The 115343-nt window shown below is 59.8% G+C and carries 91 protein-coding genes, 16 pseudogenes and 1 riboswitch (2 of these 108 running past the window's edge); of the genes and pseudogenes, 76 read left to right on the top strand and 31 right to left on the bottom strand.

Annotated elements, in window-relative coordinates:
* The 14 genes and pseudogenes from HGP13_RS34025 to HGP13_RS33965 form a co-directional block, all read left to right on the top strand.
* On the top strand, positions 1 to 1083 hold the 3' portion of the coding sequence (locus HGP13_RS34025) for a Xaa-Pro peptidase family protein (RefSeq protein WP_281411312.1). Its footprint begins 99 nt before the window's first position; 1083 of the gene's 1182 nt are visible here — the last part of the coding sequence; the start codon falls outside the window, past its left edge; it ends in the stop codon at positions 1081 to 1083.
* A gap of 102 nt (positions 1084 to 1185) precedes the next feature.
* Positions 1186 to 1284 (top strand): annotated as a pseudogene (locus tag HGP13_RS38270) (IS5/IS1182 family transposase); the annotation flags it as partial.
* A gap of 369 nt (positions 1285 to 1653) precedes the next feature.
* A complete protein-coding gene (locus HGP13_RS34020) occupies positions 1654 to 2904 on the top strand; it encodes a methylaspartate ammonia-lyase (protein ID WP_172234175.1) in 1251 nt (416 codons plus the stop codon).
* A 14-nt stretch (positions 2905 to 2918) separates the two neighbouring features.
* Positions 2919 to 4070 (top strand): CaiB/BaiF CoA-transferase family protein, encoded by a 1152-nt coding sequence (locus HGP13_RS34015; protein ID WP_172234173.1) that lies wholly within the window; start codon positions 2919 to 2921, stop codon positions 4068 to 4070.
* Between the two features lie 121 nt (positions 4071 to 4191).
* Positions 4192 to 5106, top strand: coding sequence for a CoA ester lyase (locus tag HGP13_RS34010; protein WP_172234171.1), 915 nt, complete (start codon positions 4192 to 4194; stop codon positions 5104 to 5106).
* A 174-nt stretch (positions 5107 to 5280) separates the two neighbouring features.
* A complete protein-coding gene (locus HGP13_RS34005; RefSeq protein ID WP_172234169.1) occupies positions 5281 to 6207 on the top strand; it encodes a LysR family transcriptional regulator in 927 nt (308 codons plus the stop codon).
* 197 nt (positions 6208 to 6404) lie between these two features.
* Positions 6405 to 7838 carry an NAD-dependent succinate-semialdehyde dehydrogenase gene (locus tag HGP13_RS34000; protein WP_172234167.1) on the top strand — a complete coding sequence of 478 codons (1434 nt, stop codon included), beginning with the start codon at positions 6405 to 6407 and terminating at the stop codon, positions 7836 to 7838.
* A gap of 6 nt (positions 7839 to 7844) precedes the next feature.
* A complete protein-coding gene (locus HGP13_RS33995) occupies positions 7845 to 9389 on the top strand; it encodes a fumarate hydratase (protein ID WP_172234165.1) in 1545 nt (514 codons plus the stop codon).
* 67 nt (positions 9390 to 9456) lie between these two features.
* Complete coding sequence (locus HGP13_RS33990; protein WP_172234163.1) at positions 9457 to 9954, top strand: Lrp/AsnC family transcriptional regulator; 498 nt, start codon at positions 9457 to 9459, stop codon at positions 9952 to 9954.
* A gap of 162 nt (positions 9955 to 10116) precedes the next feature.
* Positions 10117 to 11523, top strand: a complete 1407-nt coding sequence (locus HGP13_RS33985; RefSeq protein WP_172234161.1) for an aminotransferase — start codon at positions 10117 to 10119, stop codon at positions 11521 to 11523.
* A gap of 683 nt (positions 11524 to 12206) precedes the next feature.
* Positions 12207 to 12932 (top strand): LuxR family transcriptional regulator, encoded by a 726-nt coding sequence (locus HGP13_RS33980; RefSeq protein WP_172234159.1) that lies wholly within the window; start codon positions 12207 to 12209, stop codon positions 12930 to 12932.
* Positions 12933 to 13032: 100 nt separating this feature from the next.
* Positions 13033 to 13656, top strand: a pseudogene (locus HGP13_RS38685) (acyl-homoserine-lactone synthase).
* A gap of 1 nt (position 13657) precedes the next feature.
* The gene (locus HGP13_RS33970) at positions 13658 to 13909 is read left to right on the top strand and encodes a DUF6499 domain-containing protein (RefSeq protein WP_064987292.1); all 252 of its coding nucleotides are present in this window, start codon (positions 13658 to 13660) and stop codon (positions 13907 to 13909) included.
* 121 nt (positions 13910 to 14030) lie between these two features.
* Positions 14031 to 14459 carry a DUF2285 domain-containing protein gene (locus HGP13_RS33965; protein ID WP_172234157.1) on the top strand — a complete coding sequence of 143 codons (429 nt, stop codon included), beginning with the start codon at positions 14031 to 14033 and terminating at the stop codon, positions 14457 to 14459.
* On the opposite strand, the gene HGP13_RS33960 is transcribed toward HGP13_RS33965, so the two are convergent.
* A complete protein-coding gene (locus tag HGP13_RS33960; RefSeq protein WP_172234973.1) occupies positions 14456 to 14740 on the bottom strand; it encodes a DUF2285 domain-containing protein in 285 nt (94 codons plus the stop codon). The genes HGP13_RS33965 and HGP13_RS33960 overlap by 4 nt on opposite strands.
* A gap of 125 nt (positions 14741 to 14865) precedes the next feature.
* Between HGP13_RS33960 and HGP13_RS33955 the strand changes: the two genes are divergently transcribed.
* The 3 genes and pseudogenes from HGP13_RS33955 to HGP13_RS33945 all read left to right on the top strand — a co-directional run bounded on the left by HGP13_RS33955 (position 14866) and on the right by HGP13_RS33945 (position 15870).
* The gene (locus HGP13_RS33955; protein WP_027033328.1) at positions 14866 to 15078 is read left to right on the top strand and encodes a helix-turn-helix transcriptional regulator; all 213 of its coding nucleotides are present in this window, start codon (positions 14866 to 14868) and stop codon (positions 15076 to 15078) included.
* A 215-nt stretch (positions 15079 to 15293) separates the two neighbouring features.
* Complete coding sequence (locus tag HGP13_RS33950) at positions 15294 to 15539, top strand: helix-turn-helix transcriptional regulator (RefSeq protein ID WP_080680407.1); 246 nt, start codon at positions 15294 to 15296, stop codon at positions 15537 to 15539.
* A gap of 162 nt (positions 15540 to 15701) precedes the next feature.
* Positions 15702 to 15870: pseudogene (locus HGP13_RS33945) on the top strand (helix-turn-helix transcriptional regulator).
* A gap of 44 nt (positions 15871 to 15914) precedes the next feature.
* On the opposite strand, the pseudogene HGP13_RS38260 reads toward HGP13_RS33945, so the two are convergent.
* Positions 15915 to 16160, bottom strand: a pseudogene (locus HGP13_RS38260) (transposase); the annotation flags it as partial.
* Between the two features lie 698 nt (positions 16161 to 16858).
* Between HGP13_RS38260 and glyA the strand changes: the two are divergent.
* The 5 genes from glyA (at position 16859) to HGP13_RS33920 (ending at position 21504) form a co-directional block, all read left to right on the top strand.
* Positions 16859 to 18196 carry a serine hydroxymethyltransferase gene (glyA, locus tag HGP13_RS33940; RefSeq protein WP_172234155.1) on the top strand — a complete coding sequence of 446 codons (1338 nt, stop codon included), beginning with the start codon at positions 16859 to 16861 and terminating at the stop codon, positions 18194 to 18196.
* 58 nt (positions 18197 to 18254) lie between these two features.
* Positions 18255 to 19430: a methionine adenosyltransferase gene (gene metK / locus HGP13_RS33935; protein ID WP_172234153.1), complete on the top strand. Its 1176-nt coding sequence runs from the start codon at positions 18255 to 18257 to the stop codon at positions 19428 to 19430.
* 100 nt (positions 19431 to 19530) lie between these two features.
* A complete protein-coding gene (locus HGP13_RS33930) occupies positions 19531 to 20523 on the top strand; it encodes an adenosine kinase (RefSeq protein ID WP_172234151.1) in 993 nt (330 codons plus the stop codon).
* A gap of 380 nt (positions 20524 to 20903) precedes the next feature.
* On the top strand, positions 20904 to 21362 hold the full coding sequence (locus HGP13_RS33925) for a cold shock domain-containing protein (RefSeq protein WP_172234149.1): 459 nt from the start codon (positions 20904 to 20906) through the stop codon (positions 21360 to 21362).
* The gene (locus HGP13_RS33920) at positions 21298 to 21504 is read left to right on the top strand and encodes a cold-shock protein (protein ID WP_172234148.1); all 207 of its coding nucleotides are present in this window, start codon (positions 21298 to 21300) and stop codon (positions 21502 to 21504) included. Before HGP13_RS33925 ends, HGP13_RS33920 begins: the two co-directional genes overlap by 65 nt.
* Positions 21505 to 21761: 257 nt before the next feature.
* Here HGP13_RS33920 and HGP13_RS33915 read toward each other — a convergent pair whose 3' ends face one another.
* Entirely contained in the window at positions 21762 to 22226 is a 465-nt protein-coding gene (locus tag HGP13_RS33915; RefSeq protein ID WP_172234146.1) for a MucR family transcriptional regulator, read from the bottom strand.
* A 245-nt stretch (positions 22227 to 22471) separates the two neighbouring features.
* Between HGP13_RS33915 and HGP13_RS33910 the strand changes: the two genes are divergently transcribed.
* Together HGP13_RS33910 and HGP13_RS33905 are read left to right on the top strand one after the other, a co-directional pair.
* Entirely contained in the window at positions 22472 to 22774 is a 303-nt protein-coding gene (locus tag HGP13_RS33910; RefSeq protein ID WP_044549105.1) for a DUF982 domain-containing protein, read from the top strand.
* 271 nt (positions 22775 to 23045) lie between these two features.
* On the top strand, positions 23046 to 23294 hold the full coding sequence (locus HGP13_RS33905) for a DUF982 domain-containing protein (protein ID WP_020629161.1): 249 nt from the start codon (positions 23046 to 23048) through the stop codon (positions 23292 to 23294).
* A gap of 704 nt (positions 23295 to 23998) precedes the next feature.
* Here the strand turns inward: HGP13_RS33905 and metE are convergent.
* The 5 genes and pseudogenes from metE to HGP13_RS33880 all read right to left on the bottom strand — a co-directional run bounded on the left by metE (position 23999) and on the right by HGP13_RS33880 (position 29744).
* Entirely contained in the window at positions 23999 to 26329 is a 2331-nt protein-coding gene (metE, locus tag HGP13_RS33900; protein WP_172234972.1) for a 5-methyltetrahydropteroyltriglutamate--homocysteine S-methyltransferase, read from the bottom strand.
* Between the two features lie 115 nt (positions 26330 to 26444).
* A riboswitch (cobalamin riboswitch) is annotated at positions 26445 to 26645 on the bottom strand.
* A gap of 275 nt (positions 26646 to 26920) precedes the next feature.
* Positions 26921 to 27167 (bottom strand): annotated as a pseudogene (locus tag HGP13_RS33895) (cytochrome); the annotation flags it as partial.
* A 14-nt stretch (positions 27168 to 27181) separates the two neighbouring features.
* Complete coding sequence (locus tag HGP13_RS33890; RefSeq protein WP_172234144.1) at positions 27182 to 28414, bottom strand: cytochrome P450; 1233 nt, start codon at positions 28412 to 28414, stop codon at positions 27182 to 27184.
* A gap of 89 nt (positions 28415 to 28503) precedes the next feature.
* Positions 28504 to 29196, bottom strand: a complete 693-nt coding sequence (locus tag HGP13_RS33885; RefSeq protein WP_027033341.1) for an OmpW family protein — start codon at positions 29194 to 29196, stop codon at positions 28504 to 28506.
* Between the two features lie 230 nt (positions 29197 to 29426).
* Positions 29427 to 29744, bottom strand: coding sequence for a transposase (locus HGP13_RS33880; protein WP_069091149.1), 318 nt, complete (start codon positions 29742 to 29744; stop codon positions 29427 to 29429).
* A 231-nt stretch (positions 29745 to 29975) separates the two neighbouring features.
* Here HGP13_RS33880 and HGP13_RS33875 point away from each other — a divergent pair, with 231 nt between their 5' ends.
* From HGP13_RS33875 to HGP13_RS33840, 9 genes are all read left to right on the top strand, one after another.
* Entirely contained in the window at positions 29976 to 30851 is an 876-nt protein-coding gene (locus tag HGP13_RS33875) for an AraC family transcriptional regulator (RefSeq protein WP_172234142.1), read from the top strand.
* A gap of 70 nt (positions 30852 to 30921) precedes the next feature.
* The gene (locus HGP13_RS33870) at positions 30922 to 32013 is read left to right on the top strand and encodes a low specificity L-threonine aldolase (RefSeq protein WP_172234140.1); all 1092 of its coding nucleotides are present in this window, start codon (positions 30922 to 30924) and stop codon (positions 32011 to 32013) included.
* 390 nt (positions 32014 to 32403) lie between these two features.
* Positions 32404 to 32859 carry a GNAT family N-acetyltransferase gene (locus HGP13_RS33865; protein WP_107652995.1) on the top strand — a complete coding sequence of 152 codons (456 nt, stop codon included), beginning with the start codon at positions 32404 to 32406 and terminating at the stop codon, positions 32857 to 32859.
* Between the two features lie 340 nt (positions 32860 to 33199).
* Positions 33200 to 34168: an omptin family outer membrane protease gene (locus tag HGP13_RS33860; protein ID WP_027056402.1), complete on the top strand. Its 969-nt coding sequence runs from the start codon at positions 33200 to 33202 to the stop codon at positions 34166 to 34168.
* Between the two features lie 455 nt (positions 34169 to 34623).
* Entirely contained in the window at positions 34624 to 35193 is a 570-nt protein-coding gene (locus HGP13_RS33855; protein ID WP_027056401.1) for a hypothetical protein, read from the top strand.
* 23 nt (positions 35194 to 35216) lie between these two features.
* Positions 35217 to 35654, top strand: coding sequence for a hypothetical protein (locus HGP13_RS38845; RefSeq protein WP_348648957.1), 438 nt, complete (start codon positions 35217 to 35219; stop codon positions 35652 to 35654).
* Positions 35651 to 35881 carry a hypothetical protein gene (locus HGP13_RS38840; protein WP_348648956.1) on the top strand — a complete coding sequence of 77 codons (231 nt, stop codon included), beginning with the start codon at positions 35651 to 35653 and terminating at the stop codon, positions 35879 to 35881. Before HGP13_RS38845 ends, HGP13_RS38840 begins: the two co-directional genes overlap by 4 nt.
* Positions 35882 to 35916: 35 nt before the next feature.
* Positions 35917 to 37227, top strand: coding sequence for a Shedu immune nuclease family protein (locus HGP13_RS33845; RefSeq protein ID WP_172234138.1), 1311 nt, complete (start codon positions 35917 to 35919; stop codon positions 37225 to 37227).
* Positions 37228 to 37347: 120 nt separating this feature from the next.
* Positions 37348 to 38100, top strand: a complete 753-nt coding sequence (locus HGP13_RS33840) for a helix-turn-helix transcriptional regulator (RefSeq protein WP_172234136.1) — start codon at positions 37348 to 37350, stop codon at positions 38098 to 38100.
* Here the strand turns inward: HGP13_RS33840 and HGP13_RS33835 are convergent.
* Positions 38097 to 38681: pseudogene (locus HGP13_RS33835) on the bottom strand (TIR domain-containing protein); the annotation flags it as partial. The gene HGP13_RS33840 and the pseudogene HGP13_RS33835 overlap by 4 nt on opposite strands.
* A 177-nt stretch (positions 38682 to 38858) precedes the next feature.
* Positions 38859 to 40943 (bottom strand): DNA/RNA non-specific endonuclease, encoded by a 2085-nt coding sequence (locus HGP13_RS33830; RefSeq protein WP_172234134.1) that lies wholly within the window; start codon positions 40941 to 40943, stop codon positions 38859 to 38861.
* Between the two features lie 435 nt (positions 40944 to 41378).
* On the opposite strand from HGP13_RS33830, the gene HGP13_RS33825 reads away from it, so the two are divergent.
* On the top strand, positions 41379 to 43046 hold the full coding sequence (locus HGP13_RS33825) for a DUF4403 family protein (RefSeq protein ID WP_172234132.1): 1668 nt from the start codon (positions 41379 to 41381) through the stop codon (positions 43044 to 43046).
* Between the two features lie 50 nt (positions 43047 to 43096).
* A complete protein-coding gene (locus tag HGP13_RS33820; protein ID WP_172234130.1) occupies positions 43097 to 43747 on the top strand; it encodes a hypothetical protein in 651 nt (216 codons plus the stop codon).
* A 20-nt stretch (positions 43748 to 43767) separates the two neighbouring features.
* Here HGP13_RS33820 and HGP13_RS33815 read toward each other — a convergent pair whose 3' ends face one another.
* The gene (locus tag HGP13_RS33815; RefSeq protein WP_172234128.1) at positions 43768 to 44076 is read right to left on the bottom strand and encodes a hypothetical protein; all 309 of its coding nucleotides are present in this window, start codon (positions 44074 to 44076) and stop codon (positions 43768 to 43770) included.
* A 60-nt stretch (positions 44077 to 44136) separates the two neighbouring features.
* Positions 44137 to 44964: an excalibur calcium-binding domain-containing protein gene (locus HGP13_RS33810; protein ID WP_246707220.1), complete on the bottom strand. Its 828-nt coding sequence runs from the start codon at positions 44962 to 44964 to the stop codon at positions 44137 to 44139.
* Positions 44965 to 45376: 412 nt separating this feature from the next.
* On the opposite strand from HGP13_RS33810, the gene HGP13_RS33805 reads away from it, so the two are divergent.
* The 5 genes from HGP13_RS33805 to HGP13_RS33785 all read left to right on the top strand — a co-directional run bounded on the left by HGP13_RS33805 (position 45377) and on the right by HGP13_RS33785 (position 53426).
* The gene (locus HGP13_RS33805) at positions 45377 to 46822 is read left to right on the top strand and encodes a hypothetical protein (protein ID WP_246707219.1); all 1446 of its coding nucleotides are present in this window, start codon (positions 45377 to 45379) and stop codon (positions 46820 to 46822) included.
* Positions 46823 to 46907: 85 nt separating this feature from the next.
* Positions 46908 to 47642, top strand: a complete 735-nt coding sequence (locus HGP13_RS33800) for a hypothetical protein (RefSeq protein ID WP_051355517.1) — start codon at positions 46908 to 46910, stop codon at positions 47640 to 47642.
* Positions 47643 to 47645: 3 nt separating this feature from the next.
* Positions 47646 to 48908 carry a hypothetical protein gene (locus tag HGP13_RS33795; protein ID WP_172234126.1) on the top strand — a complete coding sequence of 421 codons (1263 nt, stop codon included), beginning with the start codon at positions 47646 to 47648 and terminating at the stop codon, positions 48906 to 48908.
* The gene (locus HGP13_RS33790) at positions 48896 to 49921 is read left to right on the top strand and encodes an OmpA family protein (protein ID WP_027056392.1); all 1026 of its coding nucleotides are present in this window, start codon (positions 48896 to 48898) and stop codon (positions 49919 to 49921) included. The genes HGP13_RS33795 and HGP13_RS33790 overlap by 13 nt, the downstream gene beginning before the upstream one ends.
* A 358-nt stretch (positions 49922 to 50279) precedes the next feature.
* Positions 50280 to 53426, top strand: a complete 3147-nt coding sequence (locus HGP13_RS33785; protein WP_210267828.1) for a class I SAM-dependent DNA methyltransferase — start codon at positions 50280 to 50282, stop codon at positions 53424 to 53426.
* A 197-nt stretch (positions 53427 to 53623) separates the two neighbouring features.
* On the opposite strand, the pseudogene HGP13_RS33780 reads toward HGP13_RS33785, so the two are convergent.
* Positions 53624 to 54238 (bottom strand): annotated as a pseudogene (locus HGP13_RS33780) (aldehyde dehydrogenase family protein); the annotation flags it as partial.
* 268 nt (positions 54239 to 54506) lie between these two features.
* On the opposite strand from HGP13_RS33780, the pseudogene HGP13_RS38255 reads away from it, so the two are divergent.
* The 3 genes and pseudogenes from HGP13_RS38255 to HGP13_RS33765 all read left to right on the top strand — a co-directional run.
* Positions 54507 to 54623, top strand: a pseudogene (locus HGP13_RS38255) (transposase); the annotation flags it as partial.
* 194 nt (positions 54624 to 54817) lie between these two features.
* Positions 54818 to 56014, top strand: a complete 1197-nt coding sequence (locus HGP13_RS33770) for an acyltransferase (protein WP_172234124.1) — start codon at positions 54818 to 54820, stop codon at positions 56012 to 56014.
* 80 nt (positions 56015 to 56094) lie between these two features.
* Positions 56095 to 56466: a hypothetical protein gene (locus HGP13_RS33765; RefSeq protein ID WP_172234122.1), complete on the top strand. Its 372-nt coding sequence runs from the start codon at positions 56095 to 56097 to the stop codon at positions 56464 to 56466.
* Positions 56467 to 56584: 118 nt separating this feature from the next.
* Here the strand turns inward: HGP13_RS33765 and HGP13_RS33760 are convergent.
* The 4 genes and pseudogenes from HGP13_RS33760 to HGP13_RS33745 form a co-directional block, all read right to left on the bottom strand.
* Positions 56585 to 57484 (bottom strand): annotated as a pseudogene (locus tag HGP13_RS33760) (IS630 family transposase).
* 161 nt (positions 57485 to 57645) lie between these two features.
* Positions 57646 to 58602 (bottom strand): glycosyltransferase family 10, encoded by a 957-nt coding sequence (locus HGP13_RS33755; protein ID WP_172234120.1) that lies wholly within the window; start codon positions 58600 to 58602, stop codon positions 57646 to 57648.
* 330 nt (positions 58603 to 58932) lie between these two features.
* Positions 58933 to 59326 (bottom strand): annotated as a pseudogene (locus tag HGP13_RS33750) (transposase); the annotation flags it as partial.
* A 223-nt stretch (positions 59327 to 59549) separates the two neighbouring features.
* Positions 59550 to 60055: pseudogene (locus HGP13_RS33745) on the bottom strand (aldehyde dehydrogenase family protein); the annotation flags it as partial.
* Between the two features lie 733 nt (positions 60056 to 60788).
* Between HGP13_RS33745 and HGP13_RS33740 the strand changes: the two are divergent.
* From HGP13_RS33740 to nodS, 7 genes are all read left to right on the top strand, one after another.
* Positions 60789 to 61751: an ArdC family protein gene (locus tag HGP13_RS33740; RefSeq protein ID WP_172234118.1), complete on the top strand. Its 963-nt coding sequence runs from the start codon at positions 60789 to 60791 to the stop codon at positions 61749 to 61751.
* Entirely contained in the window at positions 61748 to 61909 is a 162-nt protein-coding gene (locus HGP13_RS33735) for a hypothetical protein (protein ID WP_172234116.1), read from the top strand. Before HGP13_RS33740 ends, HGP13_RS33735 begins: the two co-directional genes overlap by 4 nt.
* A gap of 13 nt (positions 61910 to 61922) precedes the next feature.
* Positions 61923 to 62342: a DUF2958 domain-containing protein gene (locus HGP13_RS33730; RefSeq protein ID WP_172234114.1), complete on the top strand. Its 420-nt coding sequence runs from the start codon at positions 61923 to 61925 to the stop codon at positions 62340 to 62342.
* Between the two features lie 79 nt (positions 62343 to 62421).
* On the top strand, positions 62422 to 64152 hold the full coding sequence (locus HGP13_RS33725) for a ParB/RepB/Spo0J family partition protein (protein WP_172234112.1): 1731 nt from the start codon (positions 62422 to 62424) through the stop codon (positions 64150 to 64152).
* Positions 64153 to 64395: 243 nt separating this feature from the next.
* Positions 64396 to 65370: a hypothetical protein gene (locus HGP13_RS33720; protein ID WP_172234110.1), complete on the top strand. Its 975-nt coding sequence runs from the start codon at positions 64396 to 64398 to the stop codon at positions 65368 to 65370.
* Between the two features lie 403 nt (positions 65371 to 65773).
* The gene (gene ubiM / locus HGP13_RS33715) at positions 65774 to 66955 is read left to right on the top strand and encodes a 5-demethoxyubiquinol-8 5-hydroxylase UbiM (RefSeq protein WP_172234108.1); all 1182 of its coding nucleotides are present in this window, start codon (positions 65774 to 65776) and stop codon (positions 66953 to 66955) included.
* Positions 66956 to 67340: 385 nt separating this feature from the next.
* Positions 67341 to 67910 carry a nodulation methyltransferase NodS gene (gene nodS, locus HGP13_RS33710; RefSeq protein ID WP_081709737.1) on the top strand — a complete coding sequence of 190 codons (570 nt, stop codon included), beginning with the start codon at positions 67341 to 67343 and terminating at the stop codon, positions 67908 to 67910.
* On the opposite strand, the gene HGP13_RS38250 is transcribed toward nodS, so the two are convergent.
* Positions 67858 to 68235 carry a Fic family protein gene (locus HGP13_RS38250; RefSeq protein ID WP_246707218.1) on the bottom strand — a complete coding sequence of 126 codons (378 nt, stop codon included), beginning with the start codon at positions 68233 to 68235 and terminating at the stop codon, positions 67858 to 67860. The genes nodS and HGP13_RS38250 overlap by 53 nt on opposite strands.
* A 36-nt stretch (positions 68236 to 68271) precedes the next feature.
* Positions 68272 to 68493, bottom strand: coding sequence for a hypothetical protein (locus HGP13_RS38245; protein ID WP_245951960.1), 222 nt, complete (start codon positions 68491 to 68493; stop codon positions 68272 to 68274).
* A 997-nt stretch (positions 68494 to 69490) separates the two neighbouring features.
* Here HGP13_RS38245 and HGP13_RS33700 point away from each other — a divergent pair.
* The 7 genes and pseudogenes from HGP13_RS33700 to HGP13_RS33670 all read left to right on the top strand — a co-directional run bounded on the left by HGP13_RS33700 (position 69491) and on the right by HGP13_RS33670 (position 77993).
* Entirely contained in the window at positions 69491 to 70087 is a 597-nt protein-coding gene (locus tag HGP13_RS33700) for a NodA family N-acyltransferase (protein ID WP_097574712.1), read from the top strand.
* Between the two features lie 56 nt (positions 70088 to 70143).
* The gene (nodC, locus tag HGP13_RS33695; protein WP_172234106.1) at positions 70144 to 71418 is read left to right on the top strand and encodes a chitooligosaccharide synthase NodC; all 1275 of its coding nucleotides are present in this window, start codon (positions 70144 to 70146) and stop codon (positions 71416 to 71418) included.
* A gap of 49 nt (positions 71419 to 71467) precedes the next feature.
* On the top strand, positions 71468 to 72490 hold the full coding sequence (gene nodI, locus HGP13_RS33690) for a nodulation factor ABC transporter ATP-binding protein NodI (RefSeq protein WP_172234970.1): 1023 nt from the start codon (positions 71468 to 71470) through the stop codon (positions 72488 to 72490).
* Positions 72491 to 72493: 3 nt separating this feature from the next.
* Entirely contained in the window at positions 72494 to 73282 is a 789-nt protein-coding gene (locus HGP13_RS33685) for an ABC transporter permease (protein WP_172234104.1), read from the top strand.
* A 304-nt stretch (positions 73283 to 73586) separates the two neighbouring features.
* Complete coding sequence (locus HGP13_RS33680) at positions 73587 to 75608, top strand: carbamoyltransferase (RefSeq protein WP_172234102.1); 2022 nt, start codon at positions 73587 to 73589, stop codon at positions 75606 to 75608.
* A 167-nt stretch (positions 75609 to 75775) separates the two neighbouring features.
* Positions 75776 to 75883: pseudogene (locus HGP13_RS33675) on the top strand (nodulation protein NodZ); the annotation flags it as partial.
* Positions 75884 to 76523: 640 nt separating this feature from the next.
* Entirely contained in the window at positions 76524 to 77993 is a 1470-nt protein-coding gene (locus tag HGP13_RS33670; protein ID WP_172234969.1) for a PLP-dependent aminotransferase family protein, read from the top strand.
* Positions 77994 to 78015: 22 nt separating this feature from the next.
* Here the strand turns inward: HGP13_RS33670 and HGP13_RS33665 are convergent.
* Positions 78016 to 78141: pseudogene (locus tag HGP13_RS33665) on the bottom strand (LysR family transcriptional regulator); the annotation flags it as partial.
* A gap of 364 nt (positions 78142 to 78505) precedes the next feature.
* Between HGP13_RS33665 and nodB the strand changes: the two are divergent.
* The 4 genes from nodB to HGP13_RS33645 all read left to right on the top strand — a co-directional run bounded on the left by nodB (position 78506) and on the right by HGP13_RS33645 (position 82065).
* On the top strand, positions 78506 to 79165 hold the full coding sequence (nodB, locus tag HGP13_RS33660; protein WP_097574726.1) for a chitooligosaccharide deacetylase NodB: 660 nt from the start codon (positions 78506 to 78508) through the stop codon (positions 79163 to 79165).
* Between the two features lie 496 nt (positions 79166 to 79661).
* Positions 79662 to 80285 (top strand): FMN-binding negative transcriptional regulator, encoded by a 624-nt coding sequence (locus HGP13_RS33655; protein ID WP_006328898.1) that lies wholly within the window; start codon positions 79662 to 79664, stop codon positions 80283 to 80285.
* 21 nt (positions 80286 to 80306) lie between these two features.
* The gene (locus HGP13_RS33650; protein ID WP_097574718.1) at positions 80307 to 80957 is read left to right on the top strand and encodes a LysE family translocator; all 651 of its coding nucleotides are present in this window, start codon (positions 80307 to 80309) and stop codon (positions 80955 to 80957) included.
* A 262-nt stretch (positions 80958 to 81219) separates the two neighbouring features.
* Entirely contained in the window at positions 81220 to 82065 is an 846-nt protein-coding gene (locus tag HGP13_RS33645; RefSeq protein WP_027056371.1) for a TIM barrel protein, read from the top strand.
* Positions 82066 to 82079: 14 nt separating this feature from the next.
* On the opposite strand, the gene HGP13_RS33640 is transcribed toward HGP13_RS33645, so the two are convergent.
* Entirely contained in the window at positions 82080 to 83024 is a 945-nt protein-coding gene (locus HGP13_RS33640) for a LysR family transcriptional regulator (protein WP_097574720.1), read from the bottom strand.
* 206 nt (positions 83025 to 83230) lie between these two features.
* Here HGP13_RS33640 and HGP13_RS33635 point away from each other — a divergent pair.
* A pseudogene (locus HGP13_RS33635) lies at positions 83231 to 83659 on the top strand (acyltransferase); the annotation flags it as partial.
* Between the two features lie 75 nt (positions 83660 to 83734).
* Positions 83735 to 84856, top strand: coding sequence for a nodulation factor fucose acetyltransferase NolL (gene nolL / locus HGP13_RS33630; RefSeq protein WP_172234100.1), 1122 nt, complete (start codon positions 83735 to 83737; stop codon positions 84854 to 84856).
* Between the two features lie 35 nt (positions 84857 to 84891).
* On the opposite strand, the gene HGP13_RS38240 is transcribed toward nolL, so the two are convergent.
* Positions 84892 to 85047, bottom strand: a complete 156-nt coding sequence (locus HGP13_RS38240) for a hypothetical protein (protein WP_272481108.1) — start codon at positions 85045 to 85047, stop codon at positions 84892 to 84894.
* Positions 85048 to 85090: 43 nt separating this feature from the next.
* Between HGP13_RS38240 and HGP13_RS33620 the strand changes: the two genes are divergently transcribed.
* Positions 85091 to 85996 (top strand): LysR family transcriptional regulator, encoded by a 906-nt coding sequence (locus HGP13_RS33620; protein WP_172234098.1) that lies wholly within the window; start codon positions 85091 to 85093, stop codon positions 85994 to 85996.
* 111 nt (positions 85997 to 86107) lie between these two features.
* Positions 86108 to 86304 (top strand): annotated as a pseudogene (locus HGP13_RS33615) (nitrogen fixation protein NifQ); the annotation flags it as partial.
* Positions 86305 to 86742: 438 nt separating this feature from the next.
* Here the strand turns inward: HGP13_RS33615 and HGP13_RS33610 are convergent.
* Together HGP13_RS33610 and HGP13_RS33605 are read right to left on the bottom strand one after the other, a co-directional pair.
* Positions 86743 to 87969: an MFS transporter gene (locus HGP13_RS33610; protein WP_172234968.1), complete on the bottom strand. Its 1227-nt coding sequence runs from the start codon at positions 87967 to 87969 to the stop codon at positions 86743 to 86745.
* A 56-nt stretch (positions 87970 to 88025) separates the two neighbouring features.
* Positions 88026 to 88459 (bottom strand): annotated as a pseudogene (locus tag HGP13_RS33605) (RNA polymerase sigma-54 factor); the annotation flags it as partial.
* A gap of 1583 nt (positions 88460 to 90042) precedes the next feature.
* Between HGP13_RS33605 and HGP13_RS33600 the strand changes: the two are divergent.
* From HGP13_RS33600 to HGP13_RS33570, 7 genes are all read left to right on the top strand, one after another.
* Positions 90043 to 90366, top strand: coding sequence for a DUF736 domain-containing protein (locus HGP13_RS33600; RefSeq protein WP_006328923.1), 324 nt, complete (start codon positions 90043 to 90045; stop codon positions 90364 to 90366).
* Between the two features lie 163 nt (positions 90367 to 90529).
* Positions 90530 to 90799 carry a helix-turn-helix domain-containing protein gene (locus HGP13_RS33595; RefSeq protein ID WP_172234096.1) on the top strand — a complete coding sequence of 90 codons (270 nt, stop codon included), beginning with the start codon at positions 90530 to 90532 and terminating at the stop codon, positions 90797 to 90799.
* Entirely contained in the window at positions 90796 to 91344 is a 549-nt protein-coding gene (locus HGP13_RS33590; RefSeq protein ID WP_172234094.1) for a S26 family signal peptidase, read from the top strand. Before HGP13_RS33595 ends, HGP13_RS33590 begins: the two co-directional genes overlap by 4 nt.
* Positions 91332 to 92015: a lytic transglycosylase domain-containing protein gene (locus HGP13_RS33585; protein ID WP_109671992.1), complete on the top strand. Its 684-nt coding sequence runs from the start codon at positions 91332 to 91334 to the stop codon at positions 92013 to 92015. The genes HGP13_RS33590 and HGP13_RS33585 overlap by 13 nt, the downstream gene beginning before the upstream one ends.
* A 190-nt stretch (positions 92016 to 92205) precedes the next feature.
* Positions 92206 to 94176, top strand: coding sequence for a relaxase/mobilization nuclease RlxS (rlxS, locus tag HGP13_RS33580; protein ID WP_172234092.1), 1971 nt, complete (start codon positions 92206 to 92208; stop codon positions 94174 to 94176).
* Between the two features lie 278 nt (positions 94177 to 94454).
* The gene (locus HGP13_RS33575; protein ID WP_246707217.1) at positions 94455 to 95405 is read left to right on the top strand and encodes a DUF1403 family protein; all 951 of its coding nucleotides are present in this window, start codon (positions 94455 to 94457) and stop codon (positions 95403 to 95405) included.
* A gap of 114 nt (positions 95406 to 95519) precedes the next feature.
* Positions 95520 to 96110: an SMC-Scp complex subunit ScpB gene (locus HGP13_RS33570; RefSeq protein WP_172234090.1), complete on the top strand. Its 591-nt coding sequence runs from the start codon at positions 95520 to 95522 to the stop codon at positions 96108 to 96110.
* A 146-nt stretch (positions 96111 to 96256) separates the two neighbouring features.
* On the opposite strand, the gene HGP13_RS33565 is transcribed toward HGP13_RS33570, so the two are convergent.
* The 5 genes from HGP13_RS33565 to HGP13_RS33545 form a co-directional block, all read right to left on the bottom strand.
* Positions 96257 to 99361, bottom strand: a complete 3105-nt coding sequence (locus HGP13_RS33565) for a helicase-related protein (protein ID WP_172234088.1) — start codon at positions 99359 to 99361, stop codon at positions 96257 to 96259.
* Positions 99358 to 101220: a phospholipase D family protein gene (locus tag HGP13_RS33560; protein WP_172234086.1), complete on the bottom strand. Its 1863-nt coding sequence runs from the start codon at positions 101218 to 101220 to the stop codon at positions 99358 to 99360. The genes HGP13_RS33565 and HGP13_RS33560 overlap by 4 nt, the downstream gene beginning before the upstream one ends.
* Positions 101210 to 102421, bottom strand: a complete 1212-nt coding sequence (locus HGP13_RS33555) for a DUF6361 family protein (RefSeq protein ID WP_246707216.1) — start codon at positions 102419 to 102421, stop codon at positions 101210 to 101212. The genes HGP13_RS33560 and HGP13_RS33555 overlap by 11 nt, the downstream gene beginning before the upstream one ends.
* A 175-nt stretch (positions 102422 to 102596) precedes the next feature.
* Positions 102597 to 102989 carry a hypothetical protein gene (locus HGP13_RS33550; RefSeq protein ID WP_172234084.1) on the bottom strand — a complete coding sequence of 131 codons (393 nt, stop codon included), beginning with the start codon at positions 102987 to 102989 and terminating at the stop codon, positions 102597 to 102599.
* Positions 102986 to 103531 (bottom strand): hypothetical protein, encoded by a 546-nt coding sequence (locus HGP13_RS33545; protein ID WP_172234082.1) that lies wholly within the window; start codon positions 103529 to 103531, stop codon positions 102986 to 102988. Before HGP13_RS33545 ends, HGP13_RS33550 begins: the two co-directional genes overlap by 4 nt.
* Before the next feature lie 473 nt (positions 103532 to 104004).
* Here HGP13_RS33545 and HGP13_RS33540 point away from each other — a divergent pair, with 473 nt between their 5' ends.
* The 3 genes from HGP13_RS33540 to HGP13_RS33530 all read left to right on the top strand — a co-directional run bounded on the left by HGP13_RS33540 (position 104005) and on the right by HGP13_RS33530 (position 105623).
* Entirely contained in the window at positions 104005 to 104289 is a 285-nt protein-coding gene (locus HGP13_RS33540; RefSeq protein ID WP_210267823.1) for a hypothetical protein, read from the top strand.
* A gap of 51 nt (positions 104290 to 104340) precedes the next feature.
* Positions 104341 to 105198, top strand: a complete 858-nt coding sequence (locus HGP13_RS33535) for a thermonuclease family protein (protein WP_172234080.1) — start codon at positions 104341 to 104343, stop codon at positions 105196 to 105198.
* Positions 105199 to 105269: 71 nt separating this feature from the next.
* Positions 105270 to 105623, top strand: coding sequence for a hypothetical protein (locus tag HGP13_RS33530; protein ID WP_246707488.1), 354 nt, complete (start codon positions 105270 to 105272; stop codon positions 105621 to 105623).
* 87 nt (positions 105624 to 105710) lie between these two features.
* On the opposite strand, the gene HGP13_RS33525 is transcribed toward HGP13_RS33530, so the two are convergent.
* Both HGP13_RS33525 and HGP13_RS33520 read right to left on the bottom strand, forming a co-directional pair.
* Positions 105711 to 108353 (bottom strand): AAA family ATPase, encoded by a 2643-nt coding sequence (locus HGP13_RS33525; RefSeq protein ID WP_246707215.1) that lies wholly within the window; start codon positions 108351 to 108353, stop codon positions 105711 to 105713.
* 46 nt (positions 108354 to 108399) lie between these two features.
* On the bottom strand, positions 108400 to 114387 hold the full coding sequence (locus tag HGP13_RS33520) for a DUF3320 domain-containing protein (protein ID WP_172234078.1): 5988 nt from the start codon (positions 114385 to 114387) through the stop codon (positions 108400 to 108402).
* Between the two features lie 325 nt (positions 114388 to 114712).
* Here HGP13_RS33520 and HGP13_RS33515 point away from each other — a divergent pair, with 325 nt between their 5' ends.
* Positions 114713 to 115343, top strand: partial view of a DNA repair exonuclease gene (locus tag HGP13_RS33515; protein ID WP_172234076.1) — the 5' portion only. 623 nt of this gene lie beyond the right edge of the window; 631 of the gene's 1254 nt are visible here — the first part of the coding sequence; it begins with the start codon at positions 114713 to 114715; its stop codon lies beyond the right edge, outside the window.

Below are 115343 nucleotides of genomic sequence, written 5' to 3'. Positions count from 1 at the left end.
ATGGATGCGCTGCTTGTCATGGACGAGAATAATATGAATTACCTCACCGGCTATGACGGATACTCGGAGTACGTTCCGCAGCTCGCTCTCGTGTGTCAAGAAGATGAAGATCCGTGGCTGGTTTTGCGCGAAATCGACACTTTGTGTGCAACACCCACCTCATACCTACCGCAGTCGCGCATTCTCAGTTATCCAGAGAAGTACATTGGCTCGAGCCAGCGAACGGCATGGGAGCCGATTGGCGATCTAATCCGCGAGCGCACTAAGTCGAGCCGAATCGGGGTCGAACTGACGGCCAAGACGTTTGGAGTGAAAGACCATGCCGCCCTCGGTAACAGCTTGGACGCATCGAAGTTTATCGATGCCGATGGAATGATTGCTAAGCTGAAAAAGGTAAAATCACCAGCCGAGCTTGCATACATGGAGCAAGCCGGCAAGATTGTTGATAGGGCCATGCAGGTGGGCCGGCTCGAGATTGCTTCTGGAGCGCGCGAATGTGACGTGGGCGCCGCTATAGTGAATGCTTTGGTCAAAGGCACTCCGGAAATCCCGGGGGGAGTTTGCCAGTTTCCAACTATGCCGGTTGGCTCTCCCGCCAACGCACCGCACCTTTCGTGGTCCGACGCAAGCTATAAGATGGGCTGTCAGACTAATTTCGAAATTGGCGCTTTCCGACACCGCTATGCCTGCGCCTTGTCACGGACAGTTTTTTTGGGTGAGCCGACCGCTCGGGCCCGGCACTTACATCAAGCCGCTTTGGACGGTTTCCTCGCAGAGGTCGAAACGATACGGCCGGGAGTTACGTGCTCTGAAGTTTCGCAAGCGTTCCAGCGCGCCTTTAAACCATACGGCGTGCGTAAGGAATCCAGGAGCGGCTACTCCATCGGCCACGGTTGGGTCGACAGCGGAATCAGCTTCCAGGAGGACGATGACACCGTGATTGAACCCAATATGACCTTCCACGTCCTCATCGGCATTTTTGAGAAGGATGACGGCTACGTCTTCAGTGAGACTGTCCGAGTGACCGAGAACGGCGCGAAGTCGCTAAGCAGCATGTCCCGTGACCTGCTGGTAAATTGCTGACTTTTCAGGATTGCAATGCCAGCGTAGCGCCAATACGTTGCGCCGGCAAAGGGTTTCGCTCAGGGGAGAGATTGATTCACGGCTTCCGAAAGGAGGCCGTTGATGAGTCGGGATTATTTCTGGCTTAGCGAGCAACAATTTGCGCGGCTTGAGCCATTGCTGCCGACCGATACACGGGGCAGGCCGCCCGTTGTTGACCGCAGTTGTGGCCCCTGGGTCGATGTGCAAACCGTCTTCGGGTCGAGGAAGGCCTCTACAACCGCTGACCTGATGTGGTGGACGGCCTCCGGTCCCGGCATCGCAATGTGCCAAAGTGTGGCCGTCGAAATCCAGTCGCAGACGATGTGCGGACCGGCTGCACCGGCATGCCGTCGTCATCAAAGCTACCTGCCTCAGGGAGCATGACCGTCTCGTCCCCGAGCACATCTCAGCCATCACCATCTTGAAACGCGATGGCACCATCCGGGAGATTATATTGGCGATCTGAAGGCCATATCACGCATACTTGGAGAGCAGCAGTTCGTACTGCATCCGCCCGTCAACATGTCCGGCAGAAATCGAGCAAAGCAAGTGCAGATCAAAGACGTCCTCCTTGCGCCCGGCAATGGTGCATTTTTCTATGACGACCACGTTGCGATCAGGGCCGGCGTCCCGCAGGACGGTTTCATCTATGTGGGCGAACCCGTCACGCCCGGCTTCAAAGCTATTCGCGTTCCAGCATCTTCGCTTAGCGTCGGGCTGATTCTTACCGACGACACAGCTGTCTGGGGCGATATGATGAGCGTCCAATACTCTGGTGCTGGCGGACGCGATCCTTTGTTCGACGCCGACCGAATCTCGGATCTGAGTTCGCAGATCGTGACACGGCTTCTTGATGTTGACGCGCTTCACTACCTTGGTGCGTGCGCGAAGGTCTTCGAGCCTCTAGAGCATAAGCGACTACCTTTGGCTGTTGAGTATGGCGTCAGCCAGGCCCTCCTTCGCGCGGCGGCCCATCTTCACCGCAAGACGATGGCGGAGATAGTATGCAGTGAATTTGGCCTGCCGCTGCCCACGCGCAGGGTTCCAATTTACTGCCAGAGCGGCGATGCCCGTGAAGTCAATGTGGACAAAATGATTTTGAAGGCTGTGGATGTGCTTCCCCACGGCCTGATCAACGCAGGGCAGAAATTCGGCGTCGACGGCCAAACGTTCATGGAGTTCGTGAAGTGGGTTGCAACGCGTACGCGCCAAATCGGTCGCCCGGGGTATCGTCCGGTGCTTCACTTCGATGTGTACGGCTGGATCGGCCAGGAAATCGGCCTGGAGCCGCAACGGATCGCCGACTTTATTTGCAGGGTAGCCGATACCGTTCCGGGTTTTGCGATCAACATCGAGTCCCCGGCGGACTTTGGTTCTACACGAGCTCAGATTGAGAATTATGCCCGGATCGTATCGATCCTGGATGACCGGGGTTCCAGCGCTCGCATTGTCGTGGACGAGAGGTGCAACACACTTGAGGATATCCGCCTCTTTGCCGAAGCGAGGGCCGCGCATCTCATTCAAATCAAGACGCCCGATGTCGGCTCATTAGTTGACACGGCACGTGCCGTGCTCCTCTGCAAAGAGAACAAGGTAGGGGCGTATGTCGGAGGAAGTTGTACCGAAACGGATCTCTCAGCACAGGCTTCAGTCCACGTCTCTGTAGCGACTCAGGCCGACATGATGCTTGCAAAGCCGGGAATGGGTGTTGACGAGGCATTCTCAATAGTTGGGAACGAACAAAATCGGCTGCTGGCGATGCTAAACCATCGTCGGATTCGAAGCGAAGACGTTAGATGAAAATAGGGTGTCGCATGCAGAAGTCTCTTGAGGGTATCACCGTCGTTGCTGTGGAGCAGGCGGTTGCTGCGCCTTACGCTTCGTCTCGCCTTGCTGACGCTGGCGCCCGGGTGATCAAGATCGAGAGGCCCGAAGGGGATTTTGCCCGAAATTACGACAAGTTGGTGCGGGGTCAGAGCGCTTACTTCGTCTGGCTAAACCGGGGTAAGGAGTCGGTCTGTCTGGACTTGAGAACTGAGGGGGACCGCGCCGTCCTGGACACGCTCATTGCCGGTGCCGACGTCTTTATCCAAAATCTGAAGCCGGGCAGTATCGAAAAACTGGGGTTCGGGTCTAAGGATCTCCGTCGGCGATTTCCGCGTCTGATCACCTGCGATATCTCCGGTTTCGGCGTCACAGGGCCGTACTCCCATTTGAAGGCCTATGATCTCATCGTCCAGGCCGAAACTGGTCTGTGTGCGATCACCGGGACGCAACAGGGGCCCGCCCGTGTGGGTGTGTCGGTTTGCGACATCTCGGCAGGCATGAACGCGCATAGCGCCATTCTTCAGGCGCTATATCACCGCGAGGTCACTGGCGAAGGGACAAGCATCCAGGTGTCACTGTTCGATGCCGTCGCCGACTGGATGAACGTGCCGGTTCTTCAAAACGACTACAGCGGCTATCACACGGTGCGCGCAGGCGTGAAACACCCGTCGCTCGCGCCATATGGTGCCTATCGCTGTGCCGACGGCAAAGAGGTCATCTTTTCGGTTCAGAATGACCGTGAATGGGTGAATTTTTGCGAGAAGTTCCTGAAGCTGCCGAAGCTTATACGCGCACCTGGTTTCGCCGATAATATGGAGCGCCTCGTTCACCGTGCGCAACTTGATGAGATCATCGAACGGCGCTTTTCCAAACTGCAATGCCACGAAGCGATGCAGGAGCTTGAGGCAGCCGGGTTGGCATATGGCCGACTGAACGAAGTCGCGGATGTTTCAAAGCACCCACACATTCGCAAGGTGCAGGTCGGAACACCCGAAGGGACCATCGAGACGATCGCTCCCGCGGCGATCTTCAACGCTGAGCACCCCTTGCTGCGCCCTGTCCCGGCTCTTGGCGCTCATACCGAGGCTGTCCGCGAGGAGGTTCTGGTACGTTTGCGCGAAAGAGCCGCATCGGCGTGAGCGTGCGTCTTGTCGGTAAGGCCGGTGTGCTCACGATCTATAGGAGAGCGTGTGTACCTCGGATCATCCAGCGAATCGGCGGCCCTGCGAGCTCGCTAAAATCGACCGCAGAGGCGACTCCATGATCAAGGACACCTTTCCGGCCATTGAAAGCGCTATGTCTGTACCCCGCTGGAGATCCCTGCTCTTCGTTCCCGCTCACGTTCCGCGCTTCGTTAAGACGGCCCATGAGCGGGGTGCAGATGGCGTCATTCTCGACCTGGAGGACTCTGTTCCCCAGAATCAGAAGGGCGAGGCACGGCGGCAGCTCCAAGAATCCGTGACAAAAGTGGGTCGCAACGGCGCGTCGGTTTTGGTCCGGGTGAACCGTGGCCTGCGCGCGCTGGCTGCCGACCTTGAAGCAGCGATCTTCGCAGGCGTTAATGCGCTTGTCCTTCCCAAGGTGGAGTCGGCCGAGTGGGTGATGGAAGTCGCTGATGCCGTGACGGAACTTGAGCACGAAAGGAATCTTGACGCGGGAAGCGTTCGGTTCGTCGCCCTGATCGAAACTCCGGGGGCATTGACGAGACTCACGGCAATAGCTTCGGCCCATCCACGGATGGCCGCGATGGCGCTTGGCCCGGAAGATTTCAGCGCGGCCGTTGGCGGGACACCAGGTCCGGAGCTTCTTTTAGGACCGAACCTTTCGGTCTTGTTCGCCGCCCGCGCGAGAGGTCTGCTGCCTCTGGGATTCGTTGGAAGTATCGGGGAGTTCTCGGACACGCAGAAGTTCCGCGATGTCGTCATACAGGCAAGGCGGCTCGGTTTCGTCGGAGCGTTGGCAATTCATCCGACACAAGTTGCCATCCTGAATGAAGCCTTCTCCCCTAGCGCAGAGGAGTTCGAGTGGGCCAACCGTGTGCTCGCGGCCGAAAGGGATGCTGCGGCAGAGGGTAGAGGTGCTTTTGCCTTGGACGGAAAGATGGTCGATGCCCCGGTTGTCAGGAGGGCCCGTGAAATCATCGCCATGGACCCGAAAGCCGAGTTGGGCGTTTGAACGGCTGATTTAGTCCAGACTCGGACGACACGACACGAAGGTGCTCCTTTTGCCTCGGCCGCGGATTGCCACGGCGATTGCTGCAGTGCGGCACAATTATTGCTTTCTCGCCATCACTTTTCGAGATAGATAGGGGGAAATTGGGGAAAGTGCCTCAGTTGGGCTCTTCAAGTTATGGAAATTAGGCAGTTAAAATACTTCGTCGGCGTAGTCGAAGCAGGCAGCTTCACGAAGGCCGCTGCGTTCCTCAATATTGCTCAGAGCGCTCTGAGCCTGCATGTGCGTCAGTTGGAGGAAGGTTTCGGCACTCAGCTGCTGATACGCGACAGGACCGGCGTGAGCGTGACGGCGTCAGGAGCCAAACTGCTCGAACGAGCGCGGGCAATTCTCAAGGAAATTCGACTCACCGAGGCGGAATTGACCAACACAGCCGCTTCCCCTGCCGGGGAGGTGACCATTGGCATTCCGTCCGGAGCCGCTCGCGTGCTGAGCGGCCCCCTGCTCGAATCAGTGAGAGCCGAACTGCCGAGGGTCTCACTAAAGATGATCGAGGGTATGACGGGACCGCTGGAGGAGTGGATGGCTGCTGGCCGCTTCAATCTGGCAGTTCTCTACCGCACTGCGGATAGTGTGGCACGAATGACAGTCTTGGCGCGCGAAGAGCTCTGTCTCGTGGTGCCGTCAGGTGAACCGCCTTTCGAGGATTCGATATCTCTGGCGGATCTACATGCGTTCCCGCTCGCGGTTCCTATGCGCAATAATAATGTCAGACGTTCGGTGGCTGACGTCGTCGCACAACACGGTTGCGCGCTGGACGTCAAGTTTGAAGTGGACTCGCTCTCAACGATCATCAACATGGTTATAGAAGGAAAAGCCCATTCTATTCTCGCCCCCTCGGCCGTTCAAAAAGAAGCCTCTCAAGGGCTGGTTAGGACGGTCAAAATCGTCGATCCGGTGATCACCCGTTCCGTCGTGCTTGCCGTGAATCCCAAAGATGAGCGTTCTGCAGCCGTCTCCGCGGTCCGCAAGCTCATCCCCAAGGTCGCTAGAGAATTGATTGAGAGTCGGGCCTGGGCAGCCGCGGCACCTGACGCGGCCTGAACTCTTCACCCTATTTGGCAAGGCTATGTCTTCTTGTGGCCATCAGGATCAGATCGATCTGGATTCCAGATGGATTTCGGCAATATTCGATATTTGACCTGCCCCGACAATCGCGATGAAATTGGGTTCAAGCGAGTTCAGCGGTTCGGTGTCGAATGGCGCTCGTATGGCAAAAATTCACACAAGTGGAGCACGCGATGTCAGACGCCAGGAGCCACGAGCTCTTCATCAACGGCAAATGGCGGGCCGGTGGTAGCAGAGCCACATTGCCGGTGATTAATCCGGCAACGGAGAAGGTATTTGCCTCGGTGGCCTCGGCGACGGTGTCGGATCTGGATGAGACCCTCGCTTCGGCAGAACGCAGCCGCAACGCTTGGTCTTCACGGCCTGCAAAAGAGCGTGCCGAAATCCTGGTAGCAGCCGCAAGAGTCTTGGCAACGAAGATTGAAGCAGCAGCCAGGGACCTGTCGGCCGAACAGGGAAAGACGATTGCCGAAGCGACAGGTGAGTACACGCGCGCCGTTGAAACGCTGGAGTGGAACGGCAGGCATGCCGAAGAGCTGTCGGCCTCGATTCCGATGGCCCCGAACCGGATGATCGTCCCGGAGCCGCTCGGTGTCGTTGCTGCGTTTACGCCCTGGAACTATCCGGCCGTTCTCATCGCCCGCAAGCTTGCCCCCGCGCTGGCGGCAGGCTGCCCGGTGATCCTCAAAGGGGCTGAAGAGACACCGAGCGTGGCTGTCCATATCGTTGAATCATTGCGCCAAGCAGGCGTTCCGGACGGCGTGGTCAATCTGGTCTTCGGCGTGCCGGTGCATATATCGCGGCATTTGCTCAGTTCGCCGATCGTGAAGGTCTTGACTTTCACCGGTTCAACCGCTGTTGGAAAACAGCTGGCCATGCTCGCGGCGAATAATTTGCAGCGCTGCATTCTTGAACTCGGTGGGCACTCTCCGGTTATAGTGTGCGAGGATGCAGACCTGGCAAAGACCATACCGGCGATCTCGGAATACAAGTTCGAGTGCGCGGGCCAGAGCTGCAATGCGCCCAGCAGGATTTTTGTCGCTCGGTCCCGCTATGAGGAATTTCTGTCCCGGATGACGGAGGCGGTCCGCAAGATCAGGATCGGCCTACCAGACGACGCTGCAACGGACATGGGTCCGATGGCGAACGCCCGGCGAATCGAAGCCATGCAGCGTCTGACCAAGGATGCGGTCGAACGAGGCGCCCGCATCGAGACCGGTGGCGCCCGCCTCGACCGACCGGGCTTTTACTGGCCGCCAACCATCCTTACGGGTGTACCGAAGGAAGCGAGAGTGCTTCATGAAGAGCCGTTCGGACCGATCCTCACTGTGGCGCCGTTCGACGCGCTCGAGGAGGCGATCGAGGAAGCCAACGCCACCGAGTATGGTTTGGCCGCTTACTTCTTCACGGACGCTGCCGATACGCAACGAAAGCTGACCAACAGTCTTTCTGCGGGAGCTGTCAGTGTGAATTACCTTAAAGGGGTTTCAGCGGATGCGCCTTATGGAGGCGTCAAACAGAGCGGCTATGGATATGAAGGAGGCGAGCAAGGGGTGCGGAGCTTCCAGATCTTGAAAATGGTCAACGGCCTCAGCTCATTTGGATGAAATCCGGTGGGAAATAGCACACGGACCATTGCTGGCAAGGACATCACAAGGAGCGTCGCCGACGCTCTTCAGTATATCTCATACTATCACCCTCCAGATTATATCCGGTCTCTTTCTCACGCATACACGCGCGAACAGAGTCCAGCGGCGAAGAATGCCATCGGGCAGATTCTGCTGAACTCCCGCATGGCGGCATTTGGGCGGCGGCCGATCTGCCAGGACACCGGCCTTGTGGTGGTCTTCGCGAAGGTTGGTATGGACGCCCGCATCAAATCAACGGTCAGTTTCGCAGACCTCGTGAATCAGGGCGTCCGTCAGGCATATCTCGACCCTGACAATCCCCTTCGGGCATCGATCGTTGCCGATCCGCTCGCCGGACGGGTCAACACCCGTGATAACACGCCGGCGGTCGTCCACGTTGACCTTGTGCAAGGTAACCAGATTGAGATCAGCATTGCCGCAAAAGGCGGCGGCTCAGAGAACAAAGCACGTTTTACCACCTTGAACCCCAGCGCCTCCGTTTCCGACTGGGTGATTGACACAGTCTCGACGCTTGGAAGTGGGTGGTGTCCGCCCGGACTGATCTCCGTTGGCATCGGTGGTAGCGCTGAAAAGGCGATGCTGCTGGCCAAGGAGGCGATGAATCAGCCCATCGATATGGCGGAATTGATTGCCAGGGGGCCTTCAGGCGCGGAAGAGGCACTGCGGATTGAACTTTATGAGCGGATTAACGCGCTGGGCATCGGCGCCCAAGGCCTCGGTGGCCTGACGACAGTCGTCGACGTTAAGGTTGCGACCTATCCTACCCATGCGGCGTCCAAGCCCGTGGCGCTCATTCCGCAATGCGCCGCCAACCGGCACCTGAACTTTACCTTGGATGGCTCTGGACCAATCAGGCTGGAGCCGCCCGATTTGCGCGCATGGCCCGACATTGGAACCGACGAATTGAGTCCAGCCGGCGTGCGAAGAGTCAACCTCGATGCGTTGACCAAGGAAGAGACGGCATCGTGGCGCTGTGGTGAAACGCTCCTTCTGTCCGGCAAGATGCTGACAGGCCGTGACGCCGCCCACAAGCGAATGGTCGAGTTGATCGACGCCGGCAGGCCGCTTCCGTTCGATCTGAAGGGACGCGTTATCTACTACGTTGGACCCGTCCGCGCCGTGAGGGATGAGGTCGTCGGACCGGCTGGCCCAACAACCTCCAGCCGCTTGGACGATTTTACAGAGAAGGTGCTCGCCGAAACTGGGCTTTTCGCGATGGTGGGTAAAGCGGAGAGAGGACGGGATGCCATCGAGTCGATTGTAAGACACAAAACGCCGTATCTCATCGCAGTGGGCGGGGCTGCCTACCTGATATCAAAATCAATCAAGTCAGCGCGGCTCATTGCCTTCGAAGACCTGGGCATGGAAGCAGTCTATGAATTCGAGGTGCAGGATATGCCCGTGATCATGGCTGTCGATGTTGAGGGAAACTCCATTCACAATTCCGGGCCTCTTGAGTGGCGCAAGCGCATGGCGGCAGACGGCATCGCACGCAACATCGGCGTTTGAGCCTTCCGACCAAGCTCGGTTGGTTGGCGTCAATTCCATTGTTGACAACGGCTAAGAGCAGAAGGTCATGAAGTCGAAACCCAATCCTGCGCGCCTGGACGCTTGGGACTTCCGGATTCTCTCAGAAATTCAGTCAGACGGCCGGATTTCAAAAAGCGAGCTTGCAAAACGAGTTCATCTTTCGGCGTCGGCCTGTTCGGAGCGGCTCCGTGCACTCGAGGTCGCAGGGATTATTGAGGGGTTTTACGCGCGGCTGAGTCCGGCCCTCATCGGCGGCATGGTCTTTGTCATGGTGGAGGTCGTGCTGGAACGTCATCGCCTCGAGGACCAAAGACACTTCGAGACTGCGATCGGAGAATTTCCGGAAATCCTGGATTGCTGGGCTATCGGCGGGCGGATCGATTATCTGATGCGCGTCGCATCTCCTTCTATGGCTGCGTATCAGGGTTTCATGGAGGGACTGCTGCAGGCAGGCTTGGGGATCGATCAATATTACAGTCTTGTCGTGACCAAGCCAATCAAGTCCAATTCACCAATCCCCTTGTCCGCACTAAGGCGACGGTAAACGCCGACGCCTTCGTTTCCACGGCTTTTGGTCCCGATTCCGCGAATTCGTCGGCGAAGGACGTGCATTCCCGCGAAACTGGAGAGGCGTTTGCGGTATGCTAATTGCTAAGGAGGCGGCCGGCCGAGTGCCCTCCGCCAATCCATCGCGAGGAGAGGGACTATGCGGTTGAGTAATCTGGGAACCGAGCAACTCAGAGAGAAGGATCGAAGCTTCGTCTTTCATCCGTCTACGCATCTGGCCAAGCACAGCCGAGGCGAGACCCCAAATCGGATCATGGCCGGTGCGGAAGGCGTGTACATCTGGGATACCGAAGGCCGAAAGAGCCTCGACGGTTTCGGTGGGCTCTACTGCGTCAATATGGGATATGGCTGCACGGAAATTGCCGAGGCCATTGCCCGGCAAGCACACGAATTGCCGTTCGCCCATGTCTATGCAAGTCAAGGAACAGAGCCAGTCGCCCTCTTGGCAGAGGCCGTGGTCGAGTATTTTGGTCAGAACATGCGAAGGGTCTTTTTCGGCCTTTCCGGCTCCGACGCCAACGAAACCAACATCAAACTGGTCTGGTACTACAACAACATTCTAGGCCGTCCTGAAAAGAAGAAGATCATCTCGCGACATCGCGGTTATCATGGGTCTGGGCTGGTCACCGGGAGCCTGACAGGCCTTGCCTTCTTCCATAATTTCTTCGACCTGCCGCTAGACTTGGTACGCCATACCACGACGCCGCACCACTATCGCCAGGCGCATGACGGCGAAAGTGAGCAAGCGTTCTCGAAACGCTGCGCGGATGAACTTGAAGCCCTTATCCTGGCTGAAGGCCCGGAGACCGTTGCAGCTTTTATTGGAGAGCCGGTGCTTGGGACAGGCGGTATCGTTCCACCCCCAAAAGGATACTGGACCGCTATTCAAAGCGTGCTCGACAAGTACGATATCCTGCTGATCGCTGACGAGGTGGTTTGCGGGTTTGGACGAACCGGTGAGAAATTCGGTTCCCACCTCTATGGCATGCGGCCGGACTTCGTGACCATCGCCAAGGGTTTGAGTTCCGCCTACCTGCCCATCTCCGGGTCAGTCATTGGCGACCGCGTCTGGTCGGTCCTGGAACAAGGAACAGAGAAGCACGGCGCCCTCGGCCATGGCTGGACATATTCGGGTCACACGCTTTGCGCTGCGGCCGCGCTCGCCAATATTCGACTGCTAAAGGAAAGAAATATCCTGGAGCATGTCGGCGATGTCGGCCCGTATTGGCATGCCCGCATGAACGCCGAACTGGCGGGACACCCCATCGTTGGCGAGGTTCGTGGTGTCGGAATCCTCTCCGCCGTAGAGCTGATGCGAGATCCAAAGCAGAGAATACCGTTTGAATCCGATCTTCAGGTCGGGGTTCGAGCCGCCGCTGCTCTGTTCGAGAATGGTGTCATCGGCCGTGCCATGCCACACGGCGATATCCTCGGCTTTGCCCCGCCTTTGATCATCACTCGGAAGGAGATCGACATAATCGTCGACGCAACCGCGAAATCAGTCGAGACGACCTATCGCGCGCTGAAGGCCGAGGGTGCGATATGAACATGCGAGTGCCGACGGAAGCGAGCCCCGGGTTCGACGCCGTCCCGGGTAAAGTGGTCCCTGGGAGGAACTTTCCCACGGACCAAGCGCTTTGACGTCAGCCTGTCGTTAGGGCTGGTCGCCCACGGTGTCCCATTGGTGAAGGCGGGTTGACAGCGCATTACGCGCCGAGCCGACCGAAACTGCTAAACTTGAGCCGTCAGATTCTAAGCATGCTTCGGATACCTTCGATCGCAAGCGATAACCAAATCAGTTCTGCCGCCGCTGTCCTGTTGCCCAACGACCAGGGTGTTTGTGCGGCGCGCCCTGCCGGTGTACCTCCCCGCCGGCAGGGCGCCTTTTTTGACCCGCCGGATCTGGGTGCCCCCCTAGATCTGCGTGATTGTAGCGCGTCCGCAATCGAAAGTTCGAGAAGGAGGTCATCTGCATACCCGGATGGCACATCAAGCTTCAATATTTCTACTACACTATGGCAACCGCCCACAATCGCAGCTTCGGACCAGCGGCTTACGGCAGCCGGCGTCGAGGTCGCATGCACCTCCTTTCCTATGATCGAAGGTCCGGGGAATAGTCACCGCGGTGAATATTCTTCAGCGTCGAATATCTCGGGGGCGAGTCTCCTCGCCGTAGCTGCCAAGAAGCCAGAAAGTCCCTGGTTTAATTGAAAACAGCCGCAGGAGAAAATGCAGCTCGTCTTCGAAACTTTGCTGGAACAGTTGTCTTTGAGCGTTGATGAAGTCGACTTCCATAACGCGCTGGCGAGCGCAGCCGGCGCTTTCGACATTCCCGCATTCGCCTATCTGTCTCTGGTGTCTGATCGCGTCACAAAACCCACGCTGATATCGAACTATCATTCCGGCTGGACGTCGCACTACTTGCGCCACCAATATGAAAGGATCGACCCGGTCATAGAATGGGCAAGGTGCAGCGAATGTCCCTTTCAATGGGGACCGGGATTCGGCCATGCCGGCACTTCAAAGCGACAGCAACAGCTTTTCGATGAGGCTACCGAATTCGGCATCTGCTGCGGACTGACGATTCCACTTGTTGATCGCCGCGGCGGTGTCGCTGCGATGACCTTCGCGGCAGACAGGCTCGATCCAACCTTCCTGCGCGTCGCCGAGCAATATGAGCAGGCGCTCGAGATTATGGCGATGTGTTTTCACATTGGCGTTCGCCGCAAGCTTTCGGGTGGTCTGGCGGTGGATGGTGTTTCGTTGACGCCCCGTGAGTACGAATGCCTGGAGTGGACGGCGAAGGGCAAGTCCGCCTGGGAGATCGGCTGTATCTTGGGGATCAAGGAGCGCACGGCCGCTTTCCATTTGGACAATGCCAAGAAGAAGCTCGGCGTGCGCACCAAAAATCAGGCAGTGACACTACTGGCCTCCTCACGATCATCAATTCTCTGAGGGACAGAATCCCTCTTTGATCTACCTGTGCAAATGCACAGGCAGTCGCGGCATGAAGGTTCGCCTCCAATGGCAGGGTCATACCTGCGAGGAGACCATCATGATTGAGCTTATTGCGCCCGGCTGGTACGGCGCCTTTGCCGACGAACTTCACGAAATGCACCGCCTGCGCTACCGCATCTTCAAGGAGCGACTCGACTGGAACGTGCGCACGACGGGCGGCTTCGAGATCGGTTCATTCGATTCCCTGAAACCGCACTATCTTGTGTTGCGCGATTCCGCCGGTCGCGTCGGGGGCTGCGTACGCCTCCTGCCCTCGACAGGGCCGACGATGTTGCGAGATGTCTTTTCGAGGCTGTTGGAGGGAAGAACGGCACCCGAGCAACCAAGTGTCTGGGAAAGCAGCCGATTCGCCCTTGATCTTCCACCGTCTGCACCGAAGGGCAGTGGGTGTATTGCTGTCGCGAGTCCTCGCTGGCATGATCGAGTTCGTTCTGTCGCGGCAGCTCACCCATATCGTCACGGTTACCGATTTGCGCATGGAGCGAACTCTGCGCCGCGCCGGATGGCCGCTGGCCCGGATCGGTCCGCCACGACAATCGGCACCACGCGCGCCGTTGCCGGCTGTTTGGATGTCTCAGAGGCGAGCCTTGCTGCGGTCCGCCACAGTGGCAGTCTTGGCGGTCCCGTACTGTGGGCGCCGGTGCTCTGCACGGGCGCCTGACATGGCTATGATAGGTAATGACGCCGACTGGCCGGACTGGCAGGATGAGAAATCTTATCGCTATACGCGGCACCTGACGCGACGCGGCTGGGCCTGGGAATTCCTGCGGCGCAATCCGGCATTCCAGCGTGACTGCAGGCACGCGCTTGAGCACGCAGAATTTGCAGAAAGGTGGTTCGAGGTAGAAGTGGTGAGATCGTCGCTCGATCTCACGCAGTGGGGGCTCCTGTTTCGCAAGCTCGTTGAGGCCTGATGCGGCTGTGTTCTGGTGCTCCCGCCAATGCCCGCATGTCCTGCCGGTCATTGCGAAAAAGGCACTGTCGCCCGAAACGCTTTCGTTTGATCTCGCTACATTGCCATGCCGGGCGGCACTCATGATCACGGCGGACGGTCGACAGCACGTCATGCTGCGAAATGCTCACCGGGACCTCCAACTTGTCGTGGAGGGCGCGGAGGTTTTGCGCCCCGTTCAGCTTTCCGTCGACGCGATCTTGCCCGCCGATCGGATGAGGCAGCACCTGAATGCGCTCGAATGCCTCAATGCTTTTCACGCGACTGGACAATTTCCCGACAGGCTGTTTCCCCCCGAAGCGCGCGCTAGCCGTCTGCGCTTTGTTCTTCAGGCGCTCGACGGCTCGCTAGGCGGGGCATCGCATCGCCAAATCGCAATGGCCCTGTTGGCTCGACAACGCGTCCAGGCCGACTGGACGGATCCGCGCAACCACCTTCGCGATCGAATCCGCCGTGCCGTCCGGCGCGGTCACATGCTCATGGATCGTGGCTATCGGGATTTCCTCGTCTAAGATGATTGGAATAGCTCACCTGGAGTCGGTCGGCGCGCGAACAGTTCTTTGTATCCAGTCGTAACCATCCAGTTTGCCCGATCGAGATGGCTGCGAACCGCCATTCGGGCGCGCTCAGGTTCTCGCATCGGATCGATGCCGAGGACGAGCTGCGCCATCTCGTCTTCGCTGGCATCGTCGGCAGACGCGTCCAGGAGCCTCATATAGATGGTGAAGTGCTCATTGTCGTAAGCGGTCAGGCTGTCCGACCAGGGGACTTCGTCTTGGACTTTGCGTTTCATCGCGACCCTCTTGCCGGTTTGGGGTTTGTTGTGATCGGGCACGGCTTCTCCTCGGTTGGCTCACCATAGCGAATAGGAACGATCGTTCCTAGAACGATAGTTCCGGTTCTGGTCCCTATCTCGCCATGGACCTCACGGAAGTCATGGCGATCAACATGCGTCGTTTGCGCCATGATCAGGACCTGACGCAGGAAGAATTGGCTGCCCGCGCAGAGCTGAGCATGCGCTATGTGGGCTCGATCGAGCGTGCTCGGGTTTCCGCAAGTGTCAGTGTGCTTGGCCGGCTCGCAAAAGCGTTTGACGTTGATCCTTGTGAGTTGATTAGGCCGCCGCAGTAACAAAGGCGATCAGTCCATCCCGGATTGCCGAAATCGATCTGGATGACGCGCAACCGCCGCCCATGAACTGAGCCGGCTTTTCTTCGACATGGTCTCGACCATACAGTTTGCTCCATGGCGCGGCTTGCCTTGTGGATTGCAAATATATCCTAAAATGGGATAATCCGAAACTGGGATTAGTCGATGAGCCGGTTCCCTTCTGGCCGGTTCATCTGATGCCGAAATCCCTTCGATCGCCCCGCCAACGCCGGCTGCTGGAACAGCTGATAGCGGCGCGCAAGAACAAGGGCTTAACCCAGGCCAAGGTTGCCGAAGCGCTTCGCCGCCCGCAGTCTTTCGTGGCCAAGTATGAGGGCGGTGAACGTCGCATGGACGTCATTGAGTTCCTCGATGTAGCGGAAGCGCTCGAAATCGACCCTTGCGAGGTTCTCGCACGTGTGCGTCGCTTGCGTGACCGATAGCTTGTGCTGCTTGGCAAGCGACAAGTCACCAAAATCGTAGCCTTGGATTTGCTGCCCCCCGGCGGCAGATGGTTCGGGCACATCGATGGCATAAACTCAATGGCTTTGACTTGCTGACCTTCGCATGGAGACCGCAAGCTGGTCTGACGAAATGCACGCAGGATCAGGGAGAAGGCCGGCTTGACGCAGGAGCAGCTTGCCGAGATCTCCGGCTTCAGCCAGCAGTACATCAGCGGGCTGGAGAAGGGCAAAGGGAACCACCATCGTCACGCTTTATGAACTGGCACAAGCCCTCCGTGTCAGCCACATCGAAGGGGTGCGACCTAACTGACCAGGATAAGCGCTATTTGGAAATGGCCGACGCTCCACGGACATTTCGACCGCATCCGCCGTGTAGATGATGCTGCGCACACTCGGATAGGCGAAGAGGCACGACGTGCTGCCAGTCGCGCCGCCAGCTCTGAGTGATCGCCGGGTGTCGCCGGCCTCGAAGTCCTGCAGAGCCTTCATGCCGGCTTAGCGTCCGCCCCCGGCAGATGGCGCTGAGCGTCGGCACAACGGCTTCGCGACCTTCCGCGACACGAACAGATGGCGGATCAGGTGCACGATGCAGGTTAGCACTGTCGCCTAGGTAGAGGTGGCGCCGCTCGCCTCCCTGTTGGCCAAGCTGTTTGCCAGCTTGCCGTCTTGCCAGCACCTCGCCAGTCTCGTTGCGTTCTTGTTTAGGCCTTGCAACAGGTCCTTCAAGGAAATTTATGGAATCTTTGCGACCACAAATCGCTGTCAATGGTACGCTCACCACAACTTTCAAGTTCAGTGGTGGCAGAAATCTGATGTGGTTATGTTACGCTGCCGAACAGCATTTGCGAAGAGCCCGACATGAAAAAGCGAGCAGGACGAGGGGTTCGGTTCTTCTATTTGGCGCCGTGCTGACCAATGATGATACTTGTCGATCGCCTAATGACAGCAGCACATCTTGATCGCCTACGGATCCTGGGCCTTTGCGCGCATGCCGACCTGACTGTCCGCGAACTGGCGGAGATTCTCGATCTTCGTCGGGAGCGCGTCGCGCGACACGTCCGGATGCTGGCCAGAGCCGACTTTCTTTGCGGCAACGGACAACGTCCTTGGTCCTCACATCATCTCAATGCAGGGGGCAAGGACGGAGGGTTGGTTCAATTCCTGGTCGATCTCCTGCCCCACGACGATGGGTATCATAAGCGGGACCTGGAGCGGCTCGAGGCGGTACATACGCGTGGTCGAAGGGGACTGCTGCTTAATCGTGAAAAGATCTGCCTAGGCGGGAGTGCGAAACTACCATGAATAACTCCGCTGACGCAGCCATCGCAGAGCCCGGCACATTCGGACGGTCTTCCTTGGTCCATGTCGATTGCCGCGTTCACGAACTGCTTCTACGACAGAGGCGGCAAGAGCGGACGATGCTCAAACTCATCGCATCTGAGAACTTTGCCTCCTCAGCCGTACTGGAAGCGACCGGCTCTATCTTCGCGAACAAATATGCCGAGGGCTACCCGGGTGCGCGCTACTACGCGGGAAACGAGATCGTCGATGAGCTTGAGACCCTCGCGATCGAGCGCCTGAAAGCGCTATTTGGCAGTGAGCACGCCAACGTCCAGCCTTATTCGGGCTCACCAGCCAACCAGGCTGTCTATCGCGCGCTTTTGAGCGCCCGTGACAAAGTCATGGGGCTGCCTTTGCCCGAAGGCGGCCATCTGACTCATGGGTGGTCCGTCAACTTTTCCGGCACTGATTATCAACGCATCCCCTATGGGCTGCACGAAAAGACGCAGCAGATCGACTACGACCGCTTGCGCGAGACAGCCAGACGGGAACGGCCGAAACTGATTTGGGTCGGCGGGACAGCCTATCCGCGTGTTTCTGACTACGCGGCAACGGCCGAAATTGCTTCGGAGGTGAACTCGTATTTGGTGGCTGACATCGCCCACATCAGCGGCCTGATTGTCGCAGGAGTGCATCCGAACCCCGTGCACCATTGCGACGTCGTCACCAGCACGTCTCACAAGTCGATCCGCGGGCCCCGTGGAGGCTTTATTTTGTCGAAGAATGAAGATCGCTATCAGGCGCTCTATCATCCCACGAGTAAATACAATCTCGCCAGACGGATCGACCGCGCGGTCTTTCCTCAACTGCAAGGCGGGCCCCATGTGAATACCATCGCCGCGCTAGCTGTCGCTTTGCAGGAAGCCGCGACCCCCTCTTTCCGCAGCTACGGTCACCAGATTGTCAGGAATGCCAAGGCTCTGGCCGAGGCGCTTCTGGATCGCGGTTATGACCTGGTCACCGGCGGGACTGACAATCACATGCTGATCCTTGATCTGCGGGACCGGCCGCTGTCAGGCAAAGCCTATGCCGAGCGCTTGGCCAAGGCAGGCATCATTACGAACTTCAACATGGTGCCGGGCGACCCGCGCGATCCGGCGGTTACAAGCGGGATCCGGTTAGGGTCGCCGGCAGTGACGTCCATGGGCATGCGTGAGCGGGAAATGGTGCAGATCGCCGCTTTTATTGATTTGGTCTGCCGCCAGCCCGACGACGAGGAAGTTCAAGCAAGCGTACGAAGAGACGTCGCCGACTTCTGCACTGCGTTCGACGTCCCCGGCATCAGCGACCGGTAAGGCCGCCCGAATCCAGAAACTCCCCACCTAACTCCAACACTTGAAGCGAGGACATTCCATGACCAGGCAGTTCGTGTTCTCTTCCGAATCCGTCGGCGCGGGACACCCCGACAAGATGGCAGACAACATCTCCGATGCCATCCTCGATGCGGTCCTCCGCACCGATGCGAAGGCGCGCGTCGCCTGTGAAACGTTGGTGAAGACAGGGATGGTCGTTATCGCTGGCGAGATCACCAGCCACGCAGAGATCGATTACAGCCAAGTTGCCCGCGATACGATTCTCGATATTGGGTACGACGACGATGCCATCGGCTTTGACGGTCGACGTTGCGCCGTCGTTCTGGCCCTCACCGAGCAGTCGCCCGACATAAGCCAGGGCGTTGATGAAGGACGAGGGCAGGATCTCGAGCAGGGGGCGGGGGATCAGGGCCTCATGTTTGGATTCGCATGCAACGAGACGGATACATTGATGCCCTTGCCGATCCAACTCGCTCATCATTTGACGAAAAAACAGGCAGAGGTCCGGAAAACGGGACAGCTTGGCTGGCTTCGGCCAGACGTGAAATCTCAAGTGTCCGTACGCTACGAGGGTCTTCGCCCGGTGGCGCTGGACACCATAGTCCTGTCAACGCAGCATGACGAGGCGGTCTCCCAAGATACAGTCCGCGAAGGCGTCATTGAGGAGATCATAAAACCAGTCTTGCCGACCCACCTGGATACTTCGGGGATCAGATTTCTGGTCAATCCAACAGGGCGGTTCGTGGTCGGTGGGCCTGCCGGCGATTGCGGCCTCACTGGACGCAAGATCATCGTCGATTCCTACGGTGGAACGGGGCGTCACGGCGGCGGCGCCTTTTCGGGCAAGGACCCATCCAAGGTTGACCGCTCAGCAGCCTATGCGGCGCGGTACGTCGCAAAGAATATCGTTGCCAGCGGACTTGCGGAGGTCTGCGAGGTTCAGCTTGCCTACGCGATCGGCGTGGCCAGTCCGGTTTCTGTCATGGTCAATACCTTCGGAACCGCAAGGATTGACGAAAAAAGGATCGAGTGCCTTGTTCTTGAGCTGTTCGATCTCCGGCCGAAAGGCATCATCAAGATGCTTGATCTCTTACGCCCGATATACCGCAAGACGGCGACATACGGACACTTCGGCCGTGAAGAGCCTGAATTCACCTGGGAGAAGACGGACAGAGCCGATGACTTGCTGCGTGAAGCAGGACCGGCAGCTGCGTGAGGGCCGCTGGGTCAAGCGCATGCGGCAACCCATTTCAACTCGCTAGACCCGCGCCCGGGCGGCATAGCAGCAAGCCGGTGGGTAGTTGGCGGAGACATTGATGCCGGATTATGACGTGCTTTGCATCGGCAATGCCATTGTCGACATCATCGCCCAGTGCGACGAGGACTTCCTCGAGACCAACGGCATCATCAAGGGCGCGATGAACCTCATCGACACCCAGCGCGCCGAACTGCTCTACAGCCGCATGGGCCCGGCGATCGAGGCGTCCGGCGGCAGCGCCGGCAACACGGCGGCCGGCGTCGCCAGCTTCGGCGGCCGTGCCGCCTTCTTCGGCAAGGTCTCCAACGATGCGCTGGGCGAAATCTACGCCCATGACATTCATGCGCAGGGTGTCGCCTTCGACACAAAGCCGCTCAAGGGCGAGCCGCCGACGGCGCGCTCGATGATCTTCGTCACCCCCGACGGCGAACGCTCGATGAACACCTATCTCGGCGCCTGCGTCGAACTCGGGCCGGAAGATGTCGAGGCCGACAAGGCTTCCGGCGCCAAGGTCACCTATTTCGAAGGCTATCTCTGGGACCCGCCGCGCGCCAAAGAGGCGATCCGGCAGACGGCGAAGCTGGCGCACGCAGCCGGCCGCGAGGTCTCGATGACCCTCTCGGATTCGTTCTGCGTCGACCGCTACCGCGACGAGTTCCTCGACCTGATGCGCTCGGGCACCGTCGACATCGTCTTCGCCAACAGCCACGAGATCAAGTCGCTCTACCAGACATCGTCGTTCGACGAGGCGCTGGCGCAGATCCGCAAGGATTGCCGGATCGCCGCCGTCACCCGCTCAGAAAAGGGCTCGGTCATCGTGCGCGGCAACGAGACCGTGGTCATCCAAGCGACGGCGATCCGGGAACTGGTCGACACGACCGGCGCCGGCGATCTCTACGCCGCCGGTTTCCTGCATGGCTATACGCAGGGCCGCGACCTCAAGACCTGCGGCGACCTTGGCTCACTGGCGGCCGGATTGGTGATCCAGCAGATCGGCCCCAGGCCACGGCAGAATTTGCGCCGCGAGGCTGAGCAGGCGGGGTTGATCTAGCCGGACGACTCAACGACAAGCTGCCCGTCTCCCTCCTGCAGGCTGTGCGGGTAAATTGCGCGTAAATCGAAATGTCGGATGCGCATCCGCGTGAGGCGGCAGCCCGCGGCATGTCACGATCGAAACGGTTGATGGCGGTGCCGCCCTTCAGCGCGACCCTTTTGCCGTGCGATATAGGGAACGCGTTCGGATCAGCTGGTCGACCTGCGGCATATATTGCTCACCGCCATCATCGACCTCGTGTGGCAACAGGTCGGCCGGGATCGTGATGCGATAGAGCGGGTGAAGCGGCCAACTGGTGAATTGACATCAATGCATCGCCCGATTGAGATTATCCTGCCGGGAGGCGCAATGAGGTGTTCAGCCGAGTCGAGACGATCATGAGCAAATATAAAGATCATCGTGAGCCACGCCGGCATCGTCATGACGATGACCCGGCTTCTTTTGCGGAACGGCCTTCCGAGCCAAGCTACTTTCAGCGTTCGTCGACCCTAGCCGCATCCGCTGTCGACGCCGAAGTGATGTGGTTCAACACCAGCAAGGGTTTTGGCTTTGTCAAACTGCCGGAGGGCACCCAGGCCTATCTGCACATCCGGGTGCTGGAGGCGGCCGGGAGCCGCGGTGTTTCCGAGGGAACGCGTCTCAAGGTCACAACGGAAGAAAGTCCAAGAGGTCATCAGGTCGCGCAAGTGCTGGAGGTAGGCGGTCAGACCGCGAAACCTCAGGTGCAATACGCGTTGCGCTGGAGAGTCCACCGCCGGGACGAGCGCCCAGTTGGAGAGCGAGGCCACGGTCAAATGGTACAATCCCCAAAAGGGCTTCGGCTTCATTGCACCTGAAAACGGTGAGAAGGACATCTTCGTTCATGCCACCGCGCTGACCCGCTCAGGACTGAGCATGCTGATGGAGGGTCAGAAGGTGTTTGTCCAATGCGGGCAGGGCAAGAAAGGCCTGGAAGTTCGGAGCATTCGCCTCGCTTAGAGCCAAATGCGTTGGCCTACCGAAATCGCGCCTCAGACAAAGAAAAAGCCCGCTACCGGGAGGAGGTGGCAGCGGGCTCGATTTAGAACGAGACGCGGGAGGAGGTGCGCCCCATTCAGCGTCGGGGCCACATCTGGGAGGAGTAGATGGCCGACACCATGATCATACCGATCGCCGCGGATATTGCAACGCACAAATTTTATCTCGCGACTGCGAAATGATGCCTGATCCGCTTAGCCCATCCTGAAAAAGTGCGGTCAGGCTGCCACTTTCTTGCGGGCACGCTTGGCAGGTGCCGGCGTTTCCGGTTCCTTCGGCTTGCGGCCCAGACCCATGGTCTTGGCCAATGCCGAGCGCGCCGCAGCGTAGTTCGGCGCCACCATGGGATAGTCCGCCGGCAGCTCCCATTTCGCGCGATATTCGTCGGGTGTAAGGCCATAGTGGGTCGCCAGGTGACGCTTGAGCGACTTGAACTTCTTACCGTCCTCAAGGCTGACAATGTAATCGGGTGTAACCGATTTTCTGATCGGTACGGCAGGCTTGAGAGCTTCCGACTTTTCTGGTGCGGCACCACCAGCAGTGGCTTTCAATGCGATGTGGACCTGGCCGATCAGCCCAGGCAGTTCACCGACGGGAACCGGATTGTTCGAAACATAGGCTGAGACGACGTGGGCGGTGAGTTCGATGAGGTTGTCGGCTTTGCTCTCGGTTTCTTCGGTCATGAAAACGCTCCTGCGGAATTAGAGTAGCCGGGTAAGAATCATCTCGTAGCTTAATAGTGACGACCGCGTTTGATGGCAACCAAAGCCATTGCATGATGTGTTGGCGGATCGCTGCACGCCCGGTCGCCGTCACGGATCTTCCGCTTGAACCGTCATCGCCCTGACAACACATTGTGCCATGGTCGCCGTGTCGATGCGGGCGCATCTTCATGCAAATTGGCTATTTGGAAAGTTGGGAGAAACCAATGAACGCTGAGGCTTTCAGCAGCCCCCTTTTTGTGAAGCGCGCAACGCACATCATCCAAGAGATTGCCGGCCTTGCGGATGCAATCGATTTTCTCAATGAATGGCCGGAAGATCGCAGAGACATGATCCACGAAGCCGCCCTGAGGGCATGCTACGATGCGTACGATGGGCGCAAGCCGGTAAGCACGGCGCGCAATGCCTTTTTCGGCTTTGCGAAGCGGGTCGCCATCTTGGAAGATTCAACCTCCGCGATGCAGTGGATCGCCGCCTGCAGATCGGGCAGTGGAAAAGTGCAGGTGTAGACATCGACGACATGTTTGAGACTGGCGAGGCGCGTCAAACAGTGCACTATGTCCAGGTTTCACAGCTAGACCACGCGAATGAGAAGCAGTTCCTCACCATCGACTGCACAACCGCAGATCGCACGCAAGCTGACCATGGCCGGACGCGCCTCATGGCGATCGCTTGCCCGCCAATGGCCAGGCTCAATGGCGCAGGTGCAGCGGTCGCGTTTGGCTGAGTTAAGAAATGCGACCCGGGCTGTTTGCCGCGTAGTGGCTGTGGAGGAGGGGGATGACCGGGTTGATCAGATTTGAGAGGCCAGTCGTTGTTCAGGTTAGCCGCCGCAGCTCGGAGCGTATCGTGTTCGACGTCAACGACGCGGCCGCTATCTTGCTGCGGGATCTGCATCATGAGACCGATAAACGCAGGATAGCGATGGACACCTGTCTGCAGGTGTTACGCGGTAAGACCCATCCACCAGCCGCTAGACGAGCTTTCGTCGCAGCTGCGCTCGAAGCACGCATTTTGCGCAGCGATTGAGATTTAGGACGCCGCTCATGAATCTCGGCCATCTGCGCGTCGCGATTGGGCGCGGTCCGATCACGCCAGGAGCAAGCCAACCCCGCACTTTCCGCGATGGCTTTCCTGGTCCGGCGCCGGATCTTCACCATCAAAACACAAGGGGTCCGCCAGCCAGCTGCGGCCGCTCGGCTTCGCCGTCGCGGTGATGGTGATTGCAGCCAGAGGCAGACGGAGCCATCGAGCGGGAATTGGCCCGGTGCAGATGGCAGAGCGTCGATGCCGCCTCAATAGTCTCCAGAAGTGCCGTTTGAACCTTCCCCAGCTTAGCCCTGTATCCGGTTTCCCGGAACACGCTCCGCAGACCGGCGCCGCGTGATCGCCGATGCCTCTCCCGATGGTCGGGAACGGGGTTTCGGCGATCAAGGTCGGGGAGACGATAGTGATACTGGATTATCCCAATACGGAATAATCCGAAACTGGCTGGCGGTGAGCCGCCTCGTTTCTGGCCGGCTCATTTGAGGCCAAGCCTCCTTCGATCGCCAGCCAACGGCGGCGTCTGGAAAGCTGACTTCGACGCGCCGTAACAAGGGCCGCGGCCAGGCCAAGCTTGCCGAGGCGCTTCGTCACCGGCAGCGCGATTGCCTTGGGCGCGCCGGATAGACTCCCCCAAGGATGCCCGGTGTGTGGCGTTGCCGCTCACCGCCGGCGAGTGGCACCGAGCCCTACGCCGTCTGCGCTTTTTCCCGAATTGCGCGTGCCGCAGCCACCATGTTCACCAGGGCAGGGCGGACCTCCTCCCACCTGCGCGTTTTGAGACCGCAGTCGGGATTCACCCACAGTTGGCCATCCGACAATCGCTCGCGCGCAAGCATGATGAGGTTGGAAATTTCGCCCACTTCCGGGACCCGCGGCGAGTGAATGTCATAGACGCCGGGACCGATCTCGTTCGGATACTTGAAGGTTCGCAGCGTATCGAGCAGTTCCATCTGCGAGCGCGAGGTTTCAATGGAGATCACATCGGCATCCATTGCAGCAATCGCGTCCACGATGTCGCCGAACTCGGAATAGCACATATGGGTGTGAATCTGGGTCGCATCGCCAACCGCCGTTGAAGCCAGCCGGAAGCATTCGACGGCCCAGTCGAGATAGGTTTCCCAGTCGGCCTCACGAAGCGGCAAGCCCTCGCGCAGTGCGGCTTCGTCGATCTGGATCATCCTGGCGCCGGCCTTTTCGAGGTCGCTCACTTCATCGCGAATGGCGAGCGCGACTTGGCGGCAGACGGCTGAGCGCGGAAGGTCGTCTCGGACGAAGGACCAGTTGAGGATCGTCACCGGGCCGGTAAGCATGCCCTTCACCGGCTTTGGCGTCAGCGACTGGGCGTATCGCCACCAGTGTAGTGTCATCGGATTTTGTCGCGACACATCGCCAATGATGATCGGGGGTCGCACAAAGCGCGAGCCATAGCTCTGCACCCACCCATGCTGCGTGAAGGCAAAGCCGCGGAGCTGCTCGGCGAAATACTGCACCATATCGTTGCGCTCGAATTCGCCGTGCACCAGCACGTCGAGTCCGATCTCTTCTTGCCAGCGAACGGCGGCTTCTATCTCTTTTTTCAGGAAGGCCTCATAGTCGACGTAACTCAGCTCGCCCTTGGCATGGGCTGCCCGCGCCTTGCGAACCTCGGCTGTTTGCGGGAAGGAGCCGATCGTCGTGGTGGGGAAGGATGGCAAGCCAAACGTGTCGCCCTGAAGCTTGGAGCGCACGTCGAATGCGCTCTTCCGGCGCGTCATGGCGACCTTGATGCTGGCGACCCGACCTTCGACGAGCGGATCATGCACCTTAGCGGATGTCGCGCGAGCGGCGGCAGCCTCAGCCGACGCCTCCAGTTCGGCGGCGACCGCGTCCTGGCCTTCAGCCAGGGCACGGGCGAGCACGACCAGCTCGTCGGTTTTTTGCGCCGCGAAGGCGAGCCACGATTTCACGTCCGCATCGAGTGCCGTCTCCATGTCCAGGTCGATCGGCACATGCAGCATCGAGCAGGACGGGGCGATCTCCACGCGGTCCAGCGGCCAGCCGGCGACGATCGGCTTGATGCGGTCAAGTATGGCAGGCAGGTTCGCGCGCCAGACGTTGCGGCCGTCGATCAGCCCGAGCGAGAGCACAAGTTCCTTCTGCGCGAGCCGGCCGACGGTCTCCAACTGCTCTGGAGCGCGCACGAGATCGACGTGCAGTCCCGCCACGGGCAGAGAAATTGCGGTCTCGAGATTGTCTCCCAGCGATCCGAAATAGGTAGCGACCATGATCTTCAACTCCGGTGCTGCTTTTGACAGCCGGCAGTAGGCGAATTGGAGCGCATCCCGTTCGTTGGGAACCAGATCGACCACGAGCGCCGGCTCATCGATCTGCACCCAATCGGCTCCCGCGAGCTTCAGCCTCCGCAGGAGCTCCTCGTAGACGGGCAGCAGCCGTGGCAGGAGCGCGATAGGGTTGAAACCTTCCTCAGGTGACTTCGCCAACTTGAGAAAGGTAACCGGTCCAAGCAGGACCGGGCGCGTGTGGATGCCGAGCGCCTTGGCCTCGAGGAAATGATCGACCGGTTTCGCCGACGAGAGGGCAAAGCTCTGATCGTCGGTAAGTTCCGGCACAATGTAGTGATAGTTGGTGTCGAACCATTTGGTCATTTCCATCGCGGCAAGGCCATGCCCGTTGGCCGCATGCTCGTCACCGGCATGTCCGCAATCAGCGGCCTGATCTTGGTTGCCGCGCGCCATTGCGAAATAGGTATCGAGTGGGACCTCGCCGTCAGTCCAGGTGTATCGTGCCGGCACGGCGCCGACCATGGCGACGGTGTCGAGCACATGGTCATAAAGCGAGAAATCGTTGGACGGGATTTTCGACACGCCGCGATCGTGCTGCTCCCTCCAGCTGGCGGCGCGTAGCGCCTTCGCCGTCGCGAGCAGGTCGGCAGCGGGAGATTTTCCGGACCAGTAGCTTTCAAGCGCGAATTTGAGTTCCCGCCGTCGACCGATACGCGGCACGCCGAGCGTTGCCACTGGAATTTGTTGAGAGACAGTCATGCCATACCCCGATGGTTGGGGCGTGGGGACAAGGAACGCGCGAGCAGGCGGCACGAAGCCAGGCTACCGCGGCCACCGAGACACCCCGCCCGTGGACGTTGTTCGTCGTGGCAGGTCTCCTGGCTCGCGGGTCAAAGCCTGTGCCCGTCTTCCCGAGGCCGTTCGCCTCAGTGACACCAATGGGCTTGGCTCGCCGCTAACAGTTGCGGGGGCAGCGCCGGCATCGCACCGGCTTCCCTCTTAGCTCCGCTACGGCAGTGCCGCACGGAGAACCATGACATACGCACAATCACAGCCGCTTCGCTCCTTGTCAATACATATAACAAGATGTTTATGTGATGATGCGAATAATGCCCTTGCGCTGATCGGTCTCTTTCGCCCAAAGCCGCTTACGATGCCGCCTCTTATCAGTGCAGGCTCGGAGAGATCCTTGTCCCCATCGGCGACGCCGGATCAGATCGAGGTCGCCGGGCTCCAAAGGGCGTAAAGTCGGGCCAGGTCGTCACGGTCCGCCGGGAATCCCGGTATTTGTTCCCGCTCGGCTTCGCTAAGCGTGCTTGCGCACTCGCCCATCAGCACGCTGATAACCATGTCCGGAAGCGGAAAGAAGAGGTGGCGCCTCAGGTCGGCGGACTGGGGCTGGGCCGCCAGCGTCTCGAACAACTGCGCGGCGATCGCCTCGACCTGCTGCGCGAGCAGCTTCACCCTGCGATTGCTGAAGGCCGGCGCCACGATCGTGCGTAACCGGGCATGCTCGCCCCCCCTCGTGCGAGACCAGCCACCCCGGCGAACCGAGAATCACCGAATCCGGGGTGAATGCCGCGCTCTCTAAGCGACGGAAGGGCGGAAGCTGACCGGCAGGCGCTGCGGGCAGCGAATGACGTAAGACGGCATGTAGACGACGTCCTCCGCAGCGATGGTCAGCGCCAGATCCTCCAGCCGCCCGAACAGCGCGGGGAAGGCGCAGCGCAATTCCAGGCGCGCCAGCGCAGCGCCCAGGCAGGAATGCGGCCCCTCGCCGAATGACAAATGCGGGTTGTGCCGCCGGGTGACATCGAACCTGTTGGCGCCGGGACCGAAGGCCTTTTCGTCCCGGTTCGCCGCATGGAACGCCATCAGGACGGCATCGCCGCGGCGGACCATGCATCCGTCGATCTCCACGTCCTGGGTGGCATAGCGGAACGGCAGATTGGCCGCTGAGCTGCCCCAGCGCAGGATCTCCTCGATCGCCTGTGACCACGGAACTTGGCCGCTGCGCACCAGGTGCAGTTGCTGCGGATGCGTCAGCAATGCCAGCACGCCATTGCCGATGACGCCGGCGGTGGTCACGAAGCCCGCAGAGAGCACCATGAACAGCATGTCGATGAGCTCGGTGTCGGAAACGAGCTCGCCTTTGTCACGCGCGACGATCAGGGCCGAAGCCAGATCATCGCCGAGCTGGCCCCGCTTGAGCGCGATCAGGCGACGGAAGAACTCCGGGATGCGCTGCCGCGTCTGTCGCACCTCTTCGGCTGTGGCGGAGGTGTTGGCCAGGCTGTAGGTGAGCGCGACGATCTCTTCGCGCTGTTCGTCCGGCAAACCGAACAGTTCGGCGATCACGTTGGTGGGCAGCGGAGCGGCGAACTCGCTCATCAGATCGGCACTGCCGCCGCGCTGCGCCATCTCGGCCAGGAGTCGATCGACGCATTGTTCGACCCGTGGCGCCAGCAAGGCGATACGACTGGGCGCGAAGCTGCTGGACAGCAGGCCGCGCAAGCGCCGGTGATCGGCGCCGTGCGCCGTGGTCATGTTGTCTACTTTGCATATCCCGATCAGCGGATGATCCTCGGGAATCTCGCAGTCCTGCAGCGCCCGCCACTGTCGCCAGTCCTTGTTGAAACGCTGGTCGGAAAGCATCTGCCTGAGCGTCTGGTGACGGCCTGCCGCCCAGGTCACCACATCGCCTGGCAGCGACACTCGCGCCATCCCCCCCTGCCGCAGAATCGCAGAAGAAAGACGATCAAGTTGCGTGGGAGCGGCCGGCACACCGATCACGTCGCAATGATCGTTTTCTACGCGCATGCCAACAACTCATTCAAGACCATCGCGGGTCCACTTCTCGGCACGGAAGATCCGCGCGCGGACTTCGAAAAGTGCCCCGTGCTTCGTCCTCAGAAGCGGTAGGTGAGACCTGCGCCTATCAACCAGGGATCGAGCTTGGCCTTGCCCGTGAGCTTGGCGCCGGCGACAGTGACGTCGAAGTCGGGCTTGAGGAAAAGCTTCTTCACGTCGAAGTTGACGCCCCAGTGCTCGTCCACCATGTAGTCGAATCCGACCTGCAGCGCGGCGCCGAATGTGTTCTTGACCTTGAGATCATCGGCGCTGCCGGCTTGCTGATGATAGAAGATCGTATAGTTCACGCCGGCGCCGATATAGGGCTCGAAGGCGCCGAAATCGGTAAAATGATACTGCAATGTGAGCGTGGGCGGCAGCAGCCAAACCTTGCCGACCTTGCCAAGCCCGCCGATCGCACCTTGGCCATCGATGTTGGCATAGGTGGTGCCGAGTATGAGTTCGGCGGCGATGTTGTCCGTGAAGAAGTACGAGATATCGAGTTCCGGCGTCACGGTGTTCGAATAGGAAAGACCTGAGCCGGGCACCGCATTGACATAGCCCGAATCCTCGGTGATCACCCCCAACGCACGCAGGCGGATCTGCCAGGGGCTTGGCGCTTCCGCGACGCAGGCTTCTGCCTGCGGGACGCTCGCGGCTTGCCCAACATCTGCCGCGCCGGCTTGTCCTGCAACGATGAGGACGACAGCCGCTGTCATTGCCCGCGCCACGCCAATTCGCGCTCTCGCCATACTTTTCTCTCCTTGATCTTCAGAAGCGACGCACTGCGCCTTGATTGAATCCTGCTCGCATCAATCGAGATTGACGGAGCGCTCATGCGGGAGAGCCCCCGCATATGTCGTGCCAAATGAGAAAATCGTTGCAGAACAATGCGGTCACTCCGATAGCGCTGTGTCTGATGTCCGACTTCGTCGAAGATCCGACAATGAGTGCAGCCGTAGCCGCCCCTGGTAGCCGTTCGTCAACATCGGCCGGCAGTTCGTTGGCATGCTCGTACTCGGCTTCGAGTTTTGGCGTATTCTGCGTTCAGCGCTTTGATCGGCGCCTGCTGCTTCGCCGTCAGGCCGGGGAACGTTCCAGCCAGTTGGCGCAGTTCGTGGGCATGTCCGTAAGGCGTCTCGACCGCGACCGATATGGGCGGGAAATCCTTTGGCAGCATGCGCCAGCCGCCATCTGATCGGGCCATGTAGCGGATCGCGTTCAAGACCTCGCGCAGGTCCGTCACCACGCGCCGCCCGGTCTTGGCCGCGCCCGGCAGGAACGGTTTATCCGCGACCATTCCTCATGCGTCAGATCGGAGGGGATAGCGCTTGGTCTTCTTCTTGATATCGGCCACACGGCCACGCGTCGCTCGGGTCCACATCCCAAGCTTGAAACACGATTAATCCCGCCAATCCGCTGCCCGCCCTGCAGCAGGCCCCTCTTCGGGCGGCAATTAATCCTGCTTCGGTTTGAAATTCGCTACGAGAGCACGATATCGTTGTGACGACCGACCTGGATTGATCATCAAGTGGCCGATACCGCCGTAGAATGCGACGAAAAGGCGCGCGGCCGTTCTGAACCTCCGGGGCGGCCGCCGCGCAATCGTGCGGTGATGAAGCATACCGACGTCCTTGGCGGGCTCGATTACCTGGCGGCGGATTATCACCGGCAGGACTTCTCCAAGCACGTCCACAATGAGTATCTGATCGGCCTGATCGAGCGGGGCGTCCATGATGTCTGGTGCCGGGGCGAGACTTGGCATGCAGGTAGCGGCTCCATCGCGACCTTCGCTCCCGGCGAACCGCATTTCGGGGGTGCTGGTGACGATCTTGGCTGGAGCCAGAAGATCTTCTACATGCCCGAATGCCTTATCCGACAAGTCCTTGACGACAGCGGCCAAATTGGGCCCGGAACGATCGACTTCAAGAGCCCGTTCCAGGAGAATGTCGCAGTTGCGCACGGCCTCACCGCGCTTTGGCGCCTGCTAGAACATGAGCACAGCTCGGCACTGGAGATCGAGGAGCATCTTATTCGCTTCCTGCGCCAGGTTTTCGCGCAAGTCTGCAAGTCGCGGCTTGCTGAGCGAAAATTGGTGCCACCGAGGTTCCGCGCAGTGCGTGACTTCATCCATGCCCACTTTGACGAAGTCCTGCAGCTCGCCGCTCTCGCCGCCCTCGCCGGATGCTCCAAGGCTACATTGATCGATGGCTTCAAGGCGCATTTCGGGTTGCCCCCCACCCGCTACCTGATCCAGGTCCGCATCGACGAGGCGCGACGGCTGCTGAGGCGAGGTCAGCAGGTCGCCGAGGTCGCCGTCGCGGTCGGGTTCGCGGACCAGAGCCACCTGACCCGGCACTTCAAGGCCGTGTTGGGGGTGACGCCGGCGCGTTATCTCTCGGTTTGAATATCGTTCAATAAAGCGCGCGGCGAACCGTCTAGCTTGGACGCTCAATGGATGAAACGAGCGTCAGACCATGAACGAAAGCAAGCAGACCCGCCCCCGCGACTTCACCAGCGACAACATCGCCGGCGTCTCCCCCGAGGTGATCGCAGCCATCACCGCGTGCGCGTCGGGTCAGGCGCTTCCCTACGGCAACGATGAGCTGACGCATACCGTCGAGCACCAGCTCGCCGAGGTGTTCGAGCATGCGGTCGACGTGTTCCTCGTTTCGACGGGGTCGGCGGCAAACGCGCTGGCGCTCGCGGCGATTACGCCGCCATGGGGCAGCATCCTCTCGCACGCCGACGCACACATCAACCGCGACGAGTGCGGCGCACCGGAGTTCTACACCGCCGGTGCGAAGTTGGTGCAGCTTCCAGGCGAGGCTGGCAAAATCGACATCGACGCCTTGGCGGCCAATGCAACGCGCATGGTGGGCGATATCCACTCGGTCCAGCCCTCCAGCGTCAGCATCACGCAGGCGACCGAGATGGGATCGGTCTACGCGCTCGACGAGATCAAGGCGATCGGACATATCTGCCGGTCAGCGAACCTGCCGCTCCACATGGACGGTGCTCGCTTCGCCAACGCCCTCGTCACTCTGCGCTGCTCGCCGGCCGAGATGACGTGGAAGGCCGGCGTCGACCTTGTGTCATTTGGCGCCACCAAGAATGGAACGTTTGGGGTCGATGCAGTCGTCTCGTTCCGCAGAGATCTCGCGAGCACGATCGCCTTTCGCCAAAAGCGGGCCGGCCAGTTGAGTTCGAAGATGCGCTTCATGGCGGCGCAAATGGACGGTTATCTGAGGGACGGTGTCTGGCTTGGCAACGCGACCCATGCCAATGCGATGGCATCGGCGCTCGCGCAGGGGTTGGCCCTGGTGCCAGGCGTGAAAATCCAGCAGCGTCCCGAGGCCAACATCCTGTTCTGCAGACTTCCCATGTCCCTGATCCGGGGGCTGCTCGACATGGGATTCCGCTTCTACCATGACCGCTGGGAGCCCGGAATCGTGAGGTTCGTCACCTCATTCGCGACGACCGGGGCCGACGTGTCCGACTTGATCGGCGCGGCAACCAGCCTCTGCGCACCGGTCGGCTCGGCTCGTGTTCCGGCTGGCGCCGAATGAGTGTGGCGACCGTCGAGCGCTCTCGCCGCCCGTCACGGATGTCCCTCTTTGCTCGAATGCATTGTCCGAGCGTTCTGGCCGCACGAGCATCTCAGGCTGTATCGTTTGTCCCAGGCCCTTTTAGACTTGCAGCTTCATCTTACCTCGGCAAGGCGGCTTCACCGTGCAGTAGCGATGTGACCGGGTTGATTTTCTGTAAGAAGGTACCCTATCTGCGCAATTGACCTCAAGTCATCCCGGAATACTGCATGCTTGTAATATTTATTTTGCATTTTTTTATCATATTTTTGATGAAAAATGCTGTTCACTCGTCCGAGTTACTTAAAAGAGTGAGTCGGATCTGCGCGGATAGCAGCATGAATCGGGATTTGAGCACTAGCAGGAGAAAATATGCCTTCCATATCTACGCGCCGCGCCAACGCAACGGACGCAGGGACGGTCGTCCGTTTTATTCACGCGCTACTCGATGAACTCACTGGCGGGAAAGCGCCCGCGCCCGACGACGTCAGACAAAGCGCGGAGATAATGCTTGCCGACGCTGGCGTGGTCGCAGTGATCGCAAGTGCAGATGACGAGCCGGTCGGCATCATGGTGCTGAATGAATGCACGGCGATCTATGCAGGAGGCAAGTTCGGCTATATTTCGGAGCTGTATGTTCGACCCGAAAAGCGCTCCAAAGGGATTGCCCCTCATCTGCTTGAGGTCGCCTCGCGGGAAGGCCGTGCGCGTGGTTGGAAGCGACTTGAGCTTGCAGCGCCCAGGCAACCAAAATGGAAGCGCACGCTCGATTTCTATCTGCGCAACGGGTTCGAGGAACTCGGCCCTCGGCTCTGTCGGATTATCTAGACTCAGAGTTTGCTATGGGCTGCTCAAAGCAACCTGCACGACCTCAGCGGGTTGAGGTCCGGCGTGGTCGCTGCCTGACGCTGCAATCGTACCAGCATCGTCATCGCAAATGTGTGCCTCAGATAATGCACGGTTCCCGTCACGCCGGCCGCCCGGAACGCATCGGCAAACCGCCGTCAATCGGGTCACGCTAGCGGCGTTTCCTTGAGTGTTGAGGAACAGAGCCGAGGGCGGCAATTTTGCCAACCTACAGGGGCGCTGCATAGACGACCGCACCTGACTTGCACCCGGTTACGCTGCGTATAGCCGAATGGCGGATGATTCCTATGGGGGTAGTCCTATGAAATTGCACGCGAAAGTCTTTGGTGGAGCGGCAGCGTTGCTCGCTGCCTGGCCGGCGATGGCCAGCGACGCGGTGGCGAGCGAACCGGCGCCCTACAATCCCAATTTCTCTTTCGTTGGCGGCGTCGGCGTCATCGACATCCAGGCCAACGAGCTGGTCTATCAGGCTCCCGGCAGCGGCTCGAAGCTGAGCCACCTTATCTGGGAAAACACCTCTGCGGTCATTTCAGCCGAGATGACGGCGCGCAGCGAGGCCGGCTGGACCGCCAAGCTTTCCGGCCAGATCGCCTTCAGCGGCGACAGCTACATGGAAGACTATGACTGGAACCCGTCATTCTCGACCAATGATGGCTGGAACGACTGGAGCAACCGTTCGCGCCATTCCGACACCGATCTTGATTACTTCTATTCGGCAACCGTCGCGCTCGGCCACGATTTCCAGTTCAGCGACCAGCTGCTGATCAACGTCAACGGTGGTTTCAAGTACACCTCGGTCAAGTGGACTGCCTATGGCGGCTCCTATGTCTACAGCGTTGCCGGCTTCCGGGATTCGGTTGGCGACTTCCCAGGAGACGCAAAGGCCATCAGCTACCAGCAGAAATTGCCGGTCGCCTTCGCCGGCATCGATGCGACCTATGTCCAGGATCGCTGGAACTTCGGCTTTGCGCTGAAGGGCGGCACGACCTTCTCGGCCGGCGATACCGATCATCACTGGATGCGTGACCTGCGCTTCGAGGATGATTTCGAATTGGCGCCGGTTCTGATGGTCGGCGGCAGCGTCGGCTACCAGTACAACGAGCGGACCAGCTTCTTCGTCTCCGGTTCCTACGAAAAGGTGTTCACCGCTCGCGGCGACTACAACACCTATGACATTGCGACCGGCGCAGAGACTGGCGGCGAAGACGACTGGATCGGCGGCGATTTTGCCGCGGCGACGGTGATGGTCGGCATCAAGACCTCGTTCTGATTGAACGAGTTCGACCGGAACGCCAAACCGATGTCCGCACCGCGCAGAAATCTGACGCGCCCGCGCGACTGGATTGGACAGATACTTAAGGAAAATCAGCCAGTTACGGGCCTGGTGCAAAGATCGCACACGAAAGTTCTGCTTCTCTCGCTTTTTCGTTCCCACCATGAAGCAACCGAACAGCCCTTTTCGGACGCTCTTCTGCCGACGATATTGACCGCTTCAATGCTGCCGGCGGCGCGCTCGCCAGTCGTACGATGAGGTTTGAATGCTCTTTAGCTAGGGTGAGCGCCCTGAGCCAATCATCATGCTGCCGGCGAACCACCTACCGGCGGCTCAAAACGACGTATTTTGGACTTTCCGCGGCGCCCTCCTGGCGTTCTCATTGACAGGAGAGACATCGAATGATGGAATGTCCTTGGTCCTAGGACAGAGGACAAGCTGCAATGATTGGAATGAAAAGTCAGGATATCGTGGTGCTTCTGAAGCTCGTGAGCTTGCAGGAGCAAGGAGAGTTCGCGGGCCATGGGGAACAGCGTAGGGGCTTTGCGGGCGAGGACCCCTTCTCTGTTCGCGGGCTGGAATCCCTAACAGGTATCAGCAAGACGGAGATCAACGCCTCCTTAAAGCGCAGTCTCTCATCGGGGTTGGCCATTAAAGACCGGGATACGGGACGGGCCAATCCTCACCGCCGCAATCTCTATGAATTTATCGTCCACGGCCTGAAGTTCGTGTTTCCCGCGAAGGCAGGCGCGATGACGCGCGGTATTCCGACGGCGTTCGCCGCGCCGATGCTGAAGGGGCTATTGGTCAGCGGAGGCGAGTACATACACATATGGCCCTATGCCCAAGGGCGGGACATGGGGCAGTCGGTTGAACCTTTGTTCAAGAGTGTGCCTGAAGCAGTCCAGAAAGATGAACGGCTCTACGAATATCTTGCTCTCGTTGATGCCATCCGGCTCGGCAATCAGCGCGAAGCGGGCCTGGCGGGACAGCGGCTTTCGGAGAGGTTCCTGAAAAAATGACGGTCCGAGGCCAATTGCTCCTGATGCTGCAGACGGTGGCGGAAGCTTTGGGGGAAGACTTCCGGGAACGGCTGGTCTTTGTCGGCGGGTGCACAACCGCTCTTTTTATAACAGACGAAGTGACCCTTGAGGATGTGAGGGCGACTGACGACGTCGACCTCATCGTCGATCTTGCCGGTTATGGAGAGTGGGCGCAGTTGCGGGAAGAATTGAGGCAGCGAGGTTTCGCTGAGTCCCCCGAGGACAACGTCATCTGCCGGATGCGGCTGCGGGACCTCAAGGTCGACTTTATGCCGGACGATGCCGGCATACTCGGCTTCACTAACCACTGGTACGCAGCTGGGATCGAAACGGCAGTAACCCATGAATTGACCGATACGCTCAGGATCAAAAAGCTTTCCCCGGAGCTATTTGTCGCGACAAAGCTTATCTCGGGCGCGGCGCAGGTGATCTGTTCATGAGCCGTGACATGGAAGATATCCTCCTCATCGTCGACGGGCGGCCGGAGATCGTGGACGAGATTCTTGCTGCAGAGGCCGAAGTCCACCGGTTCATCGCCGAACAGTTCACAGTCCTGCTTCAGAACGGCGACTTCGAATATTTCCTTGAGGGAAATGTCCGCGGCCCGGCAGGGCGGACCGACATAGTGCGAGACCGGTTTGTCGCCATTAGTCGTGGCGCCGGGTGAAGAGGATGGTGGCAGCCAGTGCAGGAGCACGTGTGATGATTTCGTTTGAGGTCGGCAGCAAGGGCGTGACGCTCGAATACGAACCGCACTTCGGTGGCAATGCCTGGGTGACGCGGGAGCTCAAGGCGGCGGGCAAGGTGACGCTGAGCCGGGTCTTCTTCTTCCGCAGTTCCGACCTCGTGGCGGAGACGGCGCACGGTGCCGCGCACGACGACGAGGCGGACGAGGACGATCGACCGCTCTATCGGTTTCGGTTCGCGACCACAAAAAACGGATATCACCGCATTCCTGGGCGGATCCTGGGGATCGACAACGATGTGCTGATCGTCGCGGAGGGGATCGCGCTGGACCGGAAGGTCTTTGTCGCCGAGCGCAATATCAGCATCTTTCGGCGCATTGCAAAGCTGAAGCCCGGCAGCGAAATCGTCGTTGGCGGCGACCGGGTCGACAGCATCGCCGTCGAGGCCTTCGGCGAGCTGCTCGAGAGGTTCCCGAACAGCATCGAGGTCGACCGCTATGCCGCGGCGCGCGTGGAGACCATCCTCGGCGAATTCTTCGACGGCGCGACCAGCGCGCGCGATCACTACGAAAGCTACCTGAATCGCCGGAACGCCGGTGCGCGCGGCCGGGCCTTGCGACGGGATGAGCTGCTTCGTGCCGAGATCGACAAGTTCGTCTATCTGCGCGAGACCCTCTCCTCCTGGCTCGCCAGGGCGGCAAGCTACTCCGAGAAGGAGTGGCAGAAGATGGTCGTCGGCGTCATCCTACTGCTGTTCCCGAAATATGTGGCGGTGTTGGAGAATGTTCGGATCGCCGACTTCTATTCGAGGCCGGACAAGCGAAAGAACCGATACGTCGACCTTTGCGTGGTCGACGCCAACGGCAACATCGACGTCATCGAGATCAAGAAGCCTTTTGACGACATTCTGCTGAGCAGAGGAATTTATCGTGGCAACAGCGTTCCGACCAAGGAGCTGTCAGACACCATCATGCAGGCCGAGAAATACCTGTTCCACCTCTCCAAATGGGGCGTTGAGGGGGAGCGCGAACTGTCGAAGCGATACGGGTCAGCACTTCCCGCCGGCCTCCAGATCCGGGTGACCAATCCCAAGGCGCTGCTTCTGCTCGGCCGCGATCGCCGAACGGACGGCACTGGCGGGCTCACCGAGAACCAATCGTTCGACCTGGAGGTGATCAAGCGGAAATATGTGAATATGATGGACATCGTCACCTACGACGATCTGCTCCGCCGCCTCGACAGAATCATCGTCTCGCTGACGGAGCGCGCGGGCTCGGCCGGATTGGGGCAACGCGCTGACAAGCGGGGCACAGAACGGCGGGATTGAACCGACAGGTGCGCGGGCGGCGGGGATGCGTCGGGAGCTGATGCGTGCTGAAGGGCGTTTCGACCTCTTTTGCTCGGCGGAGTTGAGGCATGTTCGCGGGCACGAAAGGAGACCTCGTCCATGAATGCCCAGGAACTTCTCGACAAGATTAAGGAATTGCCTAACAAGCCGGTCGATGTGCCCACGCCGCCGGCGATCGAGCTCGTCGCCATGGTGGTGCGCTGGGGTCGCCATCTCAAGCAGTGGAAAGCCACCACGCTCGCCGACTTCGCGCATGTCTCGCTGTCGACGGTCGAGCGCGTCGAACGCGCGGAGAAGGTGAGCGACGAGGCGCTCGACCGCATCGCCCAAGCGCTCGGCCACGCGCCGGGCGCGTTCACCACGCCGCGGCTGCCGATCGGTCCGGACAAGGCGGCCGAACACCTCGTCGAGGCGTATGGCCATCTCGAACCGGTGGCGGTGTCGCCGATGAAGACGCACAAGGCCATCCGCGATGCCGCGAAGTGCGACGCCTATCTCATCCACCGTCCCGGCGTGCCCGACACCCATGACGACCACATCGCTAATCTCGGCGAATGGCTCGACCTCGCCTCGTTCATCCTCTCCGACATCGTCGAGGAGCCATTGTCGTCGGGGCGAGGGCGGCGCCAGCTCTACAATGACATTCTTGCCGCGGTGTCCGAGCTGGAGCGCCGCGGGCTGACGGTCCTGTCCGGTGTCATGGCCGCGCCTCAGCCGGGCATGCCGGACTGGAAGGTCGCCATTGTCTCGGTGACGCCGCGCCTCACCGATCCCGGCGCGCCGAGGCGACGTCACGTCATGGTCGACCGCCGGACGGTCGCCGTGACGCCGGGCTGGCTCACCGACGATTAGGGGATGAGGGCGAGGCGCTCGGTGATGAACTGGGCGATCTCGGCGGGATTGAAGCGTCGCGCGTCGACGTAGCCGTCGGTGCGGAACACGCCATCGACGGCGCCGTCGTCGACGCGCACGTACATGACGCGCTGCTCGTCCCAAGCCATGGTGACTTCGCGGATCGCGCGGAACTCGACGCCGCACCAGTCCTTGCGCTGATAGTCGGCGCCGATGAAGGCTACGATGAGCTTGGAGCGGTTGCGATAGATGTCCTGCAGCAGGGTGTCGAGCGATGGCCGGGCAAGCTGGGAGACGTAGTTGTTGTCGTAGAAATAGGCGTTGGGGCCGAGACTCGCCTCGAGCTCGCGGGCCACCTGCTCGACCAGCCCGCGGGCTTCGCCGGGAAACGAGAGACCAACATCGAAATGGTGCTGGGTGATGTCGACGGCGCGGCTGGCCTGCCGCGTCCACGAGGGCAAGGCAATGCCCCGCGCAGCGTGCAGTTCTTTCGGCAGGTTGACGTCCTTGATCGCCCAGTGCGTGCGATTCATCTCCCATTTGCCGATGTCGAGCTCGAAGGCGAGGGCGTCGAAGTCGGCCGCGCTGAAGGACGATAAACGGGCGATCTTCGCCGCCGCCGCGCACGCGCAACGCGCCGTAGACTATCTGTTGCGCTTCAGCGCCTCCGAAGCAGCCGCCGCGGGCGCGGCGCCCTTCTGGACCGAAGCGTCTACAGCATGCGACGGCTGGCCGTCGCTGCCACGCCGAGTGTCACGTTACGCGCCGGCGTGGGTATCGGCGCGCAAGAGAACATCGTCAAAAATAACGCCGGCCTCATCGCTTATGGCTGACAGGGCGACTTGATAGCGTGCATACTCGCCGGGCGCGAATTCCACTCCGAACCGGTCGACGACATCCTTTTGGGAAAGCCTGAAGCCGTAGGTGCGTAGCGACCGGCGCCCATTGGTATCGCGCGTCGTGACCGCAACCACTTTCCAAAAGACAAGAGGATACTGCACCGGGCCGGTCCCGAAATCTTCGGATGGATCGTTCGGGTTCAAGATCGGACCCGCTATGATGCAGGCGCGCGTGTCACCTGATTGCAAGTCGCGTTGAATGTGGTTTTCGAAACCGCCCCACAAGCCTTGAACTCCCGGCCATTGCTTTCCCGGTTGGGAGCGGTTGAAGGCCGCGTGCTGCGGCGTGCAATTTGAGAAGTGAAACGTGTCGGAATTGGCAAACTCGATTTCCGTCGGCGTATCACCCCAGGCATTGTCTTCCCTACGCACGATATGACCCCGGTCGATCTGTTTGGCGGGCGCGTAGATGTCGGGATCGCCCAACTGGTATTTCTGGGGAATTCGCGGGTCAACCACCCAACGATCTTGACCGAAGAAGGCGCGGCCGCTGGAGGTCCTTTTCGATGCATCGTAATCGACATTCACCGCCGACCACATCTGCATGCGCCGGGAAGCGTTCATCGCCAGGCTGAAGTGATGGTACTTGAGCACGACGATCTGGCCATTCTCCTTATACATCTCCTGGTCCCGCTCCTGCGAAATGCGAGGCAGCGGCACGGTGATATCGTTTTCGAGAAAGTCAGGGTTGTAGCCTTCTCGATCGTCGTAATTGGGGTCGAAGCGCAGTGCTTTCTCGAGCGCCTCGTCTGCCGCGACCGCGGCCGTCGCCTGTGGAAGCTGTGATGCCGGCACACCGCTACCAACGAAAATCGTCACTGGTCCGGAAAAATTCATGGTAACGCCGCCCATCACGTTTCCTTTCGTGTTTGCGAAAATTTTGGAGGGATCAGGTAACACAGGACTAAGGGCTTCTGGCGCGCGAGGCGTCGCTAGCTTCGCGACCTCATCGGTAGGATCGGTCGTATTGGCCAGCAATTCGTCCAAAAGATGCTTCGAGGCGGGCGTGGTCGGTACAAGCCCGCCGAAGGCCTTTACCAACGCACTTATGCGCACACCCTCATTCGCGATCCAGTCTATCCCGTCATCCGGCTGGCCAGGTGACCATGCCGAACCGTCCTTATTGAGAATAGTATTGCCACGCATTTTTGGAATGGAGGCGTGGTGCAAACCGACGACCTCCCACATTTCCGAATAGCAGGCCGAGCCCGACGATCCTTCCTCGGTGTCGGTCTCGTACCGGAGGAAACCGTCCTCCCGCAGCTCGAGCAGCCGGCAATTCTCCATCGCATAGCGTTTTGGCCCGCCATCAGGATATTCGATCATCCGGATAGGCATCCCGGGCAGGATCTTTGACCGCGATCCATTGATCGCCAGGAAGTTGACAGAGGAGAGAAGCTCGCCGGTGATTGCCTTCGGCTTCACCGCGACGAGCGCGAAATCGAGATCCTCCGCCGAGAAGAAAAGGGCGTCCGGATCAAACTCGAAAATGATGCCGCGGGCGACACCTGATGCCGTCTCATCATGAAGAAAATTTGCGCCGGTTCCTCGTACCGAGCCGGGATCCGGAAACACATGCCAGTTTGTCAGAAGAACGTTAGGTGAAACCATGAACCCGGTCGCAAACCCGACCGGGTCGACCTTCGGATCGACGTTGGCCACGATGCGGGCGACCGGCCGGCCAGCGGCTCGGGCAGCATCGTCTGGCGGCAAGGTGTACCAGTCAAGGGTAGGCCCCATCTTCCGCTCGACGAACACCGGAAGACGGCCTTGTGCCTTCAGTTCGCTCGCCTGATCAAAGCTCGAACGGCGAGCGTCGTAGCGCGCCTGTTCCGATGGCGTCACTTGCGTCGTCGCAGGCGTCGGCGGCTGCGCTTTCCATCGTTTTGCAGCCGCAATCATTACCGCGCGGCGGCGCTCGTCGAACAAATTAGTCGCAACCATGGTAGATTCCTCCCTCCAAGGAATAGAGACAGTCTATGAGATTCTATTTGACGATAGGGATTGAGAGATTTGACATTAAACGATTTAATCTCCAGACGAGTGAATAGTTCAAATGCGTCATATTTACGCGGCTAACATATTTGCAAACGCAGGCCATTCTGACCCGCTATTCCTCTATCAATTTCTAAAAAGAATCCAAACAGCCTCTTACGTCACTATGCAACAAAGAGTAATGTTCGGTCAATGTGAAGAATAGAGTTCTCAACGAAGTTCCTAGGGCGGGAGCGCTTGTTCGGTTGTCTTTAGCGGCAGGAGCTTCGGCGCCTGCCTGCGCATAGGGGCACCTGAAGTCATTCGATCACGTAGAGATCACAAAGCGGTGATTTTCAGTGCCGCCGCTTCAACGGGTGCAGAGCATTCTTGGGGGAGACGTCCATGACAGCGCGTACCAGACCGGACACGAAGTTGCGTGTCGCTCACTTTGCTGCCGCCGCTCGTCGGTTCGTTCCGGTCCTTCTCATTTTGGTTGGCGTTTCGGGCTGCGAAAAAAATCTCTTCCAGGCGCCAATCCATGGTGGCACTGCCGATGTGCCGCCGGCACCCGTGTCGGACAGCGTTCTCACGCTGGTGGCGCAAATCCCGTATGAGACGCTAGTGCAAGCAGCCCAATCGAAGATACCGCAATCCGTTCCAGTGCAAGGAGATGGTCAAATCGGATGTGTCGGTATTCCTCATATTAATCCCGGACACGTGGGACATCATACTGAGTGCCGTTGGATCGGTGTCCGTGTTTGCGCTGAGGTGCCGGATATTACCGCTCCGAGCCTTGGCACTACGAACCAATGCGCCGACTTTCATTGGCATGCTGACATCGCAAGAGATGGCCCTCTTGTTGTGGCCCAGGCGGGCAATGGCGTTCACGTCGAACAGCCGCTGTTTGTCAGCGGTCAGGCCGGCGTAGGTGGCGACCTTGCCAAACTGCTTTCGCTTTCCGGAAAGAACTTCGAAGCTCGGCTGGTCCCCGGCGTCGATCTGCAGTTCGACATGAACGATAAGTGGTGCCCCGTGCTCTCGGGAACCCCGACCGGCAGATGGGTGAGCAGTGCTTCGGTGGAAGTCGTGGGCAAAAACTGTCTCGGCTTTGATTTTGGAAACCTGGGGCACCCCCAAGTCTGCGCAGGGCCAATCAATCTGGGACTGGCTGACGTGTTGAACGGCCAGATCAATGACCACCGCGCCAAGATACAGGATGCCATCGCCAAAGCTCTGCCTTGTGATGCGCTTCGGTCAAAAGTTGAGGCCCAATGGCACGCCATTGCGATCAAGATCGACCGCCCGGACAACACGCCTGTCTATCTCAACATCGTCCCCACGGCGGCGAGCTTTTCGGGCATGGTCGGTGAAGCGCAAGGCATGAAGATGACCGTGCGTGTCGCAGCAAAGACCAGTCTTGCCGCAGAGCCAGTTGCCACACAGTCGCTGTCTCTGCCGCCATTGGGCAAAACAGCAGCCGATCGAAGTCAAGCCGATATCACCGTGCAAGCAGCTGCTCCCTACGGATTGCTATTGGACGAGCTGTCAAAGAACCTTAAGGGTCGCGATTTCCAGCAGCAGACACCGGCCGGCGCCATCGATGTGAAGGTCGAGGATGTTGACCTCTATCCGAGCGCTGGCTTCGTCGTGGTGGGCTTGAAGGTACAGGCAAAGCTGCCGGGCGAGTTCCTGAATACGACCGGCTGGGTTTACCTCTCAGGGCTACCCCGCGCCGAGAAAACTGGCACAGCGATCTCGATCAATGAATTGCATTTCGCGACCGTCCTGGACAACGCCTTCTGGAAGGCTGCACAATCCCTGTTCGAAACCCAGATCCTGGCAGATTTAGAGGCTCATTCGAAAGTCGATCTCAACAAGCAGATCAACGACGCGTCCGATGAGATCTTGAAGGCCGTTCACAATACCAACGTTCCGGGGTTGAAGATTTCCGCTGACACTCCGTCGATTGAACTTCTGGATATCACTGTCGGGCCGGAAAATCTGATTGCCAGTGCCCGCCTCAAAATGAATTTCGATATGGCGCTATCAACTGACTTGGTAGGTCAGTAGCCCATCTGCCAAACGAGCCGCGGCCATTCATAACGAACAAGAGGGTGCCAATGACGCAATCCCAGCTTAGCAAGGTTTGGTTTGTGGTCAGTGCGCTCCTTCTCTATTACGCCCTGAATTCTTGGGTGGTCGCGCAAGGCGGGGAAGAGATTTTCGGTGCAAAGCTGGTCATGAAGGCGAGGGTGCCTGCAGTAATGATCGCAATCCCGATATGTTCGATTTTGCTCGCCCTAACCTCACTCATTGGACGGGTCTATGCCCTATGCAGCGGTTCGCACTGGCATGCGCGGATACCGGTTGTCGGCTTCGACGCGATCGAGACGGGCTCGCGAGAAGGCCGCGTCTATCAAGGCGCGATGAGTGTGGTCTTCTCTGTGCTGCCCGCGATCGCGCTGGTCTATTTCTGGTGTACGTTTCTCTCCGCGACGGTAATGCTGAACGACGGCAAGAAGGACCCAGGCGCGAGCCTTTGGGATTGGTCGGAACTCCGGACGCTGAACGATCCCGCTCGTATCTGCACTGAATTTGACAAGGGGCTCGACAAGCCGTGTATCGGCAGCGCGACGGTGCTGCCGGGCCTTGAGCCAACAATCTTTGGCGCGCTAACCCTCGCGGGCTTTATTGCGCTCGCGATGCACTGGCGTGCTGTGGCGATGGGTCAACGGCATCAGGCCTCACCGATCACGACCCACGGCAAGTAGGAGTCAGCGGATTGAAACTGTCAGTCAGTTGCGGGCGACGAAAGAGGCTTGCGGCCAAGCAATTCCTGCAAGGCGACCTGGCCGGTAACGGCAGATCCGGCAACCCACGCCAGCATCACCCACTCGGAAACAGTCATGCCGCCGGCGCGCGCGTAGAGCATTGCGCCTACCACGGCTGAGAACAGGCCTAACCCCACCGCCAACATCACGGCCATCTTAAACAGCGCGTGTGGCGGTTTCTGTCCGACAAACTGTCCGCAGGCGTACATGGCGGCAATGGGGATGCTCACAGCGATGACAAGAAGTCCGATTGTTGCAAAGAACACCATCTCTCTCATCCCTCCGCCTTTACGGCGTTTGCATCTGTGGCCGCTTCTTATCCAGCGCCATCAACAGAGTGTCTCGCAAGCAATTCCGTCGCCATCGCGATCCAGCTTGCCACCCCATGGACAGTTATTGAGATACCATTGGGCTTCGTCGCAAGAGCTGATTTGCGAGCATGTCCGCCGCGGTTGGCATGAAAAGCTTTGCGCTACCTGTGAGCGGCTGATGATGCCAAGCGGCTGGCTCGACGGCCTCGCATCGCCGGCGTGCAAAGCCCGCCATTCCCAGGGTGCCTGAAACGTTCCGACCCAAAGACCGAGTTTCGCGGCCTCCGCCTTCGCCTGCTGCGCTGAATACGCCCCGTGGCTGAAGCGGGGCCAATCCAGAGCCTGGCCGTGCTCGACCATCCAGGAGGCGACGCTGACGCCATCCGCGCGCTGGCAATCACCGACAAACCGGTGATATCGGTCCCAAGTTACGAAGGTGCAGTGCACCGGCCTGGAGGCCGCTAGAAATGCGTCCAGTGCGTCGGCTGAGCGGCGCCCGCAGGGATAGTCGAATCCCTTGGCGTCGCTGCAGTACTGCTTGCTCTCCGGCGCGTCGATGCCGTTAAAGCGGATCCGCTGGCCATGGACTTCGATCGTGTCCCCATCGATAACGGACGCGACGCCAGCGATCGGCTCCGGCTTCGACCCGAACCAGTTCGAAACGCCAATGTCTGGTATTCGGTCGGTGTGCTGCATGGCTGATTGCGTGGCTAGGGCGGCAGCGGCAGCCACTGTCAGAAAGACCAGGCCCAACGGCACGCTTGCGCGACGCCAGGCGCGTGATCGACCCACGCCATTGCCCTTGCGCCCCTGACGCGAGTGATTTTTGTAGCGAGATTTGTCCAAGCCATTCTCCCCATCACTAGAATGCTATCAAATTTGGCGCTGGTCTAGGTTTGGCGGGTGACAAGGGTTGAGAATCTTTCTGTATGGCCGGGAGCTGATCGATCGCGTCAACACAGTGTGTCAATAACTCTTGCGAACTGGAGCAAAAGGTAGCGGCCTCAAAGTACGCGATGCGAAAGACCATGGCCGGCCGCGCTGATTGCAAGGAATCGCTCCGGAGGCCGAACCACTTCTTTAGTTTGCACGCAGCGCGTCGATGTACTATCGAGCACATTCAGAATGGGTTTTTTGCATTCTGCTGGGTGGGGCAAGCCGGATATGACAGACGCCGATTGCGGGACTGCTGCGCGATGAAGCGCGCGGCGTGCTGCAAGCATGTTTTTTCCGGGGTTCGATCGTAGGGGTAAAGACGTTGGCTGCGAGGTTTGAAGCGCTCGAGAAGCTGCGCAATCGGATAATGGAAGCGAACCACGACTATAGGGTGGGGGCAGACATTTTCCCGAGTCTCAATGTCGAAAAGATTGCCCGGGACATGGACCTCGACGGTCAGGGAACGGCGCATGGCGAAAAAGACCAGCCATCGTCCTCGTCGAAGACCTTCGACGAGATCGAGCACTCCATCGTCGAAAGGGTGCAGGATGAGAAAAAGGCGGCCCACCAGATCCTGGAGGATCAGCTTCACCTCTTCTCCGGCCGCGTTGCGAACCTGGGCCTTGAGGAGCAGTTCGGCCTCCTTCAGCAGGCCAATTCTTCAAGCCTGTCCGACTTCAAGGGAGAAATAGCGGTCGGTTTGGATACCCTTCACGCCAAGCGAACCGACCTTCATGAGGCCACCAGAGAGCTTTCCAGCTTCCGCAAGAACCACCGCCTGGACCGTGTTGCCAGACTGCAGCAAGGAACAGCCCATCTTTTCAGGGTGGCGCTCCTTATTTTCCTCCTGCTGGTCGAGACGTATCTCAACGGATCCTTTCTGGCCAAGGGCAACGACCAAGGCTTCCTCGGTGGTGCCACGGAAGCATTCGCCTTTTCCTTCGTGAATATCGTGTCCGCGTTGATTTTCGCCATCTTCTGCGTGCGCTGGGTGACCCATCGGTCTTGGGGAGGGAAGCTTGTCGGAACCGTTTTCATCCTGCTCTATGCCGCTATTGCACTCGGGATCAACTTGCTGCTTGCGCACTATCGTGAGGTCAGCGGAACGCTCGCCGACGGAGCTGGCAACATTGCGGTCCAGAGAATGCTCCATAACCCGCTCGGGCTTGAGGAGGTGAGATCGTGGATGCTCTTCCTGGTCGGTCTGCTCTTTTCTATCATCGCCTTCATCGACGGCTGGTTCGTTCTCGATCCATATCCAGGTTATGCCGGCGTGGAAAAAAGGCGCCGGGAGAGGCGGCAGGATTACACCGATACCAAAGCCGACCTCATAGACCGCCTCATCGAATTGCGCGACGACCACAATACCAAGGTCGAAGACATCTTGAAGGGGCTAAGCAGCCGTAGAAGAGAACACGCTGCAATCCTATCCAGCCGTGCGCGGCTTTTGGCTCTGTTCAATGAACATCAAGAGCAGCTCGAGAGGAGTTGCAACCAGCTGCTTTCAAAATACCGCGAAGCAAACATTCGGGCGCGCAAAACTCCCGCTCCAAAACACTTCTCCCAGCCCTTTAAACTCCAAAAGACCAAGCCCATTGTCCAAAACGATGGTGAGATCAAGGATAGCGATCTTGCTTCATCAATTGCCGCGGCCCAGCAGGCGCTGAACGAGCAGATGCTGCAGGTGGGCAAGGAATGCGAGTCCGGGATCGAAAAGTATCGCGACCTCGACAAGCTGTATCCGGAGACGCTCGATGGCCAGGCCTAGAAGCCGTCGCAGGGCAGGGAGCTCGCGCGGGAAAGGCGTTGGAGCGATTGTCGGAGCAATCCTGCTTGGACTTGCCTCGCTCGCAATGTTTTCCGGCTACGTCTGGCTTAACGTAAAGGCCCGGGACGTGGTGGAAACAGACGCAAAGACGGGCTGCCCGACAAAGGCGGGACCGAACAGCGTCACCGCTGTTCTTTTTGACACCTCTGATCCCGTCCCGCAGGCGACCATGGAGGATCTTGCCAACAAATTCAGGCAGATTGCCGGCTCAATCAAGCAAGGCGGCTACCTCTGGGTTGGCACCTTGACAGCGGTACCTGGCGACCTGAAAGAGCTGTACGCGCGATGCAATCCGGGAGACGGCTCAACGGTTGACGTCTGGACCAGCAATCCCGGAAAGCATCAGAGAATCTGGGAAGAGGCCTTCGACAAGCCCCTCAAGGAACTGCCGGAGCACTTGCCGGCGGATAGCCAGGCTGATCAGTCGCCGATCATGGCTGGCATCCAGAAACTGAAGCTCAGCCTGTTCGACAACGGCATGTTCGACAATGTTCCAAAACGGTTGGTCCTCGTGTCGGACATGATGGAGAACACGCCCGCCTATTCCCAATACAAAGCGGGCGCCGACTACAACGCCTTCAAGAAAAGCCCAGCGAATTCGCGCTTCAGGACCGATCTTCTCGGCGCCGACGTAACCATTCTCTATTTCAACAGGCCGGAAAGGAAGTTCCCGTCCGTCGACCACGCCAATTTTTGGACGCAGTGGTTTTCGGAGAACGGGGGCAATCTCAGCGACTTTACAAAGCTGGAGGGGATGTAACCCATGGCCGCGCGTAGACAATCCTTCCTCGATACGTGGATCTTCCCGCAGGCTTTCTATATCGCGCTGACGGTAGGCGGGTGCGTTTTCATCGCCGTCACAAAGACCGCCGGCATAAGTCCCGTTATCTCGTCAACGGTGCCGATCGGCATCATGATCGGCTACTTCGCGTTTTCCTGGTACGTCGGGAAGTTGCGCGTTCACGACGAGCAGACAGGTGACAACCTCTATTACATGGGCTTCCTGTTCACGCTCTCCAGCCTGGGCACCTCGCTTTACCAGTTCGGCACAGACGCATCGACCGACGAAATCGTCAGGAATTTCGGCATTGCCGTGACGTCGACCATCACAGGCATCGCGCTGCGCATCTTCCACAATCAGGTCCGACGCGACCCCGCCGACGTGGAACGGGCTGCCCGTCACGAGCTCGCGGACATGACACGTCGCGTGCGCACCGAGATGGAAAGCGTAGCGCGTGAGTTCGCCGACTTCCGCCGGGTTTGCAATCAGATGTTGGAAGAAGGCTTCGACGAAATAGCCCGACAGGCGGAGAAGAACGGCGATCAGGTCCGACAGGCCTTCGAGGGTATGGCCGCCAAAGCGATAAAGCCCGTCCAGGAGACTTCGGAGAAGATAGCCAAAAGCCTCGATGACACGTTCGGCCGTATCGAAAGCAGGTTTTCAGGTGTCGCTGAAAAGGTCGACACAGTCGCAGCGTCGCTCGACACGGCGAATGCCTCCATGGCTGGCACGATCTCGAAGTTCGAGGCGCAGGCCGACATAGTTGCCGGGAAGCTCGCCAACGTGGTTATTCCGGACGAGGTCCTCAAGACGGATGTCGTCACAGTTCTCAAGGTGCTTGCAGCGTCTGTCGGAAGGTTCACCGAGCGGGCTGAGGCGCTTTCCAAAGAGCAGGGGGAAAGGACCGACAAGCTTTCGGATACCGTCTTGAGGATGGCGGCGCATCAGAAGCTCCTCCTGGAGAGGCTTGAGAAGCAGGCTGAGCAAAACGCCAGTACGACGAACCTGCTATCCCGCATCCTCGATCGCGATCGTGTGTCCGTCCCGAACGAAATTCCTCCGGTTGCACCTGTGCACGCCAATGAACCGTCTGTTGAACCTCCCATCTTCATCCCCATTTCGGCGGCAACTGCGCAGGGTGAGAAGCCAGGCGCAACGGCAACAGCCAACGGCGCTGATGCCGGGCAGCAGGCCTCCCAGCCGATCGTGGAGAAAGTCCAGCCGAGGCCGAGATGGTGGCGCTGAACGAACCCGGCGGAGCTTCGGTCGGCTACGAAAAGAAAGGCTATGCCCGCGGCTTGATCCTCGGGCTCACCATGGCCGAAACGATGCTCCTGCTCGTCTTCTGCCTGCTGTTGGTTGCAGGCGCCATTGTCGCAAAGAAGAAGGCCGAATTGGAAACTGCCCTTGAAAGGGTATCCCGCAGCGAAGCAGTGATTCAGCAACTCAAGCAGGAGAACAAGAACCTGCTGGCCCAGGTTGCCGAGCTCATGGAGCGCTTCACTGGGCACAAAGTGCCTGATGAGGAATGGCGAAAGCTCGTCCTCGCCAAAAAAGCGATCGAGCAGATCGAGCAAAAGGGACTGTCGGCCGACGAAGCAGTTCAGCTGGCGGAAGCCACAGTCGCGGTCCGAGACAACAATCTCTCAGCCGACGACGTACGCAAGCTAGTCTCAGCAGATCAGCGTGCGACCGAAGCCGAACGGAAGCTGGCTGAAGCCGAAAAGGAACTCGCTGAAACGACACGGCAGCCTAAGGATCTACCACCGATCATCAATCTGAGCGAAGCCAAGGGCTATTCCTTCGAAGTCAGCAGTGCCGAACTCAAACCGGCCTTTAAGGCCAAGCTTGAGGGCGCTATTGCCGAGCAGATTGCCGATATCGTCGCAAAATACGATGTCGATGTCGTCGAGGTCATTGGCCACACTGACGAGCAGCGATTGTCGAGGCAGTCGAACATGGACTTCGTTCTGGGGCGCGTACTCTCTGGGGATGAGAGCGTCAGCGAAATGGAGCCGGGTGATAATGCCGGGCTAGGCCTCGCGCGAGCGATATCCGTCGCGTCCGTTCTGAAAAAGATACCGGCGTTTGATCATTTGAACATCCTACCCATGTCAGGCGGCCAACTGATCCTGCCGGATGATCGCCTCACGGATGGAGCTCAGTCAGGCGACGCTCCAGAAAGGCGTCGTATCGAGATCCGAGTACGCAAGAGCAAGCAGAAGCTGGCCGCCGAGGGGCATCACGAAGGCAATTAATAGGCAAACCATGTTGAGCCAAAGCGTGGGTTGCCATCCACCGGAACACGAGTAGAAAGCCCGCAAACTGCCGCGGTCCAGTGCCAGCGCGCCGCGCTTTAATTGGTCGGGCGCTCGCTGACGCGTTTTTTCCGCGCCGGAAGTCGAATGGAAAGCGCTTCAGGAAACCAGGAAATGCATTCCAGTCGTGTGATCACCGCTGCCACAATGCATGGTGTCCCCTATTTCTGATGCTACACAATAATAGGTCAGGGCGAGGCAATTATTGATGCATCGGTGACTAATATTAACCAATAATCAGAGTTTTATTGGCAACCTCTTCTGCCGGGTCCGATGACTGTGTCGGAGGGGATGTGTAATGAGTCTGGGTGCCGCAGGGCTCACGCCCATAACGCCTGCTGCCTTCATCAAGAAGTGGAGGAAGTCGGAACTTGGCGAGCGGCAGGCAGCTCAAGAACACTTCCTCGATATCTGCTCGCTGGTCGGCCATCCGTCTCCGAGCGATGAGGACCCGACCGGCGCGTTCTTCGCGTTCGAGAAAGGTGCGAACAAGCTCGGAGGGGGTAAAGGTTTTGCTGACGTCTGGAAGAAGGGTCACTTCGCATGGGAGTACAAGCGTAAGAAGGGAAACCTCGACGACGCCCTCCTCCAGTTGATGCGATACGCGCCGGCGCTTTTGAGCCCGCCGCTACTCATCGTTTGTGACATCGAACGCCTTCGCATCCATACCGCTTGGACGAACACCGTTCCGTCCACATACGTGATCACCCTAGATGACCTGGCGGAACCTTCAGCGCGTGAGATGTTGCACAACGTCTTCTTCAGCCCGGAAAAGCTGAGGCCGACCCGAACACGCGCGGCGGTCACCAAGGAGGCAGCAGACAAGTTTTCCACGATCGCACTCCGCGTTCAGGGGCGAGGCACACCAGATGAGATTGCTCATTTCGTAAATCAGCTGGTCTTCTGCTTTTTCGCCCAGAGTGTCAGCCTGCTGCCTGATGGCCTGTTCACGAAGCTCCTGAAGCGATCGGCCCGTGCTCCTGAACGAGCCATGAGCTACCTCGACAAGCTGTTTGAAGCAATGGAGCGCGGCGGCGAGTTCGACCTGACCGACATCACATGGTTCAACGGCGGCCTGTTTGATGGTCGCCGAGCGCTACGGCTCGATGACGGTGACATTGGTTTGCTTGTCGCCGCAGACAGCCTCGATTGGGGCCTCATCGATCCGACGATTTTCGGAACTCTGTTCGAGCGGTTTCTGGACCCGGAAAAACGCGCCCAGATCGGCGCGCACTACACCGATCCAGAAAAAATTATGCGTCTTGTCGATCCGGTCATCCTGAGGCCTCTGAGACAGGAATGGGAACAAGCAAGGCGGGAGATTGTCGAACTCCTGAATGGCAATCGCAAGCCGCCAATGCGCAGGCAGCAATCCCGCCGGATGACGCGGGAGGAAGCGGCCGCCGAAGTACGGTCCCGGTTCACGGAACGGCTGCGAAAGCTCCGCATCCTGGATCCGGCATGCGGGTCTGGGAACTTCCTATACCTCGCTCTCCAGGGTGTGAAGGATATCGAACACCGCGCCAACCTCGACTGCGAGATGCTCGGCATGCCCGCTCAGCTTCCGCTCGTAGGGCCTGAAATCCTGCGCGGCATCGAAATCAACATGATGGCGGCCGAGCTTGCACGCACGACCATTTGGATCGGAGACATTCAGTGGCAGATCAAGAATGGGATACGCTCGAAATCGATACCAATCCTACGCAAGCTAGATGCAATCGAAAGGCGAGACGCCTTGGTCAGGCAGGCCCAAGACGTTGATACAGCTCGTGACGCACAAGGAGACCTTCTTGCTGCACTGCAACCAGTCTCGGAAGATGCTGAAGCAGAATGGCCAGAAGCAGAATTCATCGTAGGAAATCCGCCGTTTGTCGGCGTGCGTTTGATGCGGCAAGCCTTGGGCGATCCAACGGTTGATCGCCTTTTCGATGTGTACGATGGGCGCGTCTCTCGCGAGGCTGATCTCGTCTGCTATTGGGTGGAGAAATCCCGCGCCGCTGTCGCAGCAGATCGAACGCGTCGAGTGGGTCTGGTCACGACGAATTCCATACGCGGTGGAGCGAACAGAAGGGTGTTGGATCGGATCATCGCCGAAAGCCGGCTATTCGAAGCCTGGAGTGACGAGCCGTGGGTCGTCGATGGCGCAGCCGTACGAGTATCCCTAATCTGCTTCGGCCACGGCGAGGACCCGTTGTGCCTCGATGGGAGGACGGTTGCACAGATAAACGCAGATCTTACCGCCGGCGTAACCGACTTGACCAAGGCGCGCAGGCTTTCTGAAAACCAGAACGTAGCGTTCATGGGCGACACGAAGGGCGGTGCCTTCGACGTCCCGGGTAGCTTGGCGCGGGCCTGGCTCTCGATGCCGATGAATCCCAACGGTAGGCCAAACTCAGATGTGCTCCGTCCATGGCGCAATGGAATGGACGTCACTCGCCGCGGCCGCGACATGTGGATTGTGGATTTCGGCTGGGAGATGTCCGAGCAGGAGGCTGCCCTCTACGAGGCGCCGTTCCAGCACATTAGAGAGCATGTGTTTCCGGAGCGCTCAAAGAACAGGCGTGATGCCTACCGCGAGCGTTGGTGGCGACACGTGGAGCCGAGACCGGCTTTTCACGCTTCCTTGCAGGGCCACCCGCGTTACATGGCAACACCTCGCGTCGCAAAGCATCGGACATTCGTGTGGCTTGATCAAGCGATAGTGCCCGACTCCCGCATCTTCGCGTTTTCTCGGTCAGACGATGTCTTTTTCGGGATTCTTCACTCCCGATTTCATGAGGCTTGGAGCTTCGGAACTTGCTCGTGGCACGGCGTCGGCAATGATCCAACCTACAATAGTGCGGGGGTATTCGAGACCTTCCCGTTCCCTGAGGGCCTCACGCCGGATATCCCAGCAGTCCGATATGAAAAGGATTCACGAGCCATCGCCATATCACAGGTGGCCAAGAGGCTTGATGACTTACGAAACGCGTGGCTCAACCCGAGCGACCTTGTCCAGATCAAGCCCGAGGTCGTGCCCGGCTATCCGGATCAAATCCTTCCGAAGGACATCGTGTCGCACGCGATCCTCCGCGAGCGTGCCCTGACCAACCTCTACAACCGGCGTCCGCAGTGGTTGGTCGACGCTCACTCGGACCTGGATGCCGCCGTTGCCCGAGCCTACGGGTGGCCTACAGATATCTCTGAAGATCAAGCTCTGGCGAATCTCCTAGAACTCAATCTGGCGCGTGAGGCATTCAATGAGCACGCCAAATCCGGTCTGAAGACAAGAAGGCCACGTCGTCGTCCGACGCCGGAAGAGGTTCGACGTGCCCCGCAGATGAAGTTGCCCATTGCAGGTGGCCGCAAGTTCGTTGTCGGTCCGCAGCAATTGACCACCGAGGATCGCGAAAACCAGCCGACGTCAGCAGAGCGTCCGCGAAACACCAAACGCCGAACAAGCTGACCCAGGTCAGCCAAATTGTGCGAGACGCCCTTGCTCCAAGACCGATGATAGACCCATTCCAGTCATTTCCGTTACACCTCATCAAAAGCAGATCGAAGCCGGCCGCGCCTATGACCGCCTTCTCAAGCGCGGCACCCGGCCGAAGGGGCTCAAGGCCATCGTCGCATGGTTCAAGCGCCTGTGGATCAAGTTCATCGGCTAATCAGCGTGCGGCCGACGGCATCGCCTTTGCAGGCACAGATCAGGTTGCCGACGCCTTCGGGAAAGCCGGCCTCCGCGCCGAGTGCAACCATTGCGCCTGCAACAAGCGGCGTCTGTTCGGCAGGTTTGAGGATGACCGCGCAGCGGGCCGCCAGCGCCGGCGAGCTCTTGCGCGCAACCCTCGAGGCCGAGAAAATTCCACGGCGTGATGGTGCCAACAACGCCGATCGGCTGCTTGACCGCCAGCATGCGCTGGCCCGTCGAAGGCAGGGAGATCGTCTCGCTATAGATGGCTTTGGCCTCTTCGGCGTCCCATTGCAGATATATGCCGCCGCATGCGAGACCTCCGACTTGGCTTCGCCAAGCGGCTTGCCAATCTCTGCCGTAAGAATGGCAGCAAGGTCGTCCGCATGGTCGATGATCAGCTGATGCCAGTGCCAAGCCATGTCGCTGCGCTCTCGGGAGGTCATGGCTGCCCATCCAGTCTTTGCGATACAGGCCTTGCTGCCCGCGTCTCCGTGACCCCATGTTGGGAATTTCCGCCAAAACGTCGCCAGTGGAATCAAGACCTCGAAAATTCGCTCGCCAGGCGGCGTGCCGAGTGGCGGCATGCGGTCGATAGCGCCGAACAGCTAAGCAGATTTCAGGTGCAAGCGGTTGGCACAGAGGCACGCCTCGCGGGGCACCGGCGTTAAGCCCTGCGAGCTGATAAAACCGCAGCGCAAGGCATGGTGTCCAGGCATCCGGCAAGCGGCAGTCTGCCGGCACTTGATGACGCCCGCGCGCCTGACGGCGCGTGCCGGGTGCTCGTGAACCGAGCCCGCTTTTTCTTCGACAGGCTCAGGCGGTCTCGGCCATCCGGCTTCGCCGCCTCCGAAGCGCCAAGGGCGGACGGCGCCCTTTGATACGGTGATGATGTTGAAGATCATGGTGCTTCGGGCGCTCTACTGTCTCTCGCACGATCAGGCCGAGTTTCAGATCCAGGACCGGCTGTCGCCGGTGGGCATGGCCCCCATATCCATCCCATGGATGCATTATATCCAAACAATCAAGTTTACCCATCCGTCATGATGCTGCATAGCGCCGTACAGGAACGCCAATGTCCCGTGCTTTCCAACTCACGTTCACGAGCGTGGACTTTGTAGGAAGAACCAAGTCGAAACCGGCGCATCATAAGGGGCAGAGTATCCATGAACGCAATGGCGGCGGGGCAGGCCGGATCTGAACGTTTTATTGCTTTAGAGGGGTTGAGGGGGCTGGCTGCAGTTGGCGTCCTCTTGTCTCACGCCCTCTTCGCTGTCGAGCCAGGGATATTCAAAACCATGTACCCGTTGGCGCAAGCAGCGTGGCCAGAAATCGGATGGCCTTCTCAGCTTCTAACTCTCCCCCCATTCAGCATGCTTATCAACGGAAGCTTTACGGTTTGTGTATTCTTCGTTCTAAGCGGCTTCGTCCTTACCAAGTCTTATGCTGACACTGGAAATGCGTCGGTGCTTGTATCCAAGGCAATCCGACGGATACCCCGCCTCGGCATTCCAATCGCGGCTTCAATCGTTTTTGCCGGTACCATCTTTGCCATGGGGCTGATGAGAAATCTCGAAGTTGCCCCACTCACGGGCTCGATCTGGCTGACCTGGTATTACCCTAGCTCAATTACGGCCGCGACCATCGCCAAGGAGGCCCTATATGAGTCCTTATTTCTCGGTAAGAACAAACTCAATTCACCACTCTGGACGATGTCCATTGAGCTCGTCGGTTCATACTTAGCCTTCATGTTCGCCTTCGCTGCGAGGTGGTTCACCTTCGCCCTCGTCACAGGTTTTGCCGCGGCTCTCTCTTTTGCGATCCATATAGCTTACCTGCCCTTCGCCTTGTCGTTCGGGGTCGGCGTCCTCCTGACTCGCGTTTCTCCAGCGAAATGGCCTCACAAAGCCAAGATCGCAATCTTACTTGCTGCCATCTATCTTGGCGGCTTCTCAAACGACATCTTGTATGAGCCGATCATCAAACTCTCCCCAATCGACTTTAATCCCCTGAAGGACGCAATGCACTGCGTCGGTGCAACCTTCCTTGTCGCTAGCGTTCTCGCGCTTCCATCGCTTCAGCGAGCCTTCTCGTCATACTTTTTCCCACTCCTGGGTCGATTGTCGTTCTCGGTCTACCTTCTTCATTTCCCTATCCTTTGCTCCCTCGGGTGCTTTGTCTATCTCTGGACTATCCAATGGGGGCATGCCTTTGCGGCGAGTAGCACTGTCCTCATTGTACTTGTAACCACCATCATTGCTGCGGTGCCTTTTCAGCGCCTTGTAGACGTGAAGTCCATGGAAATAGCCAAGAGGGTGGACCAATACCTGAGAGGTTTTTTGCGTAAGACTGCGGAGGCGTAGACTGGCGCTGCGCTCAACCATTTGAGCGGGACAAACATAGCTAATCATTCTGACCTCAATAAAACGAAAGGTGCCCTGCCTTGGAAGAATTCGTATCACGCATCGCCACCAATGTCGGCGTCGACCCGGCTCTCGCAGACAAGGCCGTTGGCATGATGTTGGGTTTCCTGCAACGCGAGGCAGCCGACGGTCCCGCTACGCGCATGATCGAGGCCATTCCCGGAGCTTCGGAATTAGTGGCGAAGCATGATGGTGAGGACACAGAGGGCGGCAGCGTCCTCGCCGGAGGCGGCGTGGTGGGTTTCGGCCAGCAATTGATGAACGAGGGTCTAAACCTGGGAAATATCGCCGGCCTTGCTAACGAGACGATCGCCTTGGCCAAGGAACATGCCGGCGACGAACTCGTGGACGAGGTCCTCAATTCCATTCCCGGCCTTCCCCAGTTCGCCTGATCAGCAGCAGCCGGGTGGCGTACGATGTCGTGCGCCCGTCTCGGCCCTCTTGCGCAGCTAGAGCAGATTCGACTTATTCCGGGTCATTGCCGTCTGCCTCGACATAGTGCCTGCATTCCTAGGCTGTGAAAGCTGCGAGGCAGTTGGCCGCGACGACCAGAGGTCGTCGATGGTTCGGGTTGCAGCCTTTCTCAGGAGAGCCTGGAGCTTCGAGAAAGCCATCTCGATCGGTTTGAAGTCGGGCGAGTATGGCGGCAGGAACAGGAGCCGCGCCAACCTGCTCGATCACCTCGCGCGCGCCGCTGATCTTGTGGGCGGGCAGGTTGTCCATGACACCATGTCGCCGGGGCGAAGCTCGGGTGCGCGGACCTGCTGCGCGTAGGCGAGGAAGGCAGAACCATTGATAGGGCCATCGAGCAGTATTGGCGCCGCCAAGCCGCCCAGCCGCAGGCCGGCCGTGAATGTGGTGGTCTTCCAATGGCCGTGAGGAACGGCCGCCCGACAATCGTTCGCCGCGCAGGCTGCGGCCACGCAACCGCGCCATCTTTGTGGATGCTGCGGTCTCATTGATGAAAATCAGCCTCTCGGAGTCGAGATCGAGCTGGCCATCGAACCAGCTTCTGCGGCGGCGCAGGACATTGGGGCGCTGCTGTTCGGCGGCGTGCGCCGTCTTCTTTTGAAACGTGATGCCGCGCCGGTCGAGGTACAGCCGGACCGTGGACGACGCTGCCCGCACGCCACGCTCGGCGGCAAGGCGCTCCCCGATCTCAGCAAGCGTGATGTCCGGCGCGTCCTCGATGAGACCAGGAATGAAGGCCGCATGCGCATCGAGCTTCGAACGCGACGGCTGGCCCTGCTTGCGCGCTTCCATCTGGCCGGTCTCGTGATAGCGGCGATACCAACTCCCGGCCGTCGAAATACCGATCCGGAAGCGACGCGTCGCCTCCCGCGTCGAAACCCCGCCTTAAGTGGCCGCAATCACGCGCCCACGAAGGTCCGCCCTTAGGCTCCTCGTCATCATCACCTCCTCGCAAATCACCGGGACAGTGAATCAGACAGGACCTATCGGCCGATTCTTGTGTTCATCAAAGATGCTCGAGGCATTCTCCGCCGAGTGTTCCGTACGGACCCTGCCAGACCACCAACCGCCGGGCGCGCAAAGCGAATGAACTTTGGAGTTCATTCGTCTACCCCAAAATCGACTGCAGGCGTACCGATGTGCATAACTTTAGGCGGCAAAGGCTTATCCTGAACGCTTTCGATGAAGCCCGCGAGATAAGCAAATGTATTGTACTTCTCAAGTACCAACCGCTTCGCCTCTCGTATTGCATCGCGACGTTCCTTCCAGAGGTCCGATTCGATGATTTCTCGGATCTTTTGAATTACGTTCTTGTCCTCTGGGTCAATCAGAACCATTGAGTCCGGCGGAAAGAACCGCGTGATTGCCGGGCTGCCGTAATAGATCGGCATTGTTTCAGCAACGAAGCAGTCCATAAGCTTCTCTGTAAAATAGTAATCAGCGCACGTATTCTCGAAAGCTATACTGTAGCGGTAAGGTGCAAGTGCGTCCCATTTATCTCCAATCAGTTGAAAACCTCGGCCGAACAGGTCGAACTCGAGCTCCCCTCTCAGCCGTTCCAAAAACGCCAGCCGATATCGATGTCCTTTAAGCATGGCGATGTTGCTGGTAATCCATGAGAGCCGACGCGGCTTGTCAACGACTTCCCTGAGCAGAAGTTGGTCATACGTCTTTCTTACAGACCAAGACCGAGTGATAGGTGGAGACAAGACGAATCGACGCCCTGCATTCTGCCGAGCTACCAGCTCTGCATCAGACGTCAGAACGATGGTATTTTCCCCCTGCCCAAGATGGAGGGCGCGATGCGCTTTCGTCGGCGGTTCGCCGATTGCAAAAATGGTCCTGTTCGGGCTCGCCTCGATATCAACAGGAAGTCCAAAAACAGAAGGAGAGTTAAAGATTATATGCCAATCCGGCGTGAAGGACGTCTTGCGTACAAAAGCGACATTGTTCCAGATTCCACTGCCCTTTGGAGTGAGATGGTGGATTGCGTCTTCCAGACCGCCCCAAGAATCGAGGCATGCAGCAACAATGGGCGCCGGACGTTCCGTCAGCAATTTGGCGCTACACAAAGCAGTTCGACTCCTTCACTTCGGTGGTACCGGCAGTAATTTCTGCACGAGGGCCAGACCTCTCTGCGCCTATTCCCGTCGTGAGATGAAGCTAAAACGATCGGAATCGATGGCCAAACGGTCCGCAGGTAAACCCATCGATATCGAAAAGTTTGGGAGAGCTGTACAAAGGCTTCTAAGCCCTCCTCCTCCATCTCAATCGGCTTCCATAATTTAGCTCTGACTATTTTTTGATGCAGTTTGGGAGTTCTGTCCAGAGTCTTCTGCAAATTTGCGATCACGGTCGCCGGTGTTGGCGGGTCAGGCGCGTCGTCTTCAAGTAACCGCGGCCTTGGGCTGCTCCAGCTTGCGCAGCATCTCCTTCTTGTGCTCGGCCAGGCGCTCCATGTTGAGACGCATGGCCTCCAGCCAGTTTTCGTGTGTTTCGACGGCGAGCGCGCGGACGAGCCGCAGGCAGCGCTCGGCGCTGGGAAAGATGCGCAACACATGGGTGCGCCGCTTGATCTCCTGAATGAGCCGCTCCAGGATGTTGGTGCTCTTCAGGCGCTTGTGATGCTGGCGTGGCAGCCGGTTGAAGGTGAGCGTCTCCTCGATGTTGTCCTCCACCCACTGGCACAGCTTGGGGCAGCGCGTCTCCCACTTGGCCAGCCATTGGGCGAGATCGCGCCGCACTTTGGAAAATCCAGCGCAGTTCCTGCAGGCAGTCATCATCGATCCATTGGGCCGGCAACATGTCTCGCGAGCAGATCGAAGCCAGCCCGTGCCTATGACCGCCTTCTCAAGCGCGGCGCCCAGCCGAAGGCGCTCAAGGCCATCGTCGCATGGTTCAAGCGCCTGTGGATCAAGTTCTTCGGCTGATCAGTGTGCGGCCGACGGCATCGCCTTTGCAAGCATAGATCAGGTTGACGACGCTTGGGAAAGCCGGCCGCGCACATTGCGCCTGCAACAAGCGGCGTCTGTTCGGCAGGTTCAAGATCACGGTGCAGCCCGCCGCCAGTGCCGGTGAGATTTGCGCGCCACCATTGAAGCCGGGAAATTCCATAGCGTGATCGTGCCAACAACGCCGATTGGCTGCTTGATCACCAGCATGCCCCGGTCAGTCGAGGGCGGGGGGATCGTCTTGCCATAGATGCGGTTGGCCTCTTTGGCATACCATTGCAGATATGCCGCCGCATGCGAGACTTCCGACTTGGCTTCGGCAAGCGGCTTGCCCATCTCAACTGTGAGGATGGCAGCGAGGTCGTCGGCGTGGTCGATGATCAATTGATGCCAGCGTCAGAGCATGTCCCTGCGCTCCCGGGGTCAACGCCGCCCATCCAGCCTGCGGCGTATAAGCCTTGTCGATCGCCGTGCGCGTCTCCTCAGCGCCCATATCAGGTAGCTCTGCCAACACTTCGCCAGTGGATCGATCAAAAGCCCTCGAACTTTCGCTCACCCAACAACGTGCCAGGCGTCGGTATGCGGTCGATAGCGCCGAACAGGTCGGAGAGTTTCAGATTCGCTTCAGCGGCTGGCACGGAGGCATCCCGGCTTTCTCTTCAAAACGGCGGATGTTTTCTATTGGCTGCGTCAGGATGTGTAACCGCACTTCGCATAGGACCTCGAGCGACGGGGCCCTGGCGACCTGCCGACCGCGTTATGGACAGGAGCGACCGTTCCTGGAACGAGAATTCCTGTTCAGCGCCTTTCTCGCCCGCACGCCTGCCGGGGCACCGAGCGTTGAGCTCTGCGACCTGATAACCGCAGCGAAAGGCATGGCATCCACGCCTCCGCGGGAAGCGGCAATTTGGCCTAAGCTTTGACGGCGCCCGCGCGCCTGACGGCGCGTGCCGGGTGCTCGTGAACCGAGCCCGCTTTTTCTTCGCCAGGCTCAGGCGGTCTCGGCCATCCGGCTTCGCCCCCTGGCGCGGGCAGCCTGTCGGCTGCTGACGGTCGCCGGCCTGTCGGCCGGCGCGGTTTGTTCGGTGGCCGTTCCCGGCGGCGCGGGGTGGGCGGCACTCCCTTCTAGGCCCGCCGCGGCATCCCGCAACCCTTCGCTTCGCTTCGGGTCCTCCTCTTCGTTCCGGTCCTTCGGATGCGGTCCGCCTCCGACGGCGGGCCTTTCCGGTCGCGTCTCGCCGCCCACCCCGCTTCCGGGGAAAGGCGCGGATTGAAGAGCGGAGGACCAGACGATGCGTGCAAAACACCAGCGTTCCGGCAGCGCAGAGGCTGGCGCGGGCAGGGGCGGGCGCTCGGGCGCCAGCCTTTATCAGGAAATCACGGACCGCATCATTGCCGAACTGGAGCGCGGCACCGTGCCATGGGTCAAGCCATGGGGCAGCGCAAAGGCCGACCTCGGCCTGCCCAGCAACGCGGCCACCGGGCGCCGCTATTCCGGCATCAACATCCTCATCCTGTGGGGCGCCGTCATCGAGCGCAGTTATCCCGGCCAGAACTGGCTGACCTTCCGGCAGGCGCTTGTCCTTGGCGGCAATGTCAGGAAGGGCGAGCGCGGCACAACAATCGTGCATGCCGACCGCTTTGTCCCAAAGGGCGAGCAGGAGCGCGCCAGGACGGACGGCGACGAGCCGCAGACGGTGCCGTATTTGAAGCGCTTCACCGTCTTCAACGTCGCGCAGTGCGACGGCCTGCCCGAGCACCTTTACGGCAACGCCGAACCGCTGCCCGAACGCGAGATCGTCCCCCAAGCCGAGGCGCTTATTCGAGCAAGCGGCGCGGATTTTCGCATCGGCGGCGATCGCGCTTTCTACATGCCGGGCACCGACTCCATTCAGGTGCCGCCACAGCCGGCATTCTTTCAGCAGATCGACTATTACCGCACCTGCTTCCACGAGCTTGGCCACTGGACCGGCCACCCGGCGCGGCTGGCGCGCGACCTCTCCGGCGCCTTCGGTTCCAAGACCTATGCGCGCGAGGAATTGGTTGCCGAAATCACTGCTGCCTTTGTCTGCTCGACACTCGGCATCGAGCCGACCGTGCGCCATGCCGACTATATCGGCACATGGCTGAGGGTGCTGCGCGAGGACAATCGCGCCATCTTCCGCGCCGCCAGCCTTGCCTCCAAGGCCGCCGATTTTCTTCTGGGCTTCAACGCCGAGGCCCAAGGCGCGCAACAAGACGAGATCGCGGCATGAGCGCGCGCGATCCCGACACCCCCGGTGTCCGGCCGCTCACCACGCGCGACCGACTCGCCCTTTTGGCCGACGCGCCGATGCGCCCGCGCGCGGCGCAAAAGCCGCTCGTTATCGGGCTGTTCGGTGACGCCCCCAGAAATCAACGCGACCTGGTTTGAGAGGAGTTTTCCCATGATCCTGATCACCGACGACCTTTGCGCCCGGCTGCTCGCCAATGGCGCAACCGACACCGAAACCGACCATTTTCCGGTGGTCAAACTGTTCGATCCGACCGGGCCGGCAACCTGGCTTCTCACCGAACTCGACGCCGACGGCGACACCCTTTTCGGCCTTTGCGACCTCGGCTTCGGCTTCCCCGAACTCGGCAGCGTCAGCCTTGCCGAGCTTGCAAGCGTCAAGGGCCGGCTTGGCCTCGGCATCGAGCGCGACCTCTGCTTCAAGGCGCGCTTTCCGCTCTCCGTTTACGCCCAAGCCGCGTGCAGCGCCGGCCACATCACCGAAGCCGAGCGGCTGCTGCGACAGGCGGCAGAGGCCCTTGGCAACGCGCATTCCAGGCTTCCGCCCGACACGGCGGAACAGACGCGCCGATAAGGCGCGAAAACCGTCCCGCCGCGCCGGCTTGCAGCCTCTGCGGCGGGGAAATCCCACCCCTCAACCAAGGAGACAGACCATGCAACTTGCCCACATTCCGCTTGATAAGCTCAACATTTCCACGCTCAACATGCGCCATTCCAAACGCGCGCCCGACGTGTCGGACATCCTGCCGTCGGTTCGCGCGCGCGGCGTCCTGGTGCCGCTTCTGGTGCGGCCCAACGGCACGCCGGAAAGCTTCGAGATCGTCGCCGGCCGGCGCCGCTATTTCGCCGCCAAATCGCTAGCCGACGAGCGCGGCGAGGACGATGCCTTGCCCTGCGCCATCATCGAAGACGGTGACGACGCCGACGCACTCGAGGCCTCGCTGATCGAAAACTTCGCCCGGCTCGATCCCGACGAGGTGTCGCAGTGGGAGACGTTTTCGCGGCTGATCAGGGAAGGCCGCACCATTCCAGATATCGCCGCAACCTTCGGCATCACCGAGCTTCTGGTCAAACGCATTCTGGCGCTCGGCGATCTTCTGCCCAAAATCCGCGAAGCCTATCGGCGCGAGGACATCGACGCCGAGACGGCGCGCCATCTGACCATGGCCTCCAAGGCGCAGCAGAAGGATTGGCTGGCGCTTTATGCCGATCCCGAGCAATACGCGCCGCGCGGCCACCAGTTGAAACAATGGCTGTTCGGCGGCCAGTCGATTTCCACCAAGGTGGCGCTGTTTGCCGTCGAGGATTATCCCGGCCTGATCGTCTGCGACCTGTTCGGCGAGGACAGCTATTTCGCCGATGCCGACCTGTTCTGGCAAAAGCAGAATGAGGCCATCGCCGCCAAACGGGATGCCTATCTGGAAGCCGGCTGGCCCGAGGTGGCCGTGCTGGAACCGGGGCAGCATTTCCACTCATGGGACCACGAAAAGACGCCGAGGAAGAAGGGCGGCAAGGTCTTCATATCAGTCTCGCATCGCGGCGCGGTCGAGTGCCACGAGGGCTGGCTGTCGTGCAAGGAGGCCCGCCGCGCCCGCGCGCTAGGCGAGGGCGGCGAGCCCGAAGAACCCCCCGCCAAGCCGTCGCGGCCGGAACTCACCGGGCCGATGCAGAACTATGTCGATCTGCACCGCCACGGCGCCGCGCGAACCGCCATGCTCAACCATCCAGGTGTGGCGCTGCGCCTGATGGTGGCGCATGCCATCACAGGGTCGGGCCTGTGGCAGGTTCGCCGCGAGCCGCAGCGCACCGCCAATGAAGCGGTGGCGGCAAGCATTGCCGCGTCCAGGGCCGAAGCCGCATTCGCCGAAAAACGGCGCGCGGTGCTGGCGCTGCTTGGGCAGGCCGACGAGGAGGGTGCGATAGCCGGCGGCAATGGCGACGGCTTTGCGCTTGTCGCCGTCTTCGCCCGTTTGCTGGCACTTTGCGACGATGACGTCATGCGCGTTCTCAGCCTTGCCATGGCCGAGACGCTCGAAGCCGGCAGCGCTGTCGTCGAGGCGCTCGGCAACCATCTGGGCATCGACATGGGTGCGTGGTGGCAAGCGGACGACGCCTTCTTCGACCTGCTGCGCGACAGGGAGATCGCCAATTCGATGCTGGCCGACCTCGCAGGCAAGTCTGTCGCCGACGGCAATGTCGCCGAGAAGGTCAAGACGCAAAAGAAGATCATCCGCGATTGCCTCGCGGGCGAGAACGGCCGCGAGAAAATCGACAACTGGCTGCCCAACTGGATGAAATTCCCGGTCGAAAGCTACACGAAACGCGGCGGCTTCCGAACCGCCGATCAATGGGCGAGCGTCCAGCCGCTGTTCGTCCGCCAATAGGTGCCAAGCCGGGCGGCGGCTCTTTTCAAGTGCCGCCGCCCCGTTTGCCTGCCGCTGGAATATTGGCTGATGCGCACGGCGATCCGAACAGCATTTGTCACGCGCAAGGCTATTGTGCGTTGCACAAAAACCGACGCGCGCCTACACGTCCTTCCGTTGCGGGAATCGGGCTTGGACCAGCGGCGAGGCAGTGAGAATCGATGCTTCGTCGATATCATATTGCATTCATAGCTGAGGACCTTCATGACCCTTTCGAGCCCTGACAAATCTGGCGCCGCCAGTCTCGAGGCCATCGCGCGAAACGGCGGCGTGCTGCGCCGCATCGCCGTGCGCATTCCGACCTATCTGTCGGACATTCGCGAGAACCCGGCATGGCTGCCGATGTTTGTGCTCGCCCGCACCATGCCGGCGCGCCGGATGCACTGGCGTGGGGCAAAGCCGGTTCGCGTGTCGCAAAAAGCCCACGACACCATGTTTGCCGGCGTCGATCGCCAGGACGTTGTCGAGGCGCTGCGGTCGGACGGGCTGTTTTGCGGGCTCGTCCTGCCGACTTCCATCCATGAGGAGATCGCCGCCTTCGCCCGGTACACGCCTTGTTTCGGCAATTTCGATCGCCGTCTCGAATTCATGGCTGAGGACCATGCCGAGGCCGAGAAGCGTTTCGGCCGCTCCTTGCTCAGCGGTCACTTTTTCGAACACATCCTCGGCTGCAAGGCAGCGGTCGCCATCCAGAACGACCCGCTGCTGCTCGACATCGCCGCGCATTATCTGGGCGCTCAGGCGAAATTGATCACCACACGCGTGTGGTGGAGCTTCCCGACCAGCGAGGCTTCCGACGCCGACAAGAACCGTGCCTCGCTCGGCAAGTATCATTTCGATCTCGATGACTGGCGCATGCTGAAATTCTTCTTCTATCTGACGCCGGTCGACGAGGGCACCGGTCCGCATGTCTATGTGCGGGGCAGCCACAAGCGGCGCGCCATCAAGCATCAGCTGACGCTACTTGTCGGCCATCCGGCGCAAGAGGTTCTCAAGGTCTATGGCGATGACAGCCCCGTCACGCTGACCGGCGAAGCCGGCCTCGGCTTCGTCGAGGATCCGTTCGGCTTCCATATGGGCACCGTGCCTTCGCGCACGCCACGGCTGATGATGGAAGTCGGCTTCGGCGTCTCGCCGCCCTCGCGCCGGCGCTTCCATGGCGAGCCGGTCATTCGCTGATCTCGCAAAAGTTCTGAAACAGCCTTGCCCAGATCATCCGCCTGGTTCTCCCTTGGCTGGTGCCATGGCGTCGTCATGGGATCAGCTGGCGCATGACGGGATCGAGGTCATCCGACGCTGGTTGGGCCCCGACTGACCCAGATCAAGGCCACGCCCTTGTCGGCGTGGTTTGATCGCCCAGTCCTTCACGGGAAAAACGCATGGGCTGACCGACAGCCTGGTCGTCGCTCCCAACGTCTTGAAAATCATACAGCAGGCAAATGACGCTTCACCAGCCAGGAACCGACGTGAGAAACGCGCTTGAGGCGATGCGGGCAGTAGATCACAGCGCAATCGATGCACGACATGCGGCTCGACTCCCCCAACATCTCACGAACAGAACCGACGCGCTGGCGGCACGCTGATGGCCGGCTGTGACGACAGCTTCGACATTATTGTCGTGGGCGCCGGGCCGGTCGGACTTTCCTTCGCCGCATCGCTTGCCCATAGCCAGCTCAAACTGGCGGTTGTGGAAGGGCAGGCCCTGGAAAGACTGGCAAGTCCGGCTTTCGACGGCCGCGAGATCGCGCTCACCCACGCCTCGATTGGAATCCTTCGCGAGCTCGGCGCCTGGGATGTTATCTCCGGTTCGGACAAGTCACCGCTTCAAGGCGCACGCGTCCTCAACGGATCGAGCCCTTTTGCGTTGCGTTTCGATTCCCCCGGCGGATCCGCGGAACCACTGGGCGTTCTGGTCCCGAATTGCCAGATCCGCGATGCCCTGTTCAAGATCATCCGCTTGCAAGGCCACGCCCGGCTGCTGTGCGGCCACTCGGTCGTGCGTGCAACAAACAGCCGTCAAGGAGCAGTGATAACGCTCTCCAATGGCAGGCAGCTGAGCGCTCGGCTTCTCGTTGCAGCCGATTCGCGTTTTTCCGCCACCCGCAATCTGCTCGGCATCGGCGCCGATATCAATCGGCTTGGCAACTCCATGCTGATTTGCCGGGTGAGGCACGAGCGCCCCCACCACCAGATCGCGATCGAATGGTTCGATCACCATCAGACGGTGGCGATGTTGCCCCTCGCGCCAGGCGTGTCGTCGCTGCTTTTGACTTTGCCCTCAAACCAGGCCGACGGACTGCTTGCCCTCGACGACGAGTTGTTCCTGAGGGAGTTGACAAAGCGCTGTCGAGGGCGCCTCGGCACCATGAGCCTGGCAAGCCAACGCTATATCTATCCGTTGGCCACGACCTGGGCGCACAGGTTCCGGGCGCCGAGTGCCGCATTGATCGGCGACGCCGCCATCGGCATGCACCCGGTGACCGCGCATGGCTTCAACATCGGCCTCGGCGGCCAGAAGCAGCTCGCCCGTGGTATCCAGACAGCATGGCGCGACCGTCGCGACATTGCCGATCCCGACATGCTCCACAGATATGAAAGCCGACTGCGCCTGTCGGCGGCGCCGCTCTACCATGCTACGAATATTCTCGTCGGGCTCTACTCAAGCGAGCATCCGGCGGCACGGCTTGCGAGGCATCTGGGGCTGCGCCTCGGCCAACATCTTCCCTTTGTCCGTCATGGCATTGCGGCCATGCTGAGACGGTGAACCGCAGTCATCATAGGATCATCGTCAGCGTGCTGGCGTCGTAACAGACTGGCGAATTTGGTTCGATGTGAGCAGTGTGCGGCCGGCGCCACCCAGACGTGGACCCAGCCACGCCCAATTCCGCCCTCAATGTGTTTACGGCGTGGATGGTTACATCCAAACAATCAATTTGCCAATCCTGCGGACCCTATTAGGAGCGTGACCGAAATCAAGTGCCTCGGCCCGCAGGTCTGCCCGGTGCAGGAAGCGGCCCCGCTTCTCAGAATTGGTGTGCCCGGGTCCCGACGCTAGCGACATCTGACGGCATTTGCAGCGCCGGTGATTGCTGCCTTAGCGAGGTGGGAATTTGACCCATAAAATCGATCATGAACTGCTGAATCGAGAAATGGCCGCAGACGATCCATGGCGGCTCGATGGCAACCCGTTCGAGCGGGAGCGCCACACGCAAATTCTCCTTTTGTCACTTGCGCAAGGTCGAGTCGCAAATGCGCTCGAAGTCGGGTGCGCTGCTGGCGCTTTTACGGAACGGCTAGCCCCCATTTGCCAGCGGCTCACTGTGATCGATGTCGTCGAGCCAGCGATTACGCGAGCACGTTTACGCGTGAAGGAGCCGCCGCACATCAGCTGGATAATCTCCGATGTTCAACAATTTTCGAGTGATGAACTGTTCGACCTGATCGTCGTGGCGGAAGTTCTTTACTACGTCGGAGGCCTCGTTCAGATCGGCGCGGCAGTCCGCAACCTGGTAGGCCTGCTTGCGCCAGGTGGGCAGCTGGTCTTCGGGTCGGCACGTGACGCCAATTGCCAACGCTGGGGGCACGCTGCTGGTGCAGAGACCACTATCGCCATGCTGAACGAATCGTTGACCGAGATCGAGTGCATCGAGTGCCGGGGCGCGTCGATCAATGAAGACTGCCTGCTGGCCCGCTTCCAAAAGCCGATTTCCGCTTCCTGATGAAACGAAGCGCCAGATAATAACCCTCCTTGCTGTTCTCAATCACGCTTTCGAGTGAAGAGTAGGGTACATATGCATAGCCGATGCGCATCAGCAGGAGCGGCGTCAGAACGCGCGACAGCCTTCCATTGCCGTCCTGGAATGGGTGGATTTCCAAAAAAACCACGATGAAAATCGCCACCACGAGCAAGGGATGCAGGCTTTGCTCGTTGAGTGTACCACGCGTCCACTCGATAAGTTCCTTCATCCGCTTCGGCGTATCGAAAGGCGTCGCCGTTTCGAAGATGACGCCGATCTCGTTCCCGTCGGCATCGAACGCACTCACATTGTTTGCGAATGTCTTGTAGGCGCCGCGATGAGCTCATCCTTGTTGCAGCCGCTCGACTTCAACGGCGGTGAGCTTACTTCCTTCGATACGGATAGAAAAGCCAATGCTCTCGATGGTCGCAACACGGCGCAAAGCCGATAGGCGCTCTGGCGCGAGCGTGCCAACAGCCCGCGAAGCCCCTTTGAATTCGTCAATCTCCGAGACGAGGGTAAGGATTTGGGGGGCAATTTGCACGGAATCTGTCTTCAGCGTCATATAAAAAAAATACCCAAAAAATCAAGAAACGGGTTTACCCAATAAATGACCCATAAATACCGAAATGAAGCGAAGTCCTTATTTTGCATGGCTCCCTATGCGGGACGGGCTCTACGGCTGCCGCCACCGAACCTCAAAGGTGTTTCGGCCCAGGTGGTTGACGATCCCTAGCCGGGAAAGCGGCACTCCTCGTTGGGGGCCGTCGGTCCCGTGTCCCGCCTTCGGCGGCGCTATGCTGCCACTCCTACGGCTGCCCTTTTAACCGATCTCGTCGTTGCAGTCAGTCCCGCGTCCCGGCCCTTCGGCCGGCGCAAGTGCTGACGCTCCTTAGGCTGCCTTTTCTGTGTGCGGCGATCTTTGATGGGGCGCGGGATCTAAGAGTTTGGGACCAGCCCCTTCGCGCACTTCAGTCGGCCAAAACCTCAAACAATTCGTTCGAAGTAGCGCCATCCGGGCGCGTCCTCCTTCCCGCTCCAGGTGCTTTCGCCGACAGTCCGGTTGACAGGCGACACTCGAGAGCATTGACCAGACGATTGCTGTTGGCGAGCGCGACCATCGCGCCATTGGCATGCCGCCTTGCCGCAACTTGTCGAGCCAGAGGCTTCGCGGAACCTGTTTGCCGCCGGCGATCCAGAGCTGCGCGATCGTGCGTCAACGGTCGCCGCGTTTGCTGACGCCTAACAGTCGGGCCATCCTCCACTTGATCGCTGCTTCGGCACGGGCGCAGCCACGCCGCTGGCGGCCGCTCTTGAGGCAGGTTGTGTCACCGCCAGCTGCCATCGGTGCGTCGCCGCTATCGGGGCCAATCGGGCACCACCAGAAGGTTCAGATCAAGGCCTTTGAAACGCATGGTTTCAGCATCCATAGCGTGGATGCTCTCGATCTAAACAATCAATTTTACCAATCCGGGAGGGTCGTTCATAGACCCATGACATGCACCGCCATTGCTCTACCGCGTGAGGTGCACAAAAGAACCCGAAAAAGAGGAAGTCTTCGCATGCGCCCTGACGTGCAGTGGAGGTTATGCTGGGAAAATGAGTTGCAGCTTTCCGATCACCTCGAACTCTCTGAGTTCTTCCGGAAGACCTATGAGCCGACCGGAGCCTTCAATGGAAAGCAATTCGAAGGCGGTCGAAGTTGGGCCGGTGCAAGGCCGGAGGTCCGCGCAATCGGCTATGATGTGCACGGGGTAGCGGCTCACATGGGCGTGCTGCGCCGATACATCAAAGTTGGCGACGTTGATCTGCTGGTCGCTGAACTCGGTCTATACGGGGTGCGTCCGGATCTTGAGGGGCTGGGAATCGGCCATTCGATTAGCGTCATGTATCCAGTGCTGCAGCAGCTTGGCGTTCCATTCGCTTTCGGCACGGTTCGGCAAGCGCTCCGGAACCATGTTGGGAGGTTCCGCCGCAAAGGCTTGGCGAACATTCTGACGGGCGTTCGCGTGCGTTCAACCCTCCCGGACGTGTACCCCGATCTGCCTTACACGACGCGAGTCGACGACGACGTACTCCTCATGGTGCTCCCAATTGGACGCTCGATGAGCGAGTGGCCGGCCGGCACTTTGATCGATCGGAACGGTCCAGAGCTATGACCGCGGATCTGTTATCCGCCCGCTTCCCTCAAATCCACTGAAGAATCTGACATCTCATGACCCTGTTTGCCACAGCCAGTACTGTTGCCATCTGCTCTTATGCGCTGCTGTCGACCGTCTACAAAACCGCGCAGGTGTTTTATACCCTGCCTACAAACGTAGCGCCGACCTCGGGCGACCCGCCCGGCGGTGAGCCTCGGCCGAGCGTCGATGTCATTATCCCGTGCTACAACGAGGCGCCTCGCACCCTCTCGGACTGCCTGGCTTCCATTGCAAGTCAGGAATACGCCGGCAAACTGCAGGTCTATGTTGTTGATGACGGTTCTGCAAACCGCGATGCCCTCGTGGGTGTACATGAGGAATACGCGGGCGACCCGAGGTTCAACTTCATTGTGCTCCCAAAGAATGTTGGAAAGCGCAAGGCGCAGATTGCCGCCATTCGCCGCTCGTGCGGAGATTTGGTGCTCAATGTAGATTCGGACACGATCCTCGCGCCGGACGTCATCACCAGGCTTGCGCTGAAGATGCAAGATCAAGCGGTCGGCGCCGCCATGGGCCAGTTGGCGGCTAGCAATCGCACTGAAACTTGGCTGACGCGGTTGATCGACATGGAATACTGGCTCGCCTGCAACGAAGAGCGGGCAGCGCAGGCTCGGTTCGGTGCCGTCATGTGTTGCTGCGGTCCGTGTGCCATGTACCGGCGATCCGCGCTTGTTTCGCTGCTGGACCAGTACGAGACGCAGCGCTTTCGAGGGAAGCCGAGCGACTTCGGTGAGGATCGCCACCTTACGATCCTGATGCTGAAAGCAGGCTTTCGAACAGAGTATGTCCCGGAGGCCGTCGCGGCAACAGTCGTTCCCAACAGGATGGGTCCCTATCTGCGCCAACAGCTCCGCTGGGCCCGAAGCACGTTCCGTGACACGTTGCTGGCGTTCCAACTGCTGCGCGGCCTTAATATTTATCTCACATTGGACGTGATTGGGCAGAATATTGGCCCATTATTGCTCTCTTTGTCGCTCCTGGCTGGGCTCGCGCAATTCGTAACGACAGGTACCGTGCCCTGGACGGCATGCCTGACGATTGCGGTCATGACGATGGTTCGCTGCAGCGTGGCAGCGTTTCGTGCGCGCCAACTTCGATTTCTCGGGTTCTCGCTCCACACACTCATCAACATCTTTCTCCTGCTCCCTTTGAAAGCATACGCGCTGTGTACTTTGAGCAATAGCGATTGGTTGTCGCGAAGCTCTGCGGCCAACGTGCCAGACACCGGCGGCAGCATTCCAAAGCCCGACTTGGTTGGATCTGACGCAGCTTACAGCGAACAGCAATAGTCACGTGACCTTAGGTGGAAGAGTTTTGAGCCAGGACCAGAAACATCAAGTGTTGAAGCGTAAGTTGGGCCCAGAGGATTTGCGGCGATTCGAGACTCCTGCGATCGAACGGGAGTCTCACGGGCAAACAAGCGCGAAAAGCTCCGTGCCTGACTCTGCGTCAACCGTGGCAGTCGATTTTGCCGGCGTAACCAAGTCGTATGGGAACAAGATCGTTGTCGACGAACTGTCGTTCTCCGTTGCGTCGGGAGAGTGTTTCGGCCTCCTCGGACCAAACGGGGCGGGCAAAAGCACGATTGCGCGTATGCTCCTCGGCATGACATGCCCTGACGCGGGCGCGATCACGGTGCTCGGCGTCCCGGTGCCGGCGCGCGCTCGGCTGGCACGCAGGGGCATTGGCGTGGTCCCGCAATTCGACAATCTTGACCAGGAATTGACCGTACGCGAGAACTTGCTGGTGTTCGGACGCTACTTCGGCATGAGCACTCGTCAGAGCGAAGCGGTCATCCCGTCGCTTCTCGAGTTCGCTCGCCTCGAGCGCAAGGCGAATGCGCGCGTCTCGGAACTGTCCGGCGGCATGAAGCGATGCCTGACAATGGCGCGGGCGTTGATCAACGACCCCCAGCTCATTGTGATGGACGAGCCGACCACCGGCCTCGATCCGCACGCGCGCCACCTGATCTGGGAGCGGCTGCGCGCCCTGTTGGCACGTGGCAAGACGATTATCCTGACGACGCATTTCATGGAAGAGGCTGAGCGATTATGCGATCGGCTGTGCGTGCTCGAAAGGGGTCGCAATATCACCGAAGGCCGCCCGCAGGCGCTGATCGACGAGCATATCGGATGCCAGGTCATGGAGATTTACGGCGGCGATCCGCACGAGTTGCTTTCGCTGGTCAAGCCACATTCCCAGCGCATCGAGGTCAGCGGCGAAACCCTTTATTGCTATGCGCCAGACCCTGAGCAGGTGCGCACGCAACTGCACGGGCGAGCAGGTCTACGGCTTCTTTTGCGTCCAGCCAATCTCGAGGATGTTTTCTTGCGGCTGACCGGGCGCGAGATGGAGGAGTGAACGATGATTGAAGATTTTGCGGCGGCGTTGCCGGCCAATGCGTGGAACTGGGTTGCGGTGTGGCGCCGCAACTATCTGGCATGGAAGAAAGTCTCACTCGTGACGATTCTCGGTAACCTTGCCGATCCTATGATCTATCTTTTCGGCCTAGGCACCGGCCTCGGCATAATGGTCGGCCGCGTCGACGGTGCGTCCTATATTGCCTTTTTGGCGGCCGGCATGGTCGCGGTAAGTGCGATGACCGCCTCTACCATGGAAACATTGTACGCGGCTTTCGCTCGCATGCACTCTCAGCGCACTTGGGAAGCAATGCTGTATACGCACGTTACCCTCGGCGACATCGTTCTGGGTGAACTGGCGTGGGCAGCCACCAAGGCCTTCTTGGCCGGTACGGCAATCACCATTGTCACCGCAACGTTGGGTTATGCAGCCTGGCCGTCCATCCTCTATGCGCTGCCAATCATTGCTCTCACTGGGTGCGTGTTTGCGAGCCTCGCGATGGTCGTCACCGCGCTTTCGCCCAGCTACGATTACTTCGTGTTTTACCAGACGCTTGTCCTCACACCTATGATGTTCCTGTCGGGCGCCGTTTTCCCATCGGATCAGCTGCCTCACGCGTTTCAGCAGATAGCGCGATGCATGCCGCTGGCACATGCGATCGACCTCATTCGTCCGGTTATGCTTGATCGCCCGATTGGCGGCATTGCCCTGCATGTCGGTGTGCTCGGCCTGTACGCGCTGTTGCCATTCTTCCTCTCGATGGCGCTGTTGCGCCGCCGACTCATGCGCTGACGCGAAAGAGAGGGAGATAAGCAATGCGCAACGGACTTCGTGCTGCCAATAAACGACATCGCCAACAGAAATCGGCATGCCACCCAGGGTCTTCGGTGGCATCCACTCAATCTATCAACGTTATGGGCCGCCCGGCACCTCGATCACAGGATCTCATGTTGATTCCCGGCGGAAGAGAATTTCTTTGAGGTTGGCGATTTCTGACTGGCGTTCGCGCCGGCGAACGACAACGCAGCCTGTGTTTTTGATCAAACGGCCTTGAGACAGGCCAATTCAGTCTTCCTGTACGACAATGGAGAGCGAGATGCTGTGTCTAGGATTGAGCGGCGGATTAGACAAAGTCTATGAAAACAGATTCCAGGTTCCGAACTCATTCATGCACGATGGCGCTGCGGTACTCGTCCGAGACGGACAGGTCATTGCGGCCGTAGAAGAGGAACGCCTCAATCGGATCAAACACTCCAACAAGCTCCCGATTGGCTCGGTTCAATACTGTCTTTCAGCCGCTGGGGTTCAGCTCAGCGAAATCGATCATGTGGCGTACTACGCTACCGAAGCCTATTGCAACGCCATGCTCGAAAACATGCTTGCTTCCGAGCCTGACGCCTCCATTCCGTTGGATGCCAAACTTTTGGTGCAGCAGCTGTTGGCGCAGGAGTTCGGTACCGAACTCGACCCTTCGCGTATCTCATTCGTAAGTCATCATCAGGCGCACGCCGTGAGCGCTTTTGCAATGTCGGGCTTCGAGCAAAGTCTGATTTTCGCGATCGATGGCTCTGGTGATTTCCTGTCGGGCCTCGTGGCGGTAGGATCTGGTACTGAAATTTCGCAACTCGCGACTTTCCCAGAGAGCAATTCCCTTGGGCTATTTTATCTCGAGGTGATCCGGTATCTCGGCTACGGCTTGTTCGATGAATATAAGGTAATGGGGCTTGCCCCCTACGGCGATCCCGTTCCCTATCGCGAGCTTTTCGAGCAGTTCTATGAACTGTCTGCAAACGGCGAGTATCGGGTCCACCTGGACCGCATCGGTCCGACTTTGCTCCGCAGCATTCAGGTCCGGCAAAAGGGAATGCCATTCACCCAGCAGCATAAAGATGTGAGTGCGTCGTTACAGGAAGCGCTCGAACGCATCGTGTTTCACATTCTTCGGCATCATCGTGAGGCCACCGGGATGACGCGGTTGTGCCTGGCCGGCGGCGTTGCGCACAATTGCTCCGTGAACGGCAAGATGCTCTATTCAGGACTTTTCGAAGACATCTTCGTGCAGCCCGCATCGCATGACGCTGGCTGCGCATTAGGCGCCGCGCTAATCGTGTCTGGTGAGCTGGGCCGCCCCGCGCCGCGTGCGCGACTGCAGGAGGTTTATTGGGGGCCGGATCTCGCGAGCGATCATGCTGTCGAAGAGGAACTAAAGGCATGGGCGGGGCACCTGGAGTTTGAACGCACTGAGGCGGTGGCGGATAGGGCAGCCGAGTGGATGGCCGGTGGCGCCGTGATCGGCTGGGTGCAAGGTCGTTCGGAGTTCGGGCCGCGCGCGCTCGGAAATCGCAGCATTCTTGCCGACCCCAGGCCCGCCACAAACAAGGACCGGATCAACGCCATGGTCAAGAAGCGGGAAGGGTATCGCCCGTTCGCCCCATCAGTGCTGGAGGAGGATGCGCGCGAATTTTTCGACCTCCCAGGCAGTGCGTGCGAATTTCCCTTCATGAATTTCGTGGTTCGTGTGCGCGATTCCAAGCGTGGTTTGCTCGGTGCCATCACGCACGTCGACGGTACGGCTCGGCTGCAAACAGTATCGCGCAAGGCCAGTCCGGCCTACTGGGACGTCATCAACGCCTTCAAGCAGCGCACTGGCATCCCAATTCTGCTCAACACGTCCTTCAACAACAATGCCGAGCCGATCGTGGATTCCGTTGCAGACTCGATTGCCACGTTCCTGACGACAGAGCTGGATGGACTTGTGGTCGGGCCGTTCCTCGTCAAAAAACGGGCCGCAACGCTGCAGGATTGGACTGCGCTCGCGGTTTCATTGCCGCCTTATGTATCCCTGCATAAAGTCCGCGCATACACGGCGCAGGATCGCCAGGAGACCGTCTGCGAAATCCGAACGGATCACTCCAGCCGTGACTATGCGCGTATTTCACATGAGTTGTTCGATATGCTGACGCGGATCGAAGGCGAAGCCGTGCTCGCGGATCTCCTCGATACAATTACGCTGGATCAGGCCCAGCGCGAGACTCTCACAGGAGAACTGCGACGATTGTGGGAGCAGCGCCGCGTTCGCATGCGTCCCTCGCAAGCTGCTCGCGTCCATCAAAACTGATGCCAATCGCTGGACGACAGATAACAGCTGCCGAAACACCGGTCTGTCCAAGCATCTTCATATGACTGTGCCCCATCCATCGGCTGAGGCAAGGGTCCTGACGATTGCATGTGCTGCGAGCATGCATGCTCAACCCATCTAACGCTTATGGCAGTCGAGGATCAGTAATGGATTTGCTTGCTGGTGGCTCAAGACAGCACCAATTTGTCGTTTCTCGACGGCGTACCGGGTTCGGTGACTGCCTACGGTCTCCGGCATCAGCCTGGTGTCACGCATAGCGGACGGGACGGGACGTGCGAGCCGGCTGGGCCGCTCGCAGAATAAGGCGGCGGCCCCGGCATATTCGTCGTTGAGATACTTTTGGCAAAATGCGTCGGTGGGGCGACGATCATGTCTTAGCGCCGCTTGACCCTTCGGCCTCCAATCATCACGCCATTGCGGATTTCGCCGGCGTTTTCTTCAGGAAGTCGAGATCTGTTGGTCAAGGCCCCCGCGCGGTTAGCGTTGGCGATTCGATGCGAAGCGTGAGAGTTTCTTCAGCCCGCGCAGAACCAGGAAGGCTGACATGGGCGAGAGCGCCGCGCCGGTGATGTAGCGCAAGCCCGTTTCGTACAGCGTGTGGAGGGGCTTCCGCGTCGCCGAGGATTGCGCCGCCGGCGGCGGCCTCATTCGCCGCAACGCTTTCGATCGTAGGTCGAGCTCAGGAAGACGCGTGGTTGAACGGCATTGGGAAACCAGCCGGATCGTAGCCGGGATGGATCGCGCGGGTAGCGAAGCCGAATTTGGCATCGTTCGCAGACTGTGCCAGTTTACCGGTCCTGGATTGCGGTCTCGGGCATCGGCTTCAGACCTTGGCTTTCGGATTGAGTGGCTGCAAACTGGTTGATATGGAATGTCCAGTTGGCAGGAAAAGAAATGGTCCAGTCTCCAGGCCCCGGTGCTTCAACCCGCTCGCATGGCATGGGCGCGCGCCAGATCTACGAAGCGCTTCGCGAGCAGATCCTCAGAGGCGTTTACGGCACCGGCAGCCAGCTGCCGTCCTCCCGTGGTCTCGCCGAGGAACTTGGAGTCTCGCGAACGACCGTCACCGTCGCCTACGAGCAGCTGGCCGCGGAAGGTTTCATCGACATCCGTCAAGGCGCGCGCCCTCGTGTCGCATCCTCACTGCTGGGACATGAGCTGACCGCCAATCCCCCAAAACGGTTCGGCCCGGTTCACTTGTCAAGCTATGGCGAACGGCTGCGTGGTACTCCGCGCTGGCCGGATTACCTGCCGAACACGCTGAAGGTTGATTTCCGATATGGCGTCCTGGCGCCCTCAGATTTCCCCGCATCGGTTTGGAAGCGCGCGATGAACGCGGCGATGGCGCAGCGGCCGGCACGGCTCGCCTATGACGATCCGTGCGGTTCGAGCCGGCTCCGCCAAGCGCTTCAGGGCTATCTCTGGCGCGCCCGTACTGTGCGCTGCGCCCCCGAGCAGATCGTCATCGTCAATGGTTCGCAGCAGGGCCTCGATCTCTGCGCGCGCCTGCTGCTCGACCCCGGGGACAGCTTCGTCATCGAGGACCCCTGCTACAGGATGGCGCGCCAGGTCTTTGCCAGTACAGGTGCCACGCCCGTTCCCCTCGAGGTTGACGATCACGGCATGCAAACGGAGCAACTGGCGGGGGTCGCGGCCCGGCTGGCCTATGTGACGCCCTCGCATCAGTTTCCGCTCGGCGGCGTCATGCCGATCCCGCGGCGGCATCAGCTTCTGGAATGGGCGCGGGAGCAGGGCGCCTATGTCATCGAGGACGACTACGACAGCGAATATCGCTACGATATCAGCCCCGTTCCCCCGCTGCATAGCCTCGAGGATCATGGGGCCGTCATCTACCTCGGCACCATCTCCAAGACGCTCTCGCCGATGCTGCGGATCGGTTATCTCGTCGTCCCGGCGGAATTCCTGCAGGTTTTCGAAACCGCCAAGCAGCTTGCCGACCGGCATTCTCCGATGGCGGGGCAGGAGTCATTGGCCTCTCTGATCGAGAGCGGCGGCTATGAAAGCCATGTGCGCCGCGTGCGCCGCATCAACGGCGAGCGCCGGGAGGCATTGCTGACCGCCCTGAAGCGGAGTTTTCCAGATCGGATCGCCGTCCAGGGGGCAGAGGCTGGACTGCACGTCGTCATCTGGTTCAACGACCTGCCGCGATCGCGTGAAACGGCGCTGGTCGAAGCCGCCCAATACGCGGGTCTGGGTCTGCACCCGATTTCGCCGCTTTATCATCGGCAGTCGGGAGCAGGGGAAGCCGACCGCGTCGGGCTTGTCATGGGCTATTCCGCCCTGAGCATCCGGCAGATCGAAAAAGGCGTCGAGATGCTCCGGGACGTCGTCGCTCGACTCTGAGACGCTGACGGTTCCGCACGCGGGTTAGAACGCATTCGCGGCCGCTCATCGTAAACAGTTCATCGTTGAAACAATTGCGCAGCCGGGCGACGGCCGCGCTCATGGCCGGCTGACTTAGGTTGATGCTGCTTGCGGCGGCCGTGAGGTGTGCGCGATCCAAGCCTTTGTCTCATCTATCCGCAGCGTGGATGCTTGTCATCGAAACAATCGATTTTGCCGATTGGACGGAACGTCCCATAGGAAGAATTCAAGGATGCAGCCGTAAGGAGATTGTCGATGTATGCGTTGGCTTCGAGGAGCACTTTCTGGTGTGTGCCTCCTGGTCTGCGCCGAACATTATGCGAGCCGATCCCCTTTTCGACCAGGTACATCGGTGATCGGCGCAAGCTGCATCGCGTCGGCTCTTCGCGACAAGCTCCCCCCGATAGCGTAGGCCCCTACCTCAAGGATCGGGGTTATGCCGATTGCGAATGGCCGACCGGTACAACAATTGACCGGAAGGGTTCGCAGCTATGAGACGTCTCGATGACAGATGGGAGGTGCAGAGTGAATGCGCTGACGGCACCGGGCGTCGAAGCGTTTATCTGACGTTTGACGACGGTCCCAATCCATGTTTCACACCACAGATACTCGATGTGCTGGCGCAAAATCGGGTGCCAGCGACATTCTTCGTCATTGGTGCTTACGCCGCAGAGCATCCGGATCTCATCCAGCGAATGATCGCAGAAGGGCATGAGGTAGGCAACCACACGATGTCTCATCCGGACCTGTCCAAGTGCGGCTTGGGCGAAGTGCAACGTGAGGTATTTGAGGCGAACCAGGCCATCATGCTGGCATGCCCGCAGGCCTCGATCCGCTACATTCGCGCGCCATACGGCGCCTGGAGCGAAGAAGTGTTCACTGCCTCAGAGATCGCGGGGCTGGCGGCCCTTCATTGGTCGATCGACCCAAGAGACTGGTCGCGCCCCGGCACCGACGCGATCGTCGATGCAGTGCTCACCTCGGTACGCCCCGGCGCAATCGTGCTCTTGCACGACGGATGCCCTCCCGACGAGTCGACACGGAGCACTCAAGCCAGTCTGCGCAACCAGACCGTTATGGCGCTGTCCAATCTGATTCCTGCATTAGATGCCTGGGGATATGAAATTCGCTCGCTTCCAGAACATCACTGAAATGCGAGATCCCACGGACCTGCTTTCCCAGCCAGTACCTGTGTGGTCTCACTTATGAAGGCTTACAGGCCGTTTGCGCCCTGCGAACAAGCACTTCGTCGACATCGGACGAACTGGTCGGCTCCGACAGTTGGCTAAGCGTAGACGTCTGTTGTCACCTGCTACGATGAGGACCCGCGCACGCTCTCGGCATGGCCCAGCACCGCCGGTAGGTTCACTCTTCGACGATTGTTTGAATGTATGGTCCACTTCGCGTTGGATCGATTTCATTGGGCTTGCCGCAGGCTCACATAGCGCGACCCTGCGGGATCGCTGGCTGCGTCCAAAAGGTTTGGCAAGCAATTCGCATACCGTGACCGGCACCGGGGATTCCGGTGCTCTGATCCGGCGCGCGATGCCATCTTTCACCAACTGGACTACCTCAATAGCTTCTGACTGGCTGTTTCCAACGGGCCAGCTTGCCGATACCTGACTTGGTAACGCAAGGAGTTTCGCGATGTACATCCCTCCCGCTTTCCGCGACGACGACAAGGAATGCCTGCGCGCGACCATTCGCGCGGCGCTGCTGGCGAACTTCGTTACCGTCACGGCGGAAGGGCCGCTCGCAACGCCACTGCCCCTCTTCCTTGACGAAAGCGAGGGCGAGCACGGCGTGATCTACGGGCACCTGGCGAAGGCCAATCCCCAGTGCCGTGTTCCGCCGCTGGGCGACGGCTTGGCCATCTTCATGGGGCCGGACGCTTACGTGACGCCGGCATGGTATGCGACCAAGCGGGAAACCGGGAAGGTCGTCCCGACCTGGAATTACGTCGCCGTCCACGCCTATGGCCCGGTCGAGTTCTTCGAGGATGCGGGAAGACTGCTGGACGTCGTGAATCGGCTGACCGACCACCACGAGGGCGAGCGCGCCTCGCCTTGGGCCGTGTCGGACGCGCCGCCGGATTTTGTACAGGCGCAACTCCGGGGAATCGTCGGCCTGCGCATGCCAATCACGAGGCTGGAGGGCAAGCGCAAAATGAGCCAGAACCGGAACGCGGCCGACCGCGCTGGCGTGGCGGCGGGCCTTGCGGCGAGCGAGCGGGCATCTGACCGCGACGTCGCCGCTCTCATCCCAAAATAATCTTCGTCGGAATCGACCATCATGCCAGAACTGACCCCATTCGCCCTGTACCTCGCCGCGGCCTCCGTGCTCGCCATCACCCCCGGTCCGGGCATCTTCTACGTTGCCGCGCGCACGCTCGCCGGTGGTCGTCGGGAAGGTATCGCTTCCAGCTTCGGCACGGGGTTGGGGGGCATGATCCACGTCCTCGCCGCAAGCTTAGGTGTTTCCGCGATCGTGCTCGAGAGCTCGGAACTGTTCTCCGCATTAAAGCTGTTCGGCGCGGTCTACCTCGTCTGGCTCGGCTTTCGCACCTTTCAAGCCGCCCGCCTCAAGGGAGCGACTGGCGGCGATGACGGCGCCGCAGTGGGTCCAGTCGGACCCCGGCGGGCGTTTCGTGAAGGGGTACTGGTCGAGGCGCTCAACCCGAAGACGGCAATCTTCTTCCTCGCCTTCATTCCGCAGTTCGTGAATCCGAGCGCAGGGCTCATAGCTCTGCAATTCGTGGTGCTTGGCTCCGTGTCCATTGCGCTCAACACGCTCGCCGACATCGTGGTTGCCGTCGTGACCAGCGGCATTCAAGACGGCGCGGCAGCGCGTCCCGGGTTGATCCGCCGCCTGAGGGAGGCGTCAGGCGGCGCGATGATCGCGCTGGGCGTCGGCCTCGCTCTGGCGAAACACCCTGCTGCCTGACTTTGAATCTGATCGGTTGGGCATCTTTCAGGGTTGGCGGGTACCTTGCGGAAGCAGTTGGATGGCTACGAGCCAGTTCGGTCATTGCACCTATTCAAGCCATGTCTCAGGAGGCGCGGCACCGCCGTTTGGGTGAACGTCGGCTCATAAATGAGAGAAAAACATAGCGTGAGAGAAACGTGAGTACGACTGCCTCGCCTCGCTCATGCCCATCATTTCGGCCCTCGCGAATCAACGCACGGTAGAAGCCAGTCAGCCGAGAATGACGCCCGTTTCATGGAAGGAAAGCCAAGCCATGCGCCAAGCATCGCCCCGCTTTGCACTCGATTATTTGGCGACGCCCGGACTTGACGTCAGGGCACTTTTCGCTTTTGCCCGCGACCAGGGCCTAACCGATGTCCAGATCCGCAGCCAACCGGGCAGCAATGCTATTGCACGCGGCATGCCGGCGGCGGACGTCCGGTCTGCGGCCGCCGACACAGGCGTTGGGATTATTTCCGTCAATGCCCTCCAGCGCTTCAATGAGTGGACCCCCGCCCGCAGGGCCGAGGCGAGCAAGCTCGCCGATTATGCAGCGGCCTGCGGAGCCAAGACGCTCATGCTGGTGCCGGTCAACGACGGCTCCTGGCCCGCCAATGTCGAGCGCCGCGGCGATCTCCGCGTCGCCTTGAAGGCGCTCAAGCCGATCCTCCAGTCGCGCGGTCTGATCGGTCTCATCGAGCCGCTGGGCTTCCGGACCTGCTCGCTTCGATCGAAGAACGAAGCGGCTAAGGCCATTGCCGCCATTGATGGCCAATCCGTCTTCCGCCTCGTGCACGACACGTTCCACCACACGCTTGCCGGGGAGACGTTCTTCTCCTCCGAGCTGACCGGTCTCGTCCACATTTCAAGCGTGAACGATCCGATCCACTGGATTTACCCGGATCGCGTCCTAGTCGGTTCCGACAATGGCAGCCAGATCCGGGCGCTGCTTGATGGCGGCTATGGGGGGCCCTTCTCATTCGCACCGTTTGTCGACGCAGCCCACCCGCTGGACGACCTCGCAGGCGCACTTGCCGCGAGCATCGCTCTCTTCCGACACGGGCTATTGACGCGAGTGCCGGCGTGAGACGCGGGAGTAAATTAGGGCTGCCTGGGGCGCCTTTTGGCGTCCCCCGGAGAAGTCATTCGAGACGCCTCCTGTAGCAATATCTCTCGCAGCCAGATGCTTGCCGGATCACTGTTGTGAAGGGCGGGCCATTGAAGGGCCTCGGTGAACGTGGGTAGTGGCAGCGGAAGGTCGATGATCCGCAGGGGGAAGGTTTTTTTGAAATGCTGAACCAGCCGGAAGGGCATGGTCGCTATACGAGCTGTGCCTGAGACCATCGGCGGGATCATGCTAAAGGCCTGCACAACGATCTCGACACGTCTCTTGAGACCATGCTCAAGAAAAAACCGTTCCTCGATTGAGGGCTTCAGCGTCCGCCCGAACTTGACCGCAACGTGCCTCATCGACATGTATCTCTCGAATGTAAGCTGCCGTGGCAGCTGCTTGTTCGTGGAGCAGCCCACGCACACGAGCGTCTCGTCGAACAGCGCCGCTCTTGGATGGGCGCTTGACATGAACAATTCTGGAAAAATCAGAAAATCGACGTCACCGCGCCGGAGAAGCTCATCGGGGTCGTCGTCGATAGGCAACAATTCGAAGCTGACGGCGGGTGCTTCGCGTGCAACCCGCTCCACGACCTTTTCAAAAAACACGAGTGTGGCGAAATCGGAAAGAATGATCCTGAAACGGCGATCGGATTGAGCCGGATTAAACGGATCCCAAGAGATAATCGAGCACTGGATGTTCAGCAGTGCGCTGCGAACCGCGGGGGCGAGTGTTTCCGCACGCGGGGTTAGAACACGTTCGCGGCCGCTCGTCGTAAACAGTTCATCGTTGAAATAGTCGCGCAGCCGGGCGACGGCCGCGCTCATGGCCGGCTGACTAAGGTTGATGCTGCTTGCCGCCGCCGTGAGGGTCCGCTCGGTCAGCAGTGCGTCGAGCACGACGAGAAGGTTCAGATCAAGGCCCTTGAAGCGCATCTTTCACTTATCCATAGCGTGGATGCTCGCGATCTAAACAATCGATTTTACCAAACTTCCAGGGCGCTGCATAGATGACCGCACTTGACATGCGCCCGATCACGCCACTGCTTCTGCAGCGTGTGCCGGGAAATGACTTGTAAGTAGCCGATCATGTCGAACTCTCCGCCTTCTTCCAAAAGGCCTATGGGCGACAGGGGCTTTCAGGCGGTTGTAGCTGGGCCGGTGCAGGGCCGAAGGTTCGCGCAATCGGCTCTGATGTGCACGGCGTAGCAGCTCACTAGGACCTGCTGCGCCATTTCTTCACGGTTGGCGAGGTTGATTTCTTGGTAGGCGAGCTCGGATCGTACAGGATGCATCCGGATCTTGAGAGACTCGGAATGAGTCATTCTATCCGCATCATGCGGCCGGTGCTGCAGCAGCGTGGCATTCCATTCGCTTTTGGCATGGTTCGGCACCCGTTGCGAAACCATCTTGAGAGGTTCTGCAGAGACGGCCAGACGACCATAGTGCCGGGCGTTCGCATCGCCACACATGCGACCGCCAATGCGCTCGAGGTTTGCGATCAGGCACTGGGATTTTGTCCGCTCGGTTGCAGCCAATCGGCCCTCCATACCACGCCGCGATCCGCGTGATTTTCGATCCTTTGCACCGCGCTCGCCGTGCCCAGAAACGGCAAGTAGCAACTGCAACAGATAGGCTGGAGTCTGATGCTTGATCACATAAGAGCCGGAGCGAAGGGATGCGGCTCGTGCCCAGCAGGGACAAACAACCGAGACCTAAGCTTTGATTTCGCCAAAGGCATACTCATTACTTTGGTGATAATTGGGCACTTGTTACAATATTTAATCTACCAGGGCACCGACGCTTTCTGGCTGTCGCCGTATTTCAAGTCGATCTACATGTTTCATATGCCTCTATTTATGGCGATAAGCGGATACCTTTCTTCTGGGGCAATTTTGCGAAAATCGTTCACCCAGGGTGTCGGTGAGCGGGCAATGCAGCTACTACTGCCAATGCTATTTTGGTGTACGTTGATTTGGACGTTAAAGTCCGCAGTTATTTTTCCTACGAAGAGTTTGACTGATATATTTCTAGATTTGCCGAAGGAAGCTATTGGAACTTACTGGTTCATATGGGCCGCATTTATTTCGTTCATTCTGATTAGAGTTCTTACAACGTTCAACCGTCTATCGATGTGGATCATAAGCGCATCTGCAATTGCGGTCGCATTCGCACCCATCACGTTATCAATAACCCCGTTGTTAAAATACACTTACCCATTTTATTGTTTAGGGTTCCTGTTTGCCCAGCCGATCGGATGGCAGAATGGTGTCATCTGGCGTTACAAATCGATTTTTGTTGTCTTATTTTCGATAGCGGCTTTCATATGCTTCCACGGATGGGGCAAGGAGACTTATGCCTACAACAATCTCGTTTTAATTCATGATGAACAGTCAGCTAAACGAGTTTTTCTGATGTTCTCTGGCTCTTTGGCGGCTTCTGCGGTAGCAATGCAGTCTATGTTCCAATGCTGGAGACTTGTCTATTCGACTAGAGTAGCTCGCTTTGTCGCGGTGCAGCTTGGTCAGAGCACGCTGCTGCTTTACCTGGTCCAGGGTGCCGTGTTTCGCCTCATGGATTTGATACAGTTTGGAGAAGTCTGGAATCTCACGACCAGAATCGCCTTCGCAACTGTGCTTGGAGTGGCGATTGTCGTCATAGCGATGGCAATTCGCAGTATTGCGCGCAACCTCGGATATGTGTCGCGGATCGTTGTCGGAGCGCCGCCGCACCCAAGTCCGCTCAAATCTCAATCTGTAATCAATTAGCCACGTGAAAAATTCGCATCTGTAATCGACATGTTTCATAGCTCCGGACCTATCCGATCGACTGTTGTACCGGTCGGCCATTCGCTCATCGGCCGCGCTATCCCCATAACTACGACGAGCACGTCCTCCACGCGCGCGGGCGGCAGGTCGGGACACAACACCTCTGAGTGGGACCGTAAACGAGCGCCCATAATGGTCACGATGACAAACAACCACGTTACGGACAGATGAGGCATGCGTTTCAAAGGCCTTGATCTGAACCTTCTCGTCGTGCTCGACGCACTGCTGACCGCGCGCAACCTCACGGCGGCGGCAAGCAGCATCAACCTTAGTCAGCCGGCCATGAGCGCGGCCGTCGCCCGGCTGCGCAACTATTTCAACGATGAACTGTTTACGATGAGCGGCCGCGAACGTGTTCTAACCCCGCGTGCGGAAACACTCGCTCCCGCAGTTCGTGGCGCACTCTTGCACATCCAATGCTCGATTATTTCTTGGGATCCGTTTAATCCGGCTCAATCCGATCGCCGCTTCAGGATCATTCTTTCCGATTTCGCCACACTCGTGTTTTTTGAAAAGGTCGTGGAGCGGGTTGCACGCGAAGCACCCGCCGTCAGCTTCGAATTGCGGCCGCTCGACCACGACCCCGATGAGCTTCTCCGGCGCGGTGACGTCGATTTTCTGATTCTTCCGGAATTTTTCATGTCAAGCGCCCATCCAAGAGCGGCGCTGTTCGACGAGACATTCGTGTGCGTGGGCTGCCCCACGAACAAGGAGTTGCCACGGCAGCTTACATTCGAGAGATACGTATCGATGAAGCACATTGCGTTCAGGGTCGGCGGTGCCCAGATGCCCTCCATCGAGGAACAGTTTTTGCTTGAGCATGGTCTCAAGAGACGTGTCGAGATCGTCGTGCAGGCCTTTAGCATGATTCCGCCGATGGTCTCAGGCACAGCTCGTATAGCGACCATGCCCTTCCGGCTGGTTCAGCATTTCAAAAGAACCTTTCCCCTGCGGATCATCGAACTTCCGCGGCCACTACCCACGTTCACCGAGGCCGTCCAATGGCCCACCCTTCACAACAGTGATCCGGCAAGCATCTGGATGCGGCAGATAATGTTGCAGGAGGCATCCCGCATGTGAAGTCGCGGGCACTCCTGGTCTCAGTCTAGACTTACTCAGCGCCTCATACGGGTGCGAACCGGCGTGCAAAATTGGGTCTGACGCACATTCGATGATTTTGCATGACGGCGTGCCACGTGTTTCCCCACGCCGGCAGCCGGCAACACCAAAAACATGTGGAAGAAGTACTTTTACCGCAAGCTATGCGAGGCTGAAGGTTTTCGCCATGCGCCGCACCGAATTGCGGGGATCCTGAGCGTGAGATAACTCGTCTCGTCGTCCTGCCGAATTCCGGTAAGCCGCCTTTGCCAAGGGCAGGCGGCGCTTGAGATTCCGCCGCTGGAAATCCGCCGCGCGGGGCTGTCGACGTTCAATCGCGGCTGGATCACAGTTGGTGAATACAACTGCGATATCGCCGAACGATCCTCTATTTCGGGCCGAATCAGAAGCTGCGGGGCATGTTCGGCCCCGAGCTTCATGTAAGAGATCAGGCGCGCGATCCGCCCGATGCTCGCCGCAAGACAGAGCCGCATAGACCGCGTCGCCATGCCAGAGCGGTCGACGGACGAGGCGGTCCGGTTCGGTCCCGCACTCTTAGGTTCTCTCGTCGGCACCATCATTCGAAACGCCCCCGCCGGTCGAAATCGACCGGACAACAGCGTCCGATCACCCGGAGACGAGGCCTGCAACCGCCAAAAATCGTGCGTAGGATCGCACCGCGCGGCTGATGATTGCATCTTTCCCGCGCTGCACTGATAGCCTCTCTGTCAGGTGGTCTGAGGTTCGCGCTTCGGGCCGAGCAAGAACACTGTCAGGGCGCCGAGGAACGAGGCAACGGCGCTGTAGGCAAGGGAACTGGCGACGCCGGCATTGTCCATCAGTAGTCCGCCGAAAATCGCGCCCGCTGCGATGGCTACCTGGAACGTTGCGGCCATCAGCCCACCGGCGCTTTCGGCCTGCTCGGGAGCGGCGTGCAGCACCATCCATGTCTGCAGTCCCACCGGCACCGCGCCGAAGGCAAAGCCCCATACTGTAACCGCAATCGCCGTGGCCCAAGCCGATGCTCCCAGCGTCAGCAGCGAGACAGTGGCCATCGCTATGAGCAGGGGCGGCAGGGCCGCGGCTGCCTTGAGGCTGTGCTCGGCCAGGAATCCGCCGGCCAAATTGCCGAAGAAGCCGCCGATGCCAAAGACGAGCAACACGAGCGAGATCGTCTCGATATCAAGCGCGGGAAACTTCTCAAGGAAGGCGCGGATATAGGTGAAGCTGGCGAAATGCCCGGAAGCGACCAACAGGACGACCAAGATCGCGACTTTGATCATCGGATTCTTGGCCACATCCAGCAGACTGCGGAAGCTCGTCACTCCAATCGGAGGCAGCCTCGGAATGGTTATGAGTTGCACTACCAGCGTAACGGCGCCGACGACTGCAGCGATCATGAAGGCGGTTCGCCATCCCCAGATGTCGCCGACATAGGCGCCGATTGGAGCCGCGCAAACGGTAGCGCCGGTAACGCCGGTGAGGATGATCGACATGGCGCGCCGCAGGAGGTGACTTGGAACGAGCCGCATCGCCAGCGCTGCCGAAATCGACCAGAACCCTCCGAGCGCTATGCCGAGCACGACGCGGGCGGCCAGGAGAACCGGCAGCGACCCCGCGACGGCCGATAGAACGTTCGACAGGATCAGCAGCAGCGTCATCGCCCATATGACGATCCTGCGGTCCAGGGGCCTTGTGATGACGGCCATCGTCGGCGCCGAGATCGCCCCCACAATGGCGGTCGTTGTCAGCGCCTGTCCAACTGCACCCTCGGTGATAGAGAGATCATGCGCGAGCGGCGTCAGCACGCTGGCAGGCAGAAACTCTGCCGTCACAAGCCCGAAGGTGCCTAAGGCAAGCGAAATGACTGCGCCCCATGCGGGACCAGACCGTTGATCTGGCTGTTCTGGGTCATGCAGAACTCCGTCCATGAAGCCCGTAGCGGATTCGGTCATCAACAGGGTCTCCAGTTTGGATGTGCTGCAAACTCGGGTGGCTGCGTTGACCCGCATTAACGCCAGAAGCGCCATTCCCTGCGGCATTGCACGGACGAGGGGATGTTCATCGCTTCGCGATATTTTGTGACGGTGCGGCGCGCAAATCGATGGCCCTTTCCTTGGGCCGGACGACGATGTCGTCGTCGGAAAGCTCGTCATCTTGCGATTCGTCGGCGATTGTCGCCTTGATCCGATGGCGGACAGCTTCGGGGGGGACCGCGCGTCGCCACCTTGGGAGGACGCGCTCGCGACGGTGAAAAAATACTTCAGTTCGAACACTTCGCGCGGGGTCTGCATGTATGTGTTCGACGTCACCCGGCTTACCGTCGCCTGATGCACTTTGATCGCGTCGACGACAGTCCTGGGCCCGAGAGGCCGCACTTGGTCGATGCCGTGTTCCAAAAAAGGCATCCTCCTGGCGGAGGCGGGTAAGCGACAATTGGGCGAGCGCCACGGCTCCGTCAGTCTCGAACCAGCCATAGCAAATCAGATACCGGAGGAGGGACGTCTGGAGGGGACGTTCGGCGCAAACGTGCACGGTCTCCTTGGGCGCTGGTATGGAACTTCGTGTTTTTGCCATGGTTCTGTTCATAGCTTTCTACGTGCTTTGATGGGCTCTAACGGATAACAGCAAGCGCTATGCCATTGCATTTGGGGGCACCGAATCGGACTATCTTTTGCCGAAGCCCTGTCGGCTTGAGCAGGGCGCCGTGCCTTGACCGAGACCGCGCGCGCCGCACAATCGCTTGGTCACCCGGACCGAGCAAAGGTGCTGTACTGTCGGAATAGTCAGAACTTCCGCACCGGCAAGGGAAGGCGAAAACCGTTCCGGACGGGCCGAGCCGATGCATTGCCACACGCCGGCATCGACCGCGTAAGGCTTTGTCTCTAGCGTGTAATTGCGTGCGCAGGCTGCGATCTGCGAAGACGCGGCCGTCGCGCCTACGATCGCGCTGTTGCTGGTCCCCTGTCGAGGAAGGCCTTTGACACCTTCGAGCTCTTCAGCACGGCGCGCCGGTCTCCACGCCGTGAGGATCGAGTCCGGCTGGGCGTCACGGCGTTTGCATGATTGAGATTCCTTGATTTGCTCCCTCGTGCGCGCCTATCCGAAAACATTGTTGTGTCCCGAAGGCTGACAAGAATGTCGCAAGCGCGACCAAAAGATCGCCACGGCCCACAGGGGCAATTGCGACCAGTGGCCTTCTTCGGAAATCGGGGGAGCAATACCCTTTCCTCGTCGACTTCGGACGCGGGCTCAGCCGTGCCCGCCGCGCCGCTAGGAACGACCTAACCTTGGCGGATGGCGGCTGGCCGATCACCCGGGTATGTCCGCGTCGATATAAGAAAAGCGTCTGGTCTCAGCCAGGCGGACCTCGCGAAGGCCATCGGTATCAATGTGGTCGAATTCCTCGATCACGCCGAGACGATCGGTTTCGCTCCACGGGAACCTGCTGATGCGGATTTCGACCAAGACCCGGTCGCTGTTTACCCTCGAATGAGTCCGCCATGCCGAGGCGGCTCGTCGATAGCCGAGGGTTGGCGCCTCTCCGGGGCGCGTTGGCTGCACGTTCCGTCCCTTGGACCCCGCCTCCGGCAACAATATCCGGCCGCCAAAGCTCGCCCTTGCCAGTGCTCGATTACCACGCCGAGATGCCTGCTGGAGCTTCCGGTGCACGGGCACATTTATCGATCCGGCACGGTGTTGAGCGTGCGGAACCCGCCGCACGCGTTCCGATCGTTTGTTGTGCTCACCCGATCACGCGACCTGTCCCCACACGTCTTGAGGACCATTCCCCTGCGGCTGGCTCATTGACCTATGGGCGGTTCCAGCCCGCCCGAAACCCTCGCCACCAGCTTTTTTCCCCGCCGCATGACGCGGCTTCCTCGCGCCCGCTTCGCTTCAAAAAAGCTGCCCGCTCGGGTCCTTCGCTGCCGCTGCGGCCCTGCCGGGTTCGGGCGGTCCGGACGCGCCCATCACGGTCCGCCATCGCAGGGGAATGGTCCCCGGCGACAGCAAAAGGAGACAGGAAAATGACCGCGATCGGTTACGTCAACAAGCAGGAAAACGGCAGCTACAAAGGCCAGCTCAGGACACTCAGCGTCCGCGCCGACATCGACATCGTGCCCAATCGGAGCAAGTCCGCCGACAACCATCCCGACTTCCGGGTGCTGACGCAGGGCGTGGAGGTCGGCGCCGGCTGGATCCGAACCGGGGAGACTTCCGGCAACGACTATGTGAGCTTGTCCATCGCCGCACCGGAGTTCGGTCCGCGCAAGCTCTACGCCAATCTCGGCCGCGCCGCCGGCCAAGACGATCAAGACACCTACGCCGTCATCTGGAACCCGGCCGACTGACCGGCCGGCTCAAGCCCTCGCGCCGCAACTCGGCGCGGGGGTTTCCCGCCGACGCTCGCCCGAAGGGGCGGCGAAAACTCCCACCCGACTCTTCGCCCGTCCCCACGACGACCTCGTTCGCCGATCCTCGCGGTCGCTTGTCCGAAGCGAAACGAGGACCATCATGGACGACGAAAACGACCGCGCGGCCCGCGCCAAGAAGGGCAGTCCGTTTCTGAACACCGCTCAGGCTGCCTTCTATATCGGCCTGTCCCAGCGCACCCTGGAAAAGATGCGGCTGACCGGCGGCGGCCCGAAATACCGCAAGCACGGCCGCTATGTCCGCTACCACATCGACGAACTCGACGACTGGTCGAAAGGCCGCCCGCCAGAACTTGGCTCCGACGATGACAAGGGCGGTTCCGGCTCAGCCGACGAGGGAGACCGCTCATGAGCCGGCGGCCTTCCATCCATCTGATCGGCAGCCGTTTGCGGCGCGTTCGGGCGCGCAAGGCAATCGCCATCGCCGCGATTGGCCTGAGCCTGACAGGCTTCACGGCGCTCCCAAAGCCGTCTCCCTTGCTGGTCTGGAACGCCTCGGCTAGCGCGCCGGTCGGTCTCTATCGCGTTGGGTCTGGCACGCCTGCGCGCGGCGATCTTGTGCTCGCCCGCCCGCCTGGCTTCGTTGCCTATCTCGCCGACCAACGCGGCTATCTGCCTCGCAATATACCGCTGGTGAAGCGTCTCGCCGCGCTGCCGTACGAGCATGTCTGCGCCTTTAGTAATGCCATCATCATCGGCGGCGAGATCGTCGCCCGTCGGCTCAAAATCGACACGCAAGGCCGTCCGCTGCCCTGGTGGAACGGCTGCCGAGCGCTCGCCCATGACGAGGTTTTCCTGCTCGGCAACGAGAAAAATCACTCCTTCGACAGTCGATATTTCGGGCCGGTGCCGGCCGAAAACATCATCGGGAGGCTGGTGCCGCTATGGACCGAATGACCCTCCTGATGCTCGGCATGATCGCCGTCGCGCCATGCGCCTGTTCCGCCTCGACCGGCGCTGAGCCAGCCGTCATCTCCCAAAGTCCGCAGCTGCAACGATGGCAGCACTTCGTATCGGAAGCAAGCGCACGCTTCCACATTCCCCAGGCCTGGATTTGCGCCGTCATCGATGCCGAAAGCCGCGGCAAGACCGTCCTCGATGGCCGTCCCATCACCTCCCGCGCCGGCGCCATGGGCCTCATGCAGGTGATGCCCGGCACCTATCAGGAGATGCGCGTCGAGCACGGTCTGGGAGCCGACCCGCACGATCCGCGCGACAACATCTTGGCCGGAACCGCCTATCTCAGCGCCATGTATAAGCGTTTCGGATTCCCCGGCCTGTTTGCCGCCTACAACGCTGGACCCGAGCGCTATCAAGGCCATTTGAAGCTTCGAAGGCCGCTGCCGAAAGAGACCGTTGCCTATCTGAAACAGCTTGAGGCGACGGGGATTTCGGCGGCCGACATGAACGAATTCAAAGGCCAATCCACAACTTCAAAGGGGCGGAACGCTCCCTCCGGACGCTCTTTGTTCTTCCTTCGCGACGGTGTTCGCGCCGGTGAAACGAATGGCGGCCTTTTCGTGCCGCTCGGCAGGGATCGCGCGCGGCCAAGGAAGCACAATGGCTAGCGTTGTTGAGGGCATCCGGGAGGGGCCGGGGACGCTTAAGGCGAGGGGCGCGTAAGGCAAGATAAAGGCACCGCCTCCATGAGGCGGCGAGGCCTTTGTCTGCACATCGTTTTTGCCGGAGGCTGCCGGCGGCGCCAGGAGGGTGGGCCAGCGAGACTCAGGTTTCGCTTGAATTTGCCCGGAGGCTGGTATGCAGGACGATGAGTTCAGGCCGAAGCTCGGCAAGATCGGCTCGCGCGGCTCGAATGCAGGCAAGCGCTATGCCGGCCAGGTCAAGGCAGCGATCAACCGAGCCGGCGGCCGCCTCCAGCACGGCGGTCGCTTCACGGGGAGCCGGACAGGCCGCGGCGGGGCGGCGGCCGCGCTGCTCAAGTCACGCGACCGGTATGCCGCCTTCCGGCAGCGGCGGGTGATGGTCAAGGCGCGGATTGTGAAGCTGGCCGGCAAGGGTGCGGACGGGGCGCGTGCGCATCTGCGCTACATCCATCGCGATGGCGTCACCAGGGAAGGCGAACCCGGCAAACTCTATGGCCCCGGCAGTGATCGCATCGACAGTAAGGCCTTCGTCGATCGCGCGGATAGCGACCGGCATCAATTCCGCTTTATCGTCGCACCGGAAGACGGCATTGAGTATGACGACCTCAAGTCGCTGACGCGGCGGCTCATGGCGCAGATGGAGGAGGATCTCGGCACCAGGCTCGACTGGGTTGCCGTCGACCATTTCAACACCGGCCATCCGCACACCCATATCATTGTCCGCGGCAAGGATGATCGCGGCGAAAACCTCGTCATCGCGCGGGAGTATATTTCGAGCGGCATCCGCGAACGGGCGGCCGAACTGGTGAGCCTCGACCTCGGTCCCCGCACCGACCGCGAGATTGAACAGCGCTTGCGCCAGGAAATGGAGCAGGAACGCTTCACCAGCATCGACCGGCAGCTGCTGCGCATGCGCGATGAGGACCGACTTGTTTCTACGGACGGCCGCGACGCCTTTCGCCAGACGCTGCATCAAGGCCGTCTGCGCAAGCTCGAGCGGATGGGCTTAGCCGAGGAGGTCGACCCGGTCCGCTGGCGCCTGGATGATGAGCTGGAAGCCACGCTGCGCCGCACCGGCGAACGCGGCGACATCATCAAGACCATGCACCGCGAACTGACTGGCAAGGGGCTCGCTCGCAGTGCCGCCGATTACCTTGTCCACGATCGACGTGAAGAGCCCTCCCCACCGGTCGTCGGCCGCCTCGTCGCGCGCGGGCTCGCCGACGAAATCAACGATCGGCATTACCTCATCGTCGACGGCGTTGACGGCAAAAGCCATTGGATAGACATCGGCAAAGGCGAGTTGACAGAACCGACGCCCGACGGCTGCATCGTGCGTGTCACGTCGAGGGATACCAAGCCCAGGCAAGTCGACCGTACAATCGCCGACATCGCTACCGCACACGGCGGCCGTTACAGCGTCGATATGCACCTCAAGCATGATGCGTTCGCCACCGAAAGCTTTGCCGAGACGCATATCCGCCGGCTGGAGGCGATCCGGCGCTCCACCGGCGGCGTGGAGCGCGAGCCGAATGGCACCTGGATCATCGCGCCGGATCATCTCGATCGTGTCGCGGAATACGAGCGCCTGCGGGCCAGGGTCGAGCCTGTGATAGTCGAGAAGCTCTCATCAATGCCGCTGGAACGCCAAGTCAGCTTCGAAGGCGCCACCTGGCTCGACCGGAACCTGGTTGCCGAGAGACCGGAGCCGTTGCGCAACTCAGGCTTCGGGCATGAGGTGCGGGAGGCGCATGCCCGTCGGCGGCAGTGGCTGATCGCGCAAGGCCTCGCGCACGAAGAACAGGACCGGGTCGTCTATCGTGCCAACATGATTTCGATCCTGCGCCAGCGCGAGCTGAACCGTGTCGCCGGCCAGCTGTCGGATCAGCTCGGTCTCTCGTATGCCGAAGCGCAGCCTGGAGAACGAATAGAAGGCACGCTGCGCCGATCGGTCGAGCTTGCCAGCGGCAAATATGCCGTGATCGATAAGTCGCGCGAGTTCACGCTCGTGCCATGGAGGCCGGTGCTTGATCGGTACATCGGAAAGGAGGTGTCCGGGATCATGCGCGGGGAGGGGGTTTCATGGACCATCGGGCGGCAGAGGAGCGGGCCGAGTGTTTCGTGACATGGCTGCACGGAATCTTCGTCCGCGCAGCAGAAAGCGCGCTCCGTCGAGAGCTGCATGGTTAGCCGGCTTACTTAGAGGTATGGATATCGTGACGATTTAAACGGCTGATAATGCAAGATTATCAGTCGTTGTTGAGGCACGACAAGCACAGCGCTTTTCGTCCATTTCTGTTGCTAAAAGCGCCGCCATGATTCATCGTGCCCTCGATGATTCTGCGTCCCAGACCTTCTGCACGTCACCACGCCACGCCTGCCGGAACCCCTCCGACCGCGCCGATGGCACCGGTGCCGGCCTGGCTGCGCCGCGCCATCCCGGATGCGCAAAACCTTGCGGGCAAAGGTGTTGAGGACGTTACGCTCGCCGCAGGCGCAACCATCGGCGCGCTCGATGCGGTGGTCCGCCGGCAGGAGCGATGGGCCGGCGCCTGGCGGCAGCGCCTGGCGCTTTCGGCGGCCACGGCAACGGCAAAACAGGCCGGCCGCGTCGAGGATGAAAGCGCGCTGCGCGACGCCGTGTTGCTCACACGACCGGGCGACAATGTCGGACCCGCCGGTTTTTTGCTCCTCGCCTGGCGTCGGCTGGCATCTAGGCCAGCGGAGGATCTGCTGACGGAGAAAAACCTCGCGGCGGTGCTGGAAGATCTCGGTCTCACGCGCAATGACGAGGCGGTCAGCGATCTGACGGACGATCTCCGGCAGCTTGCCGCCAACGCCGGGACGGTCGAAACGCTGGTCGGGGCCTTCGCGGCCGCGGAGCGTTACGGCTTCGGGCGCGTTCTCGGAGCCTGGCTTGCCGATGTCTTGCTCGCGCAGCGGTTAGGCTGGACGCATGCGATCCCGTTGCTGGGCGGCGAGGCGGCCTTCGCTGTGGGTACGGGCCGGCCGCGTCGACCGGCAACTGCCGCTCTGGCTGCGGGTGCCGAAACGGAAGCCGATCGGGCCAAAAGCCTGCTGGGCGCGCAGGCGCGCGCCGCGCTGCGCGCCATTGATCTTTCCGCCGAGCTCGAGCGCCGCGCGGACCGGCTGCTTGCCGTCGCGCCGAAACTCCGGGCCAAGGCAGCGGATGCTGTTGTCGACAGGCTCCTGACCGACGACGCGATCGTTGCCTCGGAAAAGATCGCTGGAATGAGCGACCGCGGCCTGCGCCGCCTGTTCGACCGGCTGGTCGAGCTCGGCGCCGTCCGCGAACTGTCCGGCCGCCCCGCGTTCCGCATCTACGGGCTGTGAAGACGATGGCGGAGAGTGCACGTAGGAGAAGGGGGGAGCGCAAGGAGGCCACGGCCAACCAAATGACCATTTGTTTGATCGTGAACTGGATCACCTGCCGCCGGAAGCGAATGGATGCACCGGGTCGAAGCAACCATCTTCGCCGCCAGCGAGCCCGTCGGCCGCGAAACGCTGGCACGCATCGTCGGCAAGAGCTGCAGCATCGATCTTCTCATCGACGACATCCGCGAGGAGCTGCGCGGACGGCCCTATGACCTCGTCGCCGTCGCCGGCGGCTGGAAGCATCTGTCCCGGCCGGCCTATGCCGACGCCATCCGCGCGGCCGTCGGTGGCGGCGAGCGAGAAGTCGACCTGACACAATCCGAGGTGTTGGTGCTGATGTGCATCGCCTATTTTCAGCCGATCACGCGTGGAGAATTGTCGTCCTTCTTCGGCAAGGAAGTTTCACGCGACCTGATCGGCCACCTGCGCGGCGCCGGCTTCATCGCCTTCGGGCCGCGTAGCCCGACGCCCGGTGCGCCCTACACCTACGTCACCACAAAAGAGTTCCTGCTGGAGTTTGGACTCGACACGCTGCGCGACCTGCCGGATTTCGAGGCGCTCGAGGATGCCGGGTTGCTCTCGAAGGAGAAGCTGCTTGCGGGCGACATCACCCCGGGGTTTTCAGATAGTGGTCAGGATGACGTTTCAGAGCCCGACATCTGAAAGCAGACTCGATCCGACCTCGGAGTTTACGCCCATATCGCCTCTGTCCCGCCTTGGCGCCAGTCGACCTGGGTCCGTTAAACGAGCGCGCACCAAGCTGCCGGTTGCGCGATCCGACCAACGACGATGGCTATTCCAGCGCCGCATCAACAGGAGAAGGAGCCAACCTTCGATGGTCTGAGCGAGATTTGTAAGTCAGCTAGCTCCGCCACGACGTCAGATCCGAACGTCGAAAACAGCTCGATCAAGTCATCTTGCCGGGGCGGGCCAAAGGCCAGCCGATAGGTAGCCAGAGACTTTTTCAGATTCTCGTAGCGCTCCACCTCCCGACTAAACGGAGGAATCAGGACCATGCGCTCGATTTTAGCCTCACCGGGGTAGAGCCAGTAGGGCACGATATCGCCAGCGCGACCTTGCGCGCTCTCTTGATTCTGAGCGGCCTCGAACATGCCTGCCCAAGGCGGCACTCCATTTTCGCCTTCCAGCGCAAAACGGCCGAACTCTGCAGCGACATTGCGGCGCACAGCGTGGTTTTTGAAGCGATGGACGCGGCCTTCACGCTGTTCGATGTCGACCGGATTGCGGGGCAGGTTCCAATGTACGACCCGAGCGCAGTAGGGATGGAAGTCGAGGCCCTCCTGTCCGATTGACGTTGATGCCAGAACGAAGGGGCGAAAAGGGGATTTGAAGGCCGCCTGGACGAGAGTCGTTCGACGAACACCCTTCTCCTCCTCCGCGTTCGTCGCAAATCGCATCGCGAAGCGAGCGCGCACCTCGAAGGTCTTATTCTGCAAGCGTGAGCGTCCGGCGGTCCAATGGTCCAGCGTAATCTGAGCCGGCCTCAACGCGACGACCTCGACCAGCTTCGCTGCAATAAGGTGAGCGCGGTCGACTGCATCGAATTGTTCGGCCCGCTCACTTTCCACGATGAGGTGAAGGTACTCATCCAGGACAGCGGCAAGGTCGTTTCGTGCAGCATGAGAAGTAATCTGACGCCAATAGTTTATTGGCGAAGACTCCTCCAACAATGCGCGACTCTCGGGCTGGTTGTACAGGCTGCGGAAGCCCAGAGCGATCGTGATCGCTGCCCCTGCAAGCGCAGGATCGTCCAGCGACAGCTCCGGGCAGAGGCGAGCGAGTGCCCGGAGTGCACATATGGCGGGCGAACCAAGGGCAAATTCGGCAAGCTTGTCGTATATCTCACTGGCATCAAGATCGCTGAGATGATCTTCACCGTCGAGCGCACCGCTGATCGCTTCGATGGTTCGCGCCATCGCCCCATGCTCGTCATGGGCGTCATGTTCGAAGGCACTGACCTTGCCCCAGTCTATGCCTTGCCCCACTTCAACCTCCAGCGCAATCGGAAGGAGGCGACCTGATCGCTTGGCCAGTCGAGAGAGACATTCTGGATCGATGCGTTCGGCTAAAACTTCACGAGCCTGACTCATCAGTTGGTCGTAGGTCGCCGCACGTCCAAACCGTCTTTCCAACGCTAAGGGCTCGACCCAAGCGGCGAGGCTGGGTGAAGGACACAGCATCGGCATCATTTCCTCGACGCCGATTGGACGGCTGGTGCGACTGACGAGGTCCGACGTCATGCTCATACGGCGGCTTGAGTCATGCGAGAGAATTGCCGCGATCGCGTCAGGGACCATCGACCAATCTGAGAAGACCAAGGTCTTTGTCGCCGGAACGGGCTCTCCGAATGACGGGCGAGACGGTGGTATCCACAGCGCGCGATCGAGCCCGTGCTGGAAGGCTGATTCAGCAAGAGCCCGCATTCTTCCATTACGAATAGGAATTTCCTCGTAGCCTTCTACCTGTTCCTTGCTGATGAAGTGGGAGGCGGCGGCTCTGACCGCTTTGCGTAATTCCTTGGCCGGCCGCAGCTTCACCGCCTGTAGCTTTTCCCTCAGCTTGTAACCGCGCATGAAGTTGAGGAGGTACGGCGATGACTTCCAATACTCGACAATGCCTGGCGCACTCACGAGCTCGGCTACATGAGCGACGGCCTTCGCTTCCTTAAGGTCTCCCGTCTCGATCGTTAGCTGAGGCTTGAACTCCCTGACCAGCGCGTTGCGATCGTCGGTGGAATCCACTCGCTCGGTCCGGGCAACGACCTGGCTAAGGATGTGCTGGACACGGTCGCGCTGGATACGTGCGACCGATGTGGTCTCTGGCATGGCCTGCAATGCACGCCGGAAGAGGGAGAGCTCCTTTTCGAGCTCCTTGACACGGGCCGCGCCATCTTCGCCAAACAGGAAGCGCATGGTTCGCAGGAAATCGCTGTAATGATTGCCCTCTTCTGGATCGTCACTATTGATTGTCAACATCCGATATGGCGTTGCCGATAGCAGCAACAATCGTGCCGTCGATCCGTCAGGTCCGGAATAGGAAAAGAGCGCACGCGCGAGCTCGGCAGCAGCTGCCTTTTCGGGTGCGCGCGCCTCATCATGCTCGTGAAGCAGTTCGGCAAACCGCTGAAATTCGTCAAGGATGATCAAATCCGGGGTCAACGCGCCGACGCAGATTCGTGCCAGGACCCGGCGCAATTCCCCGATAATGACAGCTGGTCGCTGATCGGCAGGATAATCGGGCTTCTTCTTGCTTCTCGCCAGTTCAGATGCCTCGCGGATTCGCTGGATAAATTCATCCCCAACAGCGGCGTTGAACTTCTGGAAGATTTCTTCGGAAATTTTCTGGCTGCGCATCCAATCGGTCCAGACAGGCCAGTTTTCGGCGATGACACCTCCACGAAAGATGCGCTGCACGCCGCCATGCCGGATACCGAGCCTCTTCCTCAGCATCTCATAAATGAGGGCGCGCTCCTTCGCTGTACCAAGCGATGACTTGAGATCAAGCGCTGTCCCTGGCGTCAGGCTGATGAGATTAATAGGCCGTGAAGCGATTCCACCCTCCTGTCCAATCTCGAGCGGCAGCAGCGTGAGGCGGGTGTTCAGCGGTTTGGTCGCCGAACCGATCACATTGAGAGACTTTATGTTCTGTTCGGCGATTGCTTGATTAGAGCAAATGTAGATTACGTCGATCCGATCGACTTTGCCCGTCAGCTCTTCGATCGCCTTCGCAATGACGCCCCGTGCAACCATGGTTTTTCCGAGGCCGACTTCGTCGGCGACGAGAAATTGCCGCATGGCCGATGCATCCGTAAACAGACGTCGGAAAACATAGTCCACCGTGGCTCGCTGGAAGGGCTTGAGAAGCTTTAAATGCTCGTCGGCACGATAGGTCATTGGCGTGCACCCTTCGAAGCCACGAGCGGTGCAAAGCTGGCCCACAGCTTGAGGAACTCCGTTGGGACGATACTTGTGCCGCCATCCGGATCTTCAAGGCGCTTGATGAGCTGGCCGATCTCGACGAGCTCACCGCTACCGAGGCTCAGCGCTCGCACCATCGGCTCGAGAAGGGAAGCACCACCTTGGCCGAGCCGTCTCAGCCATTGCCCTTCGCCCGCGGTTTCGCTTTCTAGGAAGCTGCCTTCGCCGAGGCTCCCGAGCAGCAAACTAAGATACCGGAAGAAGTTTTCAACACTGGCGATATGGGCTCGCAGGACGGCGGCATCGCGGCCATCAGGAAGGCCGATGAGCCGAGCGCCCAATGTAAAGGCAAGCTCTACGCCTGTTTCCTCGTCGCGCAGTCGCATCCCTAGCCAACGGGTGACGTCGCCCAACGGAACGGCGCCAAGCGCCTTTCTTGGCTCCATGCCGGAAAGTAGGGGCGCCGCGTCATATCCCTCTTCATTCGCAACCGTGATCGCGCGAACGAAGCAGCTTATGCCTTCGGGGATCTCGATCGGCGGAGCCTTGCCTGCGACTTCGAGTTCGAGACCGATAGCATCGGTCAATTGCGCGCAATGAAGATCGAGGGGCAGCCCGGCAATCTTGCTGCGCAATTTTTCGAGAGCCTTTTCAGCAGCCGCGGCAGCGTCCTGCTCTGGCGGTTCGGCCGTTGCGTAAGGAGCTAAAAGTCGCTGAAACCCGTCCGAAAAGAGGGCTTCTTCGATCGTGCCCATACGGGTCTTGGGGCCATCGAGCGTGGCCATGATTTCGACGTTCTGTGTCCGACCTCCCCGGATCGGTAAGAGCGCGGCAGTTGTCGCGTTGGCTGAACCAATATGGATATGCAGACGCGAGCCGCGCTCCACGAGGTAAGCCTTGGCGTGGAGGCCATCGAGATCAGCCGAACACGCCTCGTCGCGATCCTCCTCCTCATATTCGGTAGCGCGCTCATCAAGAGTTCGAATCTCGAACATCTCGCGAACGGCGGGATTGATACAGTCGAGTTCATTGGCGCGCGCCACAAGCTGACATGCTGAGGGGTCATCATAACCCTCGGCCAAGTGCTTGAGAGCGTCACCACTCACGAACGGTGACAGAATGGCGAGGCGCTCGCCCTTGTCCGGGGACCAAGTTCCCACGTCCAATCCATTGACAGCGAACCTGACCTTGGTCGCCCCGGCAGGCAGATCGTCCCAGAAACAGCGTTCGAGATCTCGCAGGAGCGACGGAAGGAATTTGGGCGCCGGAGGCCGGGTGACCGAATTTGCCAAGCCGGGCATTGCTCGAAGGAGCTGCACGACGGGCTCATTTACCTCATTGATATCCTCTTTGACGGTGCCGTCGAGGCAGAGAGCTAAGTCCCAGCAACGGTCATTGGTCAGGTTCCGTGAGAGAATGGCCAGGCGCATGCGAATTGGCTCTCCCTTTCGTTCCGGCTGAAACCGGATGCACCACAATTTGGGATGAAACGCGCCGCCGCCCGGAGCCGAGACCTCTGTGATTGTCTTCTCGTAGAGAGCCATCAGGCGAGCTGCGGCAGGACGCGTTTCCTTTATGCGGCCCCGGTCGCAGTAAATGGCCATCCGACCGGCCATCCGTTCGACGCTTTGCAGTAAAGCCAAGGGGCTGCGTAGCATCTCGTCGCGGTTTTCGGCGTCCCGAAAAACGATGGCGATAGGTATGGCGAGGGCAGTCTCGAAGTCGAGCGAGTAGGTCGTCGCTACGGCGTGGTCGAACCGATACCCATCGGGCGAGCGCATGAGTGTGGTGTAGAGCTCGCGATTTTCTGGATCGAAGGCGGGGTCAACTGGCATCTGCAAGCTCCCCCAGGTAGCTGCTGGCGATACCCCACCTGAAATCGAGGCGCGCGTCGCCAGAGGCACCCGACCAACGCTCAAGCGGGGCGTCGTGCAGGAGCCGCGCCTTCATCCGCTTAAGTCCATGTTCCCGCTGCTTGAGAAGCTCAATCGCAAGGTTATTGGTCTCAAGCTGCACGGTGCCGTCCCGCGCTATCGATACCCAGCCGCGGATAAAATCGCGCGACGCCTTGCTCAGATTGTGGCTGGTCTTCCCAATCAGGCCAAAGAGATCGTCAAGATCCCAATCGCTCAAAGCCAGGTGTTCAAGCTCCGCCTTCCAGTCTTCGAGTCGCGAGCGGTAATCCTCCACGAGCCTCGGAGCGTCTGCGTGTTTTTTCGCATTCGGCCGTTCGGCTGCGCGAAGTGCCAGCAAGAGGTTGTAGAGCAGACTGGCGCCATACATCACACCCGAGAATCTTTCGGCGTGTCGCAGTATCGCACGATTTGAGTCTGACACGGTGTCTTCGCTCACCTGCCAAGGCCAGTCCTCGGCAAAGGACCTTGCCTTGCGTGCCAATTCATTCAGCAAGCTTGCCCTCGCATTGGTCGCGATGCGATCGCGCAGAAAGTCAGCTTCTCCTTGCGTCAGCGCGAAGGCAGTTTCATCGAAGAGATCTGCGGGCGGTTTCGGGAGGTTCGATGTCCACAGTTTGAGGTCATGGTCCTTGAGACCTTCGGGCCCGTAAGAGTGGAAGGTCGCCTGGGTGCCTGGTAGCGCCCGAATGCCGAGGGTGTGCAGTCCGGCCCAGTAGACGCTCGAGGGTAGCCGTTTCAGGCTTCGACCGGCGAGACGACCAATCACATCAACTGTTTCTCCGCCTCGTAGAAGTGCTTCGCTCAAATCAAATTCCAGATTGCGAGCAATGACTGTCCGTTCTGCCTGCGTCGCCCTTCGGCTTTGGGCCTCCAGATAGATCCATGGAATGAACAGCATGTAGCGCAGTCGCGTCTGGATCGTGCTGGTCCCGGGGAAGAGGAGATCGGCGAGGCTATCGCGAACCGTGCCCAGGCCAAGCTCATCGCGAGCTTCTGGCTGCTTGAACAGGTCGATCAGTGTTTGAGCGCGCCGACGCTCCTCGGGGTCGAAATCAATCCAAGCGAGATAAGACATCAATTCTGCCTGCGGGATTCGTGAAACATGGGCGGGCTGCCACATTGGCGATCACCGCTTCGAAGGTGATCGAGTGGGGCTGGGGACTGCGTGCGGAATGCTCCGTTATCAATCCACCTTTCATTGATATTCCCTCACAAGGTGAGCCGCAGGTTCATCGGCGGGATTTTCTCGGGATCAAACATCCTTCGAGAGATAGGACTCCGCTATTCGGCACCGGCTAGCGCAGTCGCCAGCGTTTGCGGCCAAGTCTCCATGCAAGTGTGCACGTCACCACGGCGAGCAATATCATCAGCACCTCGGTCGCGAGGAAAGCGGCCTTCAAGTCGTCATACTTGGCGTCGGTGCCAAAGCTTCGCAGTGCCTCCAGCGCAATGTTCCAAGCACGCCATAGGAACACTGACGCGATAACCACCGAGCCCAGCGCGAGCGGCAGCGCCTTGGCCCAAAACACCGGCGCTATCCGCTTGGCGACGGTCTCCCTTTCTTTTGGCAGGGTCGGCTCGGTCTCGCTGATCGCCTTGGTCACATCGGCGTACCAGAAGCCCATCAGCGCGGTGACCACCGCCAGCAACAAGCTCGCAGTCGATATGACGTCGGAAATGTCACTCACGGATTGAGCTCTTCATTGAGCGCCAAATAGCTGTCTTCAGGCACGCGAAAAAAGGTGCCGGTCCGCGCTTCTGCCGCGATCCGTTTGAGTTCACCGTTGAGCTCAGCGAGAAGGCTGTTCAGATATTCCACGACGACGGGATTGCCGACCGACACTCGCCGAAAACCATCATTCTCGGGCCCGCAATCCTGCAGCACTTGAATGGCCGCTTTGCGGATAGGGGCGGCCAGCCGCAATCGGTAGCGCGAAAGCACCGAACGGATGAGCGACCGCGCGCCGGTCCGGGTTAGGTTGAACATTTGAGCCACTTTGGCCTCGCCTGGCACAGCGCCGTCGTTCGCCTCTAGGATCAACAGAAGCAACCGCTGTTCACGTGCGTCGGGGCTGCGCAGGGTGCTTTGCCCAAGCAGCATCTCCACATATTCCCGTAACGCAGCCTTGCCGAGGTTGGCCAACGCGTTGGCAAGAGGGTCAGCGCCGAATATTTCTGTGAGCTGCGTCTGCTCCTCAGCACTCAGTCTCACCGATGTGTTTAAATCCATTGTTCCCTCCACCGAAAAGCATGCAATTCTGCGATGACCTATGCGGCCGAAATTGCTAGCACGATGCGGGGTCAGGTCTTTGGCGGGCCGCAGCGTCCTTTGAGGACAGCAATTTCGGTTTCATGGTCGCCGCCAGACATTGACGAAACCGGCACACCGATAAGGAACACCCCAAGAGCGTCACCGGTCGCGGCCTTGTTCTGTTGGTTTGTCAGAAGCGCTAAGCGCTCTCGGTCTGCCTGGGTGCAGGGACCAGCGTTTGGAACACCTGCAATCTTATCTGGCGGCGTAGCGCAGCCCGCCAAGCATAGGAATACAGCGACGGTCAAAGCAAATCGCTTCATAAGCCCCCCAAAATCCCAACCCGCTGGCAACTTTGCCCAACCAAGCGTCAATCGCAAGCCGTCCAACAACAGATTCGACAATAAAATACTGAAAGCGCATTATGGGTTTTGGTGTCGGGGGATACCTCAATGCACTGTCGTTTGTACTTTGCCGTCATCGCTGCAGTTTTGGTTTCCGACTGCGCAGCCGACTATCTGGCCAATTACGACGCGATGACGCTTGCATCCGATGATGCCAACCACACGAATTCGCTTCTGCAGACTGTCGATCCTCTCAATCCGAACAGCAACAACACAAACATCGAGGGTGATGGGCAACGAAGCGTCGCCGTGGTCCAGCAATATAGATCGCCCGCCTCTGCCGCTGGTGGAGACACAGGCAATTGCCTGACGGATGAAAGCATGGCAGCGTGATGGCTCACGCTGCGGCAAGCGCTCGGCCGAAAGCCGTCGAGGTGGCGAGATATGATCGGCATAAATAGATCGCGCTATGCCAACCGCTCCGGCCAATGGCGGCGACGCAATGGCGCGAAACGCTCACGCGCCAGACGATGGGCAGGCGTTCCGCTGCGTCTAATCCTCGTGACGGTAACCGCGGCTTCCGCATTGGTGACGCAATTCGTCATGCACAACAGCGGATCGCTGCCGGAAATCAATCTGCAGAACCTCATCAAATCGAAGCCGGTGGCGGTTGCAGGCGTGGCCTCCGTCATCGACGGCGACACCATTGAGGTGCATGGACAGCGGGTCCGCTTCAACGGGATTGATGCGCCAGAGAGCCGCCAGTACTGCGATGATGCAAAGGGGTTCGAATACTCATGCGGCCGACGATCTGCAGAGGCCCTGGATAGCTTCCTGGCGGCGTCGAAGCCGGTCCACTGTTCATTTGTCGCCTGGGATCGCTATGGGCGCTTTGTTGGCGATTGCGTTCGAGCGGACGGCGCCAGCGTTGCCGCGTGGATGGTCGAGCATGGGCAAGCGCTCGACTGGCCGAAGTATAGCAATGGCGCCTATGTCGCGCAGCAGGCGAAGGCGAAAGCGTCAAAGATCGGCTTATGGGTGGGATCGTTTCAGGCGCCATGGGATTGGCGAGCGCAGCATGGCGACGACGTGCAAACGCCGTCGGCACCGCTATTTGCATTCGGCAGCGGCAACGCAGGCTGCAACATCAAAGGCAACATTTCGGCAGGTGGCGAGCGCATCTTTCACGTGCCTGGACAGAAGTATTACAGCGTCACCATCATCAACCAAGCCAAGGGCGAGAGGTGGTTTTGCTCAGAAGCGGAGGCCACTGCCGCGGGATGGAGGCGATCGAAGCGCTAGGCTATTACGCTCTGGTCGCGTTAAGAAGTCTCGGTCCTGGGTGGAATCGGCCATCCGGGAAAGTCTTGGTTGTGATCCGCAACGGCCATACGCAGGTGCCGTCGTGCCTCCACAGCTGCGGCAACGGCCCTCGCCGCCGAGACGCCGCGCCGAGACCCGTCCAGCAACTGCGAGCGCTGATTGAGGCGCACAAGAAAGCATACGCAGCGTTCGGTGAGGCGGTGCGCCAGATGGGTGGTAGCAGTTGCAACGGAGCCAGCCGGGAGGAGGAACAGGCGCTGCTTGCCATCTGCGCCTATCCAGCGGTCAGCGAAGGCGATTGCTTGGCCAAGGCCCGATATCTTTTGGAGATCGAGGCGCGCGGCGAACTCGACCTTGTGGGGCATATGCGGGCCCTTCTCCACTCAACGATGTGGAAGGGATGAGACCGACCACTGCGCAGCCGGTCAGCATCCGTCAGATTGACCGAAGCTCGCCGACTGAGGCTCATCCCGTTTCTCGATAGCAAAGCGCTATTTCTTTGGTTTCATCTGCGGCCGATCCGCCTCTGCTGCCTCGCTGTCGGACCTCAAATCAGCAACAAGGGCCTCAAGTTCGGACAGATGCGCGATGAACTCCTGGGGAAGGGGGACAGCTACCGTATCCGCCGCGGGATTGTCGTGGCTGTGAGTGTTTGCGCGGGTCATGCCTTCGTGGAATCGTATTGCCAACGCGTCCGAGAGTCGAACATAGCGCAGTAGCTGGGTTTGGATGACATCCGTTCCTCTTCGCACGATGTCCCGGAATATCACTTCCTCCACCACACGCTCGTAAGTGTCGCGTAATCGGCCATAGAGGTTCTTCACGCGGTACTCGTACTCGGCCGGGCTGGTCGCAAGCAGCTTGGTCAGTTGTGCTGAGTCGTTCTTCAACAGCCCGATGCGCTTGCCGACGTTTTGCCCCTTCCACGGCATCCCTGCCGTATCCACTCTGCCAGCGGCAGCCTTGTCGCTAAAAAGTGCCACCGTGACGGGCTCGATGCCCACTTCATCAGCCGCGCGACTGAGCTCATTGAAAAACACAATATCGTGCGTAAACACGATGACCTGTCGCTTGGTTGCCTCCTCAGCGATCCGCTGGGCGACCCTTGCACTTCGATCGCGATCGAGCGACGAAACGGGATCGTCAATCACGATCGGACCTGAACCGTCGGTCAAAGCAACTTCGGTCAGGAATCCGGCAAGAGCCAAGGCACGCTGCTCACCCTCGCTCAGGATATCCGAGGTGACCTTGGCCAGTTTTGTCTTGGGATCGACCTCGAATTCCGCCTTTGTCTGATTACTCTTGCGTGCGAGGCCTACCTTGAGGTGCATGATGTCGAAGCGGGCGCGCTCGGCATCAAAACGCGTGACGACAGCTGTTGTCAGGTGGGCATCGACAAGCTCATTCGCGCGCTGCGTAATGCCACGAGTTTGAACGTCGGCGAGAGCCTTGGAGTAGGCGTCATCAACGATGAGCAAATTCCGTCGCACGGTGAGCTTCGTTTTGTTGATGGAGAGCAGCTTGCGGTCCTCAAGCTCCGTCTTTTCCGCCAGGAGTTTGATCCGCTCTTCGTTGTCTCCCGCCTGCGCTAGTCCATCCTTCTCGCCTTTCAATTTGAGCGCGAAAGTTTCCAGCTGCTCGATCGGCACGACGAGAGGAGGAATTGTCTGACTGCTCTCGCCCCGCAATCGCGCGAGGGCCTCCGCTCGCCGTGCGACCGCCGATGCCTGGAGGGTTGCGAGGGCGCCAGCGAGCATCTCATCCCGCCTTTTTACCTGCTCGAGACGGTCGGCAAAATCGGAGGCGCCAAGGAGAGCCAGGGCATGCATGCTTCCCAGGGCGTCTTCGACGGCTTTCTCAGCTTGCCGGGCGGCGGCATCGAGTGTGTCGTCCATGTATTTTTGGAAACGCTGCATGCGGGCAGCACCGTCGGGCAAAAGCGGCTGCTGGCATAGCACGCATGCAGCAGCGCCGCCGTCTGCCACCAGAACCGGGAACTCTTTATCCTTATACGCTTCTGTCACCGAGTAATTGCGAGCCGCCGCCCAAAGTGCCCGCCATGCACCGCTTCCGACACCTGGCAGAGGTTCATCGGTGAACAACTCGCCAGCGGCTACCGTCGCTGCCTGGCGTGCTGCAACTGCTGAAGCGCGGAGCTTTCGAAGCTCGTCCAGTGTTGCATCTGCGAATGCCGATCCGACAGCCCCGACCTCCAGCAGCAGCGCATCTGTCCACTTCAAAAGCGCGGTGACGTCGGCAGCGGCGGCAGCGCCTGCGGAAAGGGCGGAGGTGAGTTCAGCGAGACGCTGCTGGTCCGTCTCGGTAAACGTCGTTGCCGACTCAATCTGCGCAACGGTTGTGGACTTATTCAGCTGCTTGTTGAAGAGCTGAGCCGCGGTGCCGTGCTGGGCAGGAAACGCGAGCGCAGTCAGTTCGACCTTGTTGCCGACTTCCTTAGCCCGTTCTGCCTCCAGTTTCTCCTTCAAGGTAATGCAGACCGCGTTGAGCCGATGCGGCAGAGCCAGTCCGAAAGGAAGAAAACGGATTTGATTTCCGCCGTCGACGTAAAGCTCGGCGGAGGCCGTATCAAACACCGCAACTTGCATGAGCTGCGGCGACGCTGCGTTGCCTGGCGACCAGGGAACTACTGCCTCGCCTTCGCCGGCATCGATCACGATGTCCGCTGTCTGAGGGCCAGGCGTGCTTCCGTAAACGTCAGCAAGAACCTTCAGCCTGGCTGGGTTCTCAACGCGCGTCCGACAAGCGGTGCGAAAAATCCGAACAAACCCGCTTTTGCCGCTCCCATTGCGACCGTAGACGATCGTCAAAGCCTTGGGACAGAACGTGAGAGATGCCTTGGGCACCAGCCGATTCACATTCTCGACATTGGCGATGCGCTTGAGGACGATCGGTTGATATTCTCCGTTCCCAAAGTGGGCTTTCGTAAACGGTATCGGGGCGGGCGGCGCCGAAGTGAGCGCAAAGCCGGCCGCGTATTTGACCATCGCCAGCAGAGCCACAATGTCAGCATCTGTGAGCTCATTGCTGATCGCCAGCCGCCGCAGAGCGTCCTGTTTCCAGGTCGAGAGTTTTGCCGACCAGTCGACAACATCATCAATCGGCGTCCCCGCCATTATCCTTCCCCCATAAAAACCCTAGCGAATTCCTGTAGGACTCTGGCTAGGAGGATCCAGCAATATGCTGTCTCGCCCTGGCGATTGCCTCGTCCAGCCGCGCGCGCGATACCGCGGCAAGGCGCTCAACTCCAAGAAGATGGGCCATGTCGCGTGCAGGATCGGGCATGTCGAGAAGTCCGGGATTGTCGATCACGACCGAGGCAAGCTCGGCCAACGGTATGTCGGCAATTGAACGTCGCGCTTCCTCGTTGACCGGCTGACGATAGGGAAGGAGATCCGAGAGCCCGCCCTTTTGCCAAATGAATTCGCCGCTGGATTCCTGCGTGCGATCCAGATCTCGCAGGTGCAGGTCGATCCTCTCGCGGATGCGGCCGCCCGTGCGCAGCCAACCGTGAACCCGTGCAATGCGCTGGGCGAGAACGTCGGTGCGCAATGGACTCTCCATGTCAACGACTGCTTCGATCATCCCGCGCAGCGTGGTGCCGTAGCTAAACTCGAAGAATTGCTCGGGGTCCGGCCGAAAGTCGGTTAGATCCGTCACACGATAACGTCTTTGCTCGCCCTGGTTTTGGGTTGGCTCGCCGACCATTGTTGAAAATGCTGCAAAGCCCGAGGGCTCGGTTGCTGTGGCAACACTTGCCGAAACCAGATCAACCTCGGACGTGGTCGGGAGGGGCAGGGGCTCCTCGATTGGGGCCGGCGTCTGGGCCTCCGGTTCGCCTGTCGGCTCGAGCTGCTGACCCATTTCCCAACGCGTTGTCACCTCCCTCGTCTGCTCGCTTGAATGACGCGCCCGGCTTTCCTCAAGCAGGGTCTCCAGGCTTGCGTGAAGGCGATCAGCGCAGCTCTTTGCGTCAAACCACCAATCCGTCGACCAGACACGAAGGATGGTCCAACCGAGCCCGGTCAGAACCTGCTCGCGAACCTTGTCGCGATCCCTTGCCGTCGCCGATCGGTGATAGGTCGCTCCATCGCACTCGACGCCCGCGAGATAGGCCCCAGTCAGATCCGGGTGGCGAATTCCCAGATCAATCCGGAAGTCGGAAATCCCGACTTGCGGAACGACTGTCCAGCCGCGCTGCTCAAGATGATCGGCGACTGCTTCCTCGAACGGGGAATCGAAGCCGCCCACCGATCCAAGATCCTGGGCGGGCAATGCAATTGGGCCGCGTTCGGCATAGTCGAGGAAGGTCTTCAGATGCTGGACCGCGATCGCCTTGCTTCGCGATGGATCAATCTGGTCCGCCGTGAAGCCGGAGAAGACGATCAGTTCCTGGCGGGCGCGTGTTACCGCGACGTTGAGGCGGCGCTCGCCACCGTCTCGGTTCAACGCCCCAAAGTCCATTGCTGGCGGCCTCCCGGAGGCATCCTTGTAGAATGTGATCGAGAACAGGATAACGTCTCTCTCGTCGCCCTGGACGTTCTCCAGGTTCTTCACGATCGTCGGCTCGACCCGGTCTTCGGCAAAAAACCATTCGAGTTCCGGATGGTCTCGGCGTGCGGCATCGAGCAGGTCCAGGATCAGTGACTGCTGTTGTGCATTGAAGGTGATCACGCCGAGCGTCGGGCGATCGTTCTCCGGCAGGGCCAGCCAGCCCATCATCCGGGTGACTGCCTCGCGCACGACCGCCATGGCCTCGACCTTGTTGGTGCGGCTCTTGCCACGGTCATAGACGCCATCAGGAACCCGGTGCAGGCGAACCGCGCGGTCATCGACAGCCGGCGAGGGGAACGTGACCAGGCGGTTGTGGTAGTAGTGATAGTTGGAGAACGCGATCAGCGATTCACTTCGGCTACGGTAGTGCCATCTGAGGTCGCGCACCGGGATCCCGGACGCCCTTGCTTCATCGAGAATGCTCTCCAAGTCCTTCTCGTGATCCGCAATCTCCTCTTCGTCCTCATTGCGGCCGAAGAAGTTGGTCGGCGGCAGTTGCTTGGGATCACCCACGATGATTGTCTGCCGCGCTCTGGCTATGGCGCCGACTGCATCCCAGGTGGTGATCTGCGAGGCCTCGTCGAAAATCACCACGTCGAACAAAGCCTGGTTCGGGGGAAGGTATTGCGCAATGGAAAGTGGTGACATCAGCATGCACGGGGCAAGCTTGGCAAAACTCTGCGGCATCTTGCCGATCATGTCACGGATGGACTGGCTCGGTCGCTGAAGCTCCATTTGATGTCGCAGCAAGCCGAGTTCGGAGTTGCGTGAGACGCTCTGTACCGGCGCAAGTCCATGGGCAAGCGCGCTGACGACCCGCTGGGTCGCATGAGTGCGCACCAGGTCGTCGATCTCGCGAAATTCCGTAATGGCGTTCTCGTGCTGGAACCTGCGGAAGCTTCGCAATACGGGATCGCCGTCGAGAACCTTCGGCAACCACCATCTGGCATAACCCGCACGAAAGGCCGACCGTGCTTGTTCGGGGGCTATCGTTCCCGTCTCGATTTGCCCAACAAGAGGCGCAAGATGGTGTTGGATCGCCTGTCTTTTCACCTGGCACCAGGCTGCCCAATCACGAAACAGGTTTCGAGCATCCGCTAGCGCAATCAGCTTTGCCCTAAGCGCTTCAAGGCCAGGACCGTCCGAAGTATCCGCCACCTCCCGTGCCGAAACCTCGCCGAATGCCAGGCGCGCGGCCTCAAGTTCCTTGACGGCCGCCAGCAGCTGATCGCCGGCCTCGCGCAGCTGGTCGTTTTCAAGGATGCCGCGCAGACTTGGCGCGACAGAACGGACGACGGCCCGAAATTCGTCCGGGCTGCGGCCAGGAATGCGAAGTGATACGCGAAGCCGTCGAGCAAGATCGAGGGTGCCGGAGATGGCCTTTACGTCCGTTGCCAGACCTTCGATCGGCAGTGGCTTGCCTGCCAACGGGCTTTGGTCGACCGCAGCCAGAAACTCTCTCATCCGACGGAGCAGCTGAAGTTCCTTGCCGGGGTCGGCGGTGCCACGTTGTGCTCGGCTTTGAAGCAGTTTCTGGATCTTGCTTTTGCCGATCGCCGATCTTGGCCAGAACGACGCTTCAGCATCACGCCATTGGCGATCCATGACATCCAGATCGAGGTCACGGACAGTCGCAATCTCATAGGTGGCGGAGAGCCTACGCTCGGTCTCTCGATATCCCTCGATCGAGCGCTCCAGGGCGGTGAGCGCATCCGCGAAAGTCGAGAAATCCCGGTCATATGCTATCGAGATATCGCGACTGCGGGCCTGGGCCATGATCTGCGCCAACCCCACGAGCGACTGGATTTCGGCATGCGACAATGGCTCGCTGGGGGCAAGACCTAGACAGGACTGATAGTCCCGTATCGATGCAGTCAACTGGCCGATGGCGGAGTGCAGAGACGTCGCTGCAGCAAGCAACCTCAGTTGCCAATCGCTGCTCCATTCTCCAACATCGATCAGGTCCAACTCTGGCCGACGTTCAACCGACGCGAAGACCAGGCCGACCTGCGCGGCCAGATCCTCCAGCGCCAGCAGCGTTTGTGCGTCATGCGAGTCCGGCGTCTGCCACGTGAACGCCGGTGCCAGATGATCGTTCGATTTGAGTGCAATACCCAATGCCAGATATTGCGTCCAACCGTTCCGGTAGCGCTTGTGAAGCGCCGCGACATAGGCGTTCAACTCGTCCCGGCGCGAGCGAAGCCGCTCATTGATGGCAATCCACTGTGAGGCGTCCGCCCGGCCACCATTCTCCCATGATGCCTTCAACTGGGCGAGAAAATGCCTGCGATCGGCCTTATTCGAATGCAGCTCAATACAGTGATTTCCAAGTCCGTGTTCGCGCAACCGGCGGTAGACTACATCGAGCGCGGCAGTCTTTTCGGCCACGAAAAGGATTGTTTTGCCGACCCCAAGGCAGTTGGCGATCATGTTGGCGATCGTCTGGCTCTTTCCGGTCCCGGGCGGCCCGACGATGACGAAGTCACGTCCCTCGGCCGCTGCCATGCTTGCCGATGTTTGCGAGGAATCCAGGGGAAGCAGGCTTATGATGCTTGAAGGTTCATACGCATGATCGAGCTCTGCCTCATCGCGAAAGGCCGACTGTCCGTCTGAGCTCTCGAACGCCTGCTGGGGCGTATCGATGAGGTGACGAACGACCCTGTTTTGACGAAGCGCGTCGGTGCGTTCGACAAGATCCTTCCACATCAGGAACTTGGCGAAGGAAAATGTCGACAGCGCGGTCTCGTCGATCACCTCCATGCCAGGAACATCGCGCACCGCCTGTCGCATCGAGGACAGGATCCGCGGCACGTCGATCCCGCTGTCGTCGAGCGGCAAGTCACCGGCAAATTGAGGAAGACGAAGTTCGAAATCCCGCTCGAGGAACTGAAGAAGTGTGGCATTGAAGTGTGGCTCGTCCTCATGGAAGCGGATCGTGAAGCGCGAGCTTGCGCTACGCCGCTCAAGCCGGACCGGCACCAGCAGCAGCGGCGCCCGGTAGCTGCGCCCATCCTCCGGTTTCTTCTTCCAGCGGAGGAAACCGACGGCGAGGAACAGCGTATTTGCTCCGCCCTCAGCGAAGTCGTTGCGAACTTGCCGGTAGAGGTCGATTAGCCTCGCTTCAAGCTGGCGGGCATCCAACGTGGAGGCGAGCTCATCCCTGAGCAGCGCTTCAGCCGCGAACCCGCGTTGCAGATCGCGACCGTGGACATCCCGATAAAGCTCCGCATCGCGTTCTCCCAAAGGGTTTTGCTCTGGCAGCGAAATAAGACGGACCGCGGCCCCGTTCGCCAACCTGTCTTCCAGATAGGCGACGTCGGTGCACAGGAACGGAATTGTCTTCTTCGAATCGGGGAAATTGAGCAGCCGGTTCCTGAGCGTCAGGTCGAGCAGCTTCTTTTGCCAGCGGTCGATGCGACCTGCCGCTGTGGTGGGCTTGATCTCAACGGCCTCAGCCGGCATCTCCCCGATTGCTGGCGCCGCCGGAAGTGGCAGAGCCGCAATCGCAGTTGCCGACTCTTCGTCGGCGACATTGCGTCCGACCGGCTCGTGCGAGGCGAGAGGCGTGATGCCGCCGCTGCGTGATCGCCGCACGTCTATGGCTGCGACGAAGGCATCTGCCTGCTCCTCCGCAAGCCGGACACTGAGCGCGTTCTGCGCGGCTTCTAGCGTCAGCGCAGGCCGGTGCGTGACGCCTGTGGTCTCAAATGCAATGAATTCGCGCGAGGCCAGCGCCTTGCGGACCTCCATCTGATCCTGCTCAACCGCATTGGCAAAAGTGCGCTTGGCCAGCCAGACCCCCGCAGCCGCATGTCCATCAAACATCAGGACGGCGGGATGGAGACCGGCTGCCTCTAAGGCCGCTGCGAAGAGAAGCGAGGTATCCAGGCAGGTCGCGAGGCGCTCCTCGGCAATCGTCGTGGGGCGCCTGATCTTCTGGCCACGGCTCTCGAAGCTTGCGGGAGGCTCGGCATAGTGCAGCCCCATGCCGGCCATCGCCGAATAAATTGCGGCAGCCAGCATGTATGCCCGTTGCGGGCTTTGCGATTGATAGCCGTCGAGGCCACTCGGATGCCCGTGCGCGGCAAGCCGTTCGGCCGCTGCCTTAAGGATCGGCGCAACGCCGGGATCATTGGGCATCACGAACGCCGGAAGCAGTTGCGCCATGTCGGCGACGCCACCCCACTCGTCGCGCGCAAGCAGCCTCACCGTCACTCGCTTTTCGTCCAGGACCTCACCGGCTGCAGACAGGCGCAAGGTAATCTCACCTCGCTCAGCCTCGTTCAGGCCGGCGAGATATCCAGCGTCAAGCTCTACCTTGCGGTCACTGAGCTGGAGCCGGTCGCCTGGGATGAGGCGGTCTACCGTCCAGGTCTTCGGCCGCAGGAACGACGGTGACGACGTAAGCTCCAGCCGGCAATTCTCAAAACTGCGAGCGGTGTCGTTATCGAGCCGGATGGACCGGATAACCGGAATCGCATTCTGATAGGATGCATAAGTGAAGCTGGACGCGACGTCGGCAACTATGGTCGAGCCAGGTAGCCTACCGGCAACACTATCATTTGTTACTAACTCTGAACTATCTGCAGATTGCATTGACCCCATACCCCCGCGTGGAGATTAAGCAATTTCTTGCGGATATAAAAGGCTCTTGGCTGACGGATGAATACAAAACCTTCGCTTATCCACGCGATAGTTGAGGCTCGCAACAGGGAGGTCAGGCCTGTCAATGCTCCCTCACAAGAAGGCAGACACCCTATCCTGACTTCGAGGCCTCAACTCACAGATACTGTTGCCGAACGCCGGCGCACTTTGCTAACCGGAATGGGGACGCCTTCGCCGCTCGCTGCGACGTTTTGGGCGATTTGACTTGATGGGCAATGTTGCCTGAACGTCTGTTCGGGCCGGGAGAGCGCGCCAGATGGCATTTCGATTTGTTCATACAGCCGACATCCATCTCGATTCACCGCTGCGCACGCTCGCGTTGCGCAATCCCGAACTCGCCGAACTGGTGGGAGATGCCAGCCGCCAGGCTTTCATCTCGATCGTGGACCTGTGTCTTGCGGAGCGGGTCGATGCGCTTGTCATTGCGGGCGATCTTTACGATGGCGATCAGACATCGATGAAGACGGCGCGCTTCCTGGCCTCGCAAATGATGCGTCTGCACCAAGCCGGTGTCAGGGTCTACATGATCCGCGGCAACCACGACGCCATGTCTCGAATCTCTAAACAGCTCGTCCTGCCGGACACGGTGACGATTTTCAGTGGCCGCACGCACTCCGTGATCCAGTCGGTCGCCGGGCTGGACGTCGTGCTTCACGGACTGAGCTTCGCCAGCCCCAAGGCGGCCGAAAGCCTGCTGCCCAAATATGCCGGCCCCCGAGAGGGCGCCGCGAACATCGGCATCATGCACACCAGCTTGGCCGGCTCGCCCGGCCACGACGTCTATGCGCCTTGCAGCGTCGCCGACCTGCAAGGTCACGGCTTTGAATATTGGGCCCTTGGCCATATTCACGTTCGCAAGGTCTATCCCGGCGCAAGCACGCTCGTGA

Source organism: Mesorhizobium sp. NZP2077, from assembly GCF_013170805.1.
Classification (GTDB): domain Bacteria; phylum Pseudomonadota; class Alphaproteobacteria; order Rhizobiales; family Rhizobiaceae; genus Mesorhizobium.
Note: the sequence above shows the minus strand (reverse complement) of the source record. Positions and strands in the feature narration are given on the sequence as shown.

What these genes read in the sequence shown, in the direction of transcription:
- HGP13_RS33685 (WP_172234104.1), top strand. Translation starts at nt 72,494, where the DNA reads ATGATTGAAGATTTTGCGGCGGCGTTGCCGGCCAATGCGTGGAACTGG.
- HGP13_RS33520 (WP_172234078.1), bottom strand. Translation starts at nt 114,387, where the DNA reads ATGCAATCTGCAGATAGTTCAGAGTTAGTAACAAATGATAGTGTTGCC.
- HGP13_RS33930 (WP_172234151.1), top strand. Translation starts at nt 19,531, where the DNA reads ATGCCGGATTATGACGTGCTTTGCATCGGCAATGCCATTGTCGACATC.
- HGP13_RS33645 (WP_027056371.1), top strand. Translation starts at nt 81,220, where the DNA reads ATGACGCCCGTTTCATGGAAGGAAAGCCAAGCCATGCGCCAAGCATCG.
- HGP13_RS33700 (WP_097574712.1), top strand. Translation starts at nt 69,491, where the DNA reads ATGCGCCCTGACGTGCAGTGGAGGTTATGCTGGGAAAATGAGTTGCAG.
- HGP13_RS33815 (WP_172234128.1), bottom strand. Translation starts at nt 44,076, where the DNA reads ATGGTGTTCTTTGCAACAATCGGACTTCTTGTCATCGCTGTGAGCATC.
- rlxS (WP_172234092.1), top strand. Translation starts at nt 92,206, where the DNA reads ATGCAGGACGATGAGTTCAGGCCGAAGCTCGGCAAGATCGGCTCGCGC.
- HGP13_RS34015 (WP_172234173.1), top strand. Translation starts at nt 2,919, where the DNA reads ATGCAGAAGTCTCTTGAGGGTATCACCGTCGTTGCTGTGGAGCAGGCG.
- HGP13_RS33970 (WP_064987292.1), top strand. Translation starts at nt 13,658, where the DNA reads ATGGCTATGATAGGTAATGACGCCGACTGGCCGGACTGGCAGGATGAG.
- HGP13_RS33720 (WP_172234110.1), top strand. Translation starts at nt 64,396, where the DNA reads ATGACCCTTTCGAGCCCTGACAAATCTGGCGCCGCCAGTCTCGAGGCC.
- ubiM (WP_172234108.1), top strand. Translation starts at nt 65,774, where the DNA reads ATGGCCGGCTGTGACGACAGCTTCGACATTATTGTCGTGGGCGCCGGG.
- HGP13_RS33610 (WP_172234968.1), bottom strand. Translation starts at nt 87,969, where the DNA reads ATGACCGAATCCGCTACGGGCTTCATGGACGGAGTTCTGCATGACCCA.
- HGP13_RS33560 (WP_172234086.1), bottom strand. Translation starts at nt 101,220, where the DNA reads ATGCCAGTTGACCCCGCCTTCGATCCAGAAAATCGCGAGCTCTACACC.
- HGP13_RS33620 (WP_172234098.1), top strand. Translation starts at nt 85,091, where the DNA reads ATGCGTTTCAAAGGCCTTGATCTGAACCTTCTCGTCGTGCTCGACGCA.
- HGP13_RS33555 (WP_246707216.1), bottom strand. Translation starts at nt 102,421, where the DNA reads ATGTGGCAGCCCGCCCATGTTTCACGAATCCCGCAGGCAGAATTGATG.
- HGP13_RS33540 (WP_210267823.1), top strand. Translation starts at nt 104,005, where the DNA reads ATGCACTGTCGTTTGTACTTTGCCGTCATCGCTGCAGTTTTGGTTTCC.
- nodS (WP_081709737.1), top strand. Translation starts at nt 67,341, where the DNA reads ATGGCCGCAGACGATCCATGGCGGCTCGATGGCAACCCGTTCGAGCGG.
- HGP13_RS38840 (WP_348648956.1), top strand. Translation starts at nt 35,651, where the DNA reads ATGAGCCGTGACATGGAAGATATCCTCCTCATCGTCGACGGGCGGCCG.
- HGP13_RS33590 (WP_172234094.1), top strand. Translation starts at nt 90,796, where the DNA reads ATGAGCCGGCGGCCTTCCATCCATCTGATCGGCAGCCGTTTGCGGCGC.
- HGP13_RS33865 (WP_107652995.1), top strand. Translation starts at nt 32,404, where the DNA reads ATGCCTTCCATATCTACGCGCCGCGCCAACGCAACGGACGCAGGGACG.
- HGP13_RS33960 (WP_172234973.1), bottom strand. Translation starts at nt 14,740, where the DNA reads ATGAAACGCAAAGTCCAAGACGAAGTCCCCTGGTCGGACAGCCTGACC.
- HGP13_RS33885 (WP_027033341.1), bottom strand. Translation starts at nt 29,196, where the DNA reads ATGGCGAGAGCGCGAATTGGCGTGGCGCGGGCAATGACAGCGGCTGTC.
- glyA (WP_172234155.1), top strand. Translation starts at nt 16,859, where the DNA reads ATGAATAACTCCGCTGACGCAGCCATCGCAGAGCCCGGCACATTCGGA.
- HGP13_RS33905 (WP_020629161.1), top strand. Translation starts at nt 23,046, where the DNA reads ATGACCGGGTTGATCAGATTTGAGAGGCCAGTCGTTGTTCAGGTTAGC.
- nolL (WP_172234100.1), top strand. Translation starts at nt 83,735, where the DNA reads ATGCTTGATCACATAAGAGCCGGAGCGAAGGGATGCGGCTCGTGCCCA.
- nodB (WP_097574726.1), top strand. Translation starts at nt 78,506, where the DNA reads ATGAGACGTCTCGATGACAGATGGGAGGTGCAGAGTGAATGCGCTGAC.
- HGP13_RS34000 (WP_172234167.1), top strand. Translation starts at nt 6,405, where the DNA reads ATGTCAGACGCCAGGAGCCACGAGCTCTTCATCAACGGCAAATGGCGG.
- HGP13_RS33840 (WP_172234136.1), top strand. Translation starts at nt 37,348, where the DNA reads ATGAATGCCCAGGAACTTCTCGACAAGATTAAGGAATTGCCTAACAAG.
- HGP13_RS33570 (WP_172234090.1), top strand. Translation starts at nt 95,520, where the DNA reads ATGCACCGGGTCGAAGCAACCATCTTCGCCGCCAGCGAGCCCGTCGGC.
- HGP13_RS33870 (WP_172234140.1), top strand. Translation starts at nt 30,922, where the DNA reads ATGAACGAAAGCAAGCAGACCCGCCCCCGCGACTTCACCAGCGACAAC.
- HGP13_RS34010 (WP_172234171.1), top strand. Translation starts at nt 4,192, where the DNA reads ATGATCAAGGACACCTTTCCGGCCATTGAAAGCGCTATGTCTGTACCC.
- HGP13_RS33965 (WP_172234157.1), top strand. Translation starts at nt 14,031, where the DNA reads ATGATCACGGCGGACGGTCGACAGCACGTCATGCTGCGAAATGCTCAC.
- HGP13_RS33880 (WP_069091149.1), bottom strand. Translation starts at nt 29,744, where the DNA reads ATGGTCGCGGATAAACCGTTCCTGCCGGGCGCGGCCAAGACCGGGCGG.
- HGP13_RS33600 (WP_006328923.1), top strand. Translation starts at nt 90,043, where the DNA reads ATGACCGCGATCGGTTACGTCAACAAGCAGGAAAACGGCAGCTACAAA.
- metK (WP_172234153.1), top strand. Translation starts at nt 18,255, where the DNA reads ATGACCAGGCAGTTCGTGTTCTCTTCCGAATCCGTCGGCGCGGGACAC.
- HGP13_RS33735 (WP_172234116.1), top strand. Translation starts at nt 61,748, where the DNA reads ATGAGCGCGCGCGATCCCGACACCCCCGGTGTCCGGCCGCTCACCACG.
- HGP13_RS33890 (WP_172234144.1), bottom strand. Translation starts at nt 28,414, where the DNA reads ATGCGCGTAGAAAACGATCATTGCGACGTGATCGGTGTGCCGGCCGCT.
- HGP13_RS33670 (WP_172234969.1), top strand. Translation starts at nt 76,524, where the DNA reads ATGGTCCAGTCTCCAGGCCCCGGTGCTTCAACCCGCTCGCATGGCATG.
- HGP13_RS38240 (WP_272481108.1), bottom strand. Translation starts at nt 85,047, where the DNA reads ATGGGCGCTCGTTTACGGTCCCACTCAGAGGTGTTGTGTCCCGACCTG.
- HGP13_RS33925 (WP_172234149.1), top strand. Translation starts at nt 20,904, where the DNA reads ATGAGCAAATATAAAGATCATCGTGAGCCACGCCGGCATCGTCATGAC.
- HGP13_RS33655 (WP_006328898.1), top strand. Translation starts at nt 79,662, where the DNA reads ATGTACATCCCTCCCGCTTTCCGCGACGACGACAAGGAATGCCTGCGC.
- HGP13_RS33915 (WP_172234146.1), bottom strand. Translation starts at nt 22,226, where the DNA reads ATGACCGAAGAAACCGAGAGCAAAGCCGACAACCTCATCGAACTCACC.
- HGP13_RS33585 (WP_109671992.1), top strand. Translation starts at nt 91,332, where the DNA reads ATGGACCGAATGACCCTCCTGATGCTCGGCATGATCGCCGTCGCGCCA.
- HGP13_RS33800 (WP_051355517.1), top strand. Translation starts at nt 46,908, where the DNA reads ATGTTTTCCGGCTACGTCTGGCTTAACGTAAAGGCCCGGGACGTGGTG.
- HGP13_RS33955 (WP_027033328.1), top strand. Translation starts at nt 14,866, where the DNA reads ATGGACCTCACGGAAGTCATGGCGATCAACATGCGTCGTTTGCGCCAT.
- HGP13_RS33525 (WP_246707215.1), bottom strand. Translation starts at nt 108,353, where the DNA reads ATGGCGGGGACGCCGATTGATGATGTTGTCGACTGGTCGGCAAAACTC.
- HGP13_RS33990 (WP_172234163.1), top strand. Translation starts at nt 9,457, where the DNA reads ATGAAGTCGAAACCCAATCCTGCGCGCCTGGACGCTTGGGACTTCCGG.
- HGP13_RS33910 (WP_044549105.1), top strand. Translation starts at nt 22,472, where the DNA reads ATGAACGCTGAGGCTTTCAGCAGCCCCCTTTTTGTGAAGCGCGCAACG.
- HGP13_RS33730 (WP_172234114.1), top strand. Translation starts at nt 61,923, where the DNA reads ATGATCCTGATCACCGACGACCTTTGCGCCCGGCTGCTCGCCAATGGC.
- HGP13_RS33640 (WP_097574720.1), bottom strand. Translation starts at nt 83,024, where the DNA reads ATGCGCTTCAAGGGCCTTGATCTGAACCTTCTCGTCGTGCTCGACGCA.
- nodC (WP_172234106.1), top strand. Translation starts at nt 70,144, where the DNA reads ATGACCCTGTTTGCCACAGCCAGTACTGTTGCCATCTGCTCTTATGCG.
- HGP13_RS33845 (WP_172234138.1), top strand. Translation starts at nt 35,917, where the DNA reads ATGATTTCGTTTGAGGTCGGCAGCAAGGGCGTGACGCTCGAATACGAA.
- HGP13_RS33985 (WP_172234161.1), top strand. Translation starts at nt 10,117, where the DNA reads ATGCGGTTGAGTAATCTGGGAACCGAGCAACTCAGAGAGAAGGATCGA.
- HGP13_RS33770 (WP_172234124.1), top strand. Translation starts at nt 54,818, where the DNA reads ATGAACGCAATGGCGGCGGGGCAGGCCGGATCTGAACGTTTTATTGCT.
- HGP13_RS33950 (WP_080680407.1), top strand. Translation starts at nt 15,294, where the DNA reads ATGCCGAAATCCCTTCGATCGCCCCGCCAACGCCGGCTGCTGGAACAG.
- HGP13_RS33740 (WP_172234118.1), top strand. Translation starts at nt 60,789, where the DNA reads ATGCGTGCAAAACACCAGCGTTCCGGCAGCGCAGAGGCTGGCGCGGGC.
- HGP13_RS33595 (WP_172234096.1), top strand. Translation starts at nt 90,530, where the DNA reads ATGGACGACGAAAACGACCGCGCGGCCCGCGCCAAGAAGGGCAGTCCG.
- HGP13_RS33650 (WP_097574718.1), top strand. Translation starts at nt 80,307, where the DNA reads ATGCCAGAACTGACCCCATTCGCCCTGTACCTCGCCGCGGCCTCCGTG.
- HGP13_RS33725 (WP_172234112.1), top strand. Translation starts at nt 62,422, where the DNA reads ATGCAACTTGCCCACATTCCGCTTGATAAGCTCAACATTTCCACGCTC.
- HGP13_RS38845 (WP_348648957.1), top strand. Translation starts at nt 35,217, where the DNA reads ATGCTGCAGACGGTGGCGGAAGCTTTGGGGGAAGACTTCCGGGAACGG.
- HGP13_RS33980 (WP_172234159.1), top strand. Translation starts at nt 12,207, where the DNA reads ATGCAGCTCGTCTTCGAAACTTTGCTGGAACAGTTGTCTTTGAGCGTT.
- HGP13_RS33830 (WP_172234134.1), bottom strand. Translation starts at nt 40,943, where the DNA reads ATGGTTGCGACTAATTTGTTCGACGAGCGCCGCCGCGCGGTAATGATT.
- HGP13_RS33855 (WP_027056401.1), top strand. Translation starts at nt 34,624, where the DNA reads ATGAAAAGTCAGGATATCGTGGTGCTTCTGAAGCTCGTGAGCTTGCAG.
- HGP13_RS33825 (WP_172234132.1), top strand. Translation starts at nt 41,379, where the DNA reads ATGACAGCGCGTACCAGACCGGACACGAAGTTGCGTGTCGCTCACTTT.
- HGP13_RS33575 (WP_246707217.1), top strand. Translation starts at nt 94,455, where the DNA reads ATGGCACCGGTGCCGGCCTGGCTGCGCCGCGCCATCCCGGATGCGCAA.
- HGP13_RS33680 (WP_172234102.1), top strand. Translation starts at nt 73,587, where the DNA reads ATGCTGTGTCTAGGATTGAGCGGCGGATTAGACAAAGTCTATGAAAAC.
- HGP13_RS33545 (WP_172234082.1), bottom strand. Translation starts at nt 103,531, where the DNA reads ATGGATTTAAACACATCGGTGAGACTGAGTGCTGAGGAGCAGACGCAG.
- HGP13_RS34005 (WP_172234169.1), top strand. Translation starts at nt 5,281, where the DNA reads ATGGAAATTAGGCAGTTAAAATACTTCGTCGGCGTAGTCGAAGCAGGC.
- HGP13_RS33790 (WP_027056392.1), top strand. Translation starts at nt 48,896, where the DNA reads ATGGTGGCGCTGAACGAACCCGGCGGAGCTTCGGTCGGCTACGAAAAG.
- HGP13_RS33565 (WP_172234088.1), bottom strand. Translation starts at nt 99,361, where the DNA reads ATGACCTATCGTGCCGACGAGCATTTAAAGCTTCTCAAGCCCTTCCAG.
- HGP13_RS33535 (WP_172234080.1), top strand. Translation starts at nt 104,341, where the DNA reads ATGATCGGCATAAATAGATCGCGCTATGCCAACCGCTCCGGCCAATGG.
- HGP13_RS33820 (WP_172234130.1), top strand. Translation starts at nt 43,097, where the DNA reads ATGACGCAATCCCAGCTTAGCAAGGTTTGGTTTGTGGTCAGTGCGCTC.
- HGP13_RS38245 (WP_245951960.1), bottom strand. Translation starts at nt 68,493, where the DNA reads ATGACGCTGAAGACAGATTCCGTGCAAATTGCCCCCCAAATCCTTACC.
- HGP13_RS33860 (WP_027056402.1), top strand. Translation starts at nt 33,200, where the DNA reads ATGAAATTGCACGCGAAAGTCTTTGGTGGAGCGGCAGCGTTGCTCGCT.
- HGP13_RS33795 (WP_172234126.1), top strand. Translation starts at nt 47,646, where the DNA reads ATGGCCGCGCGTAGACAATCCTTCCTCGATACGTGGATCTTCCCGCAG.
- HGP13_RS33785 (WP_210267828.1), top strand. Translation starts at nt 50,280, where the DNA reads ATGAGTCTGGGTGCCGCAGGGCTCACGCCCATAACGCCTGCTGCCTTC.